This window comes from Treponema sp. OMZ 855 (assembly GCF_024181145.1).
Taxonomy (GTDB): Bacteria; Spirochaetota; Spirochaetia; order Treponematales; family Treponemataceae; genus Treponema.
This window is the reverse complement of the sequence record NZ_CP051194.1, coordinates 1,737,843-1,853,185: the sequence shown is the minus strand read 5'-3', so window position 1 is coordinate 1,853,185 and position 115,343 is coordinate 1,737,843. Positions and strand designations below refer to the sequence as shown.

Below are 115,343 nucleotides of genomic sequence, written 5' to 3'. Positions count from 1 at the left end.
CTCACCGCGGGCACGAGCGTATCTTGTCGGCGGTGTTAAAGGCTGCACGACATAAGGGCATTCCCGCTGGAATCATCACTTTTTTCCGGTCTCCTCGGTCGGTTAAGGCGGGAAATACTTATGCAGGCGATGTTTCTACACTGGAAATGCGACTGCAAAAATTTGCCGAGCAAGGATTTAGCTTTACGGTGCTGATTGACTTTTCCGCTGATTTCGCTAAAATAAAAGGTACTGTTTTTTTTGACATACTAATAAAAACTATCTGCATAAAATATCTTGCCGTTGGCAGTGATTTTACCTGCGGGTATCGCCACGATACGGGAGTAGGGGACTTACAGCGCCTTGCTCGTGAAAGGGGCTTTTGTTTTGATTCCATTGAACAGCTTTATTCGGCACGGCAGGTGCGTATCAGCTCAAGCGCAATACGGCAGGCTGTTGAACAAGCTGATTTCACCCTTGCAAAAGACCTTCTCGGGTATCCTTTTTTCTTAGATGTCGAAAAAATAGTCCAGCGGAGAGAGAACACTGTATGGTCTATCGAAAAGTCGGCTGTAACACAGATTCTCCCACAGAGCGGACAGTATTCAGCCTGCGCGTATTTACGGTCGGGGGTGATTATTCCCGTACAGGTGAAAGTTACGGATACTTTGCTTGAAGTTTCCGGAGAGACCGCAGCGCCGGTTCCGTTTGCCGCGGAAACATTAATACATAAATTGGAATTTATACGGAAGGAGTAAGAAATGGCACTTACAAAAGAACACACTGCATCGGTTGTTATGAAATTCGGTGCAAACGAAAAAGATACGGGCAATACCAAAGTTCAGATTGCGTTGTTGACCGATAGGATCCGACAGCTCACCGAGCACTGCAGAATCAATAAAAAGGATAAGAGCAGCCAGCGGGGGCTTTTGGTATTGGTAGGACAGCGTCGGCGCTTGCTGAAGTACTACAAGCGTACCAACCTCGAAGGCTACCGTGCCCTTATTAAAGAGTTAGGCTTGCGCAAGTAAGATACACGCTGCTTAATGTACCGGAAATTGCTAATAGCGAACGTTTTAGTAATTTTCTTTAGATTGTTTTAAGCGGCATAAAACGGTTACCTATCGGGAACAGGTAGGTAGCCGTTTTTTATAAGTAGTTTGAGAAATTGTAATTAATAGAAGGAAAGCTTATGAGACAAAGAGTAACGTATAAGATCGGAAATGAAGAGTTAATTTTAGAGACAGGTCATCTGGCAAAACAGGCAAACGGCGCTATTTATGCGCAATTCGGCGGAACCGCAGTGTTGGCGACGGTGTGTGCGTCATCTACGGCAGTTGAGGGACTCGATTATGTACCGGTAACCGTCGATTATAATGAAAAATACTATGCAGCAGGAAAGATACCGGGCGGTTTTATCAAGCGTGAAGGCCGTCCTAAGGATAAAGAGATTTTAGTTTCGCGGCTGATCGATCGTCCGATGCGGCCGTTGTTTGAAAAAGCATTCGGGCGGGAAATTCAAATTGTACCGACTTGTATTTCCTCGGATATGATCAATCCGCCGGATATTTTAGCGGTTATTGCAAGTTCGGCTGCGGTTGTTATTTCCGACATTCCGTTTAACGGGCCGGTTGCGGGCGCTCGCGTGGCATACCTCGACGGTGAGTTTATAATAAACCCGACCTTCAGCCAGATTGAAAAGGCTGATATGGAAATCGTTGTTGCGGGTACTGCCGAAGGCATTACGATGGTAGAAGGCGGCGCTCACGAGGTTTCGGAAGAGGTTATGCTCAAGGCCTTGGAAAAAGCGCATGAATTTATCAAAGCGATCTGTGCGTTGCAAAATGAGCTCCGCGCGGCGTGTGGCAAGGAAAAACTGCCGCTTGCACCGGTTAACGCAACGCTTGCAAATAAAGATGCCATTTACGCAAAGGCTTACCCCGAACTTTCTAAAGCCTTATATACAAAGGGCAAGGTAGAGCGCCGCGAAGCCTGCGATGTTATCAGAAAGGCGCTCGCCGAAGAATATGCGGAGCAGCTTACCGATGAAACACAGGCGAAGCTCTTTGCCGCTTTATTCGACGATATGGAATACCATATTTTGCGCGAAAACATACTGGAAAAAGGCTTGCGGGTTGACGGGCGCGGCTTGGAAGATATCCGTCCCATCACCTGCGAGATTGGAGTGCTGCCGCGTCCGCACGGTTCTGCGGTGTTTACCCGCGGGGAAACACAGTCGCTTGCCGTTGTTACGCTCGGTACCGTGTTTGACGAACAAGTTTATGATGATATCGAAGGCGACCGCCGAGAGAATTTTATCCTGCATTATAACTTCCCGCCCTATTCGGTCGGTGAAGTAGGACGGCTTGGAACCGGACGCCGCGAAATCGGGCACGGGCACCTTGCGCACCGCTCGCTTATGCCAATGATTCCGTCCAGAGAAGCGTTCCCGTATACCATCCGCGTGGTTTCCGAAATTCTGGAATCCAACGGTTCTTCGTCAATGGCAACCGTGTGCGGCGGTACGCTTTCACTGCTGCACGCCGGCGTTCCGATGAAAAAGCCGGTAGCCGGTATTGCGATGGGACTTATTACCGACGGAAGCCGCTTTGCGGTACTCTCCGATATTCTGGGCGAAGAAGACCACCTCGGCGATATGGACTTTAAAGTTGCCGGTACCGCAGAAGGTATTACCGGCTTCCAGATGGATATTAAAATCGCCGGCGTTTCCGCTGAGATTATGCAAAAAGCGCTCGAGCAGGCAAAAAAAGGCCGGCTCCATATTCTCGGCATTATGAATCAGACTATTTCCAAACCCTCCGAGCAGGTGTCTAAGTATGCGCCGCGGATTGAAACACTCAAGATTCCGGTTGATAAGATCGGAGCGCTCATCGGGCCGGGCGGAAAGATTATTAAGGCGCTGTCCGAACAATACCATGTAACAATCAATACCGAAAACGACGGTACGGTTACCATCTACGGGCGGGATTCTTCGTCCGCGCTCGGCGCCAAAGCTGCGGTTATCGGCATCGTAGAAGATCCTGAGGTGGGCAGAATTTATGAAGGAACCGTTAAGTGCATCAAGGATTTTGGCGCCTTTATCGAAATTCTGCCCGGCAAGGAAGGCCTCTGTCATATTTCCAAGCTTTCACGCAGCCGCATCGAAAAAGTGTCCGATGTGCTGCAGGAAGGACAAAAAGTACCCGTCAAGCTTTTGGAAATCGATAAGCTCGGCCGCTTAAATCTTTCGTATATCGATGCCTGTGAAGAGCAGGAAAAAAACCGTTAAGCCGCTCATTGAGGAAAAAAACGGTGAGTATTGCTGATGGGGCAGTAAAGGTTTTTTCCGTACTCAAGGAAGGAGCCTTGCTGCCTGAATATCAAACACCCGGTTCCGCAGGAGCGGACTTATATGCATACCTGGCGGAACCGATAACGCTGAATCCGATGGAGCGTAAGCTCATCCCAACGGGGCTTTTTGTTGAATTGCCTGTGGGGTATGAGCTGCAAGTACGCCCTCGGTCGGGGCTTGCGCTAAAATACGGTATTACGGTGCTCAATACTCCCGGTACGGTTGATTCCGATTACCGCGGAGAGCTGTGTGTGCTGTTGGTAAACTTCGGCAGCGAACCTTTTACCGTACAAAATGGCGATAGGATTGCACAAGCCGTGGTTGCTCAGGCGGTTCAGGTGAGCTTTGTACAAACTGATGCACTTTCAAAAACAGGACGGGGCACCGGCGGCTACGGCTCCACCGGAATCGCGTAACTGAACGCAATGGAGCCGTTATAAAAAGAAAAATACCCCTGCTACTGTATTTGGAGTTATCGGCATTTTTGCGTTTCGGAGATTAAAAGAAGAAGATGATGGGCATAAGACAAAGGCTGCTTTTTTTATATATTATAAAAGAAATGCTGCTGTACTTTTTTGTCTGTTTTTTGTTTTTGTTCTTTATCTTTTTTGTTAATAATATTCTGCTGCTGGCAGAAGATGTCTTATCAAAACAGGCTCCCTTTAAGGATGTCGCATTGTTGATGCTGTATTCGCTGCCTGCAGTTATCGCAAATGCTGCTCCCTTTGCCGCCTTAATCGGTATATTAATGGGGATTGGCCGGTTTGTCAGCGATTTGGAATTCCTTTCTATGAATGCGCTTGGCGTTTCGCCTCGTTTTCTGATGCTGCCGGTACTGCTGGTCGGTTTAGTTGTTTCGATAGTTTCCTTTTTTACCAACGATGTATTGCTGCCTGCCAGTGCCGTCAATTTTAGACGAGTCTATTGGGATATTGCAACCTCAACTCCTGCACTGGAACTTTCCTCTTATTCCATAAAGCGCAATCGTAATGCGGTTGTTGTAACGGGATTAATACAGGATGGAAAAATCCATAATCTTTTGATTGTCGATAAAAATGCTGATAAAGCATTCCGTATACTCGGTACGCAGACTGCGGAAATTGAAAAATCCGATGATCCTTCAATCGTGATGTCGCTTAAAATGGCTCTGCCACATCTTCTTATTTTAGATCCTTCCGATAAACAAAAATATGATGCAGTAAACGGCGACGCAGTAACCTACAACGTGCTTGCAAAGAGCATTAAGTCCTCTTATTTTAATACAATCGGTCCGTCCGAAATGTCCTCATTTGACCTCTATAAGGATATAAAGGAAAAACAAATACAAAACGAAGACAACCGGATACTCAATTTGTATTGGATGGAATTTCATAAGAAGTTTTCCATTCCTTTCGGTGCCTTCTTTTTTGTGCTGCTTGCCTTTGCCATCAGCAGCGCCGGTAAGGTACATAATCAGGGTGTAGGTTTTGTGTTGGGGCTTTTAATTGCCGTCGCTTATTGGGCGCTGTTTATGGGTGGGCAGACGCTCTGCTTACGGCTTGATTGGAATGGGACTATCGCTATGTGGGTACCCAATATTATGGTATTTGCCGCCTCTATTGCACTGTTGGGGAAAAAATTATTCAAATGAAAATTCTTCAACGATATTTGCTGCAACTTTTTTTCCCCGTCTTTGTGCTAACACTGTTATTTTTTATTTTGCTGTTGCAGCTCGGCGATCTCTTTCTTAATCTGGCGCAGTATTTACAAAATCAAGTACACTTTGTTACGCTGCTTCGGGTAATGTATTTGTATTTGCCAAAATGTATATCATTTGCAATGCCGCTTTCGGTATTGTTTGCAAGTTCGTATACAATGGGAAATATGTATGCAAAAAATGAGCTGACATCGATTTTTGCCTCCGGTATGCCGCTCGCCGTATTGGTAGCTCCACTTGTACTGTGCGGATTTTTGTTATCGCTTGGGATGTTTTATTTTGAAGACCATATCTTAATTCATTTTCAGCGGCAAAAAATTGCGCTGGTAAATTCCATCTTGGAACCTCAACAGAATTTGAACAGCAGTGATGTGGTTATTTTATCCGAGTCGGGAAAGATTGTATATTTTGCCGATTACTACGATGATAATCAAAAAGAATTGAGCAATGTACTGATTGTCATGCGTACCGAATCGGGAGATATTTCTTCCGTTGTAAAAGGAAGTTCGGCTCATTGGCAAACCGATCACTGGGAAGTGTCTGATAAATCTATTTACACCTTTGCTGCCGACAATGATGTCCTCTATCAAGATACCATCGATGAAACTCTTTTTTCCGAACCTCCCGAAACCTTCCAGCGGAATATTACCTCTATTGATGAAATGACTGTTGCACAAGCAAAAGTTTTTATCGATAACCTAAAAAAGATGGGGTTGCCCTATCATGAATATCTTTCTCAATATTATCGCCGCTTTTCATTTCCGTTTACGACATTCATTGTTTTATTTTTTTCGGTTTCCATCGGCGGCCGGTTTAAAAAAAATATCCTGCTGATGAGTTTACTCTTCAGTTTAGCCCTTGCAGTTCTCTATTATGTTACCGAGATGATGACCATGGTTTCTGCAAAATGGGAATATATTTCTCCGCTTGCCGGTGCATTTCTCCCTCTTTTAATTTTCACGCTCTTGAGCGTCGCAATGCTTAAAATAGCGCGTACGTAAAAATCATACCTGCTAAACTTCCGTTCCAGAACTAACCCCTAGAATTACGGCGGGTTCTTAGGGTAGAACCCTAAGCCGTTATTTTTCTTTTTAGGGGTCGTAGGGGGCATTTTTCTTTTTATCGGAAAAACTATTTCTAATGCTTTTGAAAATAGACGATGCAGATACGAGGCGCGAGCACAAATTAACCGCAGGCGTATCTTTGATACGTTGAGGATTAATTTGTGCGCAGCAACGAAGTAGATGCGCCGTATATTTTCAAAAGTCTAGGTTTTGAATTTAGAAACTTCTACAACTAAATTCTCAATACTCTGCTTATTCTGCTGCGTAATACCGTTAACTTCCTGTACTGCGTTATTGATTTGTACGGCGCCGGAAGCCATTTCATTCATACTGTCGGTAATAACACGGGTGAGGTTATCCAGTTTTCGCATTTCTTCCGCAACACCTTCACTGCCCTTCAACATTTCAGCGGAACCTGCTTGTACCTCCAATGTTACCATATTGATGTTTTTGATCGCGGTAAGCACTTCTCTACTGCCGTGTTCTTGTTCGCGCATTGCCTCGGTAAGGCTGTTACTCATCTCTTTAACCTGTTCGGCAAGGGTAAAGATTGTATTGAATTTTCCTTCGACGATTCTGGAAGAATTTGCAAGCGTTTCAATTTCACCCGATAGCGTTTTAAGCGTTGTTGTTATTGTTTTGCCTTGAGCGGCTGAATCTTCGGCAAGTTTGCGGATTTCATCTGCGACAACCGCAAAGCCCTTGCCTGCTTCGCCTGCGTGTGCGGCTTCTATCGCAGCATTCATTGCCAGCAGGTTTGTTTGCGATGCAATATGTTGAATAACGCTTGAGGCTTCTATCAGAGACCCCGACTCTTCGGCAATCTTTTTGGTAACCGCATTGGAGGTTACCAATGTATCTTTTCCGTCTCCCGTAGCGCCGGTCAGGCTTCTAATCGCCTCATCGGTTTTACCGAGCGTTTGCCCGATCGATGTAATGTTTGCAACCATTTGTTCTACTGATGAAGAAGATTGGGCAACACTCGCAGCTTGCATTTCGATACTGCCGTTAAGCTGCCGAATAGTGCGTACAATCTCTTCGATAGTAGCCGCTGTTTCGGTAACGCTTGCCGCTTGGGTAAGCGCTTGTTGCTTAACGCTTTCGATATTTGCATTTATTTGGTGTATAGCGCTGGCAGTTTCGGTCATATTGCTTGCAAGTTCTTCGCCGACACCCTGCATAACGTCCGAACTGGCTCCGACTGCTTTAACCGATGTGCCGATTTTCTCTATTGTCTGATTAAAGTAATTGGAAAGATCTGTTATCTCATCTTTGCCTACAACCGGTAAGCGTACCGTTAAATCACCTTCTCCTTGTGCAATATCTTTTAACGCCTCAACCGCGGCCTTTATTGGTTTTACTATTTTATACGCAGTGATATAGACAACCATAATTGCAACCAGCAAGATGACGACTGTAATGACAGAGAGCGATTTTTGCATAACCGCTATACTGCCTAGAAATTCATGTATGGGGGCGGAAAGAATAACTCGCCATCCGGTACTTGCAATTATTCCGAAGGCTGCTATTTGCTCTTCGCCTTGCCAATGAAAGTATCCTGTATCGGGCGCTGTAGATTGCAATGCTCTTTTTTCAAAGGCTGCTATTTCGGCAAAGGCGGTATCTCTTTTTGCTTTTTCCATGCTGTTTTCTTGGGATTTTACCGCCTCAATATCAGGATCTCCGATGGTATTGCCTGAGAGCCCTATAACATAGCAGTCCCCCGTTTCCCCAATTACAATATCGGATATCATTTGGGAAAGACCGGCCGCGTCTACCCGTGCATATAAGACACCGATGATGTCCTTTTCGTCGTTATAAATCGGAACCGCGAAAAATGTGAAAAGTTCATTAGTTGCACGTGAAATCATCGGCTCCGTTACAAATGATTTTCCGTTGAGCGCGGATTGATAATATTCCCGATCAGCAACATTGGATTGTCTCCCATCGGTAAGCCATGCATTTCCTTCTCGATCGCAAATTCCGAATGCATTTATTTTTGAATTACTGAATGCGAGTTCATTTGCAAGGATAGAAATTTTTTGTTCATACGGGATGTCTTTTCGGAGAGCTTCTTGCCGTGCGATAGCTGTAAGACTGGCAAAAAAAGTATTGATGCGTTCATCTATCAATGATGCGGTGTCTTTCGCTTTTTCGGTCAGTTGAAGATGAACTTTTTTTATCATTGCATTTTTTGAAATCGTTATTGCCGTAATTCCTAAAACGGAAATTGCAAGCAGCATGAGTAACCCGAATACACAGATAAGCTTACGTTGAATTGAAAAATATTTTCGGGGGCTGCGAATACTGATTGTGTCCTTCATGTTTTGTCGGTCTCCCACCTATAAAATGTTAAAGTATCGGTTTCTTCGAATAAATATCGTCTGTATCGATACTTAACAAGATGCGATTATATTCATAAACATATTTTTGTGCAAGACCATAGCGTATTTTGTATTTTAATTGTACAGATTGCGGGATAGTATAAAGAGGGGCCTAAATGTATGGGGCGGTTAAGCTTCTTTTTTCTTTATTGCGACCTGATCGATTCGCTGTCCATGCATACCGAGTACCGTGCAGATATAAGAACCGGTATCGATGCTGTCGCCGAGGCGGGGAATGGCATCAAGATGGGCAAGCAGGTAGCCTGCAAGGGTGTAGTATTCTTCGGTCGGATGGCGTTCAATATCATTTAAAAGCCCGATCGCCTGTATTTCGTCAAGGCTCATCTGTGCACTGACAATAATACTTCCGTCCGCTTGCCGAACGGGGTGCTGGCCTGTACGGCTTGCAGACTGAATACTTCTATTAAACAAGCTTTCCAATAGACCGTCTTTAGTGATAAATCCTTCGATGCCGCCATATTCGTCAATAACGCAGGCGCTATGTGTGTTATGCTCGTTCAGTAATTCAAGGGTATGCTTGATGGTTTGTGATTCGGGAATGAACAGCGGTTTTGTTAAAACTTTTTGCAGATTCGGCGGCGGCGTTTCAAACCTGCTTTGCAAATAATCCCGTGCGCTGACAATACCGATAACTGCATCGATTTTGCTTGCACATACCGGAAAATAGTCAAAATTTTTGTGCGTCTTTATCAGTGTAAGAATATCCTGACTCTTATCCGTAATATCAATCCATACAATATCGGAGCGGTAGGTCATGCAGCTGCCGATTTTTCGCGTATATGCAGACGGTTCCTTTTCTTTTGCCTGATATTGCGGCGGTAATGGGAGGTTCATACGGTATGTGCAGCGTAAAAAATGCAGAGCATAAGGTTCGAATCTTATCGATTATAAACTGAGATCGACGAGAGCCGCAGTGCGCGCCGTACCGGCATAGATACTTTCTTTGTGTGCATAAGGCCGCTTCAGCGATGCAACTTGCTGCCGTAAACCGGTAATATGTGTTTGCAGAAGCTCACGATTCTTTTTATTTTGAGCCAAAACCCTTTTTTGTAAGTCATCCAAATCCGTTTTAAGATGAGGAATATCCGAATGATCCGTATTCTTGCAGATATTGGTATACATATATTCCAGTGGATCGATTACTTTTTGAATAGTAAATATTTCGGCAATAATGGACTCTTCCAATTCCGTGTGCTGTAGGACAGCATCGGTGTTTTCGTCGGAAATACTTTTTTCTTGCTTTTCCAATACTGTCAAGTATTCGCGGAATTTAAGCCGCTGCTGCTCTAACAGCGACCTGAACCGTTTGAGAACGGCGATCCGTTCGGCAATTTCGGAATCATTAAGCGTAGCTGTATGCATGGCCTTATCCTGCTATATTTACACCGGAAGCAACCGGTTTTATTTCTGTTGCAGCGGCGGCAGTTGAATTGACAACATGATGCCATGCTTCGCGAAGTTCTTCCATCATGCTGCGTACCGTAATAAGCGGCTGCGGATCCTTTTGCATATTGGCTTGAAAAAGCTGTTGGTTAAAGAAGGAGTAAAGCGATAAGAGATTTTCGGCAATTTCTCCTCCCTCATCCATATTTAAGGATGCCATCAGCTCGGTAATAACATCCTGCGCTTTTAAAATGTACTGGTGAATGCGTTCAATATTTTCCGCTTCAATTTTTCCATCAGGCATGCCTTCAATGGCAAGGGTAATATTTTTAATACCCTCATCATACAGCATAATGATCAGAGATCCCGGACTTGCCGTTTTTACACGTGTCTCTTTATATGCCGTTAAGGCTTGACTGTTATAACTCATTTTTAATCCCCCATGCGATCGCGTGTTCCTTCTATCTTATCGGCAAAAGAAACGGTCTGTTGAGTCCCTCCGTGAAAAATCTTTCGCATTCCTTTATGGGAAGCCCCAAATATCGCAGCTTTTAGAAACGCCCCCTATATCTTAAACTTTCTAACCTCAGCAGCAAGATTTTCGATGCTTACTGTGTTTTCTTGCGCAATACCGTTAACTGCTTGTACAGCATCACCAATCCGTTCGGAAGCGGCAACCATGCCGTGCATGTGTTCGCTGATGCTCAGTGTTATTTGATTTAACCGCTGCATTTCTTGTGCGACCTGCTCTCCTCCGCGCAGCATCTCGGCGGAAGCATCGCGGACACCGCCGGTAACTTCGTTAATATTCCGAATTGCCGTCAACACTTCGCGGCTTGTATTCTCCTGTTCGGCCATTGCGGTAACAATTTGTTCTTCTTGTTGAGAAATTTGGTTGACCGATTCATATACTTCAACAAAGCTTTTTTCCGCTCCTGCTCCGGCGGTGGTTAAGTTGCTGATTATTTGTATTGCATCCTTTATAACGGTACCGATCTGTTTTCCTTGTGTATTTGATTCTTCGGCAAGTTTGCGGATTTCGTCGGCAACAACTGCAAAGCCTTTACCTGTTTCTCCGGCATGGGCCGCTTCGATTGCCGCATTCATAGCCAATAAGTTTGTTTGGCTGGCAATATTTTGGATAACCTGGCTTGCTTCCAAAAGCGCTTCGGTTTTTTCGGCAATTTGCCCGACAACCTCATTAGCATACCTTACTCGGTGTTTACCGTTTTTAGTTTGATCATAAACCGTCTTGATAACCGTATTATTCTTTCCGAGGCGGTCTGAAACGGCGCCGATATTTGCGACCATTTCTTCTATGGCGGCTGATGATTGTGCAACGCTTTCCGCTTGTCTTTCAATACTTTGATCCAGCTGCTTGAGTCTTTTAATGACCTCTTCAATTGTTGCAGCCGTTTCGGTTACGCTCGCGCTTTGGTCTACCGTTTGATTTTGTACTAATGCAACGCTTTTTTCTATTTCTTGTGCCGCCATTTCAGTTTCTGCCATATTTCCGGCAAGTTTTTTGCCGACCGTTTGCATAGTGCCGGTGTTATGTGAAACTGCCTCTATAACCGATCCGATTCTTTCAATGGTTTGTTCAAAGTATTGGGCGAGTTCAGCTATTTCGTCGTTCCCTTCAACCGACAGATGGACGGTTAAATCGCCCTCCGCTATGGACATGAGCGCATGGATAACTTTTTTGACCGGCTTTATAATAAATTTTCGGGTAAACCCGGTAATTGTTACTACAAAAAGGCAAAGGATTACAATGAGAATGATCGCTGTTTTAAGGAAAAAATCCGTTCTTCTTGTTAAAGTATGTTCGATTGAAAAACAGAATTTTGCATATCCGATTCTTTGTCCGGAAAAGTCTTTTAGCGGATAATAGGCAAAGGCATCGTTTTTTTCAGTGCGGATCATTCCGTCATCGGGCAATGTTTCCGTGATTTGTGCAGCATCCGAATCAACTTTGCTTTCAAAATTCGAACCGATGAGCTGGTAAGTATTATCCAATGTCCGCGCAACGACCGTTACTTTTAAGCCGTCTTTTAATACTTCCGGTGTTGTCGTTAGAACGAATTGGTCGATAAATGCCGTATTTACTGCACCTCCGTATTCTACCGTTCCGAGCATTTTTCCTGCCGTATCAAAAAGTGGTCGTACGACTCTAAAACCCAGATCGTTCACTCCAACTTCAAGTCCGTAAATTTCTTTTTTTTGCGTTTGGGCAGCTACGATGGTAGCCCTAAAAGAAGAAAGGCTGTCGCCGAATTTTGTAGGATTCTGAACACGCAGAAAAGAGACTGCCGACGGCGTATGAAAATGGAATTGCTGCGCTCGGTATTTTTGCTTTATATCGGTAAAAATCGGCTGCGTTAACTCCAGTAATTTTGCTCTGTCCCGTGAAGCAAAGGCTTGAACAATATCATGATCCCTGGCGATGTTGTCTAAAAGGATGCGGCCGACAAGCGAATAACTGTTTAATTCGTTATAAAACGCAGAGTATTTAAGATCTGCGGTTGCTTTAATTTGATTTTCCGAAAACCGCGTGATGCTCCGCCAATCTTTATAGGCAATAATTCCATACTGAAGCAGCAGCAGCATGATAGTAACAATGATCAGTTTTGTACCGATGGATCGAACCTGTTTTTTACTGAAATGCAGTCGTTGAAAATGAGCGTTGTTTTTGATCATACTGTGGTGGTCTCCTTTGAAAGGCTATTATGTGAACTTTATACGAATAGTGTCAATGTGACAACCGGTATCCGGTATATTAATCAAAGAGAAAGTAGTTGAGATGGAAATATGAGTGGGAAAGAATTGTTGTTGTGTGCTACAGCGGATGAAGGGAGTCGAACCCTCGTCTCCAGCTTGGAAGGCTGGGGTAATAGCCGTTATACGACATCCGCAAAAAATATGAAGCTACTATACCGGAAAACTCCTGATATGTCAATCGGAATCTTTATTTTTCCCCTTTGATTCGATATACTCTATACTATGATTAAATCATGCATTTTTGATTTGGATGGAACATTGACCGATACCGTCCGGACACTCGCTTATTTTGTCAATACCGAAACGGCAAAGCACGGATTACCGCCTGCGCCGGTGGAACAGTTTAAGTATTTTGCAGGAAACGGGGCTCGGACGCTTATTCATAGAGTTTTGGCATATCACGGCGTTACGGATGCTGCGCTAGAAAACAGTATTTTACAGGATTACAACGTAGCCTATGATGCCGATTTTTTACACCTCTGCTCTTTGTACGACGGCGTCGCCGATATGATACAAGAGCTGCATGGCAGGGGGATTCAACTCACGGTTCTTTCGAACAAACCGCAGCCGACTACGCAAAAGATCATCAAAGCTTTTTTTGATGAGGGCATATTTTCTGTTGTTTTTGGACAGCGGGAAGGGGTTCCGCTCAAACCGGATCCTACCGGCGTATTTGAGATTTTAGGTCTTTTACACCGCCAAAAACAGGAATGCCTCTACATCGGGGACACTGCCGTGGATATAAACACTGGAAAAAACGCAGGCTTGACAACCGTCGGTGTTCTGTGGGGCTTCCGCGACCGTGCCGAACTGGAAGGCGCCGGTGCAGCGCATATAATCGCAAAGCCGCTAGAGCTGCTGCCGCTTGTACCCGCAATCCGGTAATTAGTCTTTTTTCAAAAATAGCACAAGTGCAATCGTGCAGATAATGACATATCCGGCAATGCTGTAACGGTCGGGAACTTCATGGAACAGTAAAAAACCGAACGCTGCGGCAAAGAGGATTTGAGTGTAGTCGAAAACCGCGATACTTTTTGCCGGTGCATAAGAATACGCCGCGGTAACGGTAAATTGCCCTCCTGCGCCTGCTGCACCGGTTGCAATCAGCCAGAAAAGCTGCTGTAAGCTCATCGGCGCAAAACTGTAGAGGAAAAAAGGCAATAACATCAGCATAGAAGCAGCCGAAAAGAAGAACACTACAAATGTACCGGATTCTTTATGCGTTAACAGATAGCGCACACAGGTATATGCACCGCCTGCACAGAGACCTCCGAAACATGCCACTGAGGCTGCAAAGATATGACCCGATCCGGCAAAAGCAGGCTTGATAATTAAGAGGCTTGCGGCAAATGCGCATACCGCTGCAAGAAGCCGGGTAAATCGGATTCGCTCCTTTAAAAACAGAAACGAGAAAAAAATGGTAAAAAACGGCGCAAGCTTTGCCAAGATAGAAGCATCGGCAAGCGCTAAGTGACTGACGGCATAGAAATTGGAAACTAAACCGGCAGTGCCCAATACCGCCCGCAATATAAGGAAGGGGATATTTTTTTTCTGCGGCAGTACAAATTGACGGTTCTTTATCAAAACAAAGAGTGATGTACAACAGGCAATACTGTTCCTAAAAAATGCTTTTTGGATAGACGGTAAATCGCCTGAAAGCTTTGCGCATAAATTCATTATAGTAAAAAAGAAAGCCGAACAAATGATGCACAAGATCCCTTTTTGTGCGGATGTCAATCGAATACTCATAATACCGGTAAAGTATAGCAGAAATGAATACGCGAGGTAAACGCATTAGGGGAACAGGAAAAATGCATCAGAGCTTTTTTAATATTCCTTCAAAATAAGAGAATATGTTAGCAAAATAAGTGCTTATGCATAAAAATACTGTTTTTTTAATATTTTTTCTCTTTTTATGCATATTTATGCATATTTATGCTTGACATTTTTTATAGAAGGTTTTAGTATCAAATTAACGGTTGTTTTTAATATATAGTTTAAAAGCTGCCGAATGTAGGAGGTATCAAGCTATGATATCCTTACACTATCAAAAGGAGTTGAATATGAAAAAAAACATGTATGCCGTATTTGTTTTATTGGCTGCAGCGCTCTTTAGCGTATTCGCTATAGGGTGCAGTAAAAAGACGGAAACAAAACCGGAACAAACAGACTCGGCATCTAACGGAAAAAAGACCGCCTCGTACCATATCGGTATTGCAACGGGAACCGTTTCTCAATCGGAAGATGACCTTCGCGGCGCCGAAAAATTGATCGAAATGTACGGTTCCGCTAAAACCGGCGGTATGATCCAGCATATCACCTATCCTGATGACTTTATGTCTCAGCAGGAAACAACCATCACACAGATTGCCGCTCTTGCGGACGATCCGATGATGAAGGCTATTATCGTAAACCAGGGAATTCCCGGAACCGCAGAGGCGTTTAAGCGCGTTCGGGAAAAGCGTCCCGATATATTGCTGTTTGCCGGTGAACCGCACGAAGACCCGCTTGTTATCCAAGCGTCTGCCGATATGGCAATAAACAATGACTTCGTGTCCCGCGGCTATACGATTATTTGGGCTGCAAAAGAGCTCGGTGCAAAGACTTTTGTGCATATTTCTTTCCCGCGGCATATGTCGTATGAAACGCTCGGTCTCCGCCGCCAGATTATGGAAGCTACCTGTAATGACCTTGGGGTAAAGTTTGTGTTTGAAACCGCGCCCGATCCGACAAGCGATGTCGGCGTTGCCGGTGCACAGCAGTTTATCCTTGAAAAAGTTCCGCAGTGGATTGAAAAATACGGCAAAGAAACCGCATTCTTCTGTACGAACGATGCCCATACGGAGCCGCTCTTAAAGCAGTTGTTACAGTACGGCGGTATCTTTGTTGAAGCAGACCTTCCTTCCCCATTAATGGGATATCCGGGAGCACTCGGTATCGACCTTACCGAACAGGCCGGGGACTTTGCAGCTATCTTAAAGAAGGTTGAACAGTCGGTTATCGACAAGGGCGGCGCAGGTCGCTTCGGTACGTGGGCTTACTCCTACGGCTTTACGGTCAGCGCAGGTTTGGGTGAATATGCTCGTCGCATTATCGACGGAGAAGCGGAGAAAGGAAGCCTCAGTGATTTGTCAAAAGCGCTGGGTGTCTTTACTCCCAACGCACGATGGAAGAGCGCCTACTACACGGATGCAAATACCGGTGTTCGCGCAAAGAACCAGGCATTAGTATTTATGGATACCTATATTCTCGGAAAGGGCTTCTTGTCTACAACCGAGCAAGAGGTACCGCAAAAATACTTAAATATGAAGTTTAATAAATAGTAGAGAATGGAAACTATTTAAAAAAAAGCCTCCTCAGCAGAACGGGTACATGGAAAGTTTTGAAGTGTACCCGTTTTTTTTTGCTGAATTTTTGCTAATGGTGAAGGATTGTAGGAATTTATGAATAATGATGAAGTTATCTTATCCATCGATCATATTACGAAGGAATTTTCAGGAACGCCCGTTTTGCAGGGTGTGAGTTTTGATGTCCATGCGGGAGAGGTGATCGGGCTGGTAGGAGAAAACGGAGCCGGAAAAACGACATTGATGAGTATTCTGTTCGGTATGCCGGTGATTGCCGAAACGGGCGGCTACGGCGGAACTATTCGGCTGCAGGGGAAAGAAGTCGTTTTCAAAACGCCGTTTGATGCCCTCGGTGCAGGCGTCGGAATGGTGCATCAAGAGTTTTCGCTGATTCCGGGTTTTTCCTCCGGTGAAAATATTATGCTGAACCGTGAGCTTGAGCAGGAAAGTATTATTTCCGACCTCTTCGGGCGGCGGCTTACGACATTAAACCGTAAAGCAATGCACGAACGTGCACAGAGTACGCTTAATCAACTTGGAGTGTCTATCAGCGCACAAACGCTCATCTCCGAAATGCCGGTTGGGCACAAGCAGTTTACCGAAATTGCCCGCGAAATAGACCGCGATAATGTGCGGCTTTTAGTATTGGATGAACCGACCGCCGTCCTCACCGAATCAGAGGCGGAGGTACTGCTGAAATCTATCAAAGCATTAGCGGAGAAGGGCATCGCGGTTATCTTTATTTCCCACCGTCTGCATGAGGTTATGGAAATTTGCGACCGGGTTGTCGTGCTGCGCGACGGCGTTTCAATACAAGACACGGAAACCTCAAAGACGAATATACAGGCGATTGCAGCCGCGATGGTCGGAAGAAAGGTTGAGGGGCAGACCGCCGAAAGGACGGTGCGCCAGTTTGACAAAACCATCCTCGAGGTAAAACATCTGTGGGTAGATATGCCGGGCGAGCTGGTTAACGATGCGACTTTCTCCGTTAAAAAGGGAGAGATATTCGGCATCGGCGGTTTGGCCGGGCAGGGAAAAATCGGTATTCCCAACGGTATTATGGGGCTGTTCCATGCGGGTGGTGAAGTTATCTTTAAGGGGAAACCGCTCGATATTACCAAAACCGCCAAAGTACTTTCGGAGGGGCTTGCCTTTGTGTCCGAAGACCGGCGCGGCGTCGGTCTTTTGCTGGACGAAAGCCTTGACTGGAATATCGCCTTTACCGCTATGCAGGCAAAGCATAAATACTTAAAAAAATATCTCGGCGGGTTAATCACCGTCCGCGACGAAAAGGCGATGAAGGCGCTTGCCGACGAGTATATCAAGATGCTGCAAATTAAATGTACCGGTTCCCAACAAAAGGCGCGGGAGCTTTCCGGCGGCAATCAGCAAAAAATATGCTTGGCAAAGGCTTTCTGTCTGGAACCCGATTTACTCTTTGTCGCAGAGCCGACGCGGGGTATTGATGTAGGCGCCAAGGCGTTGGTATTGGACGCAATCCGCACGTTAAATAAAGAAAAAGGCGTTACCGTTGTGATGATTTCGAGTGAACTTGAAGAGCTGCGCTCTGTGTGTGACCGTATTGCCGTCGTATTCCAGGGCAAGGTTGCGCATATATTGCAGCCGTCCGAAGATCCGGCTGAGTTTGCGCTTTATATGGCAGGAGTAAAATAGATGGAACAATTAAAAAAGCAAATTGCGGTGTTCGGTTGGCCGCGTATTATTATTTTCTTATTCCTCTTGTCGCTGTTTATTGCAGCGCCCTTTGTGAATGTCAGTATCGGCGCTTCCCTGTCGGATACGATAAACCGCTTTGGGATGAATGCCCTCTTGGTGCTTGCGATGGTGCCGATGGTGCAGGCAGGCTGCGGTCTTAACTTTGGGTTATCACTCGGCGTTATCGGCGGGTTGCTCGGTGCAACGCTCGCAATGGAACTGAACTTAGTCGGATGGGCAGGCTTTTTTTCAGCCGTCTTATTCACGGTACTGATATGTGCGGTGATCGGCTACGCTTACGGCAAGCTCTTAAATCTGATTAAAGGCGAAGAGATGACCATCGCTTTGTATGTCGGCTTTGCTGCGGTTATGTTCATGTCGATTTTATGGCTGCTGTTGCCGTATACCAATCCGACGATGGTGTGGGGCTATGCGGGAAAAGGTTTACGTACAACCATCACGCTCGAAGGATACTGGCTGAAAATACTGAATAATTTATGGGCGTTTCAAGCAGGTTCATTCGTGTTTCCGACCGGGCTTATTCTCTTTGTCTTTGTCTGCTTTTTTATTATGAAGGTATTTATGAAGACACGGACGGGAACGGCATTGACTGCAGTCGGTTCAAATCCCGAATTTGCGCGGGCGAGCGGTGTGAATATCAACCGAGCGCGGATTATCAGTACGGTGTTGTCTACCGTTATCGGCGGTGTCGGGATTTTGCTGTATCAGCAAAGTTTCGGCTTTATTCAGCTGTACCAAGCGCCGCTCTTTATGGCGTTTCCGGCGGTAGCGGCTATTCTGATCGGAGGAGCCTCGGTCAATAAAGCCTCGATTTTAAACGTAATGCTGGGAACATTTCTGTTTCAAGGTATTTTGACAATGACTCCCTCCGTTATTAACAGTGTGCTGCAAACCGATATGTCGGAGGTTATCCGTATTGTCCTGTCAAACGGTATGATTTTGTATGCACTGACGCGGAAGACGCAGGCGGCGAGGTAGATTATGGTATCGTCTAATATGCTTAAAAAAAAGTGGGAACATTTTTCCGCGGTTGATTTTATTCTGGATAATTTGGTATCCATCATATTCTTGGTTATTTCGTTCCTTGCCATTCCCGTGTCGGGTTTGTCGGCGCACCATATTATCGCCGAAATTTTAACGCGGATCGGCAGAAACTCCTTTTTGGTGTTCGCGTTAATCCTGCCGATTATGGCAGGGATGGGTATCAACTTCGGGATGGTGCTCGGTGCGATGGCAGGGCAGATCGGCCTTATTTTTGCAATGGACTGGAGTATCGGCGGTATCTACGGATTGGTGTTCGCAGCCTGCATCGGAATGCCGATATCCATCTTGCTTGGGATTGTTGCCGGTTCGGTGCTGAACCGTGCCCGCGGGCGGGAAATGGTTACGAGCTACATCCTCGGGTTTTTCTTTAACGGGATTTATCAGTTCTTTGTGCTGTACATACTCGGGTCGGTTATTCCGATGCACAATAAGGCGATTATGCTTTCCCGCGGCTACGGAGTACGTAATACGCTTGAGTTGGCGCCCGTACGGCAGATGCTCGATACGGCAATTCCGCTGACGATTGCAGGGTTTAAAATTCCGATTCTTTCGTATCTGATTATCATTGCATTGTGTTTTTTTATCGTGTGGTTTAGAAAGACAAAGCTTGGGCAAGATATGCGGGCAATCGGGCAAAATCAGGCGGTTTCGCTGGCCTCCGGTATTGCGGTTGAGCGGACACGGATTATTTCGATTGTTATTTCGACGGTGCTTGCCTGTATCGGGCAGATTATCTTCTTACAGAATATGGGAAACATGAGCACCTATAACGCGCATGACCAAACAGGGTTCTTTGCCGCCGCAGCAATCCTTGTCGGAGGCGCTTCGGTGAATAAGGCAAGCATTAGAAACGTCTTTATCGGCATTATCTTGCTGCACTTTTTGTACATCGTTACACCGATGGCAGGACAGCACCTCTTTGATTCTGCGATGATCGGCGAATACTTTAGACAGTTTTCCGGCTATGCGGCAATTGCGTTATCGCTTGTCATGCACGCAGCGCGTAATCAAAAGAATGCGGAAAAACAGCGGGCTACGCTGCGGGCCGAAACCGGGAGGGCATAATGATTCGGGTACGTTCAAAAAAAGGTCAGCGGCTGGTTAAAATAGGCTTGGTTGTTTTTTATTTGCTCATTATGGCGCTTATGTTTTTATTCGGCCGCTCTCATACCGTGCTGATAGATAACAATAGCGATCCGAACGGCGCATATAAAGCGATTGACGGCTGTACCATTTCGTTTAACGGTGAAAAGCCTATCGAGATGTTTAAGGGCGACCGCGATAAAATTATGCTGCGGGGTCAGACTCATCATGTAAAGGTCAGCTTCTTTAACGGACAAGAAGATGTTACCGGTACTATCACCATTCCGCTTTTTGAAGATGCGGTGATGGTGTCAATTCCGGCCTTTACGAGAGGCGAAAATGCCGTTACTCACTTTGAGCTGTATGCTCCGGCGGAAGAACGGTAATGATGAGACCTGTTCGATAACTGCGTTGCCGAACAGGTTTATTCTATATTTTCTTGAGTGCGGCAACTTCATCGGGGGTAAGCTCTCGGCAAGAACCGGCAGGTAATTGCCGGTCGAGTACAACGCCGCCCATCGAAATCCGCTTGAGGTAGACTACTTCATTTCCGAGCGCTTTTATCATTTTTTTTACTTGATGGTATTTCCCTTCACAGATATGCATCAAAAACGCCCATTCCGTTTTTATGTTTTGAGCTTCCGTGCGCTCAAAGGTTGCGGGAAGGCAGATGAAGTTTTTTCCGAGCGGTAATCCTTGACTACAGGCTGTTTGGGCGGCATTAAATTCAGCTTCGGGGAAAGGGGCTACCGTTTCAAGATAATAGCTTTTGATACAGGCTGATTTCGGAGCGGTAAGCCGGTGGGTGAGTTCCCCGTCATCGGTAATGATGAGCAGCCCTTCGGTATCGAGGTCGAGCCGCCCGATGGGGAAAAGATTCATTGCGGAAAAAGGTGGCGGCAGCAGCTCCATAACGGTGCGGTGCAGCGGATCGGAGGTAGAAGTAACAACCCCAGCCGGTTTGTTCAGCATAAGGTAACAGCAGGTACGGAGATACAGTTGTTCCCCGTTGTGTAAAAGCGTATCGTGTTCAGGGTCAAGCAGCGTCCCTGCATCGGTTACCCGTGTGCCGTTGATTCGGAAATCTTCTTTACGCAAAAGCCGCCGTATATCTTTCCGCGACCCCAATCCGTTCGCAGCGAGTATTTTATCTATTCTTACAAGCATGCTCTGTAAATGGCGTTTAACCCGTAGTCAGGCGGCGGTACAGTTTCCGTACACCTTCGGTTCTGTCTTTCAGTAGTGCAGTAATGCAGGGGCGCCCGATCATGACCTGCGTTGCACCGAGCCGTTTCGCAGCGGCAATATCCGCGCGGCTCCGCAATCCGCCGTCTACCCACACCTCGCCTGCAAACTTACGGAGCGTACTGCCGTACTCGGCTAAGAAATCCGCCGTACTGCCGCGCCTTGTTTCTATCCTGCCGCCGTGATTGGAAATAACGGCAATATCGGGACGCAGCTCTTTTACCAGCTCCACATTTTCGGGTAAAAATATTCCTTTAATTGCAAAAGGCTTTTGTGCATACCGCTGTATTTCTTTCAGACTCTGTGCATCTTTTTGTTCAAGCTGAACCAGGTTGCGCATCGTTACAATATTATAGGAATCGATATCGATTCCTATCAGATCGGCAGAATCGCGTACCCAATCTATCCGTTCAAAGATACGGGGATTAGGATACGGCTTAATGAACACCGCTCCGGTTTTTCCGTACCGCTGGAGGGCTGCAAGGCCTCCCTGTATCTTTGCATCGGGGTAGCCGTCTCCAATGCTGAGCAGGAACCCTGCTTCGGCACAGGCTTCAATTAAATCGAAATAAAACGCGGCCTCGTCTTCGTAGCCGACATTTTCGACACCGCCGGTAATAGGCGCCAATCTAATGGGAGGCAACACATCATCACATAGCGTATCGCTATAATATTTTCGCCATGCAGAACAGTTGCTGATAAAATTGGCGCTTTGAAATACGCCGCCCATTCCGGGCAGCTCGCCGAGACAGCCGTATCCGTCGCATTCGGCACAAAAATGACATTTATATCCGCTCATGATTTTCTACAATAGGGGGTAGCATTTTATTCATTTATAAATTACGTTTCAGTGCTATCTTGGCTTCAAACATAGAAGCTGGAGTACTGTAAAGAAGCGGGTAAAACGAAAAACGGAAATCAAGATCGCACGGTCCGATATTCAGTGTATAGAACGGCGTAAAGGCGAGTACTACGAGCTGCATATTCGTCGGGCGTGTTATCGGCAGGGCAATCAGACTGTGAAATCCCCCCTGCATTTTATTTAATTCCATCCTTCCAAAACCGAAGAACATATTTAACCCGCCGTAGAGCTCATTATGAACGATAGTAAAAGGCTTTATAAGCGGTGCAGCAGGAAAAAGCCCGCCGGATTGAGTGTCCCGAATCTTGGAAATAAAGAATGTAAAATCAAAGTCCATACGTTCAAGTGCGATACGCGGTTCAAAAAATGCAAAGAGATTGCCGATAAAATCCTGTTGCAGTGTTGCGCTTCTAAAATTCGTTTTATGCAACCCAACCTGCGTAAAAATACCGACATTATCATGAACGGTAAAAAGTGCCGAAGCTGATGTGGCAAGAGATACTTTTGCCGCTTTATCGCTAATATGAAAGGAGAAGTTTGCATTGATAAGTGCAATATTGGTAAAAACACCTCCCTGTGCGTATAGGCTGTATTCTTGTTTATCATTTATCCCTCCGTTCCAGCTGAAAGAGCCTCCTACATACCCGGTATTCAAAATGAGTCCTGCAGCACTGACACCTAAGCCTTCACGAGGACGCGGCGGTGTAAAAAGCGCGGCAATATCGTTTTCATACATTTTTACCGGCCGTATACGCTGCTTAAGAAAATAAAAACTATACTGTTCGCCGGTAAGACTTTGGTGCTCTCCCGTAAAGACTGATAAAATCAGCGGCTGGCCTATAAAATTCGGAAAGTTCAGAGAAAAATCAACACAGGTGAATTGTCCCGGTATCCGCGACAGTTGTTCCGGATGGAAAAAACGCAGCACATCAGGAATATAGAGCGCAAGGTTTAAGTCGCTGTAAAAACGTTCTCCGTGCAGTAAACGGAAATTAACGGACGATTCTTGGACTATACTGAATTGTGACAAGCCGCCCGGCTGTTTACCTGCCAATATCCCGAAGTTAAATTCAGGCACATTAACCTCTAAGGCTGCGGCGGTGTATATCATCGAAAAACAAACAAAGATACGTGCGATAAATTTTTTCATTTCAAACTCCCTTTACAGTTTCGGTATTTTTTCAGTGCTGCTTGATTCCTTTTCGCAAGCGCAGAGAGAGCATCTCAAGTAAAATGACAGTACCGAAAATAACGTAGGTGATAACGCCGACTTCCCGTATATCATAATAGAGATTCCCTGCCATGAATAAATAGTACCCGATACCGCCTGATCCTGCAGCGGCGCCGATCGCAACGGCATTGATAAAATTAATTTCAAAACGGAAGAATGTCCATGAAATAATGGAAGTTGCAGCCACCGGAATAACCGCTTGCGTAATAATGCCGGAAAATCCCGCCCCGCATGCCCGCAAAGCATCGATCGTGTCACGGTTAATCTGTTCAAAGCTTTCGGAAAACACTTTTACCAAATAGGCAATGCTGTGAAAGCACATACCGATAACGGCGGCATCGGTACCGATATTAACCGTAACCGAGAAAACCAGTACCCAAATGATGGTGGGGATTGACCGGATAACTGCGGTGATAATGCGGATTACTTTTACAACAGCCGGAGGGGCAATGTTGCGGGCAGCTCCGAGCGCCAAGAAAAACGCAATAGCGGCGCCGCCGATTGTTGTTAAAATCGACAGTGCGAAACTGATGCCGAGTGAGTACACGAGTTCACCAATCGGTAAATGATCTGACCGCTTCGGTTGTAAAAAAAGGATGCGCCCGTAATGGAGCAGATTATCCCATGAACTTTTCCAATCGATTGTTTCCTGCGCAAGGAGCAAGTATCCCCAGATGCTGATGCCGAAAAGAACTGCAAATACAAGAGAGAGCGTATATTGTTTTTTTCTCGGCAATCGGCAGCGGTCAATATTGGTATGGGTTTTCATAGTAAGATCCTTCGTATCCTGTTGGAAATACTGTCGATGCAGAGTACGAGTATCATCAATACACAGATGATGAACCCTGCTTCGGGATAGCGGAAGCTCTTAAAATACAGATTGAAGAGAAATCCGATACCCGTACCCGTTAAGATACCGATCAGTGCCGAGTCTCTGACATTGGTTTCTATTGCATAAAGCAGCCATGAAATAAAAAGCGGGAGAACATTCGGTAATACCCCGTGAATGATAATCGGCATATACGGTACACCGGCCGCTTCCAATGCCGTATACGATTCTTCCGCATGAGAGTCTATAATTTCGGTAAATGCCCGCGTTAAATGTCCTGCCGTGATAAAAAAAAGAGCCAAAAAACCGGTTATGGCATTTTGCTTAAAGGATAATAGCAAGAGAATAGACCATGCGGGGAGGGGGATGTTTCTAAAAAAAGATGCCGCGCCGGAACAGACAATACGCAGTACACGGAAGCGTCCGGTTGTTTGAGAACCGGCAACTGCCGCTATGCAGGCAACGCCAAAAGCCGTAGTTGATGCCGTTATCGCGATAACGGCGGTGTGCAGCGAAGTCTTAAAAATAAGCGGCAGCACCGCAATCGATTGCGCCGATGGGAAAAAGTTTCGTATCAGCCAATACAGTCCGCGTGGGATGCCGGTTACCGCATTCCATGCCGTAAGTCCCGTCATAATTGCCGAAGCAACATATAACACGGCAGCCGTGAAAAAAAGAGTCAATGTTCTTACTTTCTTTTTTTTGAAGAAAGCTTCCGAAGAAGGTGAGTGACGGTGCCGGTGTGGTTCAAAGGCATGGTATTGTCTGCCTATCGGAATATCAAATTTCATGGCCGTCTTTCTTTTCGGTATGGGATCCGGAAGAAAAAATAGCGTGCAGCGCTTCTTCCGACAGTTCTTCCGGTTTTCCGTCAAAAACCACTTTCCCGTTACCTAAACCGATAATTCTGTCGGAATATCGTTTTGCATATTCAACATGATGCAGATTCATGATGCAGGTAAGATTCCGCGTTCTGACGATCTTTTCGATATAATCAAGGATATCTTGTGCGTTTTGCGGATCAAGCGAAGACACCGGTTCATCGCATAAGAGTATTTCCGGATTTTGCATCAATGCCCGTGCAATGCCGGTACGCTGTTTTTGGCCGCCGCTTAAATCCGTACAGCGCTGATACAGGTAGTCCGAAAGGCCGAGTTCTTCGAGTATTGCCAACGCCTGCGCTCTTTCCTTTTGAGGATACAGCCCGAACAGACTTCGGTACAACGGCAGTGCGCCAAGGCAGCCGTGGAGCGTGTTCTCCAGAACGGTGAGCCGCTCTACCAGATTATAGTTTTGGAAAATCATTCCGATTTTTCTACGGAGTTGTTTTAAGCGGCGCCCGGTCATTTTTTGCAATGCTTCGCCATCGATTTCAACCGTACCGGCAGTACAGTCGATGAGTCGGTTGATACAACGGATAAAGGTTGTCTTACCCGCCCCCGAAGATCCGATAACGGAAACGATTGTTCCCCGTTCAATCGTAAGATTGATGGAATCAAGCGCACGTCTGCCGCCGGTGTATTGCTTTGAAACATTTTTAAAAGTAATCAATAATTCAAACCTTATTTGTGCGGAGGGTTTAATACCCCGGCGTTTTACGTCGGGGTATATCGGTTACATACTCAAGCAAGATATCAGCGGGTATTCATTACTTAGTAGAATTTCTAATCTCATCATACCAGGCATCATCGGTAGCAACCAGCCGCGTTTTTTCGGAGTACTTAGGATATATGCCTTTTTTACCGGAGCCCTTTACGTTAAAAATGCCGGGATTATTTGCCGTCTTATCAGATGTCAGCGCATCCCGTATCTTTTGTATATCAGAGGCTGAAACCGTGTTCGTATTGACGGTAATCGGGGCATTTAAGACGGGAATTGAGCGGATGACAGTCATTTCACTTCCTGCAAAGGATGTGAAGGGTTCGTCGGCTCCTACGGTTACGCGGTAGACGGCGCCGGTTTTATAATCTTCCCCTTCGAGCAGTTCGTACACGCCGATTGTCTGCGGGATCGCAAAGGCTGCCGCATCAGCATCACCACGGAAAAGATTGACTTGTGAGCCCTGATGAGAACCGGCAAACAGCACTTTGGAAAATATCTTGTCGCTCAATATAAGATCGTCGGTGTTATCAATAGAAAAAGCCGTTGCCAAAACTTTTGCGGGAATAATAAAACCGGAAGTAGAACTTGCCGCTACAAATGACATTTTTTTACCTTTTAATAGACTTAAATCAAAACTGCCGTCCGCTTTTCTATAGATATCGGCATCCTTCCTCTGTACGCCGATGAAGCTGTAATATTTCGCATCATCAAGCGTTCCGCTGGGCCCCGAATTCGTTGCAACGGGAATAACAGCACTGTTCCGTTTATGTGCAGTAATGTATCCTTCGGCTCCGACATAGGCCATATCAGCCTTACCGGAAACGAGCGCTTCCAATGCGATGTTATAATCGGTCGTTGTAAGAATTTTAACGTCTCGGCCGACAGCTTCTTTTAAAATTTCTTGGAATGCAGCACGGGCATCCTTCATGGATTCGCTTGATTCATTGGGATAAAAAACCATGGTAAGCGGCCTTTGTTCCTTTTTGCTGCATGAACAAACAAGGAGGGCTGATAAACAAAGTACGAAAAAGAACGGTTTAACATACCGCAACAACTTTCCGGCATTTTGGCGGGACATATCACCAATTAAAAATGATTTCATCACTTTCTCCAAATTTGAAGGACTGCTAAAGTAGTTTTTAGCGGTTCCTTTGAGTCAATTGCGTGCGCCAGTCTACTATAATTGAGGGCTTTATGCAATCGTCTGCTATGGGATCCGCTTTTCTACGGCATGGATAGTATTATTCCGGTTTTTGTGCTAGTATCGCCGCATGATCGGATTCTTTCTCAAAAAAAATTTTTTTGACGGGTGGGACAATTTTCTTCTGCTCGCTCTTTTCAATATTGCGGTTATACTGATTGTCTTTTTATTTTTCGGTTTAGCTTATTTACTTTCAGCGGTATCGGTGCTGCCGGTACTCATTTTGGTTATGTGTATCATTGGGATGGGGGTGCTGCTTTTAGCCGTCTCCAATTTGATGTCGCGTATTGCCGATTATAAATCGTTTTCATTGAAAGAAATCGGCGGCGAAATCAAACATACGTGGCGGCACGGTGTTTTATTCGCAGTAATCGAAACTTTTTGTTGGATCGTTGCCGGAGTCGCCGTTCCCTATTATTTTTCGTTTCAAAATTTCCTCGGTCTGTTTCTCGGTGTTACTGTCGTATGGATTTTTGCGGTGATACAGCTGTCGCTTTTATGGTTTTTCCCGATACGGAGCCGGCTGGAATCGAATTTTGGCAAGTGTCTTAAAAAGTGCTTTATTGTTTTTTTTGATAATACCGGATTTACGCTTTTTATGCTGCTGTACAGTGTCGTTCTTATTATCATGACCCCGTTCTTAGCTTTTTTGGTGCCGGGCTTTTCAGGCCTCTTGCTTGCATGGAACAATGCCTTTAAACTGAGAATGTATAAATATGATTGGATTGAGCAGCATCCTGAAATACCGATTCAAACTGCACGGAAACAAATTCCGTGGGATGAGTTACTGGCGGAAGATCGGGAAACACTTGGCAGCCGGTCTATTCGAAATTTTATTTTTCCGTGGAAAGACTGATGAATATAGGGACATCTAAAAACTCGGTGGATTTTTAGATATCCCTCATAATGATTTTGATACATTTGACAATACTAGGGAGGATATGATGAGTGTTCATATTGGAGCAAAAGAAGGTGAAATTGCCGAACGGATTTTGCTGCCGGGCGATCCGCTGCGGGCAAAATTCGTTGCCGAAAATTTTTTGGAAAATGCACGCTGTTACAATGAAGTCCGCGGTATGTATGGATTTACCGGCACGTATAAAGGAGTGCCTGTTTCCGTGCAGGGAACGGGCATGGGGCAGCCTTCCATTTCCATCTATGTGAATGAGCTTTTCCGTGAATACGGCGTGCAGAAAGCTATCCGTATCGGTACGGCGGGAGCCTTGCAAAAAGAGATTCCGTTGCGGTCTTTGATTATCGGAATGAGCGCGGCGACCAATTCAGGTTCAAATACGCTCCGTTTCCGAGGAACCCAGTTTGCGCCTACAGCGGACTGGAAGCTCTTAAAGCATGCCTATGATGCGGCTGTCCGCTTAGGGTATAGTCCCTTGGTTGGTCCCATCGCTTCGTCTGATGTGTTCTATGACGAGCTTGAAACGTGGAAACTCTGGTCGAAGTACGGTCTTTTAGCGATTGAGATGGAAGCCGCCGAGCTGTACACCCTTGCCGCACAGTACAAACGGCAGGCGCTCGCGCTGCTTACCATATCCGACAATATGGTTACCCATGAAGAAACCACGGCAGAAGAGCGGCAGACATCGTTCACTGCAATGATGCAAACCGCACTTGAGGCAATTATCGCCGAATAAATAGACCTATTCGATAACTGCGTTTTCGAATAGGTCGACGAGTTCTAAATCGCACAAATAGTACGATTTAGAACATCGCATTTCACGGTAACCTGTTCAGAAACGGAAGTTTCCGAACAGGTTTAATATAAATCGAAAGAGAACGGGGATATCTCAGAAGCCGGTTACTTTTTTGATAACCCGTTTCCTACTTTTTTGCAAAATTGTAAGCCATTTTGTTATTGGTGATGCATATATATGGTATGAATATCATCAATAACAAAGCGCCTGATGGCGAAATCTCCTACCTTTTTGAACCGGAGACGGCGCTGCCCGATACGGAAAGCTGTCCCGTGATTTTTGAATCGGATAATCCCGAATACAGCTTGGAAAAAACAGCCGATGCCGTTTCTATCTGCGCACAGACCGTATTCGGGATTCCGGCGTTGTACCCGTGGCAGCGGCTCGTGATTGCCAATATCCTCGATGCCGTACACGCTGCCGAAGCGGTCGGAGCTGCCACAGAGCCGGCTGGAATTTCTACAGCACCGTTCGTAACCGCGGTACCGCAAGCAGAGGATTGCTTTTTGTCCGGCACGGGAGAACCTTTAAGCGAACTTTACGACGAAGACGGCGTGTTGCGGGGCAGGCAGATCGTCTTGTTGCCGACCGGTGCGGGAAAATCGTTGTGTTTTCAGGTGCCGGCGCTGTTGTTGGATAAGCCGACACTCATTATCTATCCGCTTTTAGCCTTGATGAGCGACCAGATGCGCCGGATGTGCGAAGGCAATCTTGAACCGGTGTTGTTCCGCGGCGGCCAGAGCGGACAGGAACGAGCCGCGCAGTATGCCCGTCTCGAAGGTACGGACGGTAAACCTCCTGCGAAACTCATCATTGCCAATCCCGAAATTCTGATGCAGGAAGAAGTGTTAAACCGTATTGCAAAGCGCGGCATTGCCCACCTTGCTATAGACGAGGCGCACTGCGTTAGTGAATGGGGAGACAGCTTTCGGCCTGCCTATCAAACGCTTAAGCAGGTTATCGAAACGTTGAAACCGCCCGCCGTTACCGCTTTTACCGCGACAGCAGGAAACGAGGTATTAAAGCGTATCGGTGAGGTACTCTTTGACGGACGGGCGCATCTGGTACGCGGAGAGTCGGATCGTACCAATATTGCTTATTATGTACGGCAATGCCGCGTAAAGGCGCCTGCCCTCCTGCAAGAGGTTATGCAGCGGCAGCGGCCGATGGTTATTTTCTGTGCGACGCGGAACGGTACGGAACAAACCGCTGCGTTTTTACGCTACACGTTGCGGGATCGGGCGATTCGGTTTTATCATGCAGGTTTGCAGCGGGATGAAAAAGATGAGGTGGAGCAATGGTTCCATCAGCACGATAGCGCGATACTGGTAACGACCTGTGCGTGGGGCATGGGCGTCGATAAAAAGAACGTACGCACCGTGATTCATCTGAATGCGTCGCCCACCGCCGAAGCTTATGTACAAGAAGCGGGCAGGGGAGGGCGGGACGGAAAACCTGCGCAGGCGGTGTTACTGTGGAGTCCGGAAGACAAGGCACGGATTGCGCTGTTACCGGAAAAGCAGCGGAAACGGGCGGAAATACTCGTTAATTTTGCCGAAAGCGGCCGCTGCCGGCGCGAGGTTCTGCTCGAAGCGCTCGGAGAAGTGCGGGCAGTTCCGCTTCATGCGGGGGATGAAAGTATTGCCTGTTCCGGCTGCGATATCTGTAACGGAACCGCGCTATTATATCCGCAGGATGAACGGGAATTGCTTTCGTTTGTGGCGGCAAATAAGCGGAAATTTACCGCTCCGCAGCTTATCCGTCTATTACACGAAAATCTCCCGCTCTGGCGCGCCGGCGACATTAGCAGCCTCATTTCACAGCTTATCCAAGAGCAGAAAATCCGCCCCGCCAATGCGTTTTTCTGGAAACGTGCGCTTGTATGTTAGGGTAAACACATCAGGCTTTTTTGAATCCCCCCGCAGAATTATTGAGGCTGTTCAACCAGAGTTGAACCTCTGCGCGGTTCAAATGGTCTCACAGCCGCAATAATTCTGCACTTTTTATCTACTCAGCCTGATGTGTTTATCCGTCTGCTAGGAAAAAGTGTGCGAAATTTTAGATAAAATTTCGCACAGAAAAAAGGTAACCGTTAAAAAAATTCCTAGTGCAGTTGCCTGCTCTTTTGCTCTTGTGTGGGGGTAAAAAAAACTGTTATAGTGTCGGTATGACGCTTTATGAATATTATATGGTATTTCCTGATGGCGATATGCAGGAGGTTTCCGATGAACTTATGGTCGGATCTCTGTACGATATCAATGGTAGGCGATTAATGCCGCCGCTTCCGACAAATAAGATGATTGTGTATCAGGTATGCGGGAAACGTACCCGTGAAGAAAGAGGTATTGTGGCAACCTATTACGCGCTGGAACAGTTGGATGCTGCAGAATTACGTGCATACGTCTAACGAATGATCAACACCTATAATGAAACACACCTGCACCGCACCCTAAAAGACTTGTACAGCAGTGACAGCGCCGTGCAGGAAACATCGATAGAAGGTTTTATCTGTGATATTTACGATACAGGGCGGATAATAGAAATACAAACCTCCAAACTTTCCGCTCTACGGGTTAAATTGGAAAAGCTTTTGCCGCGGTATCCTATTCAGATTGTTTATCCCATCATAGAAAATGCCTATATACTGATGCTTAACGAAGACGGCAGTAAACGAAGCTGCCGGAAAAGTCCGAAACACGGGAATTTCTATCAAATTTTTAGAGAACTGTTAGGAATTGTTCACTGTCTCGATAATCCGAATCTTACAATACGGATTTTGTATGTTGATTGCGAAGTTATCAAAATAGATGATAAGCAGGGGAGAAGCAGATATAAGAGACCGCGTATTATCGATAAAAAGCTGTTAAAGATACATCGGGAGGAGGAGTTTCACGGTATCGATAGCTTGACTGTTCGGCTTATGGCAAAGCTGCCCGATGCATTTATCAGTACCGATGTAAGAAAATTAGGCGCCGGTGTCTATGCATCATATATCCTATCGTTTTTAAAAAAATGTCAAAAAATAGTCTTTTATACAAAGGTGGGGCGCTATCATGTATATAAAAAAACCGGTACCGAATAGGTACCGGTTTTCAATCGATTGATACGAGTTAGAACAGCGGTTTACCAGCTGTCTTTCATATCGTCATCATCGCGCATATCAACTTCATAGAGGTCGGTAACAGCACGGAGATCATCGAAGTAGATGTAGTAATTTCCATAAGCTTCCCAGGGATTGCATTCAATGCGGAAACCTACAATCTTTAAGCCCATGCTGGTGCCGTAGTGATAATCTTTTTGTACAATTCCCGTTCCTGCTGCATTCTGCGGGGGAACCGCAACGGTCATCAATTTCCATCCTGCATGATTCAGTTTTCCTACATAGAGTTCAAAGCGCTGTCCCATATAATCTTCGAGGATGAGCTTTAAAACATGCGGATAACTTCTTCCGACAACCCAAACGCTGACGGTTTTAGTAATACCTTCGACCGGAATCGGTTTAACGGCACGGACTTCAAAGCTGTTATAACCACGGCGGTAGAAGGACACCTTTGTACCGTAAACTTTGCTGTCAGGAAGATTCAAGTTTTCCTCGTCCGGAATTGCTTTCTTCTGTTTGGGTGCGCCGTCAAACAAACGTCCTTGAATAACGCCTTCGTCAGACGACATGGAACAAACCCAAGAGCCTTCATTTTCGAACTTATCAACTGAAACTTCTTTTAAGCGCTGTTCTGCAGATTCAACGCCGATGCGGGAAGCATCGACTTGATCCAATGCCAAACCATCGCGAGTGTTCTCTTGAGCAAATGCAAACAACGATAATGCTGATAATAATGCTGCTACGGTAAAATATTTTTTTGTCATTATTTTCCGCCCTCCTTATTTGAATCGGCATCATCAAACTTGGCATTCTCTAACTCAAAACCGTCATAAGAAGCTGTACGAGTATTTGTTAATGCCTTGAATTCATCAAAGAAAACATAAAAGTCATCAACATTCTCTGTAGGCTGAGTGCGGATTCTAAATGCGACAAAGGTCATATATTTAAGCTGTGATAAATAGCGTGACCGCTGTTGAATATTCGTGGGAACGGTAACTGCTAAATTTTTCCATCCATGGTAATTTAATGTTCCGACCGGTAATGTATGTATCCGTCCGTTGCAATCGCGTACCAGAATTTCAAGGTCATACGCATAGCCTGCGCCCCAGACCCAAAGATCAAATCTTTGGACAACCCCTTTTAAGGGGATTTCATAAGGAGCGGCATTATCGCCTGAGCTCTTTGTCGGATAAAGATCGACCCAGTTATCGCCTTGGCGGTTAAATTTAAACTGCATTCCTAAAAATTTGTATTCTTTATCGGAATCGGATTGCATAACCCGCAGAGCGTTCGGCATTCCGTCAAAATACTTTAAAATAGGATAACCTTCGGTGATAAACTTGCTTCCAATAGCATTCCATGTTATCTCTGATGATTCGGGGGAGTCAAAAGTCTCCACCATATACGTTTGATAATTAACACCGCTATCCTGCGCTGCCAATGGAGTACAAACGACTGCAAACATCAGAACAAAGACCGTAATAACAACGCCTTGTTTCATTCACAACTCCTTTTATTTCCGCCGATATTCTAAGAAATCATACCCATTATAGTCTGAAAAGAAAACTTTGTCAAACAACTCGGTAATCCCCAAACCTCATGGAGCATCAATTCCGCAGCGGATGAAGAACTCTGCCTACAGTATCGGCAGAGTAAGCAAAATATACAAGGGCTAGACGTTTTTTTTTTATTTTTTGTTAGGATGTTTAGCCGGCGTTTCCTTGCCGGTATAGTATAAAGTGGAGTACCGCACCGATGAAAGTGAGTCCCGCTAAAATAGAGCCGTAGATGAGCGGATTCCCTTTAAAATAATGAAGCCCCAGCGCAAAAGTACCCAGTATAAGGATTCCTATATATAGAAGAAAGCAAAGGACGCAGGCAACGGCGTAATAGAAGGTGATATCGGTACAAAAATGTAAGAGTGCATCCAGAATAAACAGCGCGCTTGCATACAGAATGATGCAGAGTACAATAGGTATGATGCGGAGATGTGTGCTTGCAAGAAATAGCTGTTGATATATCTTTACGGTAAATAGACCAAATAGCGCTGCCGGAACCGGTAAAACGTTAAAACCGGAAAAGATCAAGGCGATCAATAATACAATGCAGAAAGGGATAAGGGTATCCACAAAGAAGGAATAAAAAAAATAACTGCCTAACGAACCGATATAGCGATCCACTCTTGCAGAAAAAAAAGATACAATCAGTAAGAACAGCGTAGCCGCGGTAATACCGACAAAAAACATAAAGATATGCTTATTTTTTTCTTCTAATTGAAAGGCGTAAGAGAAAAAAATGAGCGGAAGACAAAATAATAGTAAAACAGCCATACCCAGTTAGAATATCATAAAATGATACGATAGACAACGCTCATTTTGAATCTGTGTTGAACACCAAAACTACCGGTGACGGAATACTATAGAGCAGGAGACCATTCAAAATGTTCTATCTTTGAACAGCCTCCTATTCATTTTCTCGGTAATACAATATTGTACCGCCGCCTCTTTTACGGATGGCGTGCAGCTACTCCTTTTTCGATCAGTGATATCAGTTGATCTTCATACCAATCTTGGGAATAGGGTGCATGCTGGCGGACAATCGGCCGAACTTTTGCTTCGATGGTGTCCTTGCAGGCTTCGCAAATATCATATTCGCGGATATGCCAATAGGTTCTTCCGGTTATGGGATTAACCAATTCTTTTTTGCAAATGTCGCAATGTAAAGTTTTCATAACGATGCTCTCCTAATAATAAAGCTTGTATACAAAAGCATACCGTATATTCGTTTTTTTGTCGAGATAACCGAACAAATGCACCCAGGCTATTTTTTAATAGCCCCATATTTTTATAGCACTTCCACCTTCCAGTCTCTTATCGTTCGTGTCTGCTCGTCAAAAGAACTTCCTATCAGTACAATCTTCTTGCCGTCTGCCTCGTACTGTTCCGCATAGCCGTTCTTTTTTATCTGGTTGAGGGCATCTTCCGCGCTGTCGTTACCGGAGAGTTTAAGCTCGAAGATGTATACAGCATCGGCAGTAGACACTACGCAGTCCGCACGTCTGTCAAAACTATACATCCGTGTATAGTTTTGACTACGAGTTTCGGCGGAGCCGAAACATCGCTGCTGTGTGGAACCACCGCCATCCATGATAGTTCTGCCCCTTCAACGCTTTTGCAAATAGACGATGCAGATGCTAGGAGCGTACAAAAAACACCCGCAGGCGTACTTTTTGTACGTCGAGGACTGTTTTTTGTGAAGCGACAACGCAGATGCGCCGTATATTTGCAAAAGGATATTTTCAAAAGGCTGTGTCGTTGATATTATTCAGCCACTCCGTACACGCCGGTACTACGGAAGCAATGCAGCCTTCTTTAAAGGGATTTTTCAAGTTGGCCAGTTCCACCAGGCGGAGGAAGGAGTCGCGGCCGCCCGCTTTACAGAGACGCAGATAATCTTCCCAGGCCGTTTTGCGGTCGGAAAGGCTTTTTGCCCAGAATTGCAATGCGCATACTTGAGCAAGTGTGTAATCGATGTAATAAAACGGCGTACTGAAGATATGTCCTTGGCGCATCCAATAACCGCCGCGGTTCAAGAAATCGTTATCGTCGTAATCCCGTGCAGGTAGGTACTTTTTTTCGATACTGCGCCATGCAGCTTTTCGTTCTGCGGGGCTTGCTTCGGGATGCTCATATACCCAGTGTTGAAACTCGTCTACCGTAACGCCGTAGGGTAAAAACAGGAGCGCTCCGGATAGATGGGTAAAGCGGAACTTATCGGTTTGCTCTTCAAAAAACAGATTCATCCACGGCCATGTAAAGAATTCCATACTCATCGAGTGTATTTCGCAGGCTTCGTAGGTCGGCCATACGTACTCCAGCAGGCGGGCATTACGGCTCTGATAGGCTTGGAATGCGTGCCCTGCTTCATGGGTCATTACCTCCACATCGTGCTGCGTATTGTTAAAGTTGGCAAAAATAAACGGCGCCTTGTAATCGGGAATTGTGGTACAATAACCGCCTGCTGCCTTTCCTTTTTTTGCAAGCACATCGAGCATCTGATGCGAAGTCATGAAAGTAAAAAATTCATCGGTTTCCGGGGAAAGTTCCGCATACATCTTTTTGGCATTTGCCAAAATCCAATCGGGATTGCCGTGAGGAATCGCATTGCCGGTGGTATATTCAAGCGGTTCATCATAGTAGTATAGCCGTTCCAACCCCAACCGTTTCGCCTGCCGTTTTCGTAAGTTCACGGCTATCGGCACAATTTCGCGGTAGATTTGATTCCGATAGGCAGCAACCATCTCGGCATTGTAGTCGGTTCTGCCCATCCGGTCGTATCCGAGCTGCACGAAGTTTTTGTATCCGAGTTTTTTTGCGATGCGTGTACGCACTTTGACTAAATTATCGTAGATGGAATCGAATTCTGCTTCGTGTCCCGCAAAAAAACCGTAGTAGGCTTTTGCCGCTTTTTCCCGTGTTGCACGGTCTTGATCCTGCATAAAAGGAGTCAGCTGTGCGAGCGTGCGTTTTTCTCCTGCAAATTCGATTTCTGCCGAAGCGATCAGTTTGTCGTAGCTGCTGGTAAGTTTGTTTTCTTCCGCTAAATCTTCCATAATAGAGGGTGAAAACACCTTCATATCAAGTTCGGTCATTGCGAAGATATGCGTCCCGAGTTCTTTTTCCAGTTCTTGACGAAAGGATGATGCAAGCAGCTTTTTGTTAAAGCTATTGGTCATTTCGATATAAAACGGGTTTGATTCATCAAAAAACGTATTTTCGGCATCGTAAAAACCGTCACGGGTGTCGATACTGTGCCGTATTTCCGCAAGGGTCTGCATAGTTTGATAATGAGATTTGAGTTTTTGCACTTCATCAATAAGAGCGATTTGCTCTGCAGCCGAATGTGCGGCTTCGAACTGCTGTTCCGCTTTTTTAAATGCCGTTTTTAATGCCTCCATATCGGGGCGGGTATAGGGAAGGGCGGTAAATTGCTTCATTTCCGGTGTATTCATTATAGGCTCCTATGCTTTTTATAAAATTATACGGAGCAATTATAGCATAAGGCCGATATTTAGGACAGCATCAGAGATTCTCAGTAGAAATTCTACTATGCACTTGACGAATATGCGATTAGTTTGTATACATACAGCAATCAAAATATAAAGTTCCCTGATGCGTTGCATCAGTGAATCCCGCATTTTTTTATTATGGAGTCTACTTTTGAAGAAATTTTTACCAGTCTTTTTTTCTATCTTGACTGTTTTGCTCATTATAGGTTGTAACAACAACTATGCCCCGTTCCGTCCTACTGCCGATATAGTATTCGAACCTGCATTGCCTGAAAATCCTCTCCGACTAAGCGTTAACAAAACCTGTCAAATCCATGCAAAGGTAATATATGATAATGCAACGGATAAAAACCTTATCTACAGTTCAGCTGATGACAGTATCGCATCTGTAGATGATAAGGGGGTAGTTACTGCTCATAAAACAGGCGATACAAAAATTACGATTAAAGCTTCAAACGGTGTTTCTAAAGAAATTACCGTAACCGTTACTACAACACACATCCCTGTTACGGGTATTGCTCTTCGCTCCGGTGAAACTGCTATTTCTGTAGAGAATGGAGCTACCCGTCAAATCGGCGCGTATGTTGTGCCCGAAAACGCAACGGACAAAACGCTTACCTATAGTTCGGATGATGAAACAGTTGCAGTTGTAAATGACAAAGGGGAGATTACGGCAAAACAGGATGGCAGTACGGTTATTACCATAACAGCAGCGGATGATCCGACTGTATCAAAAAAAGTGAGGCTAACCGTTACGAAAGCTACTGTCCGTGTTACTTCTATTGAATTTAACCCGCCGCTTCCCGCGGAACCGATTGAGTTGTTTCTCAACGAAATATATAAGTTTGATATAAAGGTATTGCCTGAAGGAGCTGAGAATAAAAATCTTACCTTCAAATCCTCCAAGACCTCGGTAGCATGGCTATGCGGTGATGGAAACAGAGATGTAAAAGCTGACGGAGAAGGAAAAGCAACGGTAACTATAACCGCCGATGATAATCCTTCTGTTAGTGTGGTTGTTCACTTTAAGATGATGCGAAAACCCGAGGGACCCTCAATTAACATAGAAACACCGGTCGTTGAGTATGAAAGTGATGAAGCAAATATCACCGTTGCGGTAAAAACGCTTAACGGCAAGCTCGCATATACGCCTGAGGTCGTAGGAGGCGGAACAGGTGAAAAGGCATGGCTTACCTTTGTTAGTAAAGACAATACGAATGCAAACACAGATACGGTACATTTACGTCTTAAGCAAAACAAAACCGTATGGGATAGAACGGCATACATCAAATTTAAAGATAACACAAATAAATATATCATTTCCGCAGGTAAGGAGCTTCAAGTAGAACTTACTCAAAAAAAGAATGATAATCCGAATGTAACGATAAAGTGGGTTGATGGTATAGGTGAGCCTAACCCAAGTGAGAAAGAACGTATTCCTGTTTATGGTGGTGAAAAGAAAGTTTATTGGAATGATGATAAGATTTTTTGGTGGAATGAAAGTACTACTACCAAATGGTTTAATAACAGAAAAGTGTCTCTTTTAGGAATAGCTGCTCCTGAAGGTGCAGACGGAAATCAATGCTGGGCAAAAACCGCTTCAAATATGTTGCATTGGTGGTTTGTGCAGAATGAAGCAAATATAAACAAATACATAAAAAACAAATCGCAAGAAGAAAAGGATAAATACGCACACTACTACAAAAGAGAATTGCCAACAGCAAGAGAAAAAGAAAAAAGCTATATAGCAAATAGTTTTAGAATACAAGCGAGTAATAGTCAACAAGGTAATTATACTATAAGTGGACTTGCATGGTATCTTTATGGCAATCCAAGTGTATCAAATAAAAATTTTGAAGGACCATCCTTGTTCAAAGATATTTTCAGCAAAGAAAATACGCCTATTAAAGTTGAAACTGTAACTGATCAAACTAGTTTTAATGAAATAATATCTAAAGCTCTCGAGTCTAAAAAAGCAATCGGGATAGATATATGGGGTTCAAAGGGTGTCAATGATTATGCCCATGCTATAACGCTTTGGGGTGCCGCTTTTGATGAGGAAGGAAACATCATTGCAATCTATGTTGTTGACAACAATTTTGAGCAGAATAGGATATTCCCGTACGGAATCTGGTATAAAGAAGGTAAACCGTATTTATTTAACTATGGCGTAAATAGCTTTGTGCAAAATAGATATGTAGGTCGAGTAACTACCCTGGATAAAGGTGAAGCACAGTGGGCAGAATGGAAGAGCAACCACCCCTAAAATAGCCTTTACAAATAACAACACGGTAGCGGTAAAAAGTTCAGAAAGAGCTTTTTACAGCTGCGTAGTATGCAAATACATTAAAAACCGTACAGGATTTTGAACAAGCAGACACATTCATTATGAATGTGCCCGCTTTTTTTATGGGATGGGGGTATCATAAAAATAAGCGGGGTACGACAACTTTCTATTTGACATTATAGCCATATCGTTTTATTCTAATAACGATTACTAATACGAAAATCGTCTAAGAGTAACCGCTTCTTTCGAACGATTCAGTATATAAAGGGATGAAAAAAGTATGGCAACAGAAACAAAAAATACGGAAGAATTGAACACCGCTTGGGTACAATGGGATAAAAAACTGGAACTCGGTATTCCGCGAATCGACAGTCAGCACCGTAAGCTGGTGGCAATGTGCAATGAGCTGCGTGAAGCGCTGATGAACCGTCAAAAACGGAGTAAAGACGAATGGCTGGTGACCGTAGGTAACGTACTGCGGCAAGCAGTAGATTATACTCAAACACACTTTATCGATGAAGAAAAATTGATGAAGGCGTGTGGCTTTTCCGGCTATGAAGCTCATAAACAGCGGCACAAGGAGTTTGTCCAAACAATTACTCGGGTATTGATGGACTTTGACGAAATGACCGTAACGATTGGTTTTGAGTTTGCCGACTACCTTAGGGATTGGATACTGTCGCATATTGCTTACGAGGATAAGCAGTACTGTCCGGCTATGCGCTCCTTTTATCACACGTTGCAGGAATACAGCCAACAGAATCATACAGCCGATTCAACTGCCGGACAGCAGCCTTAGATTAAATCCTTCGTACGAATAAAAAAATATTTATATATTGGCGATGCGACGTTTATATGCTATTATAAGACAGTAAAGGGAACTTCTAAAAAGCTTCAGTTTTTAGAAGTTTTCCTTAGATTTACTTGCGATGGAGATGTATGAAATCATTCGTCCGAACGTTTGAACAGACAATTCCGCCTCGCGATATGCAGCTCGGCGCCGTGTATGATGCCGCCGCTCAAAGCTGCCGTTTTTCTTTATGGGCGCCGAATTCCCGCGATGTGTCGGTAAACCTCTATCAAAACGCCGGTGATTCAGAACCTGCTTTTACGGTTCCGCTTCGGTATGACGATGTAACCGGTCTGTGGTGCGGCATCTTTGCGGAACGGGATCCGGAACTGTTCTTTTACGATTACACGCTGACAAACGAAACGGGAACGCATACCGTGCTCGATCCGTACAGCCTCTCGATGGCTGCTTGTACCGGCAGCGGCGGTATCGGACGGGGCGCTATTATCAACCTGCAAAAAGAAACGCTCAAACCGGAGCGGGAATATCCGTATATCACCTTGCAAAAACGGGAGGATGCGATTATTTACGAAGTGTCCGTCCGCGATTTTACCGCAAGCCCCGACTCCGGCGTTAAAAATATCCCCGGTACGTATAAAGCCTTTATCGAAAAAATCCCCTATTTACGCGAATTGGGCATTACACATATTCAGCTGATGCCGGTACTGAATTTTTACTACACGGACGAGACAAATCAGCAGTATGAAGATGCCGGTACTGTGCACAACAACAACTACAACTGGGGCTACGACCCGCATAACTATTTTACGCCCGAAGGCTGGTATGCAAGCGAGCCTGAAAATCCCGAAAGCCGCATACGCGAATTGCGGGAGCTGATCAATGAGTGCCATCGGGCAGGGCTCGGTGTAGTGCTCGACGTGGTGTATAATCATGTTGCGCGTACCGATCTTTTCGATGCGATTGTTCCGGGCTATTACTTTCGGACAAATCCAGACGGCAGCTATACCAACGGTTCGTGCTGCGGGAACGATATTGCCTCGGAGCGGCCGATGGCACGAAAGCTTATTGTCGATTCGGCTGTACACTGGGTGAAAAACTATAAGGTTGACGGTCTCCGTTTTGATCTGATGGGACTGCTCGATACCGAGACGGTGTTAGAGGCATACAACTGCTGCAGGGAGCTTAATCCGTCGGTACTGTTCATCGGGGAAGGCTGGAAGCTGTATAACGGAGCCGAAGGTACCGTCGGTATGGATCAGCGGTACATGACCGAAACCGACAGCGTTGCCGTCTTTAACGATGAATTTCGCGATTTGGTAAAAGCAGGCGGTATGAATGAAGAGGGCAAGGGCTTTTTAACCGGCGGCAACGTCGATCTTAAACAGCTCTTTTGCAATTGTATCGGGTTACCTCAGTGTAACTATACCGCCGACAGCCCGGGCGATAACGTGCAGTACCTTGTTTGCCACGACGGGCTTACGCTGCACGACTGCATCGCTCATAATGCAGGGCTTGATGAACGTATCCCCTCGCAAAAGCGGGAGCTGATTGCCCGTATCAAACTCGGCAACGCGCTGGCGCTTACCTGTCAAGGGATTGCGTTCTTACACGCCGGACAGGAGCGGGGGCGTACCAAGCCGAATGTGCACGGAACAGCGGAAGAATGCACCGGCGCTTTTGTCCGCAACAGCTATGACGCTTCGGACAGCGTTAACCGCATTGTGTGGACGCTCGATGATGATTACGCCGAGCTGCTCGCATACACGCGCGGGCTTATCGCGTTGAGGAAACGGTTTGACGTGTTTAGAATAGGAAATGCCGGACGCATTGCACAAGCCGCCGCGTTTTTGCCCGCAGAAGATGCAGCGGTTGCTGCATCGGGTGATTGCAGCGGTAACCGATGTGCCGTAAAGAGTGATGACGGAGCATTGTCCGAAACGGAGAAGCAGTACGGGCAGGCATTCGGGTACACACTCGACTGGACGGATGGCACGTGGTTTTTGTTGTTTAATGCGGCGGGAACGGAACACTGTTTTACACTTGGCGGCGCATTACAAAAGCCTGTGTTTTTTGTCGACGGAGCGGCGGCATCGCCGGACGGCATTGCACATCCGTCCGGTATACGATTTGAGCAAAACCGGATCATACTAGATCCGTACACTGCGGCTATTGTTCGCAGTGAAGAGGGTATCTTTTAAAAACCAAGGTTTAACTTCAGCAGCTGCAATAAGGCTGCCGAAGTTAACCGTCGAGTTTGCCGTTCGGCAAACATCGCTTATTGACGTGTGCGCTTTTCGCGCACCAATTCGCCCGCCTTCAAAATTGATATTTTGTTCGGCTGTCGAATTTATAAGAAGGTTTTTTTAAGATTCCCGATAGATTTTTTTCATAACAGATTGGAGGTGTTATATGAAAAAAGCAATTATAGGACTTTCTGCCTGTGTATCATTGATGCTTCTTCTTGCTCTTACGAGCTGCGGTGGAAGTTCCGAGAAGAAGGACGATAAAGCCGGCGCTATGAAAGGCGAAACGGTTACCATCAAAATATGGGAATCCGAAGGCCCCGAAAAAGATTTTATGCTGTTTGCTGCGGAAGAATACAAGAAAACGCATCCGAACGTATCCTTTGTGTATGAACCGGTTCAGTCGACCGATGCGCGCACAAAGATTGAAATGGACGGCCCTGCAGGTGTAGGCGCGGATATCTTTGTTGCACCGCACGACCATATCGGCGCCCTTGTCGCAGGCGGTCATATTCTCCCCTTTGACGATGCGTCCATCCTCGACAACTTTATTCCCGCTGCATTGACATCCGCCGCGTATGAGGGAAAAAACTACGGGTATCCGCTTGCAATTGAAACCTACGCATTGTTCTATAATAAAGACTTGCTGCCGGAAGCTCCCAAAACATGGGAAGAGATGGAAACATTTGCAAAGACATGGAACGATAAAGCTCAAAATAAATATGCATTGGTCTGGGGTGTCGGAAACGCATACTTTAACTACATCTTTATGAGCGGCTTCGGCGCACCGCTTTTCGGCCCGAACGGAGATGATCCCAAACAGCACAACGTCAATAGCCCCAATGCTATTACCGGCTTAACCTATTTCCAGAGCCTTCGCAAGAAGATGCTCGATGTTCCGTCAGGCGACATTACCGATGATTTCTGCAATTCCTCGTTTACGGAAGGTAAAGCTGCGATGATTATTACCGGCCCGTGGAAAATCTCCGATTTTTCAAAAACGGGTCTCAACTACGGTATTGCACCCATTCCGGTATTCCCCGGTATGACCAATCCTCCGGCATCGTTCTCCGGTCTTCGCATGGCCTTTGTCAGCGCTTACAGTGATCATCCGACGGAAGCGCAGGACTTTGCAAAATTCCTTACTTCAAAGCCGATATTGGAAAAACGGTATGAAATGACCAAGCAAATTCCGCCCCGCTCCGATATCACCATCAGCGATCCGTTGAGTCAAGGTATTTTAGCACAGGCACAATACGCAACACCGATGCCCACCATTCCCGAAATGGGCAAATACTGGTCTGCAATGAATGCAACTTTTACGAATATCTGGGACGGCGGCAATGTTGCGGAAAAACTGAATGCCGCTGCTGCTACAATGGAGTCGATACAATAGGGTATTGGGGCTGTCCAAAAACTGAAAGCCTATCGACTTTTTCTGTAAGGAAATTATTCGTTATATCCGCTAAAGCGAATTGCGAAACAGTTTTTGGGCAGTTTCCTTGGATATAGGTGCTTGGTATGCAGTTTTCGGCAATAGAACATCGCAGTATGGATAATTTTTGTTATCCGCTCAATGAAAATGAACTTATGATCGGCATTAAAACCGGCAGCGACATACGGCGTGTATTTATTATATACGGAGATCCGTTTGACGGTTCGGTAACACCGGACGGCTGGGCATGGGAAGGCAAACGACAGGAAATCACCCGCAAAAAAGATCTTCCGTATCATACATGGTGGCAGGTAACGGTTACGCTTCCTTATGGACGGTGTAAATACTGCTTTGAACTGCACGGTCAAGATGAAAGCGATGTCCGCTACTGTCTGGAAAACGGGTTTTACACGGCAGATGAGCTTGTTACGCTGCGCCGGATAACCGGTAATTTTCCCGGTTTTGAGTTTCCGTGGCTGGACGGCGCCGAATGCGTCCGCGTACCGGATTGGGTACCCCACATAGTGTGGTATCAAATTTTTCCCGATCGGTTTTGCAGGGATACAGCCTCGCAGAAACTGAATGCTCTGCCGTGGCCTGCTGCCGAGGATGCCGTTACCAACAATGAACACTATGGCGGTACGCTTCGGGGTATTATCGAAAAGCTCGACTATCTTGCCGATTTGAACATTACCGGTTTATATCTTAATCCGGTTAATGCTTCGCCGAGTGTGCATAAGTATGATACATCCGATTATTTGAATATCGATCCTGCATTCGGTACTGCGGAAGACTTATGCATGTTGGTGAAAGAAGCCCATGCACGCGGTATAAAAGTGATGCTGGACGGTGTCTTTAACCACTGCGGCTGGGACTTTGCACTGTGGCAGGATGTTGTCCGCAACGGAAAAGCCTCGCCGTATTTCGATTGGTTTATCGTACAAGAATGGCCGTTTGAAACCGTTGCAGAACCGGAATGTGAAGCCGCCGCGAGCCGACCGTCCGGTACAAACGGAAAAAGCGGACGATACAGCGTTTTTGCGTATGTCGATACGATGCCAAAGCTGAATACCAATAATCCTGCCGTCATCGATTATCTGCTGAACGTATGCGAAACATGGGTGCGCAGTTATGATATTGACGGGCTCCGGCTCGATGTTGCGAATGAGCTTTCGCACACATTTTGCAGGCAGCTTTATCGGCGGATGCGCAGTCTTAAAAAAGGCTTTTACCTGCTCGGTGAAATATGGCGCAGTGCCTTGCCGTGGCTGCGCGGCGGCGAGTTGGATTCGGTAATGAATTATCCGCTCGCGCTGTGCTTTTGGAAATTCTTTTACGATAAAACGCTGCCTGCCCTGACTTTGGAGCAGGACATAAACGCTGTTTTTACGGCCTATCCCGAACCTGTTACCGTAGGCCTGTTTAATCTGCTGGACTCCCATGATACGCCGCGCCTTTTTACCCGCAACGGCGGCGATGTGTCCGCCGTATGGCAGCAATACGCCCTGCTGTTGAGCCTGCCCGGTTCGCCGTGTATCTATTACGGCAGCGAGGTTTTGCTTGCAGGCGGAAATGATCCCGATTGCCGCCGCTGTATGCCGTGGCAGGCTATCGAAGCAGGTGAATACGCCGAACCGATGAGCATGATGCGGCAGTTGATTGCTTTGCGCTATACGCATCCGGCAATGACCGCTTCCGGTTACTCATATCTGCATGACGTGCCGCTTACCGAAAGCGAACCGAATAGAATTATTCATTTGCAAAAGTATGCCGAAACGGTAGAACCTGCGGAAACTACGGAGACCGTTGAAAGCGCGGAAATTCCGATTACGCGGAGCATAGACCTCATTCTCAATTGCGGTACGGCTCCGGTATCAATCGCACAGGTAATAGATGAAAAGGCACGGGTATACCTCTCCCTGCGCTGCAGGGATAAAACGGTACAGCCCGGCGGCTTTATCTTTTTTGAACACCTCATCAACCGATGAACTTCCGTGTACATCGGTTGATGGCGAATTTTGGCAATGCCAAAATATCGCTTCTGTTATAACCACCGCCATCCGTGGCGGTAAAGTTTGCGGTGCAAACTCGATTATTTACGGGTGCGCCGTCCTGAACTTCGGAGCAAAGCTCCTCGTTGCAGGACATGCGCACGGCTAAAAACTTTTTCGGATGTTTAAACATCCTGCAAAAGTTTTTATAGGAGGAGTTTTAATGGCTACAACGACCTTACAAGGCGCTGCCGTTATCGACAAATCAATTATCAAAAAGACATCAACCGCATCGACGTGCTTTATGGGGCTCGGTCAGATTCTCTATTTAAAGCAATACGTGCGCGGCGCCTTTTTCGCTTTGATGGAATTGGCGGTCTTATTTTTGATCTTTTTTGATCAGACGGTTATGCAGTTCAATGGAAAAGGCCCTATCGTGCGGAGTCTGATCGGCCTTATCACACTCGGAGATGAAAAACCGAATGTCCCCATCAAGATGAAGGATCATTCCATCTTCATGATGATCGGCGGTCTTATCACCGTATTGCTGCTCGTCGTGTTTATCTGCGTGTATGTCGCGAACGTGATCACTGCGAAAAAAACGGCAGCATATATCGTCGAAAAGCAGCGTTATCCATCCGTTGAGGAAGCCCGCAAGAAGTTTGTCGAATCGGCGTTTCCGTATCTCGGATTGAGCCCTGCGATCCTGTTGATGCTGTTTTTCACTGTTTTGCCGCTCATCTTTTCGGCGCTGGTCGCCTTTACGAATTACTCATCGCCCAAGCACATTCCGCCGAACAACCTTGTCGACTGGGTCGGTTTTGAAAACTTTATCACGATGTTTAATTCAAAGATGGCAAACAGCTGGTTCTCCGCCTTCGGGCGCGTCGCTCTGTGGACGGTTATCTGGGCATTCTTTGCAACCACAACCTGTTACTTTACCGGTATGATCTTCGCGGTTATCCTCGTCGACAAGCGCATCAAGCTGCCGAAATTCTTCCGAACCGTGTTTATCCTACCATATGCTATTCCGGTTATGCTGAGTTTGTTCATTTGGGCGAACCTTTTAAACGGAACATTCGGCCCCATCAACCGCTCGCTGATGCAGTTCGGTCTTTTGAGTGAACCGATTAAGTGGCTTTCCGACCCGTTTATGGCAAAGATTACGATGCTGTTGGTCAATATTTGGATCGGTTTTCCATATAGTATGATATTGATTACCAGCAATATGACGGCCATCCCTGCGGATATTTATGAGGCGGCAACCATCGACGGTGCGAATAAATTGCAGCAATTCTTCCGCATCACCCTTCCGTTGGTGTTGTTCCAAACGATGCCCATTCTCATTATGCAGTTTGCTGCCAATATCAACAACTTCGGTGCGGTATTCTTCCTTACTGCCGGCGGTCCGAATCTTGACGACAGTATTCAGACAAAGGCGGGCGCAACCGATCTGTTGATTTCGTGGATTTATAAACTCACGTATGATACGCCGACTTTGTATAACCTTGCCTCGGTACTTTCCATCCTCGTGTTTGTCGTGCTGGTGCCGTTCGCAGTCTATAATTTTACGCATACCAAGGCGTTTAAAGAAGGAGAACTGTAATGAAAAAGCATTCTCTGAGTACCATACTGGTGCTGATTATCCTGTATACCGTCCTTATTTCGACGGTGCTCTTTGTCCTCTATCCCGTTGCCTTTACCGTCGGCGCGGCGTTTACCAAAACCAATTCGTTGGCGGCAACAAGCATTTCTCCTATTCCCAAGGAACCGTCGGTGTATCAGTTTAAACGGCTTTTAACACCTGCCGACAAAATCGTCGAAGGTACAACCGATGTACGTGGTACAAACTACGTTAAATGGTACGGAAATACCCTCAAAATTGCGGTGTTCAATGTTCTTTTGACCTTGGCTGTCTGTGTAACCGCCGCCTATATCTTTTCCCGGTTTAGGTTCCCGCTGCGGAAGCCGCTGCTCGCTTCTATGATTGTGCTGCAGATGTTCCCAAGCTTTATCGGAATGGTTGCAACGTATGTACTGCTATGGAAGATAAACGGCTTAAATACCCATTGGGGACTCCTTTTGGTATATGCGGCGGGCAGTGTGCCTTTTAACGTATGGCTGATGAAAGGCTATTTTGATACGGTGCCGAAAAGCGTTGAAGAAGCCGCCCATGTCGACGGTGCCGGTTCGTTTACCACATACGTGAAAATCGTACTGCCGATGGTAAAGCCGATGATTATGTTCCTTGCGCTTACCAGCTTTACCGCACCGTGGATGGACTTTATCTTCCCGCGCCTTATTTTGCGCAGCGATGATAAAAAGACCTTGGCACTCGGCCTTTTCGAGCTGATTAACGGCCGCGCAAACGATAACTTTACGATGTTTGCTGCAGGCGCGCTGCTCGTAGCAGTGCCCTTTACGCTGCTGTTTATGGCAGGACAGAAATTCCTATTAAAGTCCCTTGCCGCCGGAGCGGTAAAAGAGTAGAAAAGGGCAGGGCAAAGAATTGGCAATGGGTAATTGGTGATGCGTAATTATATTTCCAATTACCCCAGCCTCATCTAAAACGGTAGAAGAAAAGTTCAATGTAATTTTCACTCTTGCCGAGCAAGTAAAAGAAATGAGCGACCGCCTGACTGAGGCAATGCGGGAACAGGAGAATGGAAGTAGGGAAGTGTTGACTGCCATTAAAAACATCAACACGGTAACGGTCGAAGTACAGGCAAGCTCGTAAGAAATGTTAAAAGGCGGAGAAAGTGTTACGGGCGAAATGCATAAATTCGATGAACTTACTCGTATCATAACCGACAGCATGAAGAAATGGCTTCCGGTACGGTGCAGATACAAGGCGCGAGCAAAAATAAAGCGGAGACACGCCCAAAACTGAACATCCTTGTTCAGTTTTGGGCTGCTAGTTCGCATTACGAACTAGCTTCCTCGTGGAACCACGGACATCCTTGTCCGTTCTGCTACGTTGAGCATTTTCAGAAGCGGCATGGATGCCGCTCGTATTAACCAGAAACGATGTTTCGCGTGAGCGCGAAACTCGCCATGAAAAGTGTACAAGGAGGTGCACTTTTCATGATGCAACGCAGTAGATATGCCGTATATTTGCAAAAGACTAGTCGACACGAAAAAGTTGAGCCCTCTGATACACAGGGAAAAAGCGTTTCTGGCTGCCGTTTTCAAACTGTACGGTAATCACCAATTCGCCGCCGCTTTGCCTTGACTGTACGACATAGCCGTAGCCGTAGTCGTCGTGAAAGATCTGCTGCCCGCACTTCCATAATGCAGCTTCTTCGTCGGCGGGAGAGGTAAAGCTTGCAATGGACTGTCCTATCACGTCGACAAGACCGCTGTCAATTTCCGCTAAAAAGCGGCTTGGTTCCATATACGACAGCTTTCCGTACATCCGCCGTGCTGCGCAGCTGGTCATATACAGCGCGTCCTGTGCACGGGTACAGGCAACGTACATCAACCGCCGCTCCTCTTCCATATCTTCGGCGCTTTCGTCATTGCGTGGAAAAATACCGTTTTCAAGACCGGTGATAATTACATTGCGGAACTCAAGCCCTTTTGTGTTGTGCATAGTGATAAGCTGCACGGCATCGGCTCCTGCATCGGTTTCCGCAAGGCTGCGGTCCAGTTCGATATGCTCCAAAAAGGAAGTCAGCCCGGCAGCCGAGCAAGGGTACAATGAGGCGGTATTGGCAAGTTCCTGCAAGTTCGCCGTTTTCTGCGTACCCATCACTTCGTCCTGATTCCGGTGAAAAACACCCAAACCTGTTTGCTCGATAACCGCCAGTACAAAGGCTGCGAGCCGCTCGCCCTGCTGTCCGTGTTTTTGCGTAACTGCCTGTTCAGAGGCGCCGGTGTCTATGGTACTGCCGATTGGGACATCAGACTGCACGGTGTCAGCTTGTGCATCGATGTCCACTGCCGTATCAAACGCCGCAGTGTCGGTAGTATTTGTGGAATCGTATTCGGCAAGGAGGCTGCGGAGCGAATGCAATGTGTTTAAAAACTCCTGTAGCGCGGTACCTGCTTTCTTAGATATCGGGAGCTTTGCTCCTGCGCCGAGCAGTACGGTAATGTAGTCGGCTCCTTGCTGAGCGCTTCCGCGGTCTTGTTCCGGTGAATCGCCGAATGCCAATACACCTGTATATGCCGGTAGTTCCGCGTTGACAGCTTCTTCCCCGTTTGCGGGCACACCTGTATATGCAGATGAATGCGCAAATGCTGCGCGGGCATACGCGACCAGTTTGTTCTGTGTGGTTTCGCCGATTCCCCGCGCGGGTTTATTCACCATACGGCGGAAAGCAATTTCGTCGCGCCCGTTTGCGATGAGCGCCAAAAGAGCCAGCGCATCCTTAATTTCCTCACGTTCGTAGAACTTGAGCGTACCGACTACTTTGTGCGGAATTTTTTCGTGCAGGAAAGTTGTTTCAAAGTTGAGCGACTGTGCATTAGTGCGGTACAAAATTGCCCAGTCTGAGTACGAGCCTCCCGCCCGCACCGCCTTTTTGATGAGCTGCACACACAGCTCTGCCTCCGCGTCTTGAGACGGTAGGTAATAAAGGCAGGGCTTTTGTCCGCCGGTTCCGCGTGCTGCAATCAGCGTTTTACCGAGCCGGCCCTCATTGCGGGAAACCACCGAGTCGGCGACGCGCAAAATCGGTTCATACGAGCGGTAGTTCCGCACCAGCCGGATAATCTTTGTGTGCGGAAATTGACGGTCAAAGGTCAGGATGTTCTGCACCTCCGCGCCGCGGAACCGGTAAATAGACTGATCGTCATCGCCGACAACACAGACATACGTGTCTTCGCCGGTCAATTCCCGCAATAGCTGAAACTGAGCGCTGTTTGAATCCTGATACTCATCCACGAGGATCACTTTAAAGCGTCTATGAAGCTGCTGGGCAATAGCGGTATGTTCTTGCAGCAGCTGAACCGGCAGCATAATCAAATCGCCGAAGTCGGCATTCCCTGTTTCACGGAGCCGCTGTTGATACGCACGGTAGATTACAGCGAACTCAGGCGCGGGGTCGATCATCGTAAGCTGCGGGTTATCAGGCAACAGGCAATAATCTTTCGCGCGGGAGATTTTCCGTATAAAGCGCTGCGCCTCCTGCTTATTTAGCTGAGGCAGCACTTTCATCAACAGCGTTACCGAATCATCATCATCGTAAATCGTAAAATTGGGAGAAAGCCCCGCCCATTCGGCATACCGGCGCAGCATCCACGCACCGAAAGAGTGAAAGGTGCGGATACTCGACCTGGCTGCGCGTTCATCCAGTGCCTGTGCCCGTTCCGCCATTTCCCGAGCAGCCTTGTTGGTAAAGGTAACTGCCAAAATCGATTCAGGACGCACATCTTGTTCTGCAATGAGCCACGCAATTTTTGTTGTAATAACCCGCGTCTTCCCCGAACCCGCACCAGCCAAAATCAAAAGCGGCGAGCCGGTATGACACACGGCTTCAAGTTGTTCAGGATTTAAAACCGATAAATATCCGCACGTTTCTTCCATCGTTCTCATGTTACTTTTGGCTAAGATTTCCCGTCAGCAATTCTTTAAGTTGATCTAAAATCTGCCCGCCGCCGGTAATGGAAATTTGGCTGATCTTTTCGCTCATCTTATCGACATATTCAAGTTCCTTGAGTTTTAGCAACAAGGGATTTTCCTCCATCAATTTAGCGGTATTGAGGAGGCTCCGCGTCGAAGCGGTTTCTTCGCGGCGGGTGATGATATTCGCCTGCGCTTTCTTTTCGGCAATCAACACTTGATTGACAATATCCCGAATCTCTCCCGGTAAAATAGTATCTTTCAGTCCGCATGAAAGCACTTCGATACCGAATTGCGCTTGATACGGTTTTAGAGTCTCCATGACAAAGGCATTGATTTCCTGTTTTTTTTGCAGCAGCTCATCAAAAAGGAGCGTGCCGACATACTCGCGCAATGCAAGTTGAAAGCACACATACAGCTGATTTTCATAATCGACATTTGCAACCAGCGCAGTAACCGGATCGTTTATTTTATACCGGCACATAAAATTAAGCCGGAGCAGGATTTTATCCTTTGTCAATATTTCTTGACCTGAAATTTCAAGTTGCCGTGCACGCATATCGGCTTTTATCACATTGATGGACTGAACACCTTTCCAGAAAAAATAATTCCCCGGTTCAAGTATTTTGATGAATTGTTTATCAAAGTAGAGAAGCCCCTTCTCGTATGGTTCAACTCCATAGCTGATAACGTAGGGTTTCAATACATCGGCAGTGAGGATATTCCGATCAATATCCGCGCTGATTTCAGGATTGTTCAAATCAATCTGCTGAAATGTTTTAACGCGGCTATTATTCCAAAAAATATGCTGTCCCGGTGTTAACACGTCTTTTAAAAACTCATCGTCAAAATAGAGCGCAATATGACCGGCACTCACCGTAACGGTTTCCGTTTGATTGCGGAATGCCTCGTCGGCAAGCAGTTCAGCCGGATCGCCTGCGGTATGCAGTTCTTCAAAAACCGAATGATATTCAAGCGTATAGCTTTTCCAATTCAAAAAAAATCCAGGCTTTAGGATTTTGATAAACTTTCCGTGCTTAAATAGCAATACCTTTTGATCAAACCTAATATACATACTTACTCCCTGTAATAGCTGAGGCAATTGCCCTGAGATTAAAAAGAATACGGAAGACCTGTCCTGCCGTCGAAGAACGGATCGCGGCTTTAGGAATGCTGCAATGCTTCTATGCTCGGTACGGTTAGGCGCTCTTTCTAAAAAGAGAACCGTAGCGTACTGAGTTTCGGCAGCTGCGCTCTACATTCCGGTATCTGCTGCAATGCTAAGTTATCCGCCGGTTGCCGTCTGCAAGCTCCTCACCTGACCCCGCACAAGTCCTCGGGACGGCACGGCATCAGATAGAAACAGTATGCAAAAGCGCCGAGACATCAGCGCCTTTGCCGCAGACAGCGAGGGCAAGTATTCCGTATGTGTTGTGGTGCTTCTTTTCAGAAGCTGTGTTACCATACGCTGCGTGAAGTGCAGTTGGGAATCGAACCCAATTAGTCCAGCCGGGCGAGAGAGTGCTTTGCTCTAACTCGACACCGGGTTATCTCATATTTTTTCACGGCAGAACGCAGGAGACTACTGTTCCGGCGCTGCTGTGCTCTAAATGAAACACCGCGTGAAAAAAACAGACGTCTTATTGTATGAGTTTATCGAGGCCTTGGCTAGAGGAAAGTGAGAATGCACCAGGGCAAATATTTAAAAAATGTTGAGTGTACTTGCCTTCTTTTTGCGAGCATCTCTAGAAATTATACCTGAGTTTTTTGCAGATGCCTATGATTGTATAATCAAAACTATGAGAAGTATTATATCATAAGTGTACGGATTTTGGTAGCGAATGCTACATTTCATATTAGAGTAAACGCATCGGATTTCCGGCGCAGCGCAGCCGTGCTTCAAATATGTTTGTTGATTCCCATTAGTTAACGAAAAACTAAATTTACAACCCAATGAGTAAATGTACCGATAGGGAGTAAATCGATATCGATTATGTTTTCGATGATTATGGCAGCAAACAAAGTAAGAGTGCCGTATTGTGTTATTTTCCGCTCAACTTCATTGCTTAAATTGAGTCCCGATAAAAATACATGACTGCCGTGCCATCGCCGAGTTTATCCGCAACGAAGGCATGGCTGAATTCATGTACGGTAAGGCCGATAATCACTCTGGGCAGCGAATACAGTATATTAGTCCAGTTAAAATTCATAAAAAAACGCTATCAGTGTAAAAACTCTTTTACAGCGCCGCTTTATAAATTGCAAGAACATCGGCTGCCGTTAAGGTTTGGAAGCCGCGGATTTTTCCGCTGCGGCTCCGGTGCATCACAGCCGCTTCCGCCATCTCTTTAAGATGCTCTTCGCCGATACCGACTTCACGCAGCGTCATCGGGATACCGAGCGATGCAAAAAATTCCGATGTCTTATCGATGGCGGCGTTTGCCGTTTTATAGACATCCGCGTCTGCGGGCAAGCCCCACACGTTGACACCGTATTCGGCAAGCTTATGCACGGTATTATCGTTCAGTACGTGCCGCATCCAGTGAGGGGTCAGGATTGCAAGTCCTACCCCATGCGTAATGTCATAAAAGGCGCTCAGCTCATGTTCCATCGGATGAGCCGACCACATCGTCATTTTTCCGCAACCCAACAAGCCGTTAATTGCCCATGTTCCTGCCCACATCAGATTGGCGCGGGCGTCATAATTATCGGGTTCCTTCAGCGCAATGGGGCCGTAGTGGATACAAGTCTTGAGTACCGCTTCGGCGGACCGGTCTTGTAAGTAAGCCCCGTCATCCAACGAAAAATAATTTTCAAACGTATGACTCATAATATCCGCAGTACCGGCGGCCGTATGCTCTTTGGGTACCGAGAACGTGTAGCACGGATCCATCACCGAGAATTTAGGCATTGCAGACGGTACTTCAAAGCCGAGCTTTTCCTTGGTTTTAAAATTGGTAATAACGGCTCCGCAATTCATTTCGGAACCCGTCGCTGCAAGGGTTAAGACAGTACCGAGCGGGAGGACGTTCTCCGCTGATGCCTTCCGGGTAACAATGTCCCACGGGTCGCCGTTATAGTGCGCACCGGCAGCGATTGCCTTAGCACAATCGATGGAACTTCCTCCGCCGACAGGGAGAATAAAATTAAGCTTATGTTCCCGTACCAGCGCGATTCCTTTTTCAACTTCTTCTATCCGGGGGTTGGGAGAGATGCCTGACAGCTCCGCATAAAAGATACCTTTTGATTTTAACTGCGCCGTTACCGTATCGTAAAGCCCGATTTTCTTGATACTCCCGCCGCCGTAACAGAGCAACACTCTATTGCCGTACTTTAGTATTTCATCGGCAAGCCCTTCGACACTGCCTTTCCCGAACAGTATCTTTACCGGTACATCAAAAACAAAATTGAACATCATAGCCTCCTAATCATTTTATGGAATGGAAAAAACGCTTTGATAAATCTATTTATTTAAGTTTAACATAGAATACATGATTGTACTATCCTGCATAGTCTAAAGTTTTATCTGGGGGCCTCACTCCGTTCGGGGCGCTACGTCCGCTGTTCCGCTTTCGCTCCATTCCTCCACTTCGTTTCTGTACGGACAAGGATGTCCGTGATGTGAATCAGCAGCTCCTATCGCTAACCCTGTGGGCAGCACAGAGCTTATATCTCCTTGCACATATATACTATTCCGATGTTCCTGCCGAATTTCCGCCAACAGTTCTTCAATCTTCCGTATTCAATAAACCCATGCTTCTTATGAAATGCAATGCTTTGCTCATTCTCATCGGATATATCAACAACAAGCTTTTTCATGCTGTGTTGTTTTGCGTCATTTTCCAGCAATGATACGATTTCCCGTCCCACACCTTTTCCGGTCATTTCCTGTTTAATGAAATACATGCAATCGCCGAGTTCGTTAAATGTTCGGATGTTTTTATATTTTTCCAGCATACAAAATCCGATAACCTCGTTTGCATTATTCATTATCGCGTATGCGCTGACAACATCGTCATCAACGAGGGTGTTAAAGAAGTCATACCCAACTTTTTCGGAACGGTATGCTGCTGTTGTGTGTTCAATATAATAATTGAAAATATCGATTGTTTCTTTTTTATATTTTGCAGTCAGCCTGTTAAAATGAATATCCATCAGCACCTCTCCTACTTTTTATACAAAACCAGCATAAAAATTTACCCTGTTCTATTATATGTATTGTAGCGGTATTATCTACAGCAATAATCGTAAAAGCTCACCGTAAATGCTTTTCCCAATCGCGCCAGCTCACATAGGAAGTACCGTTGATGTCCATACTCATATCGGATAAATAAAACACCGCATTTTTTGCCGTTTCATCATTCAGCAGCTGTAAATATTTTTTTGTGCTGCGCGACAGCTTTGCATCCGGGGCATTGGAGCTTTTTATCTCAATCGCAAAAGTACGGTTCCAATCCGCAATCGTATCTACCTCCAAGCCCTTGCTGTCTCTAAAAAAGGTCAGATTCGCTTTTTTGCCCTGATTCATGCGATATTTCAGTAATTCTGAAACGGCAAAGGTCTCAACCGCTGCTCCCTTGTATCTGCTCAAGAGCAAAGCCTCTTTTGTCTCCAGCCGTAAAAGATGACACAGCAGTCCTGAATCAACAAAATAGAGCTTCGGCGTTTTTACAATACTTCTTCCAAGATTATTGGTGTTCGGTTCAAGGAAGTGGATAATAAACGAAGCCTCTAAAATAGAAAGCCAGCTCTTGACCGTCGGTGCGGAAATACCGGTATCCCGCGCAATGCTATCCATAGAAAGCAGCTGCCCGCTCTGCACCGCACATATTTGAACAAACTTCTTAAACAGCGAAATATTGCCGGAATTAATCTGATCCCGTATATCCAAGTCCAAGTAGGTATCGATATAATTTTCATACCAATCCTCCGGAATAAAATGCCGGGCAGTATCATAGAGGGGCGGATATTGACCCGAAAAAATCAGCGTATACGGATTGTCCGGCAGCACACCGCCCGTCTGTAATTCGTGAATGGAAAACGGCAGCAGCTTCAAAAACGCTGCTCGCCCCGCCAAACTGTCCGTCATATTTGCTTTTAACCGGAGCTGACTGGAACCCGTTACGATAAACGTTCCCGGAGCGCTCTGTTCCCGATCCACATGCAGTTTTATCGCATCAAAGATTTCCGGTACTTTCTGCGCCTCATCAATCACCGCACCATCGGGAAACGCCATAATAAAGTCATTCGGATTCGACGCTGCAAGATCCCGCATTGTCCGGTCATCAAACGTCACATATTTTTTATCAGGGAAAACCGCTTTTGCCAGTGTTGACTTCCCGCTCTGCCGCGGCCCGGTTATCCCAATCACCGGAAACTGAGAAGCCAACCGCCGCAACGCCTCTTCCGCTGTCCTTTTAACCATATCGCCGCTCCTTTTTTAATCCGATTACAAGTAGACCTGTTTACCCCTTCTGTTGCTGAAGAGGTCTAGCATTGGAGATGATAATCCAAAGTATACTATGGGAGAATCCTAAAGTCAATATTGGGAATAATCCAAAGTTTTATATGGTGATAATCTAAAGTTTTGACGGGTTGTAATCTAAAGTTTTATGCAGTGATAATCTAAGGTCTTGTTTTTATATGGTGGTTTTCTCACTCCGTTCGGGTCGCTACGTCTGCTGTTTCGCTTTCGCTCCATTTCTCCGCTTCGTTTCTATACGGACAAGGATGTCCGTGATGTGAATCAGAAGCTCCCATCGCTAATCCTATTGTAGCGGTATACATTATCTCTCTATAGACTAAGGCTATGAGCAGGGGGCGGAGCGGTTTGTTACATTATACCGCCCGCCTATGATATTATTTACTGTACTTCTTTTCTATATCGCCGATCATATTGACGCGTTTTGTGTAGCTGCCGCCTTCAAACTGTGCATCAAAAAAAGCATCGACAATTGCTTTTGCTATTTCAGGGCCTACAATACATACCCCCATAGAAACGATATTGATATCACTGTGCTCAACAGCCAATTTTGCGGTGCACGGTTCACTACACGCGGCAGCACGGATTCCCGGAACCTTATTTGCGGCGAGGGAAATACCGATACCTGATCCGCAGATCAATATTCCTTTTTCAACCTCCTTCGATTTAATTGCCTCAGCAACCTTTAAACCGAATTCGGGATAATCGACCGGAACCTTCGGATCTGTCGTTCCGTAATCGACACATTCATACCCTTTGTTTCGTACATGTTCCATTAAGATATGTTTTAATCCAACCGATGCATGATCGCATCCAAAACCGACCTTCATAGTATGCTCCCTTTGTATCGTAAGATTTTTGATCATTTTCTACAAACCGGAATCTTATAGAAAAGATCGCAATTATTGCAACTTCTATTGCAGTGCTACAACATAATAACATATTTATAGCGAAAATACTATGGATAGGATATCTCTAAAAAACTCACGCAGATTTGTTTCGCGTTCTTCGGAATAGATACACTCATCCCCTTGACACCTACCCCAATCGGTTGTATTTTTATATGTGTTAGCTAACGCTGTATGCAAAAGAAGGAATCCATGCCGAGAGACAAAACCGCCAATCATATAAAAATTATAGCTGCGGCAAAAGCCGAATTTATGGAGATGGGCTTTGATAAGTCTTCCATGCGGCGCATTGCTGAACGCTGCGGTATGACGGCTGCGGGAATATATCGGCATTGTGTGGATAAAGCAGACCTCTTTGATCAAATTGTCGCTCCTGCGGTGGATCGCATAAACGCTTGGTTGGATGCGCACGTTGCGCGGTATGTGGATGCAGTCCATCACGAAGAACGTATACAGTGGCGGGATTCTGAAATCGACATGATGCGTGAGATTATCTATCCGAACATGGAAGAATATCATCTATTGCTGGCAAAATCGCGGGGGAGTAAGTACGAGCATTTCCTCCACGATCTTACAGAGGGGCAGCAAGCGCAGCTTTTACAATATATGCCGATGCTGAAAGCGCAAGGCTACGCGGTGAGGGATATTACTCCAAAGGAGCTGCATCTTTTGCTTTCAGCATATACGACTGCTCTTTTTGAACCGGTTATCCATAATTACAGCGTGAAAGAAGCACTCCGCTGCTTAACAACGGTAGAGGCATTCTTTGTTCCGGGCTGGAAGCAGTTGTTAGGGTTCTGATAGCTTGCATAATTGAATAGTGTTAAAAGACACACCGCCTCGTGTGTGAAGAGTGGCGATGAGTTTAAGTAAATGTTAGCTAATGCTAACTATTGTTTGTTAGCTAACAAAAGGAAGTTTGCTTATGAAGGAAAAAGAAAAAAGTCCTTCGCCTATCGCGTGGGCGTTGGGACAAACAGGGGAACACAAAGGACAATATGTTTTGAGTGTTATCCTCGCAGTCATCGGTGTGGCCTTTTCCATCGCACCGTATTTTGTTGTTGCCGGCATCGTACATGGTTTGATGGGCGGAAACAAAGACCTTTCATATTATATGATACGTTGTCTGATTATCGCAGCGTTCTGGTTTTGCCGTGTACTGTTTCATGCGCTCAGTACATCGACAAGTCATAGAGCAACGTTTGCAGTACTCGCTGAACTCCGAAAACGCTGCACGGAAAAACTGACAAGAATGCCGCTGGGGGCGGTGCTGGAGCAAAGTTCCGGGGCGCTCAAAAATACGCTCATCGAACGTATCGACAGCATTGAAACAACACTGGCGCATATCGTTCCGGAGTTCACCGCAAATTTACTGATCCCCGTCATCATTTTGATCTACATTTTTACCATTGATTGGCGTATGGGGCTGGCTTCGCTTGCAACGATACCGGTGGGATTTTTCTGTTATAGTCTTATGATGAAGGGCAGTCCTCAATTTTATCAACGCACGGTTACAGCCACCAAAGCGCTCAATGATACGGCGGTTGAATATATCGGCGGTATTCAAGTCATCAAAGTTTTCGGAAATACAAAAAGTTCCTACGACCGCTTTGTGCATGATGCCTATGAAGCCGCTCACAGCTATATCGATTGGATGCGCTCCTGCATTCTCACCTTTACATTCGCCACGGTAATCATGCCCGCTACAATGGTTTCCGTGCTCCCCATCGGCGGTCTTTTGGTAAAAGGCGGCTCTCTTTCTCCGCAGAATCTGGTAACAATTATTATTCTGTCTGTCGGCATCATCACACCGCTTATAACCTTGATGAGTTATTCGGACGATTTTCGAACCATGGGAACCATCTTCGGTGAAGTTCAAAGTATTCTGTATGCTCCCGAAATGGAGCGCCCTGTAGACGGAACTGTTCCAAAGAGAAATACGCTGAAACTGCAGGATGTTCATTTTTCGTATAAGGAAAAGGAAGTGCTTCACGGCATTTCGATGGAAATCCCGGAGGGCCGTTTTATTGCGCTGGTCGGTCCTTCCGGCAGCGGAAAGAGTACCATTGCGCGCCTCATCGCTTCGCTTTGGGATGTGAGCAGCGGCTCAATTTTGCTGGGGGATACGGACATTCGCGCAATTCCGCAAGAGGCCTATTCGGATAAGATTGCCTTTGTCTCGCAGGATAATTATCTATTCAACATGACGGTCAGGGAAAATATCCGCATCGGACGGGCGGATGCAACTGATGCGGAAGTGGAGGAAGCGGCGAGACAAAGCGGTTGCCATGAATTCATTATGGAGCTGGAAAACGGTTACGATACTTTGGTAGGCACTTCCGGCGGGCATCTTTCCGGCGGCGAGCGGCAGCGTATTTCCATTGCCAGAGCAATGCTGAAAGCGGCGCCCATTATCATTTTGGATGAAGCAACCGCATACACCGATCCTGAAAACGAGGCGGTCATTCAGCGCTCTATCTCGAAGCTGACGGAGGGGAAGACGCTCATCGTGATTGCGCACCGGCTCTCGACGGTCTCCTCTGCGGATTGTATTTATGTCATTAAAGACGGCGCCGTTGCAGACAGCGGAACTCATGATGAGCTTCTTTCTCATCACGGGTTATATGAAACGATGTGGAATGCACATATTGAGGTGAAAGATCATGCTTAAAGTTATTAGAAAGTTTTTTGCGTTCTGCGGTGAAGAAAACCGCCGGAAATTTATCACTTCCATTCGGCTCAATGTTATCCAGGCGCTGTTTGAGGCGCTAAAGATTCCGGCGATTGCAGTGATGATTCGGGCGCTGATGAACGGAACGGTAGACACAAACGATATCCTGCTCTCGTTAGGGATTATGCTGATCAGCATTGCCGGATCGGGATTGCTAAAATCAAAGGCTGTTATGTTGCAGACCGAAGGGGGCTATGACACTTGTGCGAAAAAACGAGTGGAGATTGCGGAGCATCTGCGGTATCTTCCGATGGGATACTTTAACGCCAACAGCCTCGGGCAGATTACGTCTATCACAACTAATATAATGGAAAGCCTTGAAAATATTGCAACCCGTGTGGTAATGCTTGTCTGCGACGGTCTGCTTACAACTTCGCTTATTGTCATCATGTTGTTTTTCTTCGATTGGAGAATCGCCTGTGTACTGCTCTGCGGTTTTTCGCTGTTTCTTTTTGCAAACAGCCGTCTCCGGATTGCTTCCGAAAAGGTGTCGGGAAAAAAGATACGCGCAGATGAAAGACTCGTAGAAAAGGTTCTGGAATACCTGCAAGGAATGACCGAGGTTAAGGCTTACCGGTTGACGGGAGTTAAGAGCAAGGAATTAAATGAGGCTATCTCGGAAAACAGTAAGATCAATATCGACATGGAAATGACACTGGTGCCGCGCATAGCATTGCAGAGTTTTATCGCCAAGCTTACCGGTGCGGCAATGGTAGCTTTTTCATGCGTATTTTATTGTGCCGGAAGTATGGACGCGCTGAATGCTGTTGTCATGGTAATCTCCTCATTTATCATCTATACCAGTCTGGAAACGGCAGGACAATACTCGTCACTGCTGCGCGTAGTTGATATGAGTGTTGACCGGGCGCAGGAAATTCTGAACACGCCGCAGATGGATATATCCGGAGAAAATATTACACCGGCAGTGCGTGATATTACTGCGCAGGATATAGCATTTTCGTATGAGAAGCGAAAGATCATCGACGGGATTTCATTGCATATTCCTGAAAAGACCACGACGGCGATTGTCGGACCTTCCGGCGGAGGAAAAACCACCTTAGTAAATCTGCTTGCACGGTTCTGGGATGTAGACGGGGGAACCGTTATGCTGGGCGGCCGGAATGTGAAAGATTACGATATGGATTCCTTGATGGCGAATTTCAGTTTTGTGTTCCAATCGGTCTATTTATTCCACGACACCATCGCCAACAATATCCGCTTTGGTCAGCCCGGCGCTCCGATGGCGGATGTGATCGCTGCGGCAAAAAAAGCCTGCTGCCATGACTTTATCTCAAGCCTTCCCCAAGGATACGATACGGTTGTCGGTGAAGGCGGCGCAAGCCTTTCCGGCGGCGAAAAGCAGCGCATCTCTATTGCCCGCGCCATGATGAAAAACGCACCGGTCATCTTTTTGGATGAGGCAACCGCCAACGTTGATCCCGAAAATGAAAACGAACTGATGCACGCCGTCCAAGCGCTTACCGCCGAAAAGACCGTCATCATGATAGCCCACCGGCTGAAAACCGTTGAGAGAGCCGATCAAATCATCGTCGTAGACCACGGCAAGATTGTACAGCAGGGCACACATGCCGAACTGATGGAGCAGGACGGCATTTACCGAAACTTTATCGGCGAGCGTCGCGAAGCTGCAAGTTGGAAGGTACATAAATAATTATATGGAGGTTCCCCTCACTGCGTTCGGGTGGGGGAAAAATCTGACAGTGGAAAAAAGCCTTAAAAATGGTATAATATCGGCAAATATGTAGAGAGAAAACTGTGAAGAAAAAGGTGGTGAGTTCATTTGCTGAACTCAATAACTGGAACTTAGAAAGCAAAGAAATAAAGCAAGAGGTGTTGTGAGATAATACATATGTGACAAGAATATACAAAATGGCTTGCGAATGATATAATTAAATGATATAATTTAAATATAAAAGATGTTGATGGTTTTTTTGTATTGCGGTTAGAAAAACTTATGCAGTTAGAAGGAAAGGAGAATTAAAGATGATTACAAAGAGCTTCGAAAGAAAATTAGAAAAACTTGGTGCATTTGAAATTAGCTTTGATATGTTGAAATTATCAGAAAAGAATGAGAAACATTTGAAATTTTTGAATGCAGGAAGAGGAAATCCTAATTGGATTAATACCTTGGGAAGATTAGCTTTTGCAAGACTGATGGAATTTGGCGTGTCAGAATGCAAAAGAACTCTAGATAAAGGAGATTTAGCTGGATATGTTGACTCCAATGGAATTGAGGAGAGGTACAATGCTTTTTTAAATCGTGACGATGAGGTGGATGTATTTCTTAAAAAGATCGTGGAGTATAGCGTAGACCATCTAGATTTAGATAAGAAAAGCCTTATTTTGGAGCTTACAAATGGCATTATAGGAAATAATTATCCGGTTCCTAGCCGTTGTTTGGAGAATACGGAGCACATCATCAATGCATTTCTTCAAAGCATTCTATATGGGAAGGCTAATTTAAGAAAAAATACTAAGGTATTTCCAGTAGAAGGCGGTACGGCTGCAATTGTTTATATATTTGATTCCTTAAAGCATAATGGACTACTTAATGATGGAGACCACATTGCAATCAACACACCGGTATTTACTCCTTATATTCAGATTCCGAGACTATCAAATTTTGATTTAGCAGAGGTCGATCTTCAAGCAAGGGAAGAAAATCAGTGGCATATTCCAGATTCTGAATTTGAAAAGCTTTTGGACCCTTCTGTCAAGGCATTTTTCTTAGTGAATCCATCAAATCCGGGTTCTCGTAGTCTTACAGATGAGTCTTTGGAACAGTTAAGAAAGGTAGTTGTAAAGCGTCCGGATCTTATTATTATAACAGATGATGTATACGGTACTTTTGTAAATGGATTCCGCACTGTTTATTCCGTTTGCCCAAGAAACACTATTTTGGTTTATTCGTATTCAAAGCTTTATGGTGTTACAGGATGGAGACTCGGAGTTATAGCAATTAATGAAGATAATGTTTTTGATGAACTGATTAAGAAGCTTCCTGAGAAGAAGAAAAAAGAACTAGAAAGCGATTATTCTATCGTTACATTTAATCCTTCGGAAATGAGCTTTGTTGAAAGGATATGTGCAGACAGCAGATCTATTGGATTGTATCATACAAGCGGGCTATCTACACCACAGCAGATTATGATGGTTCTTTTTTCTATGACTCATTTGGTTCTTGAAAATGAAAAGGATCAATACATTGAAGCTTGTAAAGAAATTACAGCGATTCGTTACCACAATTTAATGTCTACATTAGGCTTACCTGAGGATAACAGTGATTCCAATGCTAAATATTATACACTGATTGACATATATCAACTTGCAGAGACAAATTATGATAAGAACTTCGCAACATGGCTTAGAAATGAATTTGAGGAAATAGATTTTCTTTTACATCTAGCAAAGGAAGATGGTGTTGTGTTGATGGAAGGAGTTGGTTTTGGAGCAACTCCGGGTACAGTCAGAGTTTCAGAAGCAAACTTAGCGGACAATGATTATAAGAAAATAGCAAATCGTATCCTGTCCCTTTTGAAGGAGTATTACGAAAAGTATGCAAAAGAGAAAAAGGATAAATAGGATAAGGGGGATTTCATATGAATATAGGATTAATCTCACATGAAGTGTTGGAAACAGCACAGCATATTACGATAACAGGTTTTTCCGATATAGCCCATTATTTGATTGCAAATCCGGTTATTTCTATCTTTATATGTCTTGCACTAGGGTATCTTATTGGAAAGCTAAAAATCAAATCCTTTACTATAGGTGCCACTGTAGGAACTTTGCTGGTAGGACTTCTCATATCCCTGGTATTTAAGGGGGCGGGAACCTATGAGATTGACGGAACTGTAAAGACAATCTTTTTCTCACTGTTTATTTTTGCTATCGGATATGAGGTGGGACCTTCATTTTTTGCAAGTTTAAAAAGCTCCGGCCTTAAGATTATTATCCTATCCCTTTTCTTCGCCGTGGTAGCTTTTGCAGTTTCGATTGTTTTGTTTAAGGCTTTTGGTATCGGAGCGGGAGAAGCCGGCGGAATTTTGGCCGGTAGCCTTACACAGTCTGCAATCCTGGGAACAGCGGATTCCACGATGAAGGGAATGCTTTCAGGCACAGAACTGAAAACAGCGGAAAGTCAGATGGCAATTGCCTATGCGCTTACCTATGTTTTCGGAACCGTTGGGGTAGTGGTGTTTTTGAAAAACGGTGCAGCGAAGTTAATTGGTGTAAATCTGACAGATACTGTTAAGAAGAAAATCGATCAAACAAATTTCCATGAGTCTTCTTCGGAAAATACTGTTGTTGGAAATATCAAAGCACGTGCATTTTGCATAGAAAATGGTGCAGAATTTATTGGTAAAACAATAGGTTCAGTGGAAGAGCAGTACGGGGATGATCTTACAATAACGAAAATCATTCGAAAGGGTACACAGGTGAACCTTGCACCGGATGTGCAGCTCCTGGAAGGGGATACGGTTACGATTATCGGACTTCTTGATGCAGTATTGCATTTTGAAGCTTCTGGCATGGAGGAAACTAATGATTCAGAAGCTCTTAGGCTAGATGTGGTAAAGCAAGAAATAGTTTTAACTAACAATTTCTCTCTAGATGTTATAAAGAATCTTTCAAAAAATGGAATCGTCATTTCAGAAAGGATGAGAGATAACAATATTCTCCCTGAAGAGGAGGAGTTAAAGGCTCTTGATCACTTGATATTGGTGGGACCGAAAGCCTTGATTGCGAAGGTTGTAAAGAAACTTGGTTATGTGAAGGATACAGGTACCGAGACAGATGTATCCTTCATCAGCATGGGGCTTGTATTCGGTTTATTAATCGGTGCAATCAGCTTCGTAGTATCCGGAATTCCGATTACACTCGGATCCGGCGGAGGTGCCTTGATTGGAGGGCTTTTATTCGGATATTATCAGGACAAACATTCTAACTATGGACTGATGCCGAAAGCAACACGGTGGTTTTGCAAGAGTGTGGGACTGAATCTATTTATCGCCATTGTGGGGCTTACATCCGGTGCATCCTTCTTATCCGCCCTGCAATCGATGGGCGTAAAGGTACTTTTAATCGGTGTTTTGGTAACCATTTTGCCTCATATTGCTTCCGTTTACTTTGGAAGATTTGTGTTAAAGTTGGATGCTGTAGATATCATTGGTGCTCTATGTGGTGCTGGAACGTGTACAGCAGCACTTAACGGAGTTGTGGAGGAATATGATTCAAGTATTTTTGCTATAGCATATACACCAGGATATGCAATGGGAAATATTTTACTTACAGTCTTAGGTCCTCTTGTAGTAGCAATATGCATACATTAGTTATTTGAGTAGATAAGATAGATAGATTCATACATTTATTTTAAGGAAAAGTGGTTGTATAATATTTAGCGTTGGTGAGAGAAAAAATCCTCTCCCAACGCTAAATTTTTACAAAAAAATAGGAACACACATCAAATCTCGTGTATAATTTAAATCGCACAAAATAAAAAACAAGGAGAAATGATATGTGTTCTAATGCTAGTATAACAGAAATCTTAGGAATTAACGATAAGAATTTAGTAATTTTAGGTAACGAAAAAGAAAATATTAAGGAGATAGAATATACAGTCTTAAGGGGAAAGCTTTCATATAGGCCAGCTTGCTGCCCTAAGTGTGGTATAGTCAATGAAAATTATGACATTATTAGAAATGGGAGTCAGACTGTAAAAATACTTTTTAATAGGGTTAATACAACCCCTTTGATATTGATGGTTAAAAGCAGAGATTTTTCTGTAAGCATTGCGAGTCAACATTTATGGCTAAAACACCTATCGTAGATAAGGGGTGCTTCATATCGAATGATGTTAAGAGGTCTATAGTTTTAAACCTATGTGAGACTAAGTCAATGGACCTAATTGCAAGAGAACACTGTGTATCTCCTACTAATATTGCCAGAATACTCCGTTTAACTGAAGATAGGAGAAGAAAAAATATTCTATCAATAGATGAATTCAAGTCAGTAAATACAGTTGATGCGTCTATGAGTGTAAATTTAACCGATTTAGAAGAAAGAAAGGTTTCTGATATAATGTAAATCTACCAAACCACATTAAGGAGAAACCTTTCATATGAGTAGTATATCAGAAATATACCGTGTTCGTCAACGGGCAATTGAGTATGCAATAAAACATAATAATAATTCAAAGGCAGCAGTGAAGTATAAGACATCACGTCAGCAGATAAAACGTTGGAGAGACAGATACGACGGCACAGTCCAGTCTCTCCTGCCAAAAAGCAGAAGACCTAAAAGCCACCCAAACCAGCACACGCAAGAAGAAGTAGGGATGGTTATGAAAAAGTACAGGAAATTTGGCTATGAAGGGCTGGCAGAAGTTTATGTCAAAGCGAGAAAGGAAGGCTATAGCCGTACATACGATTCAATGTGCAAGATAATAAGGAAAATGAAGGGCAATGCCAAAGAAAAGCCTAAAAAGCTGCATAAAAGAAAAAAAAAGGTTGAACAGGCGAAGTACCCTGGGGAAAGAGTACAGATAGACATAAAATATGTTCCGGAAGAATGCATACAGTTTGGTACACGTGACCAGAAGTATTATCAAATAACGGCATTAGATGAATATACAAGAAAAAGAGTGTTAAGGATAGCAGATGAAAAAAGCACCTATCAGACCGCAAAGTTTCTAGAGAACTTGGAAAGGGAGCAGGGATTTGACATAAAGAAAGTTCAGACAGACAATGGGAAAGAGTTCACAAATTCTGAAAGTGATAAGAAAACACTGTTTGAGCTGAAACTGGAGGAGAAGGGGATAGAGTACGTGACAACCCGTCCATATTCGCCATGGGAGAATGGAAAAGTGGAAAGAAGCCACAGGCTTGACAGCAAGTACTATGCAGACAAGAAATTTAAAAGCAAGGAAGAACTGTTAAGGGCAATAAGGAAATACAATACAAGATACAACAACATATCAAGAAAAGTACTAGGCTTTAAGAGTCCAAATGAAGTGTTAAAAGAGTACAAGCAAAATCAGTAGGTTAAAGATACATTAGGAAAGAAACATTTTTTTTAATATATTTTTGTAACAAATGTTTGACATCTATACAGAAAGCAAAGAAATAAAGCAAGAGGATTGAATATAAGCACACAGGTTAATTGATATTTAGCTTGAGTAAATGGCAAAATGTGGAAAAAGTGATATAATGAGACGGACGAGAAGATTATAAGATGAACAATTATATAAAATTAAATGAAGATAGATGGAATAATGTAAAAAATGACTATACTGAGCCATTGACACATGAAGAATTAGAAGAAGTTAGAAATAATCCAATTTCTGTTGCATTAACTGTTGGGAAAAAAGTTCCGAAAGAATGGTTTGAAAAAGCCAACGGAAAAAAGATATTAGGTTTAGCTTGTGGTGGTGGACAGCAGGGACCGGTTTTTGCTATAAAAGGTTATGATGTAACCATAATGGATTTTTCTAAATCACAATTACAAAGAGATGATATGGTTGCTAAACGAGAAGGCTTAAAAATCAACACAGTTCAAGGCGATATGACAAAATCATTTCCATTTGAAAATGAAACTTTTAATATCCCCATCAACAACCATGCTTTCCAATAATGAAAAGTTCCTGCAGGTAAAAACAATAAAATTCCTATGGCCACCACGCCGAGAGAAAACTTTAACAGTGCTTTAAAGCATAAATCTTTTTCCATACAACCTTTTTTATATTCCCCTTCGCTCAGTTCTTTATGAGCTGTATAATTTTTTCACAATGCCTTTCTGTTATTTTTACGGAAACTTATCTACGGTTCTGTATATATTCTTTTCTGAGCTTATCGGCAATACCGCTCTTTTGAATATGGTGAATAAGATTTGCATGCGGAAACGGTATGGTTTTGATATCTTTATCATATTCTGTAATTTTTCCGGTTTCATTAAAAAGTGGACGCCCTTCTATCTTGCCGAACTTAATAAACTGTATCCAGTCCTTTTGAATTGCAATAACGGCAGCCTTATTTTCATCGGTAATGTGTATATTCATGTTATCTATGGTGCCGAAGAAAAATGCAAGTTCCGCCCCATGATATGAGCCGCGAAGTCCATTATATAGATTAGGAATATAATTCATTCTATATCCGTATACGGGAGATTTTTCTCCGATTTTTTCCATGAGGAACAGTGCACTTGAGTGAAATACAAGCAACTCCATGATTTGAATTTGTAAGTCTACGATTCCGTTCGCTTCCGGTTTTAGTTCGGATTCAAGAGAATCTGCAAATTCTCCGTATTTTTTCAACAGAAATTCTTTTAAATGTTCTTTGTTCTTTGTAATTCCAAGGGCTTTGTAGTACATCGGTAATTCAATCATGGAAAATTCATCTTTATTTGACCCTATTAGTACCGGCATACAAGGGAATGATCCTCGTTCCAACAGATTCATCGGGTGCTTTGTAAAAAACTTGCCGTCAATGATATCATTTTGACCTCCTTTTAGTTTCATCAATTTTTTAGCCGACAATTTTTTCAGGTCTTCAAGTCCGTTTAAATGATTTTTTGACAGCATTTTTTCATATTCATTTTTTGCGAAATCATATTCAGACAGTATCGGGACATTTCCCGCACAAAGCATGAGTTTATGAAACAGATTATTACTCAGCGGATTTAAATAATGATACAGGGCTGCGACTGCGCCTCCGCAATGCCCCATAAGTGTAATGTTTGTATTATCTCCGCCGAATGAGTTGATATTATTATGAATCCAAGTTAAAGCTGCTTGCTGATCAAGGTAGGAAAGCGACCCTCTTACTTCTCCTTTTTCAAAAACAGGCATATAGCCGAAGTTTCCTATTCGATAAGTAATTGTAACCGCTACAATACCTTGCTCGGCAATATGCGCCATTGTGTATATCGGAACCGTTCCCGATCCTTCTCCTCCGCCGTGTAAAAATACAAGCACCGGTTTCTTTTTCGTAAAATTGTCAGGTGCCCATATGTTTACTACAAATGCATTTTCCGTTTGGGTATCTTTTAACGGTTGAAATTCCGGACGCAGCATATGATGTTTCATTAAAATATTTAAAAACAGCGGATATTTTCTCTGCGGAAAGCATACTGTCTCCGTTCGGTTAATTACTGTTTCCGGTGTATAGTCTTTTTTATTAAGAATTTTTGCATATTCAAATCTTTTTCCTTGTGCATAGGGGACGCTCAATATAGAATACACTGTTCTGCCTTCTTCTGTTTTTCCGACTATATCCGCATATACTCTGCCGATTTCTGTCTGTACTGTTTTCATTTTATATCTCCGTTATGCAAATTTTTATCTCTTCTTATTTATAAATAGTATATCGTTTTTAAGATACACTTTCTATCAGTCGGCAGATCAACGTCGGATTGCCTATATTCTCAATACTTATATTTTTTTGTATAATTGCAGAGTGTCAATTAAAAGAGATTTTTTCAGGGGATTCCGAATAAGTGATAGGGCATCTCGAAAACCTGACCTTGGGCGAATTTGTTCGAGATTTAAAGAAACGATATGAGAGAATTAAATCAATTAAAAGAATGTCAGAAACTTTGGGCAGCACATAAGTATTTCGTTCTCAGCAAGTCCGGCTCTATTTATAACGAGATTCGCGAGTATTTAAAGCGGGAGAATGCACAAGTGCGGCATGTGTTGACTCTCATTGATCAGGCTCGTGCTTTACCGGAGAATCGAGGACAAGTCTGCAACGCGTTTCAGCATATCTGGGGATATTTTAAGAAGCAGGCTACTCAAGATGAAAAGGCGGAGTTTATGTATTGTTTGGAGCAATATCGCAGCGGTCAGGCGGAACAGGAAATTTTGTTGGGCGCTGTTCGCAAGCTCTTTGCAGTCTACCCTAACAACTATTTGCGGCAATCGAATTTATTCGGAGAACAAGATGAGACTGTGGCATCAAGATATGATTAACAAACTCCCGCGTCAACAGCTGTTGGGACAACATAGGGAGTGTTGTGCCTTGCGCGGAAATGGCTGGGGCAGGCAGCATGCAACTGTCAATTATGTTTTTCGTTATTCACCCTATCTGCTTTATTGTTATCACCAACTCATTATGGCAGAGATGAATCGGCGAGGCTACAAGGTTAGTCCTGAGTGGTTGGACAAAGACTATCGCGGCAGGAGATGTCCGACATATAACAATTTAGCGGTCATTGAAGTACCCAACCCCATATATACTGAACATGATGACTGCTATTATCGTGAGTGTCTCAAGAATTTGGAAACCAAGGGAATTCATTTGGATTAAGTAGGGTAACATCAAATGTATGGAACTTTGTATGGATAAAAGCGAAAAGCTCATTAAATATATACTGTGGGGCTCCATAGCCTTAGATATCATTCTTTGTGCATGCTTTGTTATCGGTTTTTCACTGGGACTTGGAAGCGTGGAGATCGGCTTTTTTATGGTAGGTCTTGTTTTCCGGTACGGCCTAACGATATTCATTATCAGTATTTTATTGAAATTTGCTGTTATTGCTTTGAGTTTTCAAAGAGATACAAATATAAAAAGAAAGTCATGGTCCATCGCTTTTCTGTCTCTGGTAAGGCTGTTGATTATAGGCGGAGTAATCTGGGGAATTTACTTTATCGGTAAAGTGATGACTGCCGTAGGATAACCCATCGCTAACCCTTTTAATATCTTTTTTTGCTCATCTCTTACAGCAACAAAGCTCTTCAAACAAGGATCTACCGAATCAATCTTTTAAACATAGATAGTGCTCAATACTTGTGGTATAATAGGGCAGCTGAAAATCGCCGGGGAGTTGTGATTATGGTAAGAGAAGCGGTTAAAAAAGATTTATATGAATTATTGAATCTATATCTGTTTTTACACGAAAAAGATATTCCGGAAAATTCAAGCCGCCTGGAAAATACATGGAACACAATTATTGAAGATGAGAATCATCATATCATCGTCAATGAAATAAACGGTAAAATCGAAATCCGAGGAGATGATTTTTAGACGATGGAAACAGTGATTATACACGGACAAAATCATAAGGGATCAACATATCATATTGCGAGCAATCTGGCATTGAAAGTCGGGGGAAACATAAAAGAGTTTTTTTTGCCGAAAGATTTCGGTGAGTTTTGTACCGGTTGTACAAAGTGTTTTTTAGAATCGGAAAAACAATGTCCGCATTTCGACAGACTTAACCCTATTACCGAGACGATAGACAAAGCCGATTTGATTATTCTTGCAAGTCCCGTATATGTAATGCACCCAACGGGTTCTATGAAAGCATTTTTAGATCATTACGGATATCGTTGGATGGTACACCGGCCGGAGGAAACAATGTTTTCGAAGCAGGGTGTGTGTATTTCCACTGCCGCGGGTGGGGGTATGAAATCTGCAAATAAAGATATGGCAGACAGTTTGTTTTTTTGGGGAGTTGCTGAAATTTACACATACGGCAAAGCTGTTCAGGCTGTAAAATGGCAAGATGTAAGTGAAAAAAATAAAAAATCCATAGATAAAGCATTAAGCTCTCTTGCAAAAAAAATTACCGATAAGTATGGTAAAGCGAAGCCCGGAATAAAAACAAAACTGATGTTCAATATCATACGCCTCTTACAAAATAAAATCCGGAATCGGGCAGATACGGATTATTGGCAGGAAAAGGGATGGCTGGATAAAAACCGTCCGTGGAAATAATGATAAACTTTGGAAATATTCTATAGGGAACCTTTGAAAACCAACCGGATTTTTAGAGATGCCGCATATTAACTTGAAAGTTTAGTTGAGAAATTCAACGATCCACCCTTTTCCCGAAATTCAGCTTTCCAATATTCTCCCTATATGGCGTTTTTCAAAGAAGAGATCTTTGTTTGTAAAAACGATAATCGCGGCGGCAATGGTAACGCAGATTGTTTCGACGCATTTTGTCGTTTGGGTCATCGCAATCTTTTCCTGCATGAAGTTTACAAAAAGGTGAAAAATAATACTTGCAAGCATGCTTCGGTTATTTTTCACGTAAACCCATGTTGTTATAAAACCGAACGGAATAACGGAAATAAAAAAATTGAACATATACAAAACATTTATTTCACGTATTCCAAAATGGTAGGTGCCTGGGATGAAAAACAGCGGTAGGTGCCATAATGCCCATACAAAGCCGAATATAATAGATTCTGTGAACCAACTGCAATATTGAGCGATTGAGTCTTCACCGTAACCGCGCCAACCGACTTCTTCCAAAACCGAAGCAAGCAAAATCGTTAAAAATGCGGAAGTGACTCCCGCTCCGGTAAAAGAAAAACCCTCCGTGACGGAAAACTGATTTAAAGACTGTCCCCACAATGTTGAAAGCAAAATTGAGCAGCTGACTATCAGTGCAAAAACAATTACGGCAGCAAAAATGTATTTCGGTCTTAATTTATAAAACCTGAAAATCTTGCGTTTAAAGTCCGCTTTTAGTTCTTTGCTTTTTGAACCGAACACGGTGATGAGTGCAATTATTGCCGGCGAAAGGAGTCCGAGCAGCATTGTGAGTGTACAAATAAAACCTTCTTTAAAAATAAGCGCGCAAAACCAAAAGCCCCATGTTGCTAGAATGGTTGTAACATAAAACCTTACGGGTCTGTATATATAGGGTTTGTTTATACAATCTACCGATATGGTCGTTGCCTGACGATTTTGACTGCATTTTTCTGTAAGTTCTTCCTGCACAAGATTCTTTTGCTGTCGCAAGGTTTCTGATTTTTCCGAAAAGTTCATAATCCATCTCCTTCACGGATGTTCTTCGGCATCCGCAATATTAGACGGATAATAACCTTGCAGCTGCAATTATGAAAGAAATGATACATTACAATCCGAGAAATTTTCGCTACTTATAGTAGCAGGAGATGTCTCAAGACATCAATTTGTTATAAATGGCTTCATCCTGTTTGCTGAATACATTAAACACGATTTTCATTGTGCTGTTGTTTTTTGCTTTCCAGTCTTCAACCATCGCGATGGCAATCTCCGCAGCTTTTTGAGCAGGGAACCGGAATACACCGGTTGAAATACAGCACAAGGCAATAGATTTTACGCCGTTTTCGGCTGCGAGGTTTAGGCAGGAGGTGTAGCAGTTTGCAAGCAGCATGCAGTCGCGGTCGGTAAGTTGACCGCTGATAATCGGCCCTACGGTATGCAGCACATACTTGCACGGTAAATTGAACGCAGGCGTAATCTTTGCGGTTCCGGTCGGCTCTTCGTGTCCTTGTTTTTGCATAATGTCGGCACACACGGCACGCAGCTGCACCCCCGCGAAGGTGTGGATGCAGTTGTCGATACATGCATGGCAGGGTTGCCAGCATCCGGTCATACCGCTGTTCGCCGCGTTCACAATCGCATCGACCTTAAGCGTTGTAATGTCACCCCGCCACACATACCAATCCCCGTTGCCCCGTCCGGTAGCCGGTTTTAAATCGGCAAGGCCGGTAATGCCACGCTGCCGGATCGCTTCTTGTAAATAGTTGTCCTGTATGCGCAAGAATTCTTCGCTTGTATGCTGCGGCGGCCGAATGTTCATCAGAGAGCGGAGCAGGTTCTTCTGTTCATCCTCATCAGCCGGCATCTGCACATCGCGATAGTTGGGATTTTCCCTTAAAAGATATTCGATTAAAAAAATACGCCGTTCCTTTTGTGTCATCTTTCCCTTCCATAAAATGCAACAGTTGAGAGAATGTCAATTCTCGAAGACTGTTGCATTGCTGCGCGGAACGCGCATACGTTAATACGCGAGTTTGCGGTTAGCAAACTCGACGTGTTTTTCAGCCACGATATTTTAGTGGCTGAAAATAAATCTTCCATAAAATGCAACAGTTGAACAAAGTTTCAACTTTGGAAACTGTTGCATTGGTACGCGATAGCGTACATATAATAAGTAAGTTTTCGGTAGAAAACTTGACGGTTAACGAGGCTGCGCAATGTTAGCAGCCGAAGTTATACTTTCTGATAAATGCATCAATATTTTGGAAATATACGACCCTCATTCTACCGCTGCTTACTATCGCCCCAGCCGTGCCAATGCCCGTGTATCGGGATCTACATCGTATTGTATTTCTTCATAGAGATTATCGTCAATACAGCGGCGTTCAATCATCTTTTCAATGATGGTGTTGCGGCAAAGGGAATATTTGAAAAAGGAATTCAATATACAAAGGATTCCGTGTTATTGGCTGCTTTTGAGCTTACCATCACTGATCACCCCTGAATCTTCGATTGACAAAGAACGGCAAATAATTATAATCACGCTAATAAAACCTTGTTTTGTAAATCCGATTTTACAAAACGAGGTTTTCACTTCTTAATCTAAAGAGGGGTGATTCGTTGGATTCGATTATTGGTATTGGTAAAGATATGTTTTGTTCGAGATCTATTCCAATGCACTTCTAATGCTTGATTCTAACACATTTTTATTTTAGGAGTTTATAATGATACACACCTACAAGGCGCGGATTTACAGGATTCTTGTAAATATCGCTATGGGATTGGCGGTTGCTGCAGTTATAAGTGTGGTTGCAGGTTTTTTTATATCGAGCAATATAATAAGAGCCCTTATTTTTATTGCTGTTCTGGCGGGATATGTTTGGCTTGTTATTATTGGTAATCTGATTACTATAGAAGTCGATGAAAAAACGCTGACTGTAAAAAAAGGCAAAAAAACGGATGTGTATGATCTTGCAACAACGGCCGTCAGAGCAGAACTCGTTACCACAACATACGGCCGATCTCGAGCCGGCAGCGATACATCCTGCACACTGTATTTGACGAGGCAGGGTGAACAGGAAGTATCCGTTGATTGCGAACTTATCGGTGTTTCCCAGTTTAGCGAGTTGTTGGGGAATTTGGGGATTACGGGAGATACCGTAACAAAGCTCGAAGAACCGGTACACACTAAAGACAATAACTAGGAGAATTCAAATGGCACGATTTTATTATTTTATTATTATTCCAATAGCGGTGGTTATCTATCTGGCGTATATGTTTTTTAAAATGAAAACCGATAAAGCGCATATTGCCGGCTGGCTGAATGAAAATCCGAATGCGGCAAAAGTGTATATTGCCAAACCCGCTTCATTACTCGGCTTCCTGTCCAAAGCATGGAATCATCTGAACGTTATTAGTGTAGACGGACAGCGCCCGCTGTTTTTTAGAGAAAAACTTTTGGTAGGTTTCTATGTCGCTGCCGGAACACATGTTGTTGAATCTTCTTTTTCAAAAACGCGCCCCGGATTTTTTTACCGTACCGTTACAACATCCTACGGACCGAGCAAACAGGAAATCAGCGTAGAGTCTGCAAAATCGTATAACTACACCTTTGATAAAGGTGAAGAATCCTACCATTTTGAACAAATAAACGAGGTATTATAGGTATCGATTTATAATTCGGTTCGGATCAAGCCTATGAAAATGATATGGGAAACCTCTAAAAACAGAAGTTTTTAGAGGTTTCTCTTTTATCACTGCGTACTATCGCCCCATCTGTGCCAATGCCCGTGTATCGGGATCTACATCGTATTGTATTTCTTCATAGAGATTATCGTCAATACAGCGGCGTTCAATCATCTTTTCAACGATGGTGTTACGGCAGAGGGGGCATTTCATGTTACGATACAGTATCCGGAGAATATCGTTAAACACGGGATCTTCGGCTAACGCCTTTGACTCTAGAGCCGTATGTTTTATCTCATGTATATCGAAGATAGTGCACAGCTCAAGCAAGTTAAAAAGCTCGGTCTTTTTGTTTTCAGAGTAATATTTCAAGCAGACTTTTATAAAGGCATTTCTGGTATTGTCGTCATACCGGTCTTTTAAAAAATCATAGACGGCAGGATCATTGAAGGGAACAAGCGCTTCGATAATATCTTGCCGAAACGGCTTATTTTCAGTTGCTTCAAAAGAATCGAAGAGTACCTGTGCAGGAATTTTGATTTGCCGTTCGCCGAATAATCGGATAAGTCTTTTTTTCAACGGCAGTTCAGCTTCAAGAAATACATTCGAAAGTTTTTGGATATCGGCTTCGCTTGCACGTCTTCGTACCCATCTCCAAAGGCTGATACGTTCCAGTCGGGTTGGGGAGGGTTTTCTTTTCAACAGTGCAATGGCTGTATCCGCCGTATACTGTTTTTGTTTTTTCCTTCGTGTCTTTCGTTTTATGTGCGCGATTGCGAGATAGCGGTCGATTGCCGCATCATGTTCGTTGCGGAGCTTTTCTGTCAGCTCCGCTTCAGTGTATCCGATATCTTCCGCATATATATCGTAAAAAGTAGAGTCGATAAACTCTTTTTTATTATCTTCTGTAATATGGGTACCGAAATAACGAGCGAGGTATACAACCGCCTCATATTTATCGAGCAGCAGTAAATCGCTCAAGCCGATCATGCCATTATACATATCTTCTTCGGCATACTGTTCGAATTTTTTGTACAGCTCGGTCTTATCGAACCGCCTCGACTCGGCGAGCTTCCGTACAAATCCGAATACCTGCAATTCGCCCCAATCTCTATCGTCCATTGTGTTAAAATATGCGATAACGCGCTCGTCGATTTTTTCTCTGTGCGGATATAATTCCAAGAGATCGTACATATATTCGGTGCGGCTGCCTTCACATTGCGGATCGTAGGCTTTGTTTTCTATAATGTTAGCATATAAGATTTCTTCAATTTGCTCCGAAGGTTGGATACAGCCTTTTTTCAGCAAAAGATACGGTACACCGGTACCCTTCTCAAGCTCCTGTTCAAAAACGGCAATCATAGTTATTCCTATTTTCAATACTCCAATTGTGTAATAACCCCGACATCAACATTGAACCCGTGGATTTTCAGCTCATTAAAAATGATATTTTCCACATCTACTGAATATTTTTGCGTAAAAGCGCAAAAATATTCAGTAGATGTTTTGCTTATTCTATAAAATCTTTCCCATTTTGTCTCTTTTCTTTCTCAATAAGGCTGAAAAAAAGCCGAAAATCATAAAGACGAACATTTATTTTCAGCCGTTGAAATAGCGCGGCTGAAAAACACTGCGAGTTTGCTTTCGCAAACGTCGTAGATTATATGTGCGCTTTTCGCGCACGAATGCAACAGTTTCCAAAGTTGATACTTTGTTCAACTGTTGCATTTTAAGGAAAGTTTATCTATATAGAGGCAAATTGGAGGTTCAATACATGCAAGCACTTGATGTCCAGAACGATATGCAGCCGGTCAATTACACGGATGCGGTACAGTCAAGTAATCAGGATAAAAAAAATGCAAAAGAACCTGATGTGAAGGGCTCATCCTTTATCGATATAATAAAAAAGCTGATGGCGGAGGAGACCGACAGCCGTACTGCGGGAGAAGAAAAAATATCCGGCAGCACCGCATTGGCTCAAGAGGCGTCGGAACAGACTGAGCGTAAAAAAAATGCTGCGGCGCAAACCGAATTATCCCGGTTAAAGAACAAAGCCGGGAAACACAGTGATATGCGCGCACAACACCTTGCCGAAGCAGATGCACGGGAAGGGGAAGCTGCCGAAGCGCTTGCAGACGCGGATGTTTTGCTTGCCTTTGAAGACGGGATCGATGTAAAGAATGCGCTTGAAAACGGCGCGGATAAGCAGCTTCAAACTTCGATGTTTGCTCAAGCGGAGACGGATGCCGTGCCTGAGGAAGCCGCGGTGCTCTCTGCCGAAGAAGCTCAACTGTTAAAAAAGCAGAAAAACGGCAAAGCGGAATCCGGCATGGCTGTAGGTATATCGGCTTCCGGTACGGCAGAGCTGTCCGGAAAGCTGAAAAAAAATGCCGATGAGCCCGCCGCGGATCATTCTCTCGAAAAAAGCACAAAGGCGCAGCAGGTAAAACAGCACAAGCCGGTGTTTACCATTATAGATGAGCGCACGGTGAATGCCGCTCCGGTTGTTGCGGACGGTTCTGTACACGAAGCGGGCGCCGCCGTGCGGGTTACCAATGCGCCGTCGGTTGATATGGCGGCGGACTTCCGCAGTATGACGGCAGGTTTGGGCACCGCTGCAAACGGTACGCAGACAGCACAGGAGAGCGGCGCACCGAGTTTTGCCTCGTTGGTAGCGCAGCAAGTGCAGGATATGGCGCCCGACTTTGTGCAGGCAGGGCGGATTGTGCTGCAGGATAACAACGCAGGCGTCATCCGCTTGCAGATGCAGCCCGCGCATCTCGGCAATGTCAGAATCAATTTGGAATTGGCCGGCGGGAAGAAAATCGTCGGGAAGATTATCACGGGATCAAAAGAAGCATACGAAGCATTTAAAGAAAGCATCGAACAGCTTGCCAAGGCCTTTGAACAGGGCGGATTTGCAAGTGCGCAGTTTGATGTCAGCTGGTCGGGCGAAGGCGGCGGGCAATTTGATGGTGAGAACGGTCAATTTAATGAATTATTTGCACAAAATGACCGGCTTGAGGTAATGCAGGGTAATCGTTATGCCGATACTGAAACTGTCTATGCCTTCGGGCAAGATCAAGCGGTGAATGTATTTGCGTAAAATGGGGGATAAAGAGATATGAATATCGGTATGGTAGCGCAGGGAAACGGAATTCCGATGCCTTCTTTTGACATGAGTCCGGAAGAAAAAGCCCGGCTCAACATGGAAGTAGACACAATCAATAAACAGAATTTTCCGGAAGGGAGAAAGCCTAAGCAGGAGCTGGGAAAGGACGATTTTCTCCAGTTGCTCGTAGCACAGCTGACTCATCAGGATCCTACCAGCCCGATGGAAGATACTCAGTTTGTCGCTCAGATGGCACAGTTTACGTCGCTTGAGCAACTGACGAATATGAACCAGAGCTTCGGAATCTTGAACAGGCTGATCGGAGATTCTTCGGCGGTTAATGTGGTCGGTAAGCAGGTTGATATCCAACAGAGCAGCGGTACCGTTTCGGGAACCATTACGGCTGCGACCCGCGGAGAAAACCCGCAGGTACAGGTTAACGGCAAATGGTATGCATGGTCGGATGTACAGACCGTCTATGCAAATAACTAAGATATAATAGAGGAGATTACAGATATGATGCGGTCATTATTTTCCGGCGTTTCCGGAATGCAGAATCACCAAACGAGAATGGATGTTATCGGTAACAATATTGCAAACGTGAATACCACAGGCTTTAAGCGCGGACGGGTTAATTTTCAGGATTTGATTTCTCAGCAGTTGAGCGGCGCTTCCCGTCCGAACGAAGAAGTCGGCGGCGTGAACCCGAAAGAAGTCGGCCTCGGTGTTATGGTTGCCAGCATCGACACCGTGCATACGCAGGGCGCTTTGCAGTCAACCGGCATCAATACCGATATCGCGGTGCAGGGAAACGGTTTCTTCGTACTCAAGTCGGGTGAAAAGAGCTTTTATACTCGCGCCGGTGCCTTCGGTGTCGATAAAGACGGCACGATGGTGAACCCTGCAAACGGTATGCGTGTTCAGGGCTGGATGGCACAGGAAGTAGACGGCACCCGCCTTATCAACACCTCCGCACAGACGGAAGACCTCATCATTCCGATCGGGCAGAAGATCGACGCCCGTGCAACCACATCGGTGAACTATGCTTGTAACCTCGACAAGCGGCTTCCGGAACTTCCCGAAAATGCGAACCGCGCGCAAGTGCTGGAATCGACATGGACAACCGAGTTCAAAGTATACGATACTTTCGGCGAAACCCATGAACTTAATTTAAGCTTTTCGCGCGTCCCGGGCACACAGAACCAGTGGCTCGCGACGGTCAATGTTGACCCTGAAAACGCAGAAGCAACGGCAACGCGCACGGGCGTCGGTACTACCGAAGGCACCGGCAACACGTTTACCGTTACCTTCGACAACTACGGACACCTTGCTTCGGTTACCGATACGGCAGGAAATGCCTCCGCCGCAGCAGGACAAGTACTTGTGCAGGTTTCCTATAACGTTCCCGGTGCAACAGCCGGTGAAGATGGTGCTCCTGTCCGCCACACCTTCGATATTAACTTAGGCGAGATCGGTACTTCCCGCAATACGATTACCCAATTTGCCGAACGCAGCACCACCAAGGCTTACGAACAGGACGGATACGCAATGGGCTATCTTGAAAACTTTAAGATCGACCAGAGCGGTATTATCACCGGTGTGTATTCCAACGGCGTAAGCAACGAGATCGGTCAGCTTGCAATGGCAGGCTTTGCAAACCAGGGCGGCTTGGAAAAAGCAGGTGAAAATACCTATATTCAGTCGAATAACTCCGGTATTGCGAATATCACCACATCGGGTGTTATGGGAAAGGGTAAACTGATTGCCGGTACCCTCGAAATGAGTAATGTCGATTTAACCGATCAGTTTACCGACATGATTATTACACAGCGCGGGTTCCAAGCAGGGGCAAAAACCATTCAAACGTCCGATACAATGCTTGAAACCGTATTGAATTTGAAGCGGTAATAAGGTAATATAAAGGATACATTATGGTAAAGGTTACGCGGCTTAACGGTACACAGTATTGGATAAATCCCCATCAGATTGAAACGATAGACTGTAATCCCGATGTAACGCTGCACATGCTGTCGGGTAAAAGCTTTGTGATAAAAGAAACGCCCGATGCACTGATCGATGCTATTGTCGCGTACCGCAAGTGTATCGGTATCTTTAAAAACGAAATGTAAGGGAGCTGTCTTAAGTTATGGATATAGCATCATTTATAGGTATATTCGGCGGTATTGCTATCGTTCTGTTCGGAGCTTTCATGGGAAGCTCGTTGGGCGGACTTATCGACGTTCCTTCGATGTTCATCACGATCGGCGGTTCGTATATGTGTTTGTTCTTAACCTATCCGCTTTCTTACGTTATCGGTATTTTCAAGGTTATGGGCAGGGTGTTCAAAGTTGCCGACTATAAAGAGAAAGAAATGGTACAAAAACTCGTCGCCTTGTCAGAAAAAAGCCGCCGTACCGGTCTTTTAGCTCTGGAAGAAGAAATTCAAGATTTTGAAGATGATTTTCTCCGTACCGGATTACGCAATGTTATCGACGGTATCGACGGGGCTGCTATCCGTGTGTCGATGGAAAACGAATTAACACAGATGGAAGAGCGGCATAACAAATGGATTTCGTTGGTAAACGCATGGGCAACCCTCGCACCGGGCTTTGGAATGTTGGGAACGGTTATCGGTCTTATCGGTATGTTGCTGAACATCGAAGATAAGAGTTCATTAGGTCCAAACATGGCTGTTGCATTGGTTACGACGTTCTACGGTTCTATGATGGCAAACTGGATGCTTATTCCGATAGCGTCAAAGCTTGCTTATCAGAATAATCTGGAGGTACGGTCAAAGGAAATGATTATCGAGGGTATCCTTGGTATTCAATCGGGCGATCACCCGCGTATCCTTGCGCAGCGTTTGCTGACGTATCTTGATCCTAAAGACCGAAAGGTTTTGGAATCCGAGCTTGTAAGGGATTAGTTCATGGCACGGAAAAAGAAAGGCGCGAGCGCTCCCGGCAGCGGATGGCTCACAACGTACGGTGATATGGTTACGCTGATGCTCTGTTTCTTTGTTATGCTCTATGAACCGAGCGAAGTAGATATAACTCGGTTACAGGCGTTATCGGCATCTATCAGCGGCGACCCTACCGGCGGTTCCATCTCGTTATCGGCGGGCAAACTTGCCGACCTCGGCAATACCATCAGTTCAATGCCGTCTATGGAAAAAGGGAAGATGCTCGGAACCGCCTTAAAAAAGGCTGTTTCGATTTTTACGCCCGAAATAAAGACGACTAAGATTGCTGTTACGAGCGATGAACGCGGTATTGTTATTTCACTTATAGCTGAGTCCTTTTTTGCCCGGAACAGTGCAGAGCTGAATATCGAAGAAAGCCGCGAAACATTATTGAAAATTGCACAGTTTTTATCCGATAAAGAATTAGCGGCTCGCCGTTTCCGTATTGAAGGACACACCGATTCAAGCGATGCGCTTGCGGGAAAGTGGACAAGCAACTGGGAGCTGTCGGCTGCCCGTGCAATCAGCGTATTGCACAATTTGACTGACTTCGGTGTGCAGGAAGATAAGTTTTCCATTGCCGGCTATGCAGATACTCGTCCCATCTATTCCAACGAGACTGCAGAAGAACGTGCATATAATAGACGGGTTGATATTATCATTTTGGATGATGCACATTTTTAGTGCTTCCCTAAAGATTTACTTGAAGAGAGAGGAGTAACCACAATGGCTGACGAGCATACAAATTTGACTGATGAACACGGAATGGATGAAAACATCGGTGTCGATAATCCGGTAAAGGCTAAAAAAGCGGGGCTTATTCCGACGCTTCTGAAATACATTGCCATCACGCTCGCTGCTTTGATTTTTATTGTGACGGTTGTCGTTATTACGGTTAATCTGATGTCAAAGCGAGGGCAATCTCAGTCCGAATATCCCATTGCTGAGGAATATCGCGACTCACGCGAAATGCTGCAATATTATTCTGCAATCGGTGCTGTAAAGACATTTACCAAAGACGTCGTGCCGGGTACCGTTGTGGTTAACGTCGAGCTGGGATATCCGCAAAACGATAAGACAACTTCGCAGGAACTGACAGCGCGGTTGGTTGAGTTGAAGGATTTTCTCCGTGGTTATTTCCAGAGTAAAACGATTGCGGAACTGAAGCAGGAAGAAAAGATTAAAATCGAAATCCGTAATCAAATCAATGACAATATACTATCAAAGTCGAAGATAAAAGCAGTTGCTTTTACCCAATATGATATTATAGAACAATAGGGATTGTATGACTGAAGTATTATCGCAGGACGAAATAGACCAGCTTCTCACTGCAATCAGCTCAGGGGATACCGAAGCGGAAGAGTTTAGACCGGTTAATGATACTCGTAAAATCAAAATTTACGATTTTAAGCGGCCGGATAAATTCTCTAAGGAGCAGATGCGTACCGTTTCAATTATGCACGAAACCTTTGCGCGTTTGACTACCACCGCTCTTTCTGCTCAGCTGCGGAGTATGGCGCACGTACACGTTGCCTCTGTCGATCAGCTGACATACGAAGAGTTTATCCGTTCAATCCCTACGCCGACTACGCTGGCTGTAATTAACATGGATCCGCTCAAGGGTAATGCCGTTTTAGAAATAGACCCTTCCGTTACCTTCTCTATAATAGACCGTCTTTTCGGCGGTACGGGGCAGGGGACGATGGTACAGCGGGAATTAACCGACATCGAAGCCTCCGTTATGGAAGGAGTTATCGTGCGCATCTTGGCGAATATGCGTGAAGCATGGACGCAAGTTATCGACTTGCGCCCCCGCTTGGGTCAGATTGAAACCAACCCGCAGTTCGCGCAGATCGTACCGCCTTCCGAAATGGTTGTTTTGGTTACGCTTGAAACCAAGGTCGGCGAAGAAGAAGGCATGATGAACTTCTGTATTCCCTATATCACGATAGAGCCGATTATTTCAAAGCTGTCCAGCCAGTTCTGGTTCTCGTCGGTACGCAGAAGTTCGACAACTCAGTATATGGGCGTACTGAAAGAAAAGCTGTCCACGGTAGATATGGATGTTGTCGCCGAAGTCGGTTCGTTAAAACTGCCGGTACGGGATGTGCTTAATCTCCGTGCGGGGGATGTAGTACGGCTGACTGATACCAGGGTGGGGCATCCGTTTACGCTCAGCGTCGGCAGCAGAAAGAAGTTCTGGTGTCAGCCCGGCGTTGTGGGAAATAAGGTTGCCGTACAGATATTGGAAAAGATTGAGGATATCAATCAGGATGAATTTGAAGAGCTAAGTGCTGATCAGGAGGAATTATATGAGTGATGGGGCCATTTCTCAGAACGAAATAGATGCGTTGTTGTCGGGTATGGGCGGTTCTGCCGGCGTGCCTACGGACGGAGCGCTTACACCGGCTCGTCAAGAAGCCTTACAGAAGTTTTTTGACGGGAATGTTCCCGCACTCTCTGCAAATCTGGATTCGATGACGGGTAAAACCGTCTCCGTGTCCAATCCTGTGATCGAGCTGAGCGGCCGTGAAGCCTTTTTGCAGAAAGTGCCGGATATGGCGGTTGCCGTTACCATTGACTTTGAAGGTGCGCTGACGGGCGATCACTTGTTTGTGTTGGCCCCCGAATTTGCGGAAAAGCTGGTAGGGCTTGTAAACAATGAGGAGAGCGTTACAATCGATGATATGGCGCTTTCGGTTATCAGTGAAACCATTGCGCAGTATGTCGGAAAAGAAATCAGCGCGTTTGACGGTCAAGATATTAAAGGTGTTACCAATATGCCTGCCGAAGCTCATCATGTGCCCAAGGCAATGGTACGGCTTTCTCAGGACTTTGCACTTTTAACATATTCGGTTACAATTGATGATACAACTTTTAATTTATGGGAGATTATCTCCAAAAAAACAGCGGAACAACTTGCCGATAAATTAAGCAATATGGAGAGCGCTTCGCCGGTAACACCTGTGCAGCCTATTCCCGCACAGCCTGTTCCTGATCAGGGAGGCGCAATGGGGGCAATGAATATGCCGATGAACGGAATGAATGGAATGCCGCAAATGGGTCAGCAACCGATGGGCATGGGAATGCAAATGCAAGGCGGAGTACAGGCTCAGGGCGGAATGGTGATGCCCGGTATGAACCCGAATGTACAATCCGTGCAATTTTCTCCCCTGTTAAATGGAGTAACTGAATCGGAACAGGGAAATATCGGGCTGATTATGGACGTGTTCATGGAAATGACCGTTGAACTCGGCCGTACCCGCAAGATGATTAAAGAAATTTTAAGCATGGGTGAAGGGCATATTATCGAATTGGATAAGCTTGCCGGTGAACCGGTTGATATATTAGTTAATCATAAACCGATTGCAAAAGGGGAAGTCGTCGTTATCGATGAAAACTTCGGTGTCCGCGTTACCGAAATTTTGTCGCCGGCTGAACGTATTAGCGATACATAGCGGATCTGTGAGTACGGCTTTTGCATACTGCGGCCGTAGAGCACATGGGGTGGGAAATGTATAGCAGCTTTTATAAAAGTATATTATTCTCTTTTCTTTTACTCTGCAGCGCCGTGTGTGCGTTTGCGGATAACGGGACAGCAGCAGAAGCCGGTAATCCGGCTGTCTCTCAGATATCACCTGCAGAGACCAATATTGTTTTACAGACGGATGAATCGGCATTGCCGGTACAAGATGTACCTGCACCTCGAGCTTCAAGAAGTTCAACCGTTTCAATGCTGTTTCAGTTGATCATATCATTAGCGGTTGTATGTGCGCTTATTTACGGAGTGCTGTATTTTATCCGGCGTTCAAAGCAATTTACCGCCGCAGATGATCCTTTCTTAAAGAATGTTGCCAATTTACCGCTTGCGCCTAATAAAACTCTCCACATTGTGACTCTTATTGATAAAGCATATTTAATCGGCGCATCGGATGCTTCGTTGTCGCTGATTGCGGAAATCACCGATAAAGAGCTCATCGATGCGATGAATCTGCACGCGGCGCAAACACCCGGTCCAAAGCAGAGCTTCAACTCATTGTTGCATACCTTTTTCCCTGCAGCAAAACCAAAGGAAGCCGATGCGAATCCCTTCGACTCGTTTTTAGCTAAGCAGCGGGGACGTCTGCAAAATTCAGGTGCGGTGCAGGAGAACGGAACTCCACAAGAGACGGAAATCGGCGGCACGGGGAGGGAAGGCCGATGAAAAAACTTGCACTATGTATCGCGTGTATCTGCTTGTTTTGTATTCCGGTAACACTGTCCGCGCAGAGCAATACCGGTACCTCGCAGACCGGGCGTACCGAAATAGACGCAACCCGTCAGGCAACCCGTATTCCCTTTGTCAACCTGAATATCCGCGAACCTCAAAATAATCAGGAAGTAGCGTTTTCCATTCAGCTGCTTCTGTTAATAACGCTGATTACCCTTGCGCCGAGTATTCTCCTTTTGATGACATCGTTCTTGCGGCTCAGTATTGCGCTTGACTTTATTAAGCGTGCGCTGTCGCTGCAGCAGGTGCCGCCGACGCAGGTACTCAACGGCATTGCTCTTTTTTTGACGATTTTTATCATGTGGCCGACTTTAACGGAAATATACGATAAATCGTTTAAGCCGATGGCAGACGGGCAAATCAATATCGAAACCGCTTATACCGAAGCGGAAAAACCGTTGCGTCTCTTTATGTATAAACAGATGGCGCATGATCCCTCTCATATCAGACTCTGTATGTCGCTTGCCCGTATGGAAAAACCCAATACACTCGCCGACGTTCCTACTCATGTGTTAATCCCTGCATTTATCCTGCACGAGTTAACCATTGCTTTTCAGATAGGCATCTTCCTTTATTTGCCGTTTATCATCATCGACATGGTGGTTGCAAGTATTCTAATGTCGATGGGTATGATCATGCTGCCGCCGGTGCAAATTTCGATGCCGTTTAAGCTGATTTTATTTATACTGGTTGACGGCTGGAATTTATTGGTCGGTCAACTCTTTCAGTCGTTCTTGTAGAAGTAAAAAGGAGGAGTGTAAATAAAAGCCGTACAAATAGCACGGCTTTTATTTACCCAAGTTTGCTCAAGTGCAAACTTGTATATCATCTGCACGTTCTCACTTCGTTGCGAACGTGCGTAAAAAGTCAATCGAAAGTTGATACTTTCTTCTTGACTTTTTATGGGAGGAAAAACGATGAGTATCGGGATGATTGTCAGTCTCTTGCGTGAGGGTGTTTTTCAGGTATTTATATTAGCCGCCCCCATTCTGCTGGCTGCATTAGTTGTCGGTTTAATCGTAGCAATTTTTCAGGCGACCACCTCCATTCAGGAACAGACGCTTACCTTTGTACCGAAAATTTTGACTATTTTGGGTATGCTTGCGCTTTTGGGCGGCTGGATGATCAGCGTATTGCGGGATTATACCGTCCGCCTTTTTGACATTATTCCTCAGCTGGTGCAAGGTTAGTTTCCTCGTAGGCGGCGTGAATAATGGAACCTAACCCCTTCTCTTTTTTACTTGTTAAGGCTCCTCTCTTTTTTTTGGTATGCGTACGGATATTCGCGATAATTTCTACGACGCCGCTTCTTTCGACGAGGGCGGTGCCGCGCATTGCAAAGATTTCACTGGCGGGATTAATCGGTTTTTTGGTGATGCCGGTTGCCTATGGTTCCCCGCTGGACGTGCAAGGATTTAATCTTGACTATGTGCTGCTTGTTGTCGGCGAAGCGCTGCTCGGAGTGCTGACCGGCTTTTTTATCAGCATTATCTTTGCCTCGTTTAGTACGGCCGGTCAATTTTTTTCGTATCAAATGGGATTCGGCGCATCGGAAGTGTATGATGCACTTGCTCAAATTGAAAATCCGCTGATGGGACAATTTTTAAATTTTATTGCAGTGCTGCTTTTTTTGCAGATTAAGGGATTCCAGACGTTGTTTTTAGGCGGTATGGTTCGCAGCTTTCAGTCGATCAACTGTTTTATGTTTCTGGAAAAACGGGAATTGCTTGCTTCATTTCTTATAACAAATCTTAGCAGTCTTTTCTTAAATGCAATGATGATTGCACTGCCGGTGATGGGAACGCTCTTTTTAGTGCATGTTTCGATGGGCTTGCTGTCAAAGGCCGCGCCGCAGATGAACCTTTTATCGGAAGGTTTCCCGATAACCATTTTGCTGACCTTCTTTCTTTTAACCGTTTCGCTGCCGTTTATGGCAAATTTATTTGTACGGATTATGGAAAACGGATTCGCGGCATTTGAGTCGCTTCTGGGCCGTGTCGCCGGAGGTGTATAGGATGCGGAAACTCGTGATGGAGACTGCAAGCGGATATACCGAACAGAACTTTTTTATTGACTTGCAGTGGTTTGCAGCAGAGGATGAAGGACGTACCGAAGACCCAACCGACTATAAGATACGCAAAGCCCGTGAAGAAGGACGTGTCGCAAAAAGTCAGGATATCAATGCCGCTTTGGTAATGCTTTTTCCCGCCGGAGCCCTGATCTTCCTTTCTTCCTTTTTTTTGGAAGAGTGTATGGAAATCCTCCGCTTCTTTTTTTTGCGGAGTACACAGGCTGATATCCGTAGCGGTATTTGGTTCGGAATCTTTGTGCAATATTTTTTAAAGCTTGCGCTCCCGCTTGCACTTATTGCAATGATTGCAGGTGTGATTGCCAATATCCTTCAAAATAACGGTTTTTTATTTTCTACTAAACCCATTCAACCTCAGTTTAATAAGATTGTTCCCAATTTTATGCGTTTTTTTAAGCGGGCACTTTTTTCTGCGGAAGGGTTATTCAATTTTGCAAAGTCGTTGACAAAGGTTGTCGTATTGGTATTTGTTGCCTTTTTGATGATACGGGCAAACCTGCCTCATTTTATCGAATTGCTAACGGTGAGTTTTCCCCAGGCGATTTTTTTTATCGCGGGCCTTGCCGCAAAATTACTCGCAACCGCTGCTCTACTGCTGTTGATTCTGGCAATCCCCGACTATTTTTTTCAGCGTAAGCAATTTATCGATTCGCTGAAGATGACAAAGCAGGAAATAAAAGAAGAATACAAGGAGTTGGAAGGAGATCCGCAGGTTAAGGGGAGGATCCGGCAGCAAATGCAGGCAATCCTTTCCCAAAATGCAATCCGCAATGTGCCAAAGGCCGATGTCGTTATTACAAACCCGACGCACTTCGCTATTGCAATGCAGTGGGATTCAAAAACGATGGCGGCGCCGATGGTGCTGGCCAAAGGTGCCGATGCGATGGCGCAGAGGATAAAGGCGATCGCCCGCGAGCATAATATTCCATTAATAGAAAACAAGCCGCTTGCCCGTGCGCTCTATGCTAAAGTTCAAATCGGTGATATAATACCGGAGGAATATTATCGGGCGCTTTCGTTAGTGTTTGCAGAAGTGTACACCCTCAACAATAAAAAACAGGAATTTTATAGAAGATAATCATGGCAGCAAAAAAGTATAATATCGATATCGCAGTTGCATTTACCGTCATCCTCATGGTGCTGATGTTTATTATCCCGCTTCCTACCGTGTTGCTTGATTTTTTTATGGCGTTGAACCTTACATTCAGCCTTGTCGTATTGTTGATTGTATTGTTTACCGCACGTGCTACCGACTTTTCGGTCTTCCCTTCATTATTGCTGCTTAGCACTATTTTCGGATTAGTGCTGAACGTGTCTTCTACCCGCCTTATTCTTTCAAAGGGAGAAGCCTTTGACGGAGCGATGATACGGGCATTCAGTTCATTTGTTATCGGCTCGACCGGCAGTCAAGGTCTTGTTATCGGCTTTGTCATCTTTATCATCCTTATTGCGGTACAGGCCTTTGTTATTACGAAAGGCGCTAAGCGGGTTGCCGAGGTTTCCGCCCGTTTTAAACTCGACTCTCATCCGACAAAGAGTATGTCCATCGATGCCGAATACAATGCGGGCATTATTACCGATGAAGAAGCCCGGAAGAAAAAAGAGCAGCTGCAGCGGGAAGACGACTTTTACGGCGCGATGGACGGTGCGAATCAGTTTGTGTCAGGTAACGTAAAAGTCGGTATTTTTATTACGGTTATCAACGTTATTGCCGGTTTGATTATTGGGATGGTGTTCCGGACTGAATCTTTTTCCAACGCACTGCGTACCTATACAACGTTGACTATCGGAGACGGCTTGCTTGCGCAGCTGCCTTCCCTCTTTTTGTCGGTAGCAACCGGCTTGCTGGTTACCCGTATGATCGACGAAGGGTCATTCGGGCAGGATATTAAAAAGCAGTTTTCCCAAATCGGGTGGATTTACTTTGTTGCTGCCGGTACGCTTGCCATTATGGGCGTACTGCCCGGATTTCCTCATGTTGTGTTATTTATTATCGCGTTTGTTTTGGCTTTTGTCGGCTGGAGAATCATCAAAGAAGAACAGACATTTAAAGCCGGTAAAGAAAAGCAGGCTGCGCAAAAACAGGCTGGGCAGCAGCGCACAGGAAGCGGAGGAGAGCCTGGGGCTGCCGGAGAAATTGCTCCCATCGTACCGCTTGATCCTTTGTCACTGGAGCTCGGCTATGCGCTGATTCCGCTTGTCGATAAGGACAAGGGTGCGGAACTGCTTGAGCGTATTACGCGCATTCGGCGGGAGGCTGCCCTTGACCTCGGTTTGGTTGCCCCGCGCATCCGTATTATCGATAATATGCGGCTTGAACCGAGTGAATATTGTTTTAAGATTAGGGGCGTAGAAGTGGCGCGGGGAAAAATCCGTATGGGTTGGTACCTCGGTATAAACCCCGGCGGCGTTTCCGAAGAAATTGCCGGCGAGCGTACTGTCGATCCTACCTTCGGCTTACCCGCTGTGTGGATATCCGAGGAAAACCGCGACCGAGCCGAGCGAGCCGGTTATACCGTGGTAGATCCTCCTGCGATTATCGCGACACACCTCACCGAGGTGATTAAAAAACACGCAGCTGAAATTCTCGGACGGCAGGAAGTACAGGGGATTATGGATGCGCTGCGTAAGGACTATCCGGCGGTTATCGACGAAGCGGCAAAAGTATGCAGTCTCGGCGAGGTGCAGAAAGTTCTCCAAGGTTTGTTACGGGAACAAGTGTCTATCCGCAACACAATTGTTATTTTGGAAACGCTTGCAGATTTCCGCCCTATTACATCCGATATTTCCCTTCTTGTTGAAAAGGTTCGGCAGGCACTCGGACGGCAGATATGTTTACAGTACGCCGATGAAAATAAAACACTCCATGTGCTGACGGTTGAGCCTGCACTTGCTCAAAAAATTATTGAAAGCAGAATAGATACGGTGAATGGGCCGATGGCGGCTCTTGAACCGTCTGAGCAGCGGATGTGGATACGCTCGCTTATTCAAGCAGTTACAACGGTACAGAAAAACGGCTTTCTGCCTATCGTATTGGCGCCCGAAGCATCCGCCCGTGTTTTGATTAAAAATTCAACCGATAGGGAGATTCCTGATCTTGTTGTACTCTCCATCCCCGAAATTGCGAAAGATATACAGGTTGAAGTGATCGGTGAGATAAAATTGGAACAGGATAAGAACTAATGGAACTTTTTGTTGAGCAAGATTCGACGTATGACAAATGTCTGAAAAAAATTACAAAAAAGCATGGTGATGCCGTTACCATCTGGAGAAGGAAAGACGCTAAAATCAGCCGCCTTTTTGGACTCTTCGAAAAAGATGTGGTTGAGGTAACTTTTACGGTAAACGATAAAATACCTCCGCGTCCATCCTTGCTTTCGGAACAACAACCGGTGATGAGACCTCCAACCAGATTGTCCAGTGTGAGCAATCTGAACGATGAAGAAGAGCGGCTGAAAATCGTAACACGGTATGCAAATAAAAATCCTGCTGCTGCCGATGAGCTGCGCCAATATGTCGATATGACTTCGAAAAAAAATCCCGAGAAAAAGTCCGTACCTGTTTCTACGCCGAATGAGGAGAAGTCTGTAGAGAAACTTGCCGAAACGGTTGAACGGCTTGTGACGGAAATGAAAAAACAGAATGCGTCGCACGCTGATGCCGAACATGCACATATCGTTAAAGTGCAGAAAATTCTCGAAGAAAATGATTTTTCTCCTTCATATATCAAAAAACTGTCCGCCCGTTTGAAGGATGAGTTGAGCTATACGGAAATCGAAAGTTTTTTAACAGTACAGAAAAAACTCTTTGAACTGCTTGCCGAATCGATCAAAATTAAACCTGCCGACAGTCAACCTAAAACACGGGTGGTGCTATTAGTCGGCCCTACAGGGGTTGGAAAAACAACGACACTCGCAAAAATTGCCGTACAGTATATCCGTAAAAATTCCGAGCATCCCTTACGGGTTAAAGTGATTACGATTGATAACTGGCGTATTGGGGCAGCGTATCAGATGAAGCGTTACTGTGAATTGATGGGAATTCCTTTGATGGTAGCGTCAAGCCCTGCCGAAGTACGTAAATATATGGCATTGTATCGCGAAGAAGCCGATGTTATTTGTATCGATACCATCGGGCGGAGTCCGAAAGACCGAGAAAAGATTTCGACCATGCAAAATTATTTTACCGAACTGGGTGACGATGCCGAGGTATATTTGACAGTATGTGCCGGGACCCGAATAAACGACATTCGGGAAATTATGAAAGAGTATGCCGTTTTTAAATACAAATCGCTGATCATTACAAAGTTTGATGAAACCTCATATATCGGCAATTTATTGAGTATTATTTCGGAAACGGATATACCGATAACGTATATAACGGCGGGGCAAGAAGTTCCGCAGGATTTTATGCTTGCCGATGTCGAAGTCTTTTTAAGAAAACTAAAAGGCTTTTCAATCGATGACGAATATATCAATCAACTGTGTAATAAAGATAGAGAGCAACTGCTCAAAGTTTCTGCTTTATAGGAGCTCGAAACACAACCGATTTGATAAAAGTTCAAAGTGTGGAGAAAAAAATGGGTGATCAAGCTGACGGATTACGTCTCTTAATGAAAGAAATAAATAAAGGCGCCGACAATACCGGAGGCGGACAGGATACGGCGCAAAAGACTCGAATTATTGCTGTGACCAGCGGCAAGGGGGGCGTAGGCAAAACCAATGTTGCTACCAATATGGGAATTGCGTATGCTCAGATGGGGAAGAAAGTTATCGTTATCGATGCAGATCTCGGGCTTGCCAATGTCAATGTTATTCTGAATGTCATTCCGCAATATAATTTATATCACGTTATTAAAAAGCAAAAGAGATTGTCGGAAATTATTATCGACACCGAATACGGTATTAAGCTGATTGTCGGCGCTTCCGGTTTTGCAAAGATTGCAAATATGGCAGAAGCGGAACGCAATGAATTTATTAACGAAATGTATACCCTTTCCGATGTCGATATCATTATTATTGATACCAGTGCCGGTGTATCTAAGAATGTATTGAGCTTTGTGGCTGCCGCCGATGAAGTGGTTATTATAACGACCTCCGAGCCGACCGCAATTACCGATGCCTACGGTATTATCAAGGTGATTGCAACGGAAGTCGATAACATGAACCTCAACCTCAAAATGATTATCAATAGAGTTGATTCTGCAGCCGAAGGCAAGCGGATTGCAGACCGTATGATAAAAATAGCTGCACAGTTCCTAAATCTTAAAATTGAATATTTGGGCTTCATCTATAATGATCCTTTGGTAACAAAAGCCGTACTCAAACAAAAACCTTTTATTATTGCAGAACCCAACGGTAAAGCGGCAAGCTGTCTAAAGCATATCGTATCCCGTATGGAAAAAACCGAAATTCCCGAAACCGGCGGTTTTGCGCACTTCGTAAAAAAATTATTCGGACGCAGCTGGGAAACGGAGTAGGATAGCAGACTGCATACAAATTTTATGAGTATATAGGGAAATTCCTGATAATTTTCGTTTTTTTGAGACTGTCTTTATTAACAAAAAGGAGAGCAATATGATGGCGTTTGCAATCGCTTTGTTCGATTGGATTATTATCGGACTTGGTGTGTACTTTTTTTGTCTTTCTGTGAGTAATGCTTTGTGGTTGGCAAAGGAATCTCGTCCTGCCGATTTAACCGATGGCCCGCTCGTTTCGGTACTTATTCCCGCTCGTGATGAAGAAGTACATATCGAGCAATGTATACAATCGTTTATGAATCAGACCTATACAAATTATGAAGTACTTGTATTAAACGATAATTCTACTGATAAAACAGGTGAAATATTAGACAGCCTCCAAGCGTTATATCCCGATAAGCTGAAAGTTTTTCAAGGCGTGCCGCTGCCGCCGGATTGGCGAGGTAAGCCATTTGCGATGGATCAGCTTTGCAAACAAGCAAAGGGAAAATACTGGCTGTTTACTGATGCTGATACTATTCATTCTCCTCGTTCCATCTCACTTGCAGTTACCAATATTATTTATCATAAGGTTGATTTTTTATCCGGGTATATTACGCAAAAAATGAAAACGTTTGGAGAAAAAATAACAGTCCCGTTGATGTATTTGCTTAGCGGTTTTATTTTGCCATTACAGATGTGTAAATGGAGTAAATTATCGGTTTTTGCAGTAGCTATTGGACAATATATTTGTGTGAAAAGTGATGCGTTTATGGAGTGTGGTGGGTTCAGTTTGGTTAAGGGGAAGACAACGGAAGATGTATTTATGGCTCGAACGATGAGGCGTCACGGGTATAAGACCGTTTTTTTAAATCTTAGAGATGCCGCATTATGCCGGATGTATACATCATGGCAAAGTGCTGTGAAAGGAATAAGCAAGAATATTTTTGATTTTATAGATAAAAACCATATTCTCCTTGTGTTTGCCGTACTCGGTATTTTTATTTTTTTAACTTTGCCTCCTTTTTTAGCGGTTGGATTAACGGCATATACACTCATTAGCACGCAGACTGTTTCATTTACGCTTGTAGCGCTATGGATTAATCTGATTTTAGTAGGCGGAACATGGGCGGTCATATTTAGAACGCAAGACATCGATAAAAAATTTATATGTATATACCCGTTACTGTTTACTAATCTGCTATATACTGCACTCCTTTCATGGGTTCATTCTGTAAAGAAACAAGGTTATGAATGGAAGGGGCGAATAGTTTATTGATGGAGATAATGCGTATATGACGATGACGGCACGGTTTAGGGCGGTATTTTTTGATAAAAATTTTTTACGAACGCTATTCACAATCGCTCTTCCGATTATGCTGCAAAATTTCCTCAGCGCCTTTGTCAATATTCTCGATACGGTGATGATCGGTAAGCTCGGTACTACCGAGCTTGCGGCTGTCGGTTTGGGAAACCAACTTTTCTTTTTGCTCAATCTGATTTTATACGGTATCGGTTCCGGCAGCATGGTATTTACGGCGCAGTTCTGGGGCAAGAAAGATTTTAAGGGCTTACATAAAACGCTCGGTATTTCTATGCTGGTGTCCGTATTCTTCGCTGTTTTGTTTACGGTTTGCTGTGTAAGTATGCCGAAAGAAATACTGTCACTGTATACAAAGGACAATGCCGTAATAGAAACCGGTGTGCACTATCTACGGCTGTCGGCGTTGTGCTTTATCCCATTTGCGATAAATTTTATGCTGATGATTACCCTGCGTTCCATCGAAAAGGTGAGAGTTGCAGTCGGTGCTACGCTGGTGTCTTTGGTTGTCAATACGACGCTGAATGCCATTTTAATTTTCGGGTTATTCGGCGCTCCGGCATTGGGTGTCCGCGGTGCGGCTATCGCAACCGTGATTGCCCGCTTTGTCGAGCTCTTTATTACGTTTACCATAACAAAGTATCGGAAATATCCTGTTTTAGGAACGTTAAAAAGTCACTTTACCTTTGATGCTAAATTCTTAAAAGTGTACCTCTTAATCGTATTGCCGGTACTGTTAAACGAAACGCTGTGGTCTTTCGGCATCACATTCCATCATAAAATTTTTGCAAGTATTAATACGTTCTCTTATGCAGCCTTTAATATTACTAATACTATTTCTCAGTTGACATGGGTTATCTTTATCGGCTTTGGGAATGGTGTGAGCGTTTTAATCGGAAAGAAAATAGGCGAAAAGCATGACAGCGAAGCGCGGCAATATGCTGCTAAAGTTCTGTTGTTTATTCCGATTGTTGCGATCTTTATCGGCGCCGCGCTGATTCCTATTTCCTATCTTGTTCCTTTTATCTTTAATGTGGAACCGATTGTGTTGTCAACGGTTAAAACACTGTTTGTCGTGTTGGCGTGCTGTTATCCCCTTAAAGCCTGCAATATGTGTATATTGATAGGTCTGGTGCGCGCGGGCGGCGATACCCGTTTCGGCATGATTTGCGACACCTTTATTATGTGGCTGATTGCGATTCCGCTTACATCTTTCGTATCGATTCATACAGCGCTTCCGCCGTGGGTTATTTATATGTGTCTCTTTAGCGAAGAGCCGCTTAAACTGCTGCTAGGGCTGTGGCGGATCAAATCCGGTAAATGGCTTCACTCTGTCACCGACTAGTCATATTTGCCCTGCTATGATATGCTTTAGCGTATGAAAGATATGCGCCGAACGGTTCTTTTTTTACTTTCCTTTTTTTTCATTGCAATTTCCGGTTTTACGGATCCGTTGACGGAGGGAATGTATACCCGTGAGCGGCTGATGCAGGTGTACCGCAATGAGATAGCGGAGGCATCTTCACATGAAATAGCGGCGAGTGAAGTCGGCGAATGGTATGATATTATCGAAACGTCTCTCTTTATGCTGATACGAAGAACCGAGCTCTTTCGCGGCACGATGCGTTTAATTATAACCGACCGAAAAAATGCCCGATGTGTGATGTATCCCGACGGGACGTTTCTTGTAAGTACCGGTCTTTTGGATTATATCGATTCTCTTCTTTTTATGGATACATCCGGTTCTGCGCGCAAGATACGGAATTTGAACAACGAACGGGAGAATTTTTTTGCTCCTATCGCTGCCGTGTGTGCGGCGCAGTTTGCGCTCAACTATTACAGTACCGCTAAAAATACCGTATTTTTGCCTGAGCAAGTGTACACCGCCGACATCATGGCAAGTGTATTACTCACTATTGCCGGTTATCCTCAAGGGTTATTGGAGACCTGGCTCGATCGGCTTGCTTCGCTTTCCGCCGATACGGGAACGGCAAAAGTCTTTGCAGCGTTTTCGACCGGTTCCATAAAACCTGCTGCACGGCTTGAGCAGTTGAATGGAAACGGAGAAGATATTACGCATCTCTACGAAGAAATTTCCGGAGTGCTCTTTGCACTGCAAAACCGTAGAGGAAGCGCCGATGCGCGTACCGTGTTGGGTAATGTACTACAACTCTTCCCGCAGAGCCTTTATATCAATCGCTTGAATGCTTTGGTAGCTCATCAGGAATGGCTGAACAGTCTTGATAAGCGGGATACGGAGATGGCAACTATTCTTCCAGCTGCAGTGTATGATAATGCATCGGTTTTTGCGTTCTTTCAGTCGGCGGATTTTATGTTTGAAAATGATGACGATGAACAGTCCGACTACTTTTCAAAGACAATGCCGGCACGGAGTAACAGCGCTCTATATGAGCAGGCAAAAAAAGCATATAGCGATTATCTTACTATGATATACGAGGCTGGAATCGCATCGAGCTATGCGTATCTGCTCGCATCCTCTCCGTTGACTCATGAGCGGAATGCGGTACTCAGTATTGCGGAACAGGCTGATCTCTTTCATACGGGAGCCGATGATAAAACCGCACGGGCAAACTATGCTGCGCTATTGTCTCTGCTAAGAAAAGACTATACCAAGGCGCAGCAGCTGCTTGCCGATTGCCTCTATGCATCTGTCCGAAAAACAACCGATAAAGTATTGTTTATAACAACGGGATTTCCTGCCGATGAACGGCTGATCCGCTGCAATTATTTCCGTATCCTAAAAAAATTACACAATAAAACAGGCGCTGCAAAAGAAAGGCAATGGCTTGCCGATATTTTAAAAGAACCTGAAACCGCTGTTCCGATTGTTCTCCGCAAGGTATCCGTCGGCGATACGGTCGATAAACTATTGAGCGCTTGGGATAGACCGTCTACCATTATCTACAATTATTACAGTGAACGTTGGTTGTATCGTCTGCTTAATACCGAGATCATCATCCGTTCTAAAGATGAGGATGGTTCGGTACTGCAAATAAGTATCGGCTTTCCGTCGTCGCTCTCGCTCTTTAACGAAATACGTACCGGAGATTCCCGTGAGGCTTTTGAAAAAGCATGCGGAAAAGCGGCGTATCGCAGCTGCGATGCTCTGATGTATCACAAACAGGGAAATCTCTTACAAGTGATATACGGTAATAACAAAGTACGAAACATTACAATCCGGAACATCAATGAAAAAAGGTAATCTTGTCCTCTATAAGAATCAACCTGCACTTATTACCGATGTGCAAGCTGATAAGTTTGAAATTACGCTGGAAGCCGGCACAAAGAAAGTTCGCGAAAAAGATATTGTGCTGCTTCATAACGGAGAATGCCGGAGTATTAAAGCAGCGCTTGATGCCGAAGTACCCGCTGCGGATTTCGGTGAAGCTGCGGATTTCTTTGAAGGAGAAACGCCGTCTTTCGCCGAACTTGCAGAGTTGCTGTGGGGAACATACACAGCGGAGCAAAGCTGGAAGGTATGGCAAACGCTGTGTACTTCACCGTATTTTATTTGTACTTCGCCGGCAGAACCGATCGGTATCCGTTCTCAGGCGGAAATAGAACGGCTCAATCAAAAGGAAACTGAAAAAGCTCAGGCTGAAAAACTGAGACAGGATTTTATCGCTGCACTCCGCACCTGTATGCAGGGAAAGCCTTTTACCGAAAGCAAAGAGTTATACACGCCGTTTTTTCAAGAGCTTGAGGCGCTTGCACTGGGGAGTTCTTCCGCTTCCAAAATATTGAAAGATGCAAAACTGGAGCAAACTCCCGAACAGGCGCACGATATCCTGTTAAAAACGGGTTTTTGGCCTATTGAAAAAAATCCCTATCCGGCACGCTTCGGGCATTCGCTTCATTCGTCAAAGGCGGATATTCCCGAGCCGGTATTTCCCGAAGCGCCGCTCGATTTGACGGCAATTCCTGCGTATGCAATCGACAATCCCGGCAGTACCGATCCCGACGATGCGGTTTCTTTTGACGGGACATACTTGTGGATTCACATCGCAAACCCTGCCGACACCATTCAGGCCGATACGCAGAGCGATACCGATGCCTGCGCCCGCGGCGCAACGCTGTACACGCCGGAAGGAGCTGCCCGAATGCTCGGCGAAAAAGCGGTTGACTATTTTGCCCTCGGGTTAAAGCCGATATCTTATGCGCTTTCCTTTAAGCTGCTCCTCGGCGCTGACGGCGCAATCGAAGAAGTAGGTATCCACCGCACTCAGCTTTCGGTTATCAGGATGACGTATGAAGAAGCGGATGCTCAAAAAGACTCGTCCGCATTAGCGCCGCTTTTTGCCATAGCGGAGAAAAACCGCATCAGGCGGGAAAATGCGGGTGCCGTATCAATCGATTTTCCCGAAGTATCGATTACACTGACGGAGCAGGACGGCACAAAACGGGCGCAGGTTCAGCCTGTTGACCAGACCGAAGCCGCTGCAATGATTAAAGAAATGATGCTGCTTGCAGGAGAGGCAGCAGCCCGTTTTGCCTTTCAGCATAGTATTCCGTTTCAATACATCAGTCAGGAGGCGCCCGAACTGCCGAATAAGCTGCCGTCCGGCCTTGCCGGGGAATACAGGAAGCGGCGCGCCATGCGACCGCGCAGCGTGGGCACCATTCCGTCGATGCACGCTGCGCTCGGGCTTGCGATGTACGGACAGGTAACAAGCCCGCTTCGCCGCTATGGAGATTTAGTCAGTCATCGCCAGCTGTTAAACTATATTGACGATAAGCCGTTAACGCCTGCGGCAGATCTCATCCTTAAAATAGCGGCGGGGGACGTGGCGGGGCGCGCCTGTGTTTCTGCGGAACGGGCATCCCGTCAGCATTGGACGCTCGTGTACTTGCTGCAAAATCCCGATTGGCGCGGTACGGCGGTGGTGCTTGAGGTAATAGGCAAAAAAGCTCATGTTTTTATCCCAGCCCTTGGATACGAAGGCGATATCACGCTGGATACCGAACCGGAACTTAATCAGGAACTGACCGTAAAGGTACGCCGTATCCGTCTTGCCTATCTGCAAGCTTCGTTTGAACAGGTATGAGTTTTATAGGCTGAACGTTGATTAAACGCTCAACAATACTTTCTCAGATTTTTCTGAAATTGCCCCTTTAGGACTCCCGATAATTCCATTCCGCAACCTTCCCAAAATCGTAAAAGACAGGTATACTAAAGAAGATAATCAGGACAACCCCCTAAGGAGTATAGATATGGCGATGCAAAAACAGTATGCCCGTGAACTGATGCGGTTTATCGATCAAAGCCCGTCGGTGTATCATGTGATTGAAAATGCCGGTAAAAAGCTTGAGGCTGCCGGTTTTACCCGTCTCAATCTTTCGGATGCCTTTCAGTTAAAACCGGCAGGAAAGTACTTTGTCACTGCAAACGGCAGCGCTCTTATTGCATGGCAGATGAGCCGCGGGAAGAAAGCGCGCGGGTTTAAGCTTGTCGGCAGTCATAGCGACTCTCCCTGCTTGCGGATAAAGCCGCATCCCGAAGTAACGGTGCAGGATCATTATCTCAAGCTGAATACCGAAGTATACGGCGGGGCAATTCTTTCAACATGGTTTGACCGGCCTCTTTCTGCAGCGGGACGTGTGGTTATACGGACTGATGATCCGCTTGCGCCTCAAGAAATGTTGTTCTCGTTTAAAGGCTCTCCGCTCATTATACCGAACCTTGCTATCCACATGAACCGTGAGGTAAACGACGGGTATAAAATTGAACGACAAAAAGATGTGCTGCCGCTGCTCGGCATCATCAATAAGAAATTTGAAAAAGACGGGTATCTCGTTTCGCTCATATCCAAGCAGCTGCATGTACCGGTGAACGCAATCCTCGATTTTGACCTCTATCTGTACGATACGCAGCCGGGAAGTTTTTGCGGTCTTTCCGATGAATTTTTTTCGACGGGAAAAATCGACAACCTCGGTATGGCCTATGCTTCCCTCGATGCGTTGATTACGCAAGATGCTCCGTTAGACTATGTTAAAGCGGCCTGTATCTTTGATAACGAAGAAGTCGGCTCGGAAACGATGCAGGGCGCCGGAAGCCCGTTCCTTGCGGATACGCTCAAGCGGATTACGATTGCTCAGTGCGAGGCAGGTGAGCAGTGGTTTGAGCTGTTCCAGCAGCAGTTGAGCAGGTCTTTCCTTATTTCCGCCGATCAGGCGCATGCTTACCATCCCAATTATCCCGAAAAAAACGATATTACCAACTTCCCGCTTGTAAACGGCGGCCCCGTAGTAAAACTTGCCGCTTCGATGAGCTATGCGAGCGACGGAATTTCGGCAGGGATATTTAAAGATATCTGTGCAAGAGCCGGCGTTCCGTGTCAGAACTTTGTCAACCGTTCGGATATAAAAGGCGGTTCAACCATCGGGCCGATTACGACGACAAACTTGCGGATCAAGACGGTCGATATCGGAAACCCCATCTTGTCGATGCATTCCATTCGCGAGCTGGGCGGCGTGGCGGATCAAGCCTATATCACGCAGGTATTTAATCAGTATTACAAAGAATAATCCGGCTCCCCGCATCCGGCGGGAATTGCTAGGGGGATGACAAAAAGGCAATAGGCTTTTGAGGCGCCCCCTATACGGCGCTTCCTTAAGATGTATGTTAAAAATGCCGAAATTACAAGAGAAAGGGGCTTTTGTGCGCGTTTATGCCGAATTTAAATGAAATTACGAAGTTTAGAGAAGAACTGAAAAACATTGCTCATGAAGATGAAATAACCGCTCGATGGGGCGAACGGGTTTATGACGAACTCCCTTCTCCGGATCCGGCAGAGGTACCTGATATTGATCTTGATGCCTTGCTGCCTGCAACGGAGCCGGAGCAGACGGCTTCCGTAAGCGATACCGTTGACGAACCTTCCGAGTCTATACCCGCATCGCAACAGCATACCGACCCTGTTTCCGACATGTTTGATACCGTGCCGGTTACGGATACACCCGATATATCGATGGATACCCCCTTTCCCATTGATTTTGATAATCTCGGCACCAACGGCACTTCCGCACAAAGTAATAGTATCTCTTCCGATGATACCGTTGCAGCGCCGCAAAAATCCGGCAAACCGAGTACTGCGTCCGATGAACCCGAAGTGGTAACCGGAGACGCGTATCCTGTTGACGAAGAAGGAATGCCGGATACCTCAGACATGGACGCATTTCTTTCTTCGTTTAATTTTGACAATCTTTCCGGCGACGATGCCGTAGCTTCCGATACGGCCGACTCCGAAATCTCAGATCAAACACCGGACGAAGGCGGTGGCTCTTTTGACTTTGATACCGATTTTGACGATGCCGATTTTAAGGCCGGTATGGATTCTTTCGACGGTTTGGGAGAATTGAGTGCACCCGATTTCGATGAAGCCGGACTATCTGCCGGCGATAGTTCGCAAGATGTACCGGAAACGTCCGACGCAGATGAACTGCCTGAGGCGCCGCAGGACGATATCGCTTCGTCCGGTGCCGGCGATTCGCTCAATTTTGACGATATGCTTTCCTCCTTCGATTTTGATCCCGAACCGATAAAGGTAAATGAATCTGCATCAGCCGATGACGATATGATTCCGGAAGATGTGGAAACGCTGGATGAAAATGATGAAGTGCCGGCGGGTGATGATACACTTCAAGAAGAACGTACCATCCCCGATATTACTATTCCCGATATCGATTTATCGGCTTTCGATTCCCTTTCTGAGGATACTTCAAGCGATTCTGATATTCCCGATGATTTGGATACAATGGAAGATATTTCACATTTCAATATTCCCGATATAGATATGGGAGAAGATGAAGAAAGCGCTCAATTTCCGGTATCAGATGAAATGACAGGGGGCAATGCTTCTACTCATTCCGATACTGCAGTCGGTGGTGCCGATTCATCGGATAATTTTGAAAATATGGATGAGCTTGCACTTTATTCCGAAAACAGGGATGAGCCTATATCATCCGATGCCGAATCGCCGGATGAGGAAACGGACACATCGTCATTTGAGTTTAGCATGGGCACTCCGAGTACCGAACCTATTAGTATTCCGCCGATTTCCGGTACTGATGTCGGTTTTGACGGTATCGGTATGCCTGAGCACATAACCGATACCTTTTTTAGCCAGCCGGAGAGTGACAGCGGCGACCAAAGCGGCTTTTCTTTGGAAGAAAATCCGCTTGACAGCAATATAACCGAAGTTGTAGACGATCAGTTCAACCTTCCCGATAACTTTAAAGATTTCTCGGCTGATGCTCACTCGCAGATGTTTGATTCCGTTATTGCCAAGAGTACCGGTTCTTCGGATGACAGTGATGCCTTAGCAATATCGGATGATGATTATTTCAATTTCTTAAACAAGCTTGAAACCTTCCCGTTTAATGTGCAGCTTGCTATTCAGGACTATATCGCAAACGGCGATGATCGGCCTGAAAATAAGATGAACTTTATCCGGTTTGTATTGGAAAAAGATTCTCTTAAAAAAGTTGTCAATAAACTCGAAAAGATAATCAATAGATCGATTCCTATTCCGCGCGGATTTCAGCGGCAGAGTGTTGAAGATTACGAAAAAGAAAAGCAGACCTTTAAATATTGGTTCATGCATCGGTTCTTGCCTGTGGCGGTTATGACCGCGATTGCACTGATTCTCGTATTCTGTATTTCAGTTTTGTCGTGGCAGTTTATTTATAAACCGGTAAAGTCGGAATCTTTTTATAAGACCGGATATTCCTATCTGGAGAATGGTCAGTATGAAACTGCAATAGAAAAATTTAATCGGGCTGGTGAGTATAAACGGAAGAAAAAATGGTACTTCTCGTATGCCCGTGCCTTTAGAGCAAAAAAACAATTTACTGCTGCGGAAAAAATGTATCTCCGCCTGATTTACGATTTTGAAAACGATAAGCAGGGCGGCTTGGAATATGCGGATATGTTGAGTACCGATCTGCGTAATTACGAAAAAGCCGAAGCGGTTTTGCGCCGGCGTGTTCTTGATCAGCATGTCAACGATAAAGATGGAATGCTCGCCCTTGGCGATGTGTTTATGAATTGGGCTGATGAAGATCCTGAAAAATACAGCGATGCCGTAAAGGTTTACAGCCGGCTGATCGAGCTATACGGTGAAAACGATACCTTCCTTGTGCGGATGATGCGCTATTTTATCCGCACAGATAATCTGGCGGAAGTGCTGAACCTCAAAGATCATTTCTCTTCCCGCATAACAAAAATCGGAGCGGCAAATCTCACTGAGCTGAGCGGTTATTTACTCGAAAAGCGGTATAATCCAAAACCGCTCGATTCCGAAAAACTCCGCTCAAAAATCGACGATGTCCGTATGCTATTGGAAAAAGCCGTACAGACGGATAAAACAATGCCGGAAGCATATTACAATTTAGGCCGCTTCTTTATCTACAATAATAAGCAGGACGGCGCAATAGAAAATTTGACCGAGGCGATTAAGTTGTTCAAAACCGCCGCCCCGATGACTGCGCGGCGTACCGGTAATTATGTCGATGCAATGCGCCTATTGGGAGAGCAGCTGGTAGATCAGAAAAAATACCTTGAAGCTCAAACCCTTTATGCTGATGCGCTGAATATATATCGCGAATATACAGCTTTTAAACCGCTGCCGCCGAACAAGGATATCGGTAAGCTCTATGCAGATTACGGCGATATCGACTACTTTATTTCGTATAATTTTGATTCGGCGCTCGACAGCTATCAAAATGCGGTAAAAGAACTGTATAACACGCCGTCGGTAAATTACCGAATCGGCTATATACATTATCAACAGGAAAATTACCGGCAGGCAATAGAAGCAATGAGCCGTGCGTATGCAGAAAAAGCACACGATAAGAATTTGCTGTACGGATTCGGAAATGCATTTTTTAAGCGGGGGGATTATTTTGCTGCCTTAGCTGCGTATGAAGAGCTTTTAACATTGCTGAATGCGCAGCGTGCGCGGAAAGAACAGGCTTTGTCCAATACTCGCCCTGATGATGCTGCGTTTATTGAGAGCTATATGCATACGGCAAATAATTTGGGCGCGGCGCTGAGCAGGTTGTCCGAGCGAACCGGCGACTCTCAGAAGAACGGACGCGCACTTGCGCTATATGCGGAATCTACCCGTGCGTGGGATGCGTTAACCAGAAATCCGCAGACGATGATCCGTGCAAAATCGGTCGGCTTGGCCTATTTGAATACCCAAAATATGCTGAATACAAAGAGTCCGTATCAATCAGAGATTTACACCGATATACCGATGATACTCGAAAACGAGAGAGCGCTGGAACAAAAAGAGGATAAATAGTTTATGGATACTGAGATTTTAAAGTATATTACAGCCGATACGGCAAATGGTATTACGGGCGTATTATGCACAATTATCGAAGCGCATGGTTCTTCGCCGCGGGAAGCCGGAACGTCGATGTGGGTAACTCCGGAGCGTATCCGCGGTACGGTAGGCGGCGGTGGTTCCGAACATGAAGTTATCAAAAAGGCACGTGAAATGCTGAAAACAGGCGATACTACCTGTATCATAAAGAAAAATCTTACTGCAGAGGAAGGTCTCGCGTGCGGAGGTTCTATCCAAGTGTATCTTGAAAAGATCGGGAATGATCCTGAACTGTTTATCTTCGGCGGCGGACACGTCGGCCGTGCGCTTGCGAAGATTGCCTCTTTTATCGGTTTCCGCGTTACCGTTTGGGATGACCGTGCCGATTGTATTACGGAAGATTTGTTTCCGACAGCGCGGCGGCTCTGTTGTCCGCTGGAACAGCTCTTTCTCAAAGAAACGGCTGCATCGGGTCAAAATAATCAGGCAGCGTACGATAATTCGCCGTCCTGCGGCATCGCTGCGCCTCAAGGAGCTGTACCGGCATCTCATACCGTCCTACAGTTTCACGAAAATGTATACTGTGTTGCGGTAACCCGCGGGCATCGCTGCGATGCGGATGTCTTGCGGTATCTGTGCGGTAAGAAACTTGCCTATATCGGCATGATCGGCTCATTTGAAAAAAATGCTGCGGTTGTAAAGCTGCTTGCCGATGAAGGTATCGGCAAAGAGTACCTCGATTCCATCTATAAACCGATCGGGCTGCCCATTAGAGCGGAAACACCTGAAGAAATTGCCGTTTCCATCGCTGCCGAGCTTATCGCTGTCCGTCACCACGGAAACCCCGCACTATTACGCAGCGGCTACACCGAATCCCGTCACGGATAGACTTTTCGGAGTATACCTAACGGTCATCGTCTTTCGCACCTCTTATCATTTGTCCCCGTTTTTGCTATAGTTTCGGGTATGCCTCAAGATTTTGTTCATTTACACGTGCACTCCGACTATTCGCTGTTGGACGGCGCTTCTTCCATAAAACAACTGGTAACAACCGCTAAGAACCTCGGACAAACAGCCCTCGCGCTGACCGACCACGGCAATATGTTTGCCGCCTTGCGCTTTTTCCGCGAATGTAAGGCGCAGGGGATAAAGCCGGTTATCGGCTGCGAAGTATATGTTGCGAACGGCAGCCGCTTCGGAAAACCGGAGAATACCAATACCGGCGTCCGCAAATACTTTCACCTTATCCTGCTTGCCGAAACCGAAACAGGCTACCGGAATTTGATGGTGCTGTGCTCCAAAGGCTACACCGAGGGGATGTACTATAAACCGCGCATTGACGAGGAGCTGCTGACACAGTATTCGGAGGGGCTTATCTGCCTTTCAGCCTGTCTTGCGGGAGAATTGCCGTCGCTGCTGTTGCAGGGTAAAAAGGCTGAGGCCGAAGCGCATGTCAGACGTTACCGCAGCATATTCGGCATCGACAATTACTTTATCGAGCTGCAAAAGCATGGTATTGCCGACGAGGAGAAGGTTGCGCCGATGCTGATTGAAATGGCACGCAAGATAGGCGTGCCGATGGTGGTAACGAACGATGCTCACTATGCGGAGCAAAAGGATGCGGTTGCGCAGGATATCCTCCTCTGTATCGGCACAAAAAAGAACCGCTCCGACACCAACCGCATGAAGTTTGAAACCGATCAATTCTATCTTAAATCGGCGGAGGAGATGGAACAGTTGTTCCCCGGTTATCCCGAAATGCTGTCCAACACCTGCCGCATCGCGGAGCGCTGTAACTTTGAAATTCCGCAGCCGGGGCCGCTTCTCCCCGTGTATCAAATACCGGAAGATTTTGCGACAAAAGAAGAGTATATCACTCACCTCGTGCACGAGGGATTAAAAAAACGCTACAATCCGGTTACCGAAGAGATGACCCAACGCGCCGACTATGAACTCGGTATTATCATGAAGATGGATTTTGTCGGGTACTTTCTTATCGTATGGGACTTTATCAACTGGGCGAAGGAACACGGCATTCCGGTTGGGCCGGGGCGCGGTTCCGGGGCGGGTTCCATTGTCGCCTACGCGATGCGGATCACCGACATCGACCCGCTCAAATACAAACTGCTGTTTGAGCGCTTCTTAAACCCCGAACGTATTTCCATGCCGGACTTTGACGTTGACTTTTGCTTCGAACGGCGGCAGGAGGTTATCGACTATGTCCGCAGAAAATACGGTGATGAAAGCGTCGGGCAGATTATCACGTTTGGAACATTGAAGCCGAAAGCCGCAATCAAAGATGTCGGGCGGGTATTGGAAATTCCGCTCGGCGAGGTAAATGCCATCACCAAAATGATGCCTTCCGATCCCAAGCTCACGTTCGAAAAAGCTTTTGCGGATGTCCCCGAACTTGCCGAAATGCGCTCCGACCCGCGGTACACGGAGCTTTTTTCCATTGCGGAAAAGCTTGAAGACCTCAACCGGAACACGAGCCTCCATGCGGCGGGTATCGTTATCGGTAAAACGAAGCTGACCGATTATGTACCGCTGTACAAGGATTCCAAGACAGGCAAGACTGCCTCTCAGTTTACGATGGATTTAATAGAAGACTGCGGTTTGGTGAAGATGGACTTTCTCGGGCTAAAAACGCTGACGCTGATTAAGCACACGGAAGACTTGATCAAAAAGCGGGGAGGGGAGTACGCGAACTTCTCCATTGCGCAGATCGATGAACAGGATGCGGCGACATTTAAAATGCTCGGCGAAGGAAAGTCCGCCGCGGTCTTTCAGTTTGAAAGTCAGGGTATGCAGAATATTCTGAAACGCGCAAAGCCCGATAAAATAGAAGATCTCATCGCGTTAAACGCCCTCTACCGTCCCGGGCCGATGGCCTACATCGATCAGTTTATCGAATCGAAATTCGATGCGTCGAAAATTCAATATCCCGACCCTTGCCTCGAAGACATATTGTCGGAAACCTACGGCGTTATCGTCTATCAGGAACAGGTTATGCAGGTAGCGCAGCGTATCGGCGGCTACAGCCTCGGTCAAGCGGACTTGCTGCGGCGTGCAATGGGGAAAAAGAAAAAAGAGGTTATGGAGAAGGAGAAAACGCGGTTTATCGAAGGCGCCGTGAAGAACAATTTTAAGGAAAAAGACGCCGACCGTATCTTTGAAATACTGATTCCGTTTGCCGGTTACGGATTTAACAAGAGCCATGCCGCCGCTTATTCGGTACTGGCGTACCAAACCGCCTATCTCAAGGCGAATTTCCCTGCGGAATTTATGGCGGCGAACCTCACCAACGAGATTACCTCGACGGATAAGCTGCCGGAGTATATCAGTGAAGCGAACAAGATGGGGCTTGCCCTCCACGCGCCCGACATTAATACCTCGGAAGAATATTTTTCGGTCTATGAAGGAGATATCGTATTCGGGCTGCTCGGTATTAAGGGGGTAGGGGAGCAGGCTGCGCGCGATATTGTCGCTGAGCGCACCGCGCACGGCCCCTACAAGTCGTTTATCGATTTTCTCGACCGGCTGGATTTACATACCGTGAATAAAAAGAACTTGGAAGTGCTCATCAAGACGGGGTGCTTCGATAAGCTCGGTCAGAACCGTTCCGAGCTGCTGGATAATCTTGAAGCGGCAATGGCGTTCAGCGCGCAGAAAAAAGCGGGATCGGCAGTCGGTCAAACCAGCCTGTTTGAGGACACCGGCATTAAAGAATTTTCCGATTTTACCTTTAAGCCGGTCAACGATTTGCCGCAAAAGGAAAAGCTCCGTATTGAAAAAGAGCTGATGGGCTTTTATATTTCCGGCCATCCCCTCGATGAGTACAAAAAGGCGATTGACCGCAGCGCTACCTTGGAGCTGATTAATTTCCGGCGTGCACAGAAAGAAAAGCTGTATACCATCGTCGGGATGATTACCGGCATCCGCCCCTATCAGACTAAAAACGGCAAATGGATGGGCTTCGGCACCTTTGAAGACCGTACCGGAACCATCGATTTAACCTTCTTTTCCAAGGTGTGGGAAGAAAACCGCGCCAATGCGCTGCCTGAAACCGTGTGCGGCCTTATCGGGAAAGTAGATTGCTCGCGTGATACGCCGTCGTTCCTCGTTGAATCGATGGTCAGCATCGATGAGCTAAAAGAGCGGTCGATTAAAGAGGTGCACCTTGAGCTTGATCCGCTCATCGAAACCGATTTACAGTTCCAGCCGCTCAAGGATTTCCTCTTCGGCGCGCAAGGCACCTGCGATATTTTCATCCATATTACCGATAACGATACCGTCTATCAAGTGAAAGGCTCTTCGCAGCTGAAAGTATCTTCTTCCGATGAATTTATCGAACAGTTGGGGAAGCAATCTGGCGTTCTCCAAGTCTGGAAAGAATAGCTTTTGCAAATATGCGGGGCATCTACTTCGTTGCTGCGCACAAATTAATCCTCAACGTATCAAAGATACGCCTGCGGTTAATTTGTGCTCGCGCCTCGTATCTGCACCGCCTATTTGCAAAAGCGCTGGACAGGCGGGGCATCTGCGTTGCATTGCCAAAAGTGTACATCCTTGTACACTTTTGGCAGCGAGTTTCAGCATCGCTGAAACATCGCTTCTGATATAACCAGCGGCATCCGTGCCGCTTCTGAAAAATCCTCAACGTACAGTAAGTACGCCTCCGTTTCGCTTTTGCTAAACTCCTTGTATCTGCATCGTCTATTTTCAAAAGGCTAACGGCAAAGTTTCTTTCAACGGGAGCTTACCGGTATGTTCTCATAAGGTGGTTGCAGTCGGGCTTTAATACCCTCATACTACGCCTACGATCTACGCCGCAACATGAGAGGCTTAAAGCCGACTTATGAGAACATACCGGTTGAGGTCAAACTTGCTGCTCTCAAACTTGCTGCTCAAAGACATGCGTGCATTTTGAATGATGCGTTTTTTAAACTTTCCATCTCCTCTGTCTTCGTTGTGTTCATTCCCTACTCTTTTCAACATTTAAAAGACGAGCAGGTAAAAACGGATGAGTTGAACAGATTTCAGTAAACCATACGGCAAAACTTCGGTGTTGCGCTGCGTTTTCAATATAAGTCTGCATATCAACACATTTATAGAGCTTTTTCCCCGAAGCCAACACTAAAAGTCCTGCAACGGCTCCGTTATCGGATAAATCGCTACCAATATTATCGCAGGTAAATTCGCAACTCCGCGAATAGGCCGCCGTTAAAAACGGAATGAAGGAAGATAAAAATGTCCAAAACCGTTTCGTTTGGTGATTCCGTTTAACATGCCCCAATTCATGGCCGATGATGAATTTTAGAGCTTCAATATCGGAGTTGACTAATTCAAAAACATCAGAATAAACCGCAATATAATATTTACCGGAAAACTTTATGGCAAAAGCATTGAGCATGCCGCCGTGTTGAATAACAAACAACGGAGGCATTTTTTTAATGCCCAGTTTTTCAACCATTTCCTTATAAGCGGCAAAAACTTCAGGAAATTGCACATTATTTACTTCTATGCCGTTGCCTTTTAAAAAACCGATCAAAAAGAGCTTTAAAAAAATAATAATTGCAAAAATTACCTTCAGTGCAAAAACATCGCTGCTGCGTGGAACCACCGCCTTCCTTCTGCGAAAAATTTTTAAAATTTTTCGCAATTTATTTCCAAAGCCGAATAAACGTATCAGACGAGTAAACATAAATCGCAAAATCAGGAGATTGGGCAAGCATTTGAACCGCAAAGAGGTTCAACTCTGCTTGAACAGTCCCCTGATTTTGCGGGGATGTAAAAAACGGCCTGATACGTTTATTCGATGCGCTTTATTTTTTCTTCAAATATTTCACGCTGTCGAGGGCGACGGCGGCGATGATGATAAAGCCTTTAAACACGAACTGTAAGTTGGTGTCGATGCCGAGGAAGGTTAGGCAGTACGTTAAACCGGTAAAGATGATAACGCCGAGTACCGCGCCTTCCAGCTTACCGATACCGCCGTTAAACGAAATACCGCCGACTACGCAGGCAGCGATTGCGTCCAGCTCATACCCCTGTCCGGTACCGGCGCTCGCATTTGCCTTAAACGCCTCGAAGAAGGCGCCGAAGCCGTAGAAAATCCCCGCCATAATAAACACGCTCATCGTTACTTTGAATACGCTAATACCGCTCACGCTTGCGGCTTCGGCATTGCCGCCGACCGCGTACATATTCTTGCCGAGTACGGTCTTATTCCAGATAAACCACGCAATCGCAATCGCGATAACCGCAGGGATAATCAGCTTGGGGAAGGTTACCAATTCGCCGCCTACAACGCCGAGCACCCACCGGCCGCCGAAAAAGTCCTTAATACCGGCGTCGATGGAACCGACCGGTGTACCGCTCGTCCCGAAGAACAAGAGACCGTAGATAATCAGCTGAGTCGCGAGCGTCGAAATAAAGGGGTGAATTTTCAGCCACGCTGAAAAGAAGCCTGCAAAAGCGCTGAATATCACACAGAGGATGATGGAAATTCCAAGCGAAAGCACTACCCGTACCGGCATCGCCAGTGCGGTAAAATCCCACGGTCCCATACCGAAGAATGTTACGATATTCGTTCCCGGATGGAGAATTAAACCGGTAACAACCGCACCCATCGCGACCATACGCCCGACGCTCAAGTCCGTACCGGCAAGCAGGATAAGTCCCGCAACACCCAGCGCGTAGAACATACGCACCGAAGATTGTTCCAAAATCGTCAGGATATTGGAAATCGTCAATAAATTGCCGCTTCCCGAAAGCGGAGCCACGATAATACACACCACAAAGAAGATCGCAATCGCAATGTACAATCCGTTGGTCAAAAAGAACTGTGCGGGAGTGAACTTATAGGCGTAATCCTTTAAGCCGAGTTTAAAGTCCTCGGTAAAATTGGTTTTACTGTTACGCAGATGGATATTTTTCTGTACCCGATCAACATACACCTGATGTTTTGCCGTTTTACACTTTCCGAGCGCTGCCTCATACTGATTCTTCGCATCAAAGAGTGCAGACTTAAACGCATTGTTCGCAGCGGTCAATTCCTGCTGTGCTTCCCGCCGTTCTTCCTCGGAGGTTTTGCCCGCAAAAGCAGCAGTAATTTCCTGCTTCTTTTTCTCCGCCGCCTCCGTAATGCTTTGCACTTTCTCCGCGTATTCTTGCTTATACCGCGCTGCCTTTGCATTTTCATTCTTTTTTACTTCCTGCTCAAAAGCATCGGAAAGCGCATTCACCCGCTGTATCGCCTTATGCGTCAGCTCTTTTTCTTCATCTTTATACCGCGCCGCAATGGTCTTAGCCTCTTCAATCTCTTTACGATAGGCTGCAATTCGGGTGTTTTTTTCCTCGGCGCTTATCAATTTATTTTTGCGTACGGCGGCAATCTCCTGCGCCAGTGCGGAAACTTTGTTCACTCCGTTTTTTCGCAATGCATCAAGCCGCTCCGTATACTCGGCAAGAACGGCATCCTCATCCAAGAGCTTTGCCGTATCCGCCTGCGCAATTTGTTCCTGCGTAAACGTGTACTGTGTGCTATGTTCAGGTGTATCTTTCATCCTATCCTCCATTTTGATTATAAGTACCGAGCGGAAAGCCGCAGCAGCGCTTCCTGATCGGTGGTAGCGGTATCGACAATACCGGCAAGGCGGTAGTTCGACATAACGGCAATGCGGTTTGTAATGCCTAAAATTTCCGGCATCTCGCTCGAAACAACGATAATCGTCTTTCCCGCTTTCGCCATATTGATGATAAGCTGATAAATTTCGTACTTAGCGCCAACGTCGATACCGCGGGTCGGCTCATCCAGCAAAAGAATGTCGGGCTGGCGTTCAAGCCACTTGCCGATAATCACCTTCTGCTGATTCCCCCCGCTCAATGCGCTAATCAGCTCATCCGCAGAAACACACTTTGTGTGCATCGTCTTTATTTCACGGTCGGCAGCCTCCTGCATTTTGCGGTTTGACAGCACGCCGAATGTTTTATAGGTTTCAATATTCGCAATAACGGTATTAAATTTAATGGACGCTTTGGCGAACATCCCGTTGAACTTCCGCTCCTCGGTTACCAGCGCGAAGTTATAGTCCATTGCATCCTTGGAATTGGAAAAATGGAGCTTTTTCCCGGCTAAGAGCATCTCGCCCGATGCAATAGTGCGAAGACCGAAGATGCTTTCCAAAAGCTCGCTCCGCCCCGCGCCGACCAGCCCGTACAGCCCGAAAATTTCTCCCTTTTTTACCGTAAAAGAAATATCCTTTAGCTGAGGCTCATAGCGGGTTGTAATATTCCGCACCTCAAAATAATTCTCCCCGACCTCATTATCCACATCGGGGAAGCGCTTTTCCAACGAACGCCCGACCATCGCCGAAATCAATTCATTCATATTCGTATCGTGAATATTCTTTGCCAGCGTCAGCCGCCCGTCGCGCAGCACCGCCACCTCGCTGCATATCTGAAAAATCTCATCCATCTTATGAGAGATATACACAAACGATACGCCCTTCTTGCTTAACGACCTTACAATAGAAAACAGTTTAATCACTTCCGGTTCCGTCAAAGAAGACGTCGGCTCATCCAGCACGATAACCTTCGCATTATACGAAACAGCCTTCGCAATCTCTACCATCTGCCGCTGCGAAACGGACATCGTGCGCATAATCGTGCGTGCATTCACATTCATTTTAAGAGACGCAAACAGCGCATCCGCATCCTTTTGCATCTTCACTTCATTAACCGCGCCGAACCGGACAGGATACCTTCCTAAAAAGAGATTATCCATCACAGTACGGTCAAGGCATTGGTTCAGCTCTTGATGCACCATCGCCACACCGTTTTCAAGCGCATCCTTGGGAGACTTAAAATCGATCAAGTTATTCTCAAGGAAAAAGCGTCCTTCGTCCTTCGCATAAATCCCGAACAGACACTTCATCATCGTCGATTTTCCGGCGCCGTTTTCTCCCATCAGTCCGACAACTGCCCCTCTTTTCACCGTCAAACTGATATTTTCCAATACCTTGTTTTTAGCAAAAGACTTTGAAAGATTTTTAATTTCAAGTACCGTGTCTTCCATAGCTATTCCTTATATGGTTTTTTTCGGTTTCGGAGCGCAAAGCCCCTCTGTAGTGCATTCAACAACTTTTTTCTTCTTTATATCTATTAATTTTTACTATTATTTTGGGCGTTCCCTACTTCAAACGGCAAACGAGGTCTGCCGCTTGAAGTAGGTCGGGCTATTCGCTTGTATCTTTTTAGTGCTTCTGCAAAATCCCGCAGCGCTTCTCCTCGCGTCGAAGGCTGCCGTTACAATACACCGGCACTAAAAAGGATACCGCTTCTATCCCTAACACTGACAGGATGTCAGGAGTTTCCTATTTAGTACTTCAGCTTGCCGGTGTAGTCTGCGCCGGAGTTGGTCTTTACCATATTGACGGCGAATGCGTCAAAGTTGTTCAGGTTGGTAAAGCGATCCAAGCAGCTGGACTCGTTTTGTCCGTCGCCCTGTACGATGGTCAGGTCGATGTTCAAAAGCGGAGCGTAGTATTTGAGTGCCGGAACATACGAAGACGAAAGGAAGTTATCGGCAGAGTTGTAGATTGTCAACAACACCTTTTTCTTATCGGCCTGTGTCTGCTTGATGCCCATGTCGCGGCTGCCGCCGGAGTAGTTCTGCCAGTTTTCGGCATTTACGCCTGAGTTTTCCGCCATAACGGCTTTTACGTCTGCCCAGTACTGTACGGGTGCGGTGATCTTATTGCCGTATTTGTCGGCGACGGAGATACCCTTGGTGTATACGTCCTCTCCGGTTAACCCATCGAGCAAGTTGCGTAATACCTGCAGCGTTGCGGTTGCCTGTGCGTCTACGTTCTGAGAAACGGTTCCCGAAAGTTTGCCGTTTCCGATTGCTTCGATCGCGTCTGCGTTTGCGTCATACCCGAAAATCGGAACACCTGCCGGATAGTTTGAAGCCTGTAAACAGCCCATTGCCATACCGTCGTTGTTGGAAACAACCATGTCGATCTGGTCTGCAAATTTGGTTGCCCAGCCGCCCATTGCTTCGGTTGCGGCGTTTGCATTCCATGTAGAACCGTCGGTTCCGGTCATTGCCTTTCCTTCAAGCTCAACAACTTTTAAGGTTTT

At 45.4% G+C, this 115,343-nt stretch carries 99 protein-coding genes, 1 tRNA gene and 3 pseudogenes (2 of these 103 cut by a window edge); 67 read left to right on the top strand and 36 right to left on the bottom strand.

Going from position 1 to position 115,343, the window contains the following annotated elements:
* From E4N65_RS08320 to E4N65_RS08295, 6 genes are all read left to right on the top strand, one after another.
* Positions 1 to 737: the 3' portion of an FAD synthetase family protein gene (locus tag E4N65_RS08320; protein WP_044015562.1), read on the top strand. 88 nt of this gene lie to the left of the window's left edge; 737 of the gene's 825 nt are visible here — the last part of the coding sequence; the start codon falls outside the window, past its left edge; it ends in the stop codon at positions 735 to 737.
* 3 nt (positions 738 to 740) lie between these two features.
* Entirely contained in the window at positions 741 to 1,010 is a 270-nt protein-coding gene (gene rpsO, locus E4N65_RS08315) for a 30S ribosomal protein S15 (protein ID WP_044015564.1), read from the top strand.
* Positions 1,011 to 1,171: 161 nt separating this feature from the next.
* Complete coding sequence (gene pnp / locus E4N65_RS08310) at positions 1,172 to 3,268, top strand: polyribonucleotide nucleotidyltransferase (RefSeq protein WP_044015566.1); 2,097 nt, start codon at positions 1,172 to 1,174, stop codon at positions 3,266 to 3,268.
* A gap of 23 nt (positions 3,269 to 3,291) precedes the next feature.
* Positions 3,292 to 3,747: a dUTP diphosphatase gene (dut, locus tag E4N65_RS08305; RefSeq protein WP_044015568.1), complete on the top strand. Its 456-nt coding sequence runs from the start codon at positions 3,292 to 3,294 to the stop codon at positions 3,745 to 3,747.
* 95 nt (positions 3,748 to 3,842) lie between these two features.
* A complete protein-coding gene (locus E4N65_RS08300; RefSeq protein WP_044015570.1) occupies positions 3,843 to 4,961 on the top strand; it encodes an LptF/LptG family permease in 1,119 nt (372 codons plus the stop codon).
* Positions 4,958 to 6,028: an LptF/LptG family permease gene (locus tag E4N65_RS08295; protein WP_044015572.1), complete on the top strand. Its 1,071-nt coding sequence runs from the start codon at positions 4,958 to 4,960 to the stop codon at positions 6,026 to 6,028. Before E4N65_RS08300 ends, E4N65_RS08295 begins: the two co-directional genes overlap by 4 nt.
* Positions 6,029 to 6,294: 266 nt before the next feature.
* Here the strand turns inward: E4N65_RS08295 and E4N65_RS08290 are convergent, their stop codons facing one another.
* The 6 genes from E4N65_RS08290 to E4N65_RS08265 form a co-directional block, all read right to left on the bottom strand.
* A complete protein-coding gene (locus E4N65_RS08290; RefSeq protein WP_253672748.1) occupies positions 6,295 to 8,415 on the bottom strand; it encodes a methyl-accepting chemotaxis protein in 2,121 nt (706 codons plus the stop codon).
* Positions 8,416 to 8,604: 189 nt separating this feature from the next.
* Complete coding sequence (locus tag E4N65_RS08285) at positions 8,605 to 9,330, bottom strand: transporter associated domain-containing protein (protein WP_253672746.1); 726 nt, start codon at positions 9,328 to 9,330, stop codon at positions 8,605 to 8,607.
* Between the two features lie 51 nt (positions 9,331 to 9,381).
* A complete protein-coding gene (locus E4N65_RS08280; protein WP_253672744.1) occupies positions 9,382 to 9,858 on the bottom strand; it encodes a flagellar biosynthesis protein FlgN in 477 nt (158 codons plus the stop codon).
* 4 nt (positions 9,859 to 9,862) lie between these two features.
* The gene (fliS, locus tag E4N65_RS08275) at positions 9,863 to 10,309 is read right to left on the bottom strand and encodes a flagellar export chaperone FliS (protein WP_253672742.1); all 447 of its coding nucleotides are present in this window, start codon (positions 10,307 to 10,309) and stop codon (positions 9,863 to 9,865) included.
* A gap of 134 nt (positions 10,310 to 10,443) precedes the next feature.
* Positions 10,444 to 12,576 carry a methyl-accepting chemotaxis protein gene (locus E4N65_RS08270; protein ID WP_253672740.1) on the bottom strand — a complete coding sequence of 711 codons (2,133 nt, stop codon included), beginning with the start codon at positions 12,574 to 12,576 and terminating at the stop codon, positions 10,444 to 10,446.
* A 143-nt stretch (positions 12,577 to 12,719) separates the two neighbouring features.
* Positions 12,720 to 12,791: transfer RNA gene (locus E4N65_RS08265), tRNA-Gly, on the bottom strand.
* A gap of 88 nt (positions 12,792 to 12,879) precedes the next feature.
* On the opposite strand from E4N65_RS08265, the gene E4N65_RS08260 reads away from it, so the two are divergent.
* A complete protein-coding gene (locus E4N65_RS08260; protein WP_253672738.1) occupies positions 12,880 to 13,542 on the top strand; it encodes an HAD family hydrolase in 663 nt (220 codons plus the stop codon).
* Here the strand turns inward: E4N65_RS08260 and E4N65_RS08255 are convergent, their stop codons facing one another.
* Positions 13,543 to 14,334, bottom strand: coding sequence for a DMT family transporter (locus E4N65_RS08255; protein ID WP_253672736.1), 792 nt, complete (start codon positions 14,332 to 14,334; stop codon positions 13,543 to 13,545). It lies immediately after the preceding gene.
* Between the two features lie 386 nt (positions 14,335 to 14,720).
* Between E4N65_RS08255 and E4N65_RS08250 the strand changes: the two genes are divergently transcribed.
* The 5 genes from E4N65_RS08250 (at position 14,721) to E4N65_RS08230 (ending at position 20,257) form a co-directional block, all read left to right on the top strand.
* Entirely contained in the window at positions 14,721 to 15,980 is a 1,260-nt protein-coding gene (locus tag E4N65_RS08250; protein ID WP_253672734.1) for a DUF3798 domain-containing protein, read from the top strand.
* Positions 15,981 to 16,100: 120 nt separating this feature from the next.
* Positions 16,101 to 17,681: a sugar ABC transporter ATP-binding protein gene (locus tag E4N65_RS08245; protein WP_253672732.1), complete on the top strand. Its 1,581-nt coding sequence runs from the start codon at positions 16,101 to 16,103 to the stop codon at positions 17,679 to 17,681.
* Entirely contained in the window at positions 17,682 to 18,722 is a 1,041-nt protein-coding gene (locus tag E4N65_RS08240) for an ABC transporter permease subunit (protein WP_253672730.1), read from the top strand.
* A 3-nt stretch (positions 18,723 to 18,725) separates the two neighbouring features.
* Entirely contained in the window at positions 18,726 to 19,853 is a 1,128-nt protein-coding gene (locus tag E4N65_RS08235) for an ABC transporter permease subunit (RefSeq protein ID WP_253672728.1), read from the top strand.
* The gene (locus E4N65_RS08230) at positions 19,853 to 20,257 is read left to right on the top strand and encodes a DUF6672 family protein (protein ID WP_044015595.1); all 405 of its coding nucleotides are present in this window, start codon (positions 19,853 to 19,855) and stop codon (positions 20,255 to 20,257) included. Before E4N65_RS08235 ends, E4N65_RS08230 begins: the two co-directional genes overlap by 1 nt.
* 43 nt (positions 20,258 to 20,300) lie before the next feature.
* Here the strand turns inward: E4N65_RS08230 and E4N65_RS08225 are convergent, their stop codons facing one another.
* From E4N65_RS08225 to E4N65_RS08195, 7 genes are all read right to left on the bottom strand, one after another.
* A complete protein-coding gene (locus E4N65_RS08225) occupies positions 20,301 to 21,038 on the bottom strand; it encodes a pseudouridine synthase (protein WP_253672726.1) in 738 nt (245 codons plus the stop codon).
* 16 nt (positions 21,039 to 21,054) lie between these two features.
* On the bottom strand, positions 21,055 to 21,915 hold the full coding sequence (locus tag E4N65_RS08220) for an alpha-hydroxy-acid oxidizing protein (protein ID WP_253672724.1): 861 nt from the start codon (positions 21,913 to 21,915) through the stop codon (positions 21,055 to 21,057).
* Between the two features lie 34 nt (positions 21,916 to 21,949).
* Positions 21,950 to 23,128 carry a hypothetical protein gene (locus E4N65_RS08215; protein ID WP_253672723.1) on the bottom strand — a complete coding sequence of 393 codons (1,179 nt, stop codon included), beginning with the start codon at positions 23,126 to 23,128 and terminating at the stop codon, positions 21,950 to 21,952.
* 31 nt (positions 23,129 to 23,159) lie between these two features.
* Positions 23,160 to 23,978, bottom strand: a complete 819-nt coding sequence (locus E4N65_RS08210; RefSeq protein ID WP_253672721.1) for a PhnE/PtxC family ABC transporter permease — start codon at positions 23,976 to 23,978, stop codon at positions 23,160 to 23,162.
* Positions 23,975 to 24,829, bottom strand: coding sequence for an ABC transporter permease subunit (locus E4N65_RS08205; RefSeq protein WP_253672719.1), 855 nt, complete (start codon positions 24,827 to 24,829; stop codon positions 23,975 to 23,977). Before E4N65_RS08205 ends, E4N65_RS08210 begins: the two co-directional genes overlap by 4 nt.
* The gene (gene phnC / locus E4N65_RS08200) at positions 24,819 to 25,589 is read right to left on the bottom strand and encodes a phosphonate ABC transporter ATP-binding protein (RefSeq protein ID WP_253672717.1); all 771 of its coding nucleotides are present in this window, start codon (positions 25,587 to 25,589) and stop codon (positions 24,819 to 24,821) included. The genes E4N65_RS08205 and phnC overlap by 11 nt, the downstream gene beginning before the upstream one ends.
* A 97-nt stretch (positions 25,590 to 25,686) precedes the next feature.
* On the bottom strand, positions 25,687 to 26,718 hold the full coding sequence (locus E4N65_RS08195) for a phosphate/phosphite/phosphonate ABC transporter substrate-binding protein (protein WP_371921831.1): 1,032 nt from the start codon (positions 26,716 to 26,718) through the stop codon (positions 25,687 to 25,689).
* A 193-nt stretch (positions 26,719 to 26,911) separates the two neighbouring features.
* Here E4N65_RS08195 and E4N65_RS08190 point away from each other — a divergent pair, with 193 nt between their 5' ends.
* The 5 genes from E4N65_RS08190 to E4N65_RS08170 all read left to right on the top strand — a co-directional run bounded on the left by E4N65_RS08190 (position 26,912) and on the right by E4N65_RS08170 (position 31,632).
* Positions 26,912 to 27,697, top strand: coding sequence for a YesL family protein (locus E4N65_RS08190; RefSeq protein ID WP_253672713.1), 786 nt, complete (start codon positions 26,912 to 26,914; stop codon positions 27,695 to 27,697).
* Positions 27,698 to 27,785: 88 nt separating this feature from the next.
* Entirely contained in the window at positions 27,786 to 28,490 is a 705-nt protein-coding gene (gene deoD / locus E4N65_RS08185) for a purine-nucleoside phosphorylase (RefSeq protein ID WP_253672711.1), read from the top strand.
* A 242-nt stretch (positions 28,491 to 28,732) separates the two neighbouring features.
* Entirely contained in the window at positions 28,733 to 30,439 is a 1,707-nt protein-coding gene (locus tag E4N65_RS08180; protein WP_253672709.1) for a RecQ family ATP-dependent DNA helicase, read from the top strand.
* A 278-nt stretch (positions 30,440 to 30,717) separates the two neighbouring features.
* Entirely contained in the window at positions 30,718 to 30,957 is a 240-nt protein-coding gene (locus E4N65_RS08175; RefSeq protein WP_371921811.1) for a hypothetical protein, read from the top strand.
* Positions 30,958 to 30,960: 3 nt separating this feature from the next.
* Positions 30,961 to 31,632 carry a DUF8091 domain-containing protein gene (locus tag E4N65_RS08170; RefSeq protein WP_253672705.1) on the top strand — a complete coding sequence of 224 codons (672 nt, stop codon included), beginning with the start codon at positions 30,961 to 30,963 and terminating at the stop codon, positions 31,630 to 31,632.
* A 41-nt stretch (positions 31,633 to 31,673) separates the two neighbouring features.
* On the opposite strand, the gene E4N65_RS08165 is transcribed toward E4N65_RS08170, so the two are convergent.
* From E4N65_RS08165 to E4N65_RS08140, 6 genes and pseudogenes are all read right to left on the bottom strand, one after another.
* Complete coding sequence (locus E4N65_RS08165; protein WP_044015618.1) at positions 31,674 to 32,414, bottom strand: flagellar filament outer layer protein FlaA; 741 nt, start codon at positions 32,412 to 32,414, stop codon at positions 31,674 to 31,676.
* A complete protein-coding gene (locus E4N65_RS08160; protein ID WP_044015621.1) occupies positions 32,414 to 33,151 on the bottom strand; it encodes a flagellar filament outer layer protein FlaA in 738 nt (245 codons plus the stop codon). The genes E4N65_RS08165 and E4N65_RS08160 overlap by 1 nt, the downstream gene beginning before the upstream one ends.
* Positions 33,152 to 33,356: 205 nt before the next feature.
* On the bottom strand, positions 33,357 to 33,980 hold the full coding sequence (locus tag E4N65_RS08155) for an LTA synthase family protein (RefSeq protein ID WP_044015623.1): 624 nt from the start codon (positions 33,978 to 33,980) through the stop codon (positions 33,357 to 33,359).
* A gap of 176 nt (positions 33,981 to 34,156) precedes the next feature.
* Entirely contained in the window at positions 34,157 to 34,381 is a 225-nt protein-coding gene (locus E4N65_RS08150) for a hypothetical protein (RefSeq protein WP_044015625.1), read from the bottom strand.
* A gap of 113 nt (positions 34,382 to 34,494) precedes the next feature.
* Positions 34,495 to 34,707 (bottom strand): annotated as a pseudogene (locus tag E4N65_RS08145) (PD-(D/E)XK nuclease domain-containing protein); the annotation flags it as partial.
* A gap of 241 nt (positions 34,708 to 34,948) precedes the next feature.
* Complete coding sequence (locus E4N65_RS08140; protein WP_253672703.1) at positions 34,949 to 36,661, bottom strand: M3 family oligoendopeptidase; 1,713 nt, start codon at positions 36,659 to 36,661, stop codon at positions 34,949 to 34,951.
* 208 nt (positions 36,662 to 36,869) lie between these two features.
* Here E4N65_RS08140 and E4N65_RS08135 point away from each other — a divergent pair, with 208 nt between their 5' ends.
* The 9 genes and pseudogenes from E4N65_RS08135 to E4N65_RS08095 all read left to right on the top strand — a co-directional run.
* Positions 36,870 to 38,984, top strand: coding sequence for an IdeS/Mac family cysteine endopeptidase (locus E4N65_RS08135; RefSeq protein WP_253672701.1), 2,115 nt, complete (start codon positions 36,870 to 36,872; stop codon positions 38,982 to 38,984).
* A 301-nt stretch (positions 38,985 to 39,285) separates the two neighbouring features.
* Positions 39,286 to 39,804 carry a bacteriohemerythrin gene (locus tag E4N65_RS08130; RefSeq protein WP_044015631.1) on the top strand — a complete coding sequence of 173 codons (519 nt, stop codon included), beginning with the start codon at positions 39,286 to 39,288 and terminating at the stop codon, positions 39,802 to 39,804.
* 140 nt (positions 39,805 to 39,944) lie between these two features.
* Positions 39,945 to 42,014: an alpha-amylase family glycosyl hydrolase gene (locus tag E4N65_RS08125; RefSeq protein ID WP_253672699.1), complete on the top strand. Its 2,070-nt coding sequence runs from the start codon at positions 39,945 to 39,947 to the stop codon at positions 42,012 to 42,014.
* Positions 42,015 to 42,225: 211 nt separating this feature from the next.
* Positions 42,226 to 43,455: a sugar ABC transporter substrate-binding protein gene (locus E4N65_RS08120; RefSeq protein ID WP_253672697.1), complete on the top strand. Its 1,230-nt coding sequence runs from the start codon at positions 42,226 to 42,228 to the stop codon at positions 43,453 to 43,455.
* Positions 43,456 to 43,580: 125 nt separating this feature from the next.
* The gene (locus E4N65_RS08115) at positions 43,581 to 45,482 is read left to right on the top strand and encodes a glycoside hydrolase family 13 protein (protein ID WP_253672695.1); all 1,902 of its coding nucleotides are present in this window, start codon (positions 43,581 to 43,583) and stop codon (positions 45,480 to 45,482) included.
* Positions 45,460 to 45,654, top strand: coding sequence for a hypothetical protein (locus E4N65_RS08110; RefSeq protein ID WP_044015640.1), 195 nt, complete (start codon positions 45,460 to 45,462; stop codon positions 45,652 to 45,654). The genes E4N65_RS08115 and E4N65_RS08110 overlap by 23 nt, the downstream gene beginning before the upstream one ends.
* 54 nt (positions 45,655 to 45,708) lie before the next feature.
* Positions 45,709 to 47,091: a carbohydrate ABC transporter permease gene (locus E4N65_RS08105; RefSeq protein WP_044015642.1), complete on the top strand. Its 1,383-nt coding sequence runs from the start codon at positions 45,709 to 45,711 to the stop codon at positions 47,089 to 47,091.
* Positions 47,091 to 47,975: a sugar ABC transporter permease gene (locus E4N65_RS08100; RefSeq protein WP_016524050.1), complete on the top strand. Its 885-nt coding sequence runs from the start codon at positions 47,091 to 47,093 to the stop codon at positions 47,973 to 47,975. Before E4N65_RS08105 ends, E4N65_RS08100 begins: the two co-directional genes overlap by 1 nt.
* A gap of 70 nt (positions 47,976 to 48,045) precedes the next feature.
* Positions 48,046 to 48,341 (top strand): annotated as a pseudogene (locus tag E4N65_RS08095) (methyl-accepting chemotaxis protein); the annotation flags it as partial.
* Positions 48,342 to 48,609: 268 nt separating this feature from the next.
* On the opposite strand, the gene E4N65_RS08090 reads toward E4N65_RS08095, so the two are convergent.
* From E4N65_RS08090 to rpiB, 7 genes are all read right to left on the bottom strand, one after another.
* Positions 48,610 to 51,015, bottom strand: coding sequence for an ATP-dependent helicase (locus E4N65_RS08090; protein ID WP_253672693.1), 2,406 nt, complete (start codon positions 51,013 to 51,015; stop codon positions 48,610 to 48,612).
* A 10-nt stretch (positions 51,016 to 51,025) separates the two neighbouring features.
* The gene (locus E4N65_RS08085) at positions 51,026 to 52,126 is read right to left on the bottom strand and encodes a slipin family protein (RefSeq protein WP_044015647.1); all 1,101 of its coding nucleotides are present in this window, start codon (positions 52,124 to 52,126) and stop codon (positions 51,026 to 51,028) included.
* A gap of 991 nt (positions 52,127 to 53,117) precedes the next feature.
* The gene (locus E4N65_RS08080; RefSeq protein ID WP_200877745.1) at positions 53,118 to 53,261 is read right to left on the bottom strand and encodes a hypothetical protein; all 144 of its coding nucleotides are present in this window, start codon (positions 53,259 to 53,261) and stop codon (positions 53,118 to 53,120) included.
* A gap of 29 nt (positions 53,262 to 53,290) precedes the next feature.
* Entirely contained in the window at positions 53,291 to 54,466 is a 1,176-nt protein-coding gene (locus tag E4N65_RS08075) for an iron-containing alcohol dehydrogenase (RefSeq protein ID WP_044015649.1), read from the bottom strand.
* 251 nt (positions 54,467 to 54,717) lie between these two features.
* Entirely contained in the window at positions 54,718 to 55,206 is a 489-nt protein-coding gene (locus E4N65_RS08070) for a GNAT family N-acetyltransferase (RefSeq protein ID WP_044015651.1), read from the bottom strand.
* A 100-nt stretch (positions 55,207 to 55,306) separates the two neighbouring features.
* Entirely contained in the window at positions 55,307 to 56,476 is a 1,170-nt protein-coding gene (locus tag E4N65_RS08065; protein ID WP_044015654.1) for an ATP-binding protein, read from the bottom strand.
* Positions 56,477 to 56,910: 434 nt separating this feature from the next.
* Entirely contained in the window at positions 56,911 to 57,363 is a 453-nt protein-coding gene (gene rpiB, locus E4N65_RS08060; protein WP_044015656.1) for a ribose 5-phosphate isomerase B, read from the bottom strand.
* A gap of 270 nt (positions 57,364 to 57,633) precedes the next feature.
* Here rpiB and E4N65_RS08055 point away from each other — a divergent pair, with 270 nt between their 5' ends.
* The 9 genes and pseudogenes from E4N65_RS08055 to E4N65_RS08015 form a co-directional block, all read left to right on the top strand.
* Positions 57,634 to 58,242, top strand: a complete 609-nt coding sequence (locus E4N65_RS08055; RefSeq protein ID WP_044015658.1) for a TetR/AcrR family transcriptional regulator — start codon at positions 57,634 to 57,636, stop codon at positions 58,240 to 58,242.
* A 124-nt stretch (positions 58,243 to 58,366) separates the two neighbouring features.
* Positions 58,367 to 60,112, top strand: coding sequence for an ABC transporter ATP-binding protein (locus tag E4N65_RS08050; protein WP_044015661.1), 1,746 nt, complete (start codon positions 58,367 to 58,369; stop codon positions 60,110 to 60,112).
* Positions 60,105 to 61,844, top strand: coding sequence for an ABC transporter ATP-binding protein (locus E4N65_RS08045; protein ID WP_253672691.1), 1,740 nt, complete (start codon positions 60,105 to 60,107; stop codon positions 61,842 to 61,844). The genes E4N65_RS08050 and E4N65_RS08045 overlap by 8 nt, the downstream gene beginning before the upstream one ends.
* A 332-nt stretch (positions 61,845 to 62,176) precedes the next feature.
* Positions 62,177 to 63,775 (top strand): bifunctional aspartate transaminase/aspartate 4-decarboxylase, encoded by a 1,599-nt coding sequence (locus tag E4N65_RS08040; RefSeq protein WP_044015664.1) that lies wholly within the window; start codon positions 62,177 to 62,179, stop codon positions 63,773 to 63,775.
* Positions 63,776 to 63,792: 17 nt separating this feature from the next.
* The gene (aspT, locus tag E4N65_RS08035; RefSeq protein ID WP_044015666.1) at positions 63,793 to 65,526 is read left to right on the top strand and encodes an aspartate-alanine antiporter; all 1,734 of its coding nucleotides are present in this window, start codon (positions 63,793 to 63,795) and stop codon (positions 65,524 to 65,526) included.
* A gap of 185 nt (positions 65,527 to 65,711) precedes the next feature.
* The gene (locus tag E4N65_RS08030; protein WP_200877747.1) at positions 65,712 to 66,023 is read left to right on the top strand and encodes a transposase family protein; all 312 of its coding nucleotides are present in this window, start codon (positions 65,712 to 65,714) and stop codon (positions 66,021 to 66,023) included.
* A complete protein-coding gene (locus E4N65_RS08025) occupies positions 66,002 to 66,280 on the top strand; it encodes a helix-turn-helix domain-containing protein (protein WP_200877749.1) in 279 nt (92 codons plus the stop codon). The genes E4N65_RS08030 and E4N65_RS08025 overlap by 22 nt, the downstream gene beginning before the upstream one ends.
* Positions 66,281 to 66,314: 34 nt before the next feature.
* Complete coding sequence (locus tag E4N65_RS08020) at positions 66,315 to 67,235, top strand: IS481 family transposase (RefSeq protein WP_016525501.1); 921 nt, start codon at positions 66,315 to 66,317, stop codon at positions 67,233 to 67,235.
* A gap of 191 nt (positions 67,236 to 67,426) precedes the next feature.
* Positions 67,427 to 67,807 (top strand): annotated as a pseudogene (locus E4N65_RS08015) (class I SAM-dependent methyltransferase); the annotation flags it as partial.
* 199 nt (positions 67,808 to 68,006) lie between these two features.
* On the opposite strand, the gene E4N65_RS08010 reads toward E4N65_RS08015, so the two are convergent.
* Positions 68,007 to 69,503 carry a carboxylesterase family protein gene (locus E4N65_RS08010; RefSeq protein WP_253672689.1) on the bottom strand — a complete coding sequence of 499 codons (1,497 nt, stop codon included), beginning with the start codon at positions 69,501 to 69,503 and terminating at the stop codon, positions 68,007 to 68,009.
* Positions 69,504 to 69,746: 243 nt separating this feature from the next.
* Here E4N65_RS08010 and E4N65_RS08005 point away from each other — a divergent pair, with 243 nt between their 5' ends.
* From E4N65_RS08005 to E4N65_RS07985, 5 genes are all read left to right on the top strand, one after another.
* The gene (locus tag E4N65_RS08005) at positions 69,747 to 70,160 is read left to right on the top strand and encodes a YbgA family protein (protein WP_253672687.1); all 414 of its coding nucleotides are present in this window, start codon (positions 69,747 to 69,749) and stop codon (positions 70,158 to 70,160) included.
* Positions 70,132 to 70,497, top strand: a complete 366-nt coding sequence (locus tag E4N65_RS08000) for a TIGR02328 family protein (protein WP_371921810.1) — start codon at positions 70,132 to 70,134, stop codon at positions 70,495 to 70,497. Before E4N65_RS08005 ends, E4N65_RS08000 begins: the two co-directional genes overlap by 29 nt.
* A gap of 31 nt (positions 70,498 to 70,528) precedes the next feature.
* Positions 70,529 to 70,867 carry a hypothetical protein gene (locus E4N65_RS07995; RefSeq protein ID WP_253672685.1) on the top strand — a complete coding sequence of 113 codons (339 nt, stop codon included), beginning with the start codon at positions 70,529 to 70,531 and terminating at the stop codon, positions 70,865 to 70,867.
* A gap of 155 nt (positions 70,868 to 71,022) precedes the next feature.
* Positions 71,023 to 71,214 (top strand): acetyltransferase, encoded by a 192-nt coding sequence (locus E4N65_RS07990; protein WP_253672683.1) that lies wholly within the window; start codon positions 71,023 to 71,025, stop codon positions 71,212 to 71,214.
* A gap of 3 nt (positions 71,215 to 71,217) precedes the next feature.
* On the top strand, positions 71,218 to 71,907 hold the full coding sequence (locus tag E4N65_RS07985) for a flavodoxin family protein (RefSeq protein WP_253672681.1): 690 nt from the start codon (positions 71,218 to 71,220) through the stop codon (positions 71,905 to 71,907).
* Between the two features lie 120 nt (positions 71,908 to 72,027).
* On the opposite strand, the gene E4N65_RS07980 is transcribed toward E4N65_RS07985, so the two are convergent.
* The 3 genes from E4N65_RS07980 to E4N65_RS07970 form a co-directional block, all read right to left on the bottom strand.
* Entirely contained in the window at positions 72,028 to 72,969 is a 942-nt protein-coding gene (locus E4N65_RS07980) for a type II CAAX endopeptidase family protein (protein WP_253672679.1), read from the bottom strand.
* A gap of 133 nt (positions 72,970 to 73,102) precedes the next feature.
* Positions 73,103 to 73,888 carry a protein-ADP-ribose hydrolase gene (locus E4N65_RS07975; RefSeq protein ID WP_253672677.1) on the bottom strand — a complete coding sequence of 262 codons (786 nt, stop codon included), beginning with the start codon at positions 73,886 to 73,888 and terminating at the stop codon, positions 73,103 to 73,105.
* Positions 73,889 to 74,245: 357 nt separating this feature from the next.
* Positions 74,246 to 74,392, bottom strand: coding sequence for a hypothetical protein (locus E4N65_RS07970; protein ID WP_253672675.1), 147 nt, complete (start codon positions 74,390 to 74,392; stop codon positions 74,246 to 74,248).
* Positions 74,393 to 74,672: 280 nt separating this feature from the next.
* On the opposite strand from E4N65_RS07970, the gene E4N65_RS07965 reads away from it, so the two are divergent.
* Together E4N65_RS07965 and E4N65_RS07960 are read left to right on the top strand one after the other, a co-directional pair.
* Complete coding sequence (locus E4N65_RS07965) at positions 74,673 to 75,152, top strand: hypothetical protein (RefSeq protein ID WP_253672673.1); 480 nt, start codon at positions 74,673 to 74,675, stop codon at positions 75,150 to 75,152.
* A gap of 10 nt (positions 75,153 to 75,162) precedes the next feature.
* The gene (locus tag E4N65_RS07960) at positions 75,163 to 75,612 is read left to right on the top strand and encodes a hypothetical protein (RefSeq protein ID WP_253672671.1); all 450 of its coding nucleotides are present in this window, start codon (positions 75,163 to 75,165) and stop codon (positions 75,610 to 75,612) included.
* A gap of 99 nt (positions 75,613 to 75,711) precedes the next feature.
* Here the strand turns inward: E4N65_RS07960 and E4N65_RS07955 are convergent, their stop codons facing one another.
* Positions 75,712 to 76,995 carry a hypothetical protein gene (locus tag E4N65_RS07955; protein WP_253672669.1) on the bottom strand — a complete coding sequence of 428 codons (1,284 nt, stop codon included), beginning with the start codon at positions 76,993 to 76,995 and terminating at the stop codon, positions 75,712 to 75,714.
* Positions 76,996 to 77,407: 412 nt separating this feature from the next.
* Between E4N65_RS07955 and E4N65_RS07950 the strand changes: the two genes are divergently transcribed.
* The 25 genes from E4N65_RS07950 (at position 77,408) to dnaE (ending at position 109,595) form a co-directional block, all read left to right on the top strand.
* Positions 77,408 to 78,739, top strand: coding sequence for a flagellar hook-length control protein FliK (locus E4N65_RS07950; RefSeq protein WP_253672667.1), 1,332 nt, complete (start codon positions 77,408 to 77,410; stop codon positions 78,737 to 78,739).
* Between the two features lie 18 nt (positions 78,740 to 78,757).
* Positions 78,758 to 79,237, top strand: coding sequence for a flagellar hook assembly protein FlgD (gene flgD, locus E4N65_RS07945; protein ID WP_253672665.1), 480 nt, complete (start codon positions 78,758 to 78,760; stop codon positions 79,235 to 79,237).
* 24 nt (positions 79,238 to 79,261) lie between these two features.
* On the top strand, positions 79,262 to 80,653 hold the full coding sequence (gene flgE, locus E4N65_RS07940) for a flagellar hook protein FlgE (RefSeq protein WP_044015695.1): 1,392 nt from the start codon (positions 79,262 to 79,264) through the stop codon (positions 80,651 to 80,653).
* 23 nt (positions 80,654 to 80,676) lie between these two features.
* Complete coding sequence (locus E4N65_RS07935; RefSeq protein WP_253672663.1) at positions 80,677 to 80,874, top strand: flagellar FlbD family protein; 198 nt, start codon at positions 80,677 to 80,679, stop codon at positions 80,872 to 80,874.
* Positions 80,875 to 80,891: 17 nt separating this feature from the next.
* Positions 80,892 to 81,671 carry a motility protein A gene (locus E4N65_RS07930; RefSeq protein ID WP_253672662.1) on the top strand — a complete coding sequence of 260 codons (780 nt, stop codon included), beginning with the start codon at positions 80,892 to 80,894 and terminating at the stop codon, positions 81,669 to 81,671.
* Positions 81,672 to 81,674: 3 nt separating this feature from the next.
* Positions 81,675 to 82,391 carry a flagellar motor protein MotB gene (gene motB / locus E4N65_RS07925; protein ID WP_253672660.1) on the top strand — a complete coding sequence of 239 codons (717 nt, stop codon included), beginning with the start codon at positions 81,675 to 81,677 and terminating at the stop codon, positions 82,389 to 82,391.
* Between the two features lie 42 nt (positions 82,392 to 82,433).
* On the top strand, positions 82,434 to 82,985 hold the full coding sequence (locus tag E4N65_RS07920; protein WP_044015703.1) for a flagellar basal body-associated FliL family protein: 552 nt from the start codon (positions 82,434 to 82,436) through the stop codon (positions 82,983 to 82,985).
* Between the two features lie 7 nt (positions 82,986 to 82,992).
* A complete protein-coding gene (fliM, locus tag E4N65_RS07915; RefSeq protein WP_016523505.1) occupies positions 82,993 to 84,027 on the top strand; it encodes a flagellar motor switch protein FliM in 1,035 nt (344 codons plus the stop codon).
* On the top strand, positions 84,020 to 85,165 hold the full coding sequence (fliN, locus tag E4N65_RS07910) for a flagellar motor switch protein FliN (RefSeq protein WP_253672658.1): 1,146 nt from the start codon (positions 84,020 to 84,022) through the stop codon (positions 85,163 to 85,165). The genes fliM and fliN overlap by 8 nt, the downstream gene beginning before the upstream one ends.
* 44 nt (positions 85,166 to 85,209) lie before the next feature.
* The gene (locus E4N65_RS07905) at positions 85,210 to 85,911 is read left to right on the top strand and encodes a FliO/MopB family protein (protein WP_253672656.1); all 702 of its coding nucleotides are present in this window, start codon (positions 85,210 to 85,212) and stop codon (positions 85,909 to 85,911) included.
* Positions 85,908 to 86,717, top strand: coding sequence for a flagellar type III secretion system pore protein FliP (gene fliP / locus E4N65_RS07900; protein WP_044015709.1), 810 nt, complete (start codon positions 85,908 to 85,910; stop codon positions 86,715 to 86,717). Before E4N65_RS07905 ends, fliP begins: the two co-directional genes overlap by 4 nt.
* 177 nt (positions 86,718 to 86,894) lie before the next feature.
* Positions 86,895 to 87,167, top strand: a complete 273-nt coding sequence (gene fliQ / locus E4N65_RS07895; RefSeq protein ID WP_044015710.1) for a flagellar biosynthesis protein FliQ — start codon at positions 86,895 to 86,897, stop codon at positions 87,165 to 87,167.
* Positions 87,168 to 87,190: 23 nt separating this feature from the next.
* A complete protein-coding gene (fliR, locus tag E4N65_RS07890; protein WP_253672654.1) occupies positions 87,191 to 87,991 on the top strand; it encodes a flagellar biosynthetic protein FliR in 801 nt (266 codons plus the stop codon).
* 1 nt (position 87,992) lies between these two features.
* Positions 87,993 to 89,144: a flagellar biosynthesis protein FlhB gene (gene flhB, locus E4N65_RS07885; protein WP_044015711.1), complete on the top strand. Its 1,152-nt coding sequence runs from the start codon at positions 87,993 to 87,995 to the stop codon at positions 89,142 to 89,144.
* A 2-nt stretch (positions 89,145 to 89,146) separates the two neighbouring features.
* Positions 89,147 to 91,249 carry a flagellar biosynthesis protein FlhA gene (flhA, locus tag E4N65_RS07880; protein WP_253672652.1) on the top strand — a complete coding sequence of 701 codons (2,103 nt, stop codon included), beginning with the start codon at positions 89,147 to 89,149 and terminating at the stop codon, positions 91,247 to 91,249.
* Complete coding sequence (gene flhF, locus E4N65_RS07875; RefSeq protein ID WP_253672650.1) at positions 91,249 to 92,595, top strand: flagellar biosynthesis GTPase FlhF; 1,347 nt, start codon at positions 91,249 to 91,251, stop codon at positions 92,593 to 92,595. Before flhA ends, flhF begins: the two co-directional genes overlap by 1 nt.
* A gap of 50 nt (positions 92,596 to 92,645) precedes the next feature.
* Positions 92,646 to 93,545 (top strand): MinD/ParA family protein, encoded by a 900-nt coding sequence (locus tag E4N65_RS07870; protein ID WP_044015715.1) that lies wholly within the window; start codon positions 92,646 to 92,648, stop codon positions 93,543 to 93,545.
* Positions 93,546 to 93,642: 97 nt separating this feature from the next.
* Complete coding sequence (locus tag E4N65_RS07865) at positions 93,643 to 94,803, top strand: glycosyltransferase family 2 protein (protein WP_044015717.1); 1,161 nt, start codon at positions 93,643 to 93,645, stop codon at positions 94,801 to 94,803.
* A 16-nt stretch (positions 94,804 to 94,819) separates the two neighbouring features.
* A complete protein-coding gene (locus E4N65_RS07860; protein WP_253672648.1) occupies positions 94,820 to 96,190 on the top strand; it encodes an MATE family efflux transporter in 1,371 nt (456 codons plus the stop codon).
* A gap of 33 nt (positions 96,191 to 96,223) precedes the next feature.
* Positions 96,224 to 98,068, top strand: a complete 1,845-nt coding sequence (locus E4N65_RS07855; protein WP_253672646.1) for a hypothetical protein — start codon at positions 96,224 to 96,226, stop codon at positions 98,066 to 98,068.
* Positions 98,055 to 99,911 (top strand): RNB domain-containing ribonuclease, encoded by a 1,857-nt coding sequence (locus tag E4N65_RS07850; protein ID WP_253672644.1) that lies wholly within the window; start codon positions 98,055 to 98,057, stop codon positions 99,909 to 99,911. Before E4N65_RS07855 ends, E4N65_RS07850 begins: the two co-directional genes overlap by 14 nt.
* 166 nt (positions 99,912 to 100,077) lie before the next feature.
* Complete coding sequence (locus tag E4N65_RS07845) at positions 100,078 to 101,391, top strand: M18 family aminopeptidase (protein WP_253672642.1); 1,314 nt, start codon at positions 100,078 to 100,080, stop codon at positions 101,389 to 101,391.
* A 143-nt stretch (positions 101,392 to 101,534) separates the two neighbouring features.
* Entirely contained in the window at positions 101,535 to 105,173 is a 3,639-nt protein-coding gene (gene flcA, locus E4N65_RS07840; RefSeq protein ID WP_253672640.1) for a periplasmic flagellar collar protein FlcA, read from the top strand.
* A 3-nt stretch (positions 105,174 to 105,176) separates the two neighbouring features.
* Complete coding sequence (locus E4N65_RS07835) at positions 105,177 to 106,085, top strand: XdhC family protein (RefSeq protein ID WP_253672638.1); 909 nt, start codon at positions 105,177 to 105,179, stop codon at positions 106,083 to 106,085.
* 78 nt (positions 106,086 to 106,163) lie between these two features.
* Positions 106,164 to 109,595, top strand: coding sequence for a DNA polymerase III subunit alpha (dnaE, locus tag E4N65_RS07830; RefSeq protein WP_253672636.1), 3,432 nt, complete (start codon positions 106,164 to 106,166; stop codon positions 109,593 to 109,595).
* A 577-nt stretch (positions 109,596 to 110,172) separates the two neighbouring features.
* Here dnaE and E4N65_RS07825 read toward each other — a convergent pair.
* The 4 genes from E4N65_RS07825 to E4N65_RS07810 form a co-directional block, all read right to left on the bottom strand.
* A complete protein-coding gene (locus E4N65_RS07825; RefSeq protein ID WP_253672634.1) occupies positions 110,173 to 110,820 on the bottom strand; it encodes a M48 family metallopeptidase in 648 nt (215 codons plus the stop codon).
* 202 nt (positions 110,821 to 111,022) lie between these two features.
* Complete coding sequence (locus E4N65_RS07820) at positions 111,023 to 112,765, bottom strand: galactose/methyl galactoside ABC transporter permease MglC (RefSeq protein ID WP_253672632.1); 1,743 nt, start codon at positions 112,763 to 112,765, stop codon at positions 111,023 to 111,025.
* Positions 112,766 to 112,782: 17 nt separating this feature from the next.
* Positions 112,783 to 114,276, bottom strand: a complete 1,494-nt coding sequence (locus E4N65_RS07815) for a sugar ABC transporter ATP-binding protein (protein WP_253672630.1) — start codon at positions 114,274 to 114,276, stop codon at positions 112,783 to 112,785.
* Positions 114,277 to 114,578: 302 nt separating this feature from the next.
* A protein-coding gene (locus E4N65_RS07810) for a substrate-binding domain-containing protein (RefSeq protein WP_253672628.1) crosses the window boundary here: on the bottom strand, positions 114,579 to 115,343 show its 3' portion. The gene runs 447 nt beyond the window's last position; the window shows 765 of its 1,212 coding nt (coding positions 448-1,212); its start codon lies beyond the right edge, outside the window — the gene reads right to left on this strand; the stop codon is at positions 114,579 to 114,581.

Excerpts from the sequence above, each read along its gene's own strand:
- fliS (WP_253672742.1), bottom strand. The coding sequence starts at position 10,309 with ATGAGTTATAACAGTCAAGCCTTAACGGCATATAAAGAGACACGTGTA.
- flgE (WP_044015695.1), top strand. The coding sequence starts at position 79,262 with ATGATGCGGTCATTATTTTCCGGCGTTTCCGGAATGCAGAATCACCAA.
- E4N65_RS08170 (WP_253672705.1), top strand. The coding sequence starts at position 30,961 with ATGATCAACACCTATAATGAAACACACCTGCACCGCACCCTAAAAGAC.
- E4N65_RS08120 (WP_253672697.1), top strand. The coding sequence starts at position 42,226 with ATGAAAAAAGCAATTATAGGACTTTCTGCCTGTGTATCATTGATGCTT.
- E4N65_RS08180 (WP_253672709.1), top strand. The coding sequence starts at position 28,733 with ATGAATATCATCAATAACAAAGCGCCTGATGGCGAAATCTCCTACCTT.
- E4N65_RS07965 (WP_253672673.1), top strand. The coding sequence starts at position 74,673 with ATGATACACACCTACAAGGCGCGGATTTACAGGATTCTTGTAAATATC.
- E4N65_RS08270 (WP_253672740.1), bottom strand. The coding sequence starts at position 12,576 with ATGATCAAAAACAACGCTCATTTTCAACGACTGCATTTCAGTAAAAAA.
- flgD (WP_253672665.1), top strand. The coding sequence starts at position 78,758 with ATGAATATCGGTATGGTAGCGCAGGGAAACGGAATTCCGATGCCTTCT.
- E4N65_RS08280 (WP_253672744.1), bottom strand. The coding sequence starts at position 9,858 with ATGCATACAGCTACGCTTAATGATTCCGAAATTGCCGAACGGATCGCC.
- E4N65_RS07980 (WP_253672679.1), bottom strand. The coding sequence starts at position 72,969 with ATGAACTTTTCGGAAAAATCAGAAACCTTGCGACAGCAAAAGAATCTT.
- E4N65_RS07815 (WP_253672630.1), bottom strand. The coding sequence starts at position 114,276 with ATGGAAGACACGGTACTTGAAATTAAAAATCTTTCAAAGTCTTTTGCT.
- E4N65_RS08000 (WP_371921810.1), top strand. The coding sequence starts at position 70,132 with ATGAGACTGTGGCATCAAGATATGATTAACAAACTCCCGCGTCAACAG.
- E4N65_RS07935 (WP_253672663.1), top strand. The coding sequence starts at position 80,677 with ATGGTAAAGGTTACGCGGCTTAACGGTACACAGTATTGGATAAATCCC.
- E4N65_RS07905 (WP_253672656.1), top strand. The coding sequence starts at position 85,210 with ATGGGGTGGGAAATGTATAGCAGCTTTTATAAAAGTATATTATTCTCT.
- fliR (WP_253672654.1), top strand. The coding sequence starts at position 87,191 with ATGGAACCTAACCCCTTCTCTTTTTTACTTGTTAAGGCTCCTCTCTTT.
- pnp (WP_044015566.1), top strand. The coding sequence starts at position 1,172 with ATGAGACAAAGAGTAACGTATAAGATCGGAAATGAAGAGTTAATTTTA.
- E4N65_RS08040 (WP_044015664.1), top strand. The coding sequence starts at position 62,177 with ATGATTACAAAGAGCTTCGAAAGAAAATTAGAAAAACTTGGTGCATTT.
- flcA (WP_253672640.1), top strand. The coding sequence starts at position 101,535 with ATGCCGAATTTAAATGAAATTACGAAGTTTAGAGAAGAACTGAAAAAC.
- motB (WP_253672660.1), top strand. The coding sequence starts at position 81,675 with ATGGCACGGAAAAAGAAAGGCGCGAGCGCTCCCGGCAGCGGATGGCTC.
- E4N65_RS08155 (WP_044015623.1), bottom strand. The coding sequence starts at position 33,980 with ATGGCTGTTTTACTATTATTTTGTCTTCCGCTCATTTTTTTCTCTTAC.
- E4N65_RS07870 (WP_044015715.1), top strand. The coding sequence starts at position 92,646 with ATGGGTGATCAAGCTGACGGATTACGTCTCTTAATGAAAGAAATAAAT.
- E4N65_RS08160 (WP_044015621.1), bottom strand. The coding sequence starts at position 33,151 with ATGAAACAAGGCGTTGTTATTACGGTCTTTGTTCTGATGTTTGCAGTC.
- E4N65_RS08210 (WP_253672721.1), bottom strand. The coding sequence starts at position 23,978 with ATGAAAACCCATACCAATATTGACCGCTGCCGATTGCCGAGAAAAAAA.
- E4N65_RS08055 (WP_044015658.1), top strand. The coding sequence starts at position 57,634 with ATGCCGAGAGACAAAACCGCCAATCATATAAAAATTATAGCTGCGGCA.
- E4N65_RS08225 (WP_253672726.1), bottom strand. The coding sequence starts at position 21,038 with ATGCTTGTAAGAATAGATAAAATACTCGCTGCGAACGGATTGGGGTCG.
- rpsO (WP_044015564.1), top strand. The coding sequence starts at position 741 with ATGGCACTTACAAAAGAACACACTGCATCGGTTGTTATGAAATTCGGT.
- E4N65_RS08235 (WP_253672728.1), top strand. The coding sequence starts at position 18,726 with ATGGTATCGTCTAATATGCTTAAAAAAAAGTGGGAACATTTTTCCGCG.
- E4N65_RS08150 (WP_044015625.1), bottom strand. The coding sequence starts at position 34,381 with ATGAAAACTTTACATTGCGACATTTGCAAAAAAGAATTGGTTAATCCC.
- E4N65_RS08300 (WP_044015570.1), top strand. The coding sequence starts at position 3,843 with ATGATGGGCATAAGACAAAGGCTGCTTTTTTTATATATTATAAAAGAA.
- rpiB (WP_044015656.1), bottom strand. The coding sequence starts at position 57,363 with ATGAAGGTCGGTTTTGGATGCGATCATGCATCGGTTGGATTAAAACAT.
- E4N65_RS07960 (WP_253672671.1), top strand. The coding sequence starts at position 75,163 with ATGGCACGATTTTATTATTTTATTATTATTCCAATAGCGGTGGTTATC.
- E4N65_RS08175 (WP_371921811.1), top strand. The coding sequence starts at position 30,718 with ATGACGCTTTATGAATATTATATGGTATTTCCTGATGGCGATATGCAG.
- fliP (WP_044015709.1), top strand. The coding sequence starts at position 85,908 with ATGAAAAAACTTGCACTATGTATCGCGTGTATCTGCTTGTTTTGTATT.
- aspT (WP_044015666.1), top strand. The coding sequence starts at position 63,793 with ATGAATATAGGATTAATCTCACATGAAGTGTTGGAAACAGCACAGCAT.
- flhF (WP_253672650.1), top strand. The coding sequence starts at position 91,249 with ATGGAACTTTTTGTTGAGCAAGATTCGACGTATGACAAATGTCTGAAA.
- E4N65_RS08220 (WP_253672724.1), bottom strand. The coding sequence starts at position 21,915 with ATGAGCGGATATAAATGTCATTTTTGTGCCGAATGCGACGGATACGGC.
- E4N65_RS08005 (WP_253672687.1), top strand. The coding sequence starts at position 69,747 with ATGAGAGAATTAAATCAATTAAAAGAATGTCAGAAACTTTGGGCAGCA.
- E4N65_RS08285 (WP_253672746.1), bottom strand. The coding sequence starts at position 9,330 with ATGAACCTCCCATTACCGCCGCAATATCAGGCAAAAGAAAAGGAACCG.
- E4N65_RS07820 (WP_253672632.1), bottom strand. The coding sequence starts at position 112,765 with ATGAAAGATACACCTGAACATAGCACACAGTACACGTTTACGCAGGAA.
- E4N65_RS08230 (WP_044015595.1), top strand. The coding sequence starts at position 19,853 with ATGATTCGGGTACGTTCAAAAAAAGGTCAGCGGCTGGTTAAAATAGGC.
- E4N65_RS08105 (WP_044015642.1), top strand. The coding sequence starts at position 45,709 with ATGGCTACAACGACCTTACAAGGCGCTGCCGTTATCGACAAATCAATT.
- dnaE (WP_253672636.1), top strand. The coding sequence starts at position 106,164 with ATGCCTCAAGATTTTGTTCATTTACACGTGCACTCCGACTATTCGCTG.
- E4N65_RS08045 (WP_253672691.1), top strand. The coding sequence starts at position 60,105 with ATGCTTAAAGTTATTAGAAAGTTTTTTGCGTTCTGCGGTGAAGAAAAC.
- flhB (WP_044015711.1), top strand. The coding sequence starts at position 87,993 with ATGCGGAAACTCGTGATGGAGACTGCAAGCGGATATACCGAACAGAAC.
- deoD (WP_253672711.1), top strand. The coding sequence starts at position 27,786 with ATGAGTGTTCATATTGGAGCAAAAGAAGGTGAAATTGCCGAACGGATT.
- E4N65_RS08190 (WP_253672713.1), top strand. The coding sequence starts at position 26,912 with ATGATCGGATTCTTTCTCAAAAAAAATTTTTTTGACGGGTGGGACAAT.
- E4N65_RS07920 (WP_044015703.1), top strand. The coding sequence starts at position 82,434 with ATGGCTGACGAGCATACAAATTTGACTGATGAACACGGAATGGATGAA.
- E4N65_RS08245 (WP_253672732.1), top strand. The coding sequence starts at position 16,101 with ATGAATAATGATGAAGTTATCTTATCCATCGATCATATTACGAAGGAA.
- E4N65_RS07855 (WP_253672646.1), top strand. The coding sequence starts at position 96,224 with ATGAAAGATATGCGCCGAACGGTTCTTTTTTTACTTTCCTTTTTTTTC.
- E4N65_RS08290 (WP_253672748.1), bottom strand. The coding sequence starts at position 8,415 with ATGAAGGACACAATCAGTATTCGCAGCCCCCGAAAATATTTTTCAATT.
- E4N65_RS07950 (WP_253672667.1), top strand. The coding sequence starts at position 77,408 with ATGCAAGCACTTGATGTCCAGAACGATATGCAGCCGGTCAATTACACG.
- fliQ (WP_044015710.1), top strand. The coding sequence starts at position 86,895 with ATGAGTATCGGGATGATTGTCAGTCTCTTGCGTGAGGGTGTTTTTCAG.
- E4N65_RS08115 (WP_253672695.1), top strand. The coding sequence starts at position 43,581 with ATGCAGTTTTCGGCAATAGAACATCGCAGTATGGATAATTTTTGTTAT.
- E4N65_RS08240 (WP_253672730.1), top strand. The coding sequence starts at position 17,682 with ATGGAACAATTAAAAAAGCAAATTGCGGTGTTCGGTTGGCCGCGTATT.
- E4N65_RS07845 (WP_253672642.1), top strand. The coding sequence starts at position 100,078 with ATGGCGATGCAAAAACAGTATGCCCGTGAACTGATGCGGTTTATCGAT.
- E4N65_RS08295 (WP_044015572.1), top strand. The coding sequence starts at position 4,958 with ATGAAAATTCTTCAACGATATTTGCTGCAACTTTTTTTCCCCGTCTTT.
- E4N65_RS08090 (WP_253672693.1), bottom strand. The coding sequence starts at position 51,015 with ATGGAAGAAACGTGCGGATATTTATCGGTTTTAAATCCTGAACAACTT.
- E4N65_RS08100 (WP_016524050.1), top strand. The coding sequence starts at position 47,091 with ATGAAAAAGCATTCTCTGAGTACCATACTGGTGCTGATTATCCTGTAT.
- E4N65_RS08250 (WP_253672734.1), top strand. The coding sequence starts at position 14,721 with ATGAAAAAAAACATGTATGCCGTATTTGTTTTATTGGCTGCAGCGCTC.
- E4N65_RS07990 (WP_253672683.1), top strand. The coding sequence starts at position 71,023 with ATGGTAAGAGAAGCGGTTAAAAAAGATTTATATGAATTATTGAATCTA.
- E4N65_RS08205 (WP_253672719.1), bottom strand. The coding sequence starts at position 24,829 with ATGAAATTTGATATTCCGATAGGCAGACAATACCATGCCTTTGAACCA.
- E4N65_RS08260 (WP_253672738.1), top strand. The coding sequence starts at position 12,880 with ATGATTAAATCATGCATTTTTGATTTGGATGGAACATTGACCGATACC.
- E4N65_RS08255 (WP_253672736.1), bottom strand. The coding sequence starts at position 14,334 with ATGAATTTATGCGCAAAGCTTTCAGGCGATTTACCGTCTATCCAAAAA.
- E4N65_RS07995 (WP_253672685.1), top strand. The coding sequence starts at position 70,529 with ATGGATAAAAGCGAAAAGCTCATTAAATATATACTGTGGGGCTCCATA.
- E4N65_RS08125 (WP_253672699.1), top strand. The coding sequence starts at position 39,945 with ATGAAATCATTCGTCCGAACGTTTGAACAGACAATTCCGCCTCGCGAT.
- E4N65_RS08020 (WP_016525501.1), top strand. The coding sequence starts at position 66,315 with ATGAGTAGTATATCAGAAATATACCGTGTTCGTCAACGGGCAATTGAG.
- E4N65_RS08070 (WP_044015651.1), bottom strand. The coding sequence starts at position 55,206 with ATGGATATTCATTTTAACAGGCTGACTGCAAAATATAAAAAAGAAACA.
- E4N65_RS08130 (WP_044015631.1), top strand. The coding sequence starts at position 39,286 with ATGGCAACAGAAACAAAAAATACGGAAGAATTGAACACCGCTTGGGTA.
- E4N65_RS07865 (WP_044015717.1), top strand. The coding sequence starts at position 93,643 with ATGATGGCGTTTGCAATCGCTTTGTTCGATTGGATTATTATCGGACTT.
- E4N65_RS07930 (WP_253672662.1), top strand. The coding sequence starts at position 80,892 with ATGGATATAGCATCATTTATAGGTATATTCGGCGGTATTGCTATCGTT.
- E4N65_RS07975 (WP_253672677.1), bottom strand. The coding sequence starts at position 73,888 with ATGACACAAAAGGAACGGCGTATTTTTTTAATCGAATATCTTTTAAGG.
- E4N65_RS07860 (WP_253672648.1), top strand. The coding sequence starts at position 94,820 with ATGACGATGACGGCACGGTTTAGGGCGGTATTTTTTGATAAAAATTTT.
- E4N65_RS08010 (WP_253672689.1), bottom strand. The coding sequence starts at position 69,503 with ATGAAAACAGTACAGACAGAAATCGGCAGAGTATATGCGGATATAGTC.
- fliN (WP_253672658.1), top strand. The coding sequence starts at position 84,020 with ATGAGTGATGGGGCCATTTCTCAGAACGAAATAGATGCGTTGTTGTCG.
- E4N65_RS07835 (WP_253672638.1), top strand. The coding sequence starts at position 105,177 with ATGGATACTGAGATTTTAAAGTATATTACAGCCGATACGGCAAATGGT.
- E4N65_RS08065 (WP_044015654.1), bottom strand. The coding sequence starts at position 56,476 with ATGGTTAAAAGGACAGCGGAAGAGGCGTTGCGGCGGTTGGCTTCTCAG.
- E4N65_RS08030 (WP_200877747.1), top strand. The coding sequence starts at position 65,712 with ATGTGTTCTAATGCTAGTATAACAGAAATCTTAGGAATTAACGATAAG.
- E4N65_RS08140 (WP_253672703.1), bottom strand. The coding sequence starts at position 36,661 with ATGAATACACCGGAAATGAAGCAATTTACCGCCCTTCCCTATACCCGC.
- E4N65_RS08050 (WP_044015661.1), top strand. The coding sequence starts at position 58,367 with ATGAAGGAAAAAGAAAAAAGTCCTTCGCCTATCGCGTGGGCGTTGGGA.
- E4N65_RS07850 (WP_253672644.1), top strand. The coding sequence starts at position 98,055 with ATGAAAAAAGGTAATCTTGTCCTCTATAAGAATCAACCTGCACTTATT.
- E4N65_RS08085 (WP_044015647.1), bottom strand. The coding sequence starts at position 52,126 with ATGTATATTAGGTTTGATCAAAAGGTATTGCTATTTAAGCACGGAAAG.
- fliM (WP_016523505.1), top strand. The coding sequence starts at position 82,993 with ATGACTGAAGTATTATCGCAGGACGAAATAGACCAGCTTCTCACTGCA.
- E4N65_RS08165 (WP_044015618.1), bottom strand. The coding sequence starts at position 32,414 with ATGACAAAAAAATATTTTACCGTAGCAGCATTATTATCAGCATTATCG.
- E4N65_RS07955 (WP_253672669.1), bottom strand. The coding sequence starts at position 76,995 with ATGATTGCCGTTTTTGAACAGGAGCTTGAGAAGGGTACCGGTGTACCG.
- flhA (WP_253672652.1), top strand. The coding sequence starts at position 89,147 with ATGGCAGCAAAAAAGTATAATATCGATATCGCAGTTGCATTTACCGTC.
- E4N65_RS08025 (WP_200877749.1), top strand. The coding sequence starts at position 66,002 with ATGGCTAAAACACCTATCGTAGATAAGGGGTGCTTCATATCGAATGAT.
- E4N65_RS07985 (WP_253672681.1), top strand. The coding sequence starts at position 71,218 with ATGGAAACAGTGATTATACACGGACAAAATCATAAGGGATCAACATAT.
- E4N65_RS08075 (WP_044015649.1), bottom strand. The coding sequence starts at position 54,466 with ATGTTCAATTTTGTTTTTGATGTACCGGTAAAGATACTGTTCGGGAAA.
- E4N65_RS08215 (WP_253672723.1), bottom strand. The coding sequence starts at position 23,128 with ATGAAAAAATTTATCGCACGTATCTTTGTTTGTTTTTCGATGATATAC.
- E4N65_RS08080 (WP_200877745.1), bottom strand. The coding sequence starts at position 53,261 with ATGAATTTTAACTGGACTAATATACTGTATTCGCTGCCCAGAGTGATT.
- E4N65_RS08195 (WP_371921831.1), bottom strand. The coding sequence starts at position 26,718 with ATGTCCCGCCAAAATGCCGGAAAGTTGTTGCGGTATGTTAAACCGTTC.